General features: G+C 61.5%; 93 protein-coding genes and 10 pseudogenes (1 of these 103 only partly in view). 48 read left to right on the forward strand and 55 right to left on the reverse strand.

Annotated features, from left to right (window positions below; all coding sequences use genetic code 11):
- Positions 1-953: the beginning of a glycosyltransferase family 2 protein gene (locus K3557_RS12980; protein ID WP_259994360.1), read on the reverse strand. The gene continues 1,291 nt to the left of window position 1, outside the view; the window shows 953 of its 2,244 coding nt (coding positions 1-953); it begins with the start codon at positions 951-953; its stop codon lies off the left edge, out of view.
- Between the two features lie 455 nt (positions 954-1,408).
- Between K3557_RS12980 and K3557_RS12985 the strand changes: the two genes are divergently transcribed.
- Positions 1,409-1,663 (forward strand): MobC family plasmid mobilization relaxosome protein, encoded by a 255-nt coding sequence (locus tag K3557_RS12985; RefSeq protein ID WP_259999635.1) that lies wholly within the window; start codon positions 1,409-1,411, stop codon positions 1,661-1,663.
- A pseudogene (locus K3557_RS12990) lies at positions 1,627-1,955 on the forward strand (IS3 family transposase); the annotation flags it as partial. The gene K3557_RS12985 and the pseudogene K3557_RS12990, both read left to right, overlap by 37 nt.
- Before the next feature lie 199 nt (positions 1,956-2,154).
- On the opposite strand, the pseudogene K3557_RS20485 reads toward K3557_RS12990, so the two are convergent.
- From K3557_RS20485 to K3557_RS13015, 5 genes and pseudogenes are all read right to left on the reverse strand, one after another.
- Positions 2,155-3,831: pseudogene (locus tag K3557_RS20485) on the reverse strand (transposase); the annotation flags it as partial.
- Entirely contained in the window at positions 3,831-4,157 is a 327-nt protein-coding gene (locus tag K3557_RS13000) for a hypothetical protein (RefSeq protein WP_259994362.1), read from the reverse strand. The gene K3557_RS13000 and the pseudogene K3557_RS20485, both read right to left, overlap by 1 nt.
- Entirely contained in the window at positions 4,157-4,834 is a 678-nt protein-coding gene (locus K3557_RS13005) for a hypothetical protein (protein ID WP_259994363.1), read from the reverse strand. Before K3557_RS13005 ends, K3557_RS13000 begins: the two co-directional genes overlap by 1 nt.
- A gap of 522 nt (positions 4,835-5,356) precedes the next feature.
- Positions 5,357-5,977, reverse strand: coding sequence for a hypothetical protein (locus K3557_RS13010; protein WP_259994364.1), 621 nt, complete (start codon positions 5,975-5,977; stop codon positions 5,357-5,359).
- Between the two features lie 323 nt (positions 5,978-6,300).
- The gene (locus K3557_RS13015; protein WP_259994365.1) at positions 6,301-6,549 is read right to left on the reverse strand and encodes a helix-turn-helix domain-containing protein; all 249 of its coding nucleotides are present in this window, start codon (positions 6,547-6,549) and stop codon (positions 6,301-6,303) included.
- 467 nt (positions 6,550-7,016) lie between these two features.
- Here K3557_RS13015 and K3557_RS13020 point away from each other — a divergent pair, with 467 nt between their 5' ends.
- Together K3557_RS13020 and K3557_RS13025 are read left to right on the forward strand one after the other, a co-directional pair.
- Entirely contained in the window at positions 7,017-9,554 is a 2,538-nt protein-coding gene (locus tag K3557_RS13020) for a hypothetical protein (protein WP_259994367.1), read from the forward strand.
- 61 nt (positions 9,555-9,615) lie between these two features.
- A complete protein-coding gene (locus K3557_RS13025; protein WP_259994369.1) occupies positions 9,616-10,845 on the forward strand; it encodes a hypothetical protein in 1,230 nt (409 codons plus the stop codon).
- A gap of 885 nt (positions 10,846-11,730) precedes the next feature.
- Here the strand turns inward: K3557_RS13025 and K3557_RS13030 are convergent.
- From K3557_RS13030 to K3557_RS13045, 4 genes are all read right to left on the reverse strand, one after another.
- The gene (locus tag K3557_RS13030) at positions 11,731-11,943 is read right to left on the reverse strand and encodes a hypothetical protein (protein ID WP_259994371.1); all 213 of its coding nucleotides are present in this window, start codon (positions 11,941-11,943) and stop codon (positions 11,731-11,733) included.
- Between the two features lie 309 nt (positions 11,944-12,252).
- A complete protein-coding gene (locus K3557_RS13035) occupies positions 12,253-12,450 on the reverse strand; it encodes a hypothetical protein (protein WP_259994373.1) in 198 nt (65 codons plus the stop codon).
- A 179-nt stretch (positions 12,451-12,629) separates the two neighbouring features.
- A complete protein-coding gene (locus K3557_RS13040; RefSeq protein ID WP_259994379.1) occupies positions 12,630-13,727 on the reverse strand; it encodes an AAA family ATPase in 1,098 nt (365 codons plus the stop codon).
- 324 nt (positions 13,728-14,051) lie between these two features.
- Positions 14,052-16,337, reverse strand: coding sequence for an adenosylcobalamin-dependent ribonucleoside-diphosphate reductase (locus K3557_RS13045; RefSeq protein ID WP_259994381.1), 2,286 nt, complete (start codon positions 16,335-16,337; stop codon positions 14,052-14,054).
- A gap of 199 nt (positions 16,338-16,536) precedes the next feature.
- Between K3557_RS13045 and K3557_RS13050 the strand changes: the two genes are divergently transcribed.
- Positions 16,537-16,968, forward strand: coding sequence for a DUF1489 family protein (locus K3557_RS13050; protein ID WP_259994384.1), 432 nt, complete (start codon positions 16,537-16,539; stop codon positions 16,966-16,968).
- Positions 16,969-17,194: 226 nt separating this feature from the next.
- Here K3557_RS13050 and hisG read toward each other — a convergent pair whose 3' ends face one another.
- The 4 genes and pseudogenes from hisG to K3557_RS13070 all read right to left on the reverse strand — a co-directional run bounded on the left by hisG (position 17,195) and on the right by K3557_RS13070 (position 21,788).
- Positions 17,195-17,893 (reverse strand): ATP phosphoribosyltransferase, encoded by a 699-nt coding sequence (gene hisG / locus K3557_RS13055; protein WP_259994386.1) that lies wholly within the window; start codon positions 17,891-17,893, stop codon positions 17,195-17,197.
- Positions 17,890-18,978: an ATP phosphoribosyltransferase regulatory subunit gene (locus K3557_RS13060; protein ID WP_259990613.1), complete on the reverse strand. Its 1,089-nt coding sequence runs from the start codon at positions 18,976-18,978 to the stop codon at positions 17,890-17,892. Before K3557_RS13060 ends, hisG begins: the two co-directional genes overlap by 4 nt.
- Positions 18,979-18,980: 2 nt before the next feature.
- The gene (gene hisS, locus K3557_RS13065; protein WP_259994388.1) at positions 18,981-20,468 is read right to left on the reverse strand and encodes a histidine--tRNA ligase; all 1,488 of its coding nucleotides are present in this window, start codon (positions 20,466-20,468) and stop codon (positions 18,981-18,983) included.
- A 264-nt stretch (positions 20,469-20,732) separates the two neighbouring features.
- Positions 20,733-21,788: pseudogene (locus K3557_RS13070) on the reverse strand (IS5 family transposase).
- Between the two features lie 123 nt (positions 21,789-21,911).
- Here K3557_RS13070 and K3557_RS13075 point away from each other — a divergent pair.
- Positions 21,912-22,106, forward strand: coding sequence for a SlyX family protein (locus tag K3557_RS13075; RefSeq protein WP_259994390.1), 195 nt, complete (start codon positions 21,912-21,914; stop codon positions 22,104-22,106).
- Positions 22,107-22,142: 36 nt separating this feature from the next.
- On the opposite strand, the gene K3557_RS13080 is transcribed toward K3557_RS13075, so the two are convergent.
- Both K3557_RS13080 and dnaE read right to left on the reverse strand, forming a co-directional pair.
- Complete coding sequence (locus tag K3557_RS13080; RefSeq protein ID WP_259994392.1) at positions 22,143-23,087, reverse strand: 5'-nucleotidase; 945 nt, start codon at positions 23,085-23,087, stop codon at positions 22,143-22,145.
- A 114-nt stretch (positions 23,088-23,201) separates the two neighbouring features.
- Positions 23,202-26,714 (reverse strand): DNA polymerase III subunit alpha, encoded by a 3,513-nt coding sequence (gene dnaE, locus K3557_RS13085; RefSeq protein ID WP_259994394.1) that lies wholly within the window; start codon positions 26,712-26,714, stop codon positions 23,202-23,204.
- Positions 26,715-27,072: 358 nt separating this feature from the next.
- Between dnaE and xdhA the strand changes: the two genes are divergently transcribed.
- The 8 genes from xdhA (at position 27,073) to K3557_RS13125 (ending at position 36,767) form a co-directional block, all read left to right on the forward strand.
- Positions 27,073-28,497: a xanthine dehydrogenase small subunit gene (gene xdhA / locus K3557_RS13090; RefSeq protein WP_259994396.1), complete on the forward strand. Its 1,425-nt coding sequence runs from the start codon at positions 27,073-27,075 to the stop codon at positions 28,495-28,497.
- Positions 28,494-30,827, forward strand: a complete 2,334-nt coding sequence (gene xdhB / locus K3557_RS13095) for a xanthine dehydrogenase molybdopterin binding subunit (RefSeq protein WP_259994398.1) — start codon at positions 28,494-28,496, stop codon at positions 30,825-30,827. The genes xdhA and xdhB overlap by 4 nt, the downstream gene beginning before the upstream one ends.
- Complete coding sequence (gene xdhC, locus K3557_RS13100) at positions 30,817-31,752, forward strand: xanthine dehydrogenase accessory protein XdhC (RefSeq protein WP_259994399.1); 936 nt, start codon at positions 30,817-30,819, stop codon at positions 31,750-31,752. Before xdhB ends, xdhC begins: the two co-directional genes overlap by 11 nt.
- Complete coding sequence (locus K3557_RS13105; RefSeq protein WP_259994402.1) at positions 31,749-33,266, forward strand: ABC transporter ATP-binding protein; 1,518 nt, start codon at positions 31,749-31,751, stop codon at positions 33,264-33,266. The genes xdhC and K3557_RS13105 overlap by 4 nt, the downstream gene beginning before the upstream one ends.
- 42 nt (positions 33,267-33,308) lie before the next feature.
- Positions 33,309-34,391 carry an ABC transporter permease gene (locus K3557_RS13110; RefSeq protein WP_259994405.1) on the forward strand — a complete coding sequence of 361 codons (1,083 nt, stop codon included), beginning with the start codon at positions 33,309-33,311 and terminating at the stop codon, positions 34,389-34,391.
- Entirely contained in the window at positions 34,391-34,711 is a 321-nt protein-coding gene (locus K3557_RS13115; protein ID WP_259994407.1) for a hypothetical protein, read from the forward strand. The genes K3557_RS13110 and K3557_RS13115 overlap by 1 nt, the downstream gene beginning before the upstream one ends.
- Positions 34,712-35,632 carry an ABC transporter permease gene (locus K3557_RS13120; RefSeq protein WP_259990592.1) on the forward strand — a complete coding sequence of 307 codons (921 nt, stop codon included), beginning with the start codon at positions 34,712-34,714 and terminating at the stop codon, positions 35,630-35,632.
- Positions 35,633-35,693: 61 nt separating this feature from the next.
- Positions 35,694-36,767, forward strand: a complete 1,074-nt coding sequence (locus K3557_RS13125; RefSeq protein ID WP_259990590.1) for a BMP family ABC transporter substrate-binding protein — start codon at positions 35,694-35,696, stop codon at positions 36,765-36,767.
- 72 nt (positions 36,768-36,839) lie between these two features.
- Here the strand turns inward: K3557_RS13125 and K3557_RS13130 are convergent, their stop codons facing one another.
- Positions 36,840-37,430: a hypothetical protein gene (locus K3557_RS13130; protein ID WP_259994409.1), complete on the reverse strand. Its 591-nt coding sequence runs from the start codon at positions 37,428-37,430 to the stop codon at positions 36,840-36,842.
- Between the two features lie 132 nt (positions 37,431-37,562).
- Here K3557_RS13130 and K3557_RS13135 point away from each other — a divergent pair, with 132 nt between their 5' ends.
- The 4 genes from K3557_RS13135 to K3557_RS13150 all read left to right on the forward strand — a co-directional run bounded on the left by K3557_RS13135 (position 37,563) and on the right by K3557_RS13150 (position 40,654).
- Complete coding sequence (locus K3557_RS13135) at positions 37,563-38,513, forward strand: aldo/keto reductase (protein ID WP_259994411.1); 951 nt, start codon at positions 37,563-37,565, stop codon at positions 38,511-38,513.
- Positions 38,514-38,517: 4 nt separating this feature from the next.
- Positions 38,518-39,588 carry an FAD-binding oxidoreductase gene (locus K3557_RS13140; RefSeq protein WP_259994412.1) on the forward strand — a complete coding sequence of 357 codons (1,071 nt, stop codon included), beginning with the start codon at positions 38,518-38,520 and terminating at the stop codon, positions 39,586-39,588.
- Complete coding sequence (locus K3557_RS13145) at positions 39,588-40,244, forward strand: class I SAM-dependent methyltransferase (RefSeq protein ID WP_259994414.1); 657 nt, start codon at positions 39,588-39,590, stop codon at positions 40,242-40,244. Before K3557_RS13140 ends, K3557_RS13145 begins: the two co-directional genes overlap by 1 nt.
- Before the next feature lie 74 nt (positions 40,245-40,318).
- The gene (locus K3557_RS13150) at positions 40,319-40,654 is read left to right on the forward strand and encodes a carboxymuconolactone decarboxylase family protein (protein WP_259994415.1); all 336 of its coding nucleotides are present in this window, start codon (positions 40,319-40,321) and stop codon (positions 40,652-40,654) included.
- Positions 40,655-40,669: 15 nt separating this feature from the next.
- Here the strand turns inward: K3557_RS13150 and K3557_RS13155 are convergent, their stop codons facing one another.
- Positions 40,670-41,563, reverse strand: a complete 894-nt coding sequence (locus K3557_RS13155) for a LysR family transcriptional regulator (protein WP_259994416.1) — start codon at positions 41,561-41,563, stop codon at positions 40,670-40,672.
- A 99-nt stretch (positions 41,564-41,662) separates the two neighbouring features.
- Between K3557_RS13155 and K3557_RS13160 the strand changes: the two genes are divergently transcribed.
- Positions 41,663-42,253: an HD domain-containing protein gene (locus K3557_RS13160; protein ID WP_259994418.1), complete on the forward strand. Its 591-nt coding sequence runs from the start codon at positions 41,663-41,665 to the stop codon at positions 42,251-42,253.
- Positions 42,254-42,391: 138 nt separating this feature from the next.
- Here K3557_RS13160 and K3557_RS13165 read toward each other — a convergent pair whose 3' ends face one another.
- From K3557_RS13165 to K3557_RS13190, 6 genes are all read right to left on the reverse strand, one after another.
- On the reverse strand, positions 42,392-43,543 hold the full coding sequence (locus tag K3557_RS13165; RefSeq protein ID WP_259994421.1) for a matrixin family metalloprotease: 1,152 nt from the start codon (positions 43,541-43,543) through the stop codon (positions 42,392-42,394).
- A gap of 577 nt (positions 43,544-44,120) precedes the next feature.
- Positions 44,121-46,628 (reverse strand): FAD-dependent oxidoreductase, encoded by a 2,508-nt coding sequence (locus K3557_RS13170; RefSeq protein WP_259994423.1) that lies wholly within the window; start codon positions 46,626-46,628, stop codon positions 44,121-44,123.
- Positions 46,629-46,846: 218 nt separating this feature from the next.
- The gene (locus K3557_RS13175; protein ID WP_259990571.1) at positions 46,847-47,188 is read right to left on the reverse strand and encodes a hypothetical protein; all 342 of its coding nucleotides are present in this window, start codon (positions 47,186-47,188) and stop codon (positions 46,847-46,849) included.
- Positions 47,189-47,729: 541 nt separating this feature from the next.
- Entirely contained in the window at positions 47,730-49,133 is a 1,404-nt protein-coding gene (locus K3557_RS13180) for an FAD-binding oxidoreductase (protein WP_259994426.1), read from the reverse strand.
- A gap of 134 nt (positions 49,134-49,267) precedes the next feature.
- Positions 49,268-51,046, reverse strand: coding sequence for a gamma-glutamyltransferase (ggt, locus tag K3557_RS13185; RefSeq protein ID WP_259994428.1), 1,779 nt, complete (start codon positions 51,044-51,046; stop codon positions 49,268-49,270).
- Between the two features lie 41 nt (positions 51,047-51,087).
- On the reverse strand, positions 51,088-52,074 hold the full coding sequence (locus K3557_RS13190) for a D-glycerate dehydrogenase (RefSeq protein ID WP_259994430.1): 987 nt from the start codon (positions 52,072-52,074) through the stop codon (positions 51,088-51,090).
- Positions 52,075-52,289: 215 nt separating this feature from the next.
- Between K3557_RS13190 and K3557_RS13195 the strand changes: the two genes are divergently transcribed.
- Positions 52,290-52,781 carry an SH3 domain-containing protein gene (locus tag K3557_RS13195; RefSeq protein ID WP_409201221.1) on the forward strand — a complete coding sequence of 164 codons (492 nt, stop codon included), beginning with the start codon at positions 52,290-52,292 and terminating at the stop codon, positions 52,779-52,781.
- A gap of 311 nt (positions 52,782-53,092) precedes the next feature.
- A complete protein-coding gene (locus tag K3557_RS13200) occupies positions 53,093-55,306 on the forward strand; it encodes an NADP-dependent isocitrate dehydrogenase (protein ID WP_259994442.1) in 2,214 nt (737 codons plus the stop codon).
- An 83-nt stretch (positions 55,307-55,389) separates the two neighbouring features.
- Here K3557_RS13200 and K3557_RS13205 read toward each other — a convergent pair whose 3' ends face one another.
- On the reverse strand, positions 55,390-57,285 hold the full coding sequence (locus tag K3557_RS13205) for a methyl-accepting chemotaxis protein (RefSeq protein ID WP_259994443.1): 1,896 nt from the start codon (positions 57,283-57,285) through the stop codon (positions 55,390-55,392).
- A 698-nt stretch (positions 57,286-57,983) separates the two neighbouring features.
- A complete protein-coding gene (locus tag K3557_RS13210) occupies positions 57,984-58,349 on the reverse strand; it encodes a hypothetical protein (protein WP_259994444.1) in 366 nt (121 codons plus the stop codon).
- Between the two features lie 225 nt (positions 58,350-58,574).
- On the opposite strand from K3557_RS13210, the gene K3557_RS20620 reads away from it, so the two are divergent.
- The 3 genes and pseudogenes from K3557_RS20620 to K3557_RS13225 all read left to right on the forward strand — a co-directional run bounded on the left by K3557_RS20620 (position 58,575) and on the right by K3557_RS13225 (position 60,856).
- Positions 58,575-58,880: an RrF2 family transcriptional regulator gene (locus K3557_RS20620; RefSeq protein WP_409201180.1), complete on the forward strand. Its 306-nt coding sequence runs from the start codon at positions 58,575-58,577 to the stop codon at positions 58,878-58,880.
- Positions 58,835-59,455: pseudogene (locus tag K3557_RS13220) on the forward strand (IS3 family transposase); the annotation flags it as partial. The gene K3557_RS20620 and the pseudogene K3557_RS13220, both read left to right, overlap by 46 nt.
- A gap of 366 nt (positions 59,456-59,821) precedes the next feature.
- A complete protein-coding gene (locus tag K3557_RS13225; protein WP_259993778.1) occupies positions 59,822-60,856 on the forward strand; it encodes an IS110 family transposase in 1,035 nt (344 codons plus the stop codon).
- Positions 60,857-61,170: 314 nt separating this feature from the next.
- Here K3557_RS13225 and K3557_RS13230 read toward each other — a convergent pair.
- Together K3557_RS13230 and K3557_RS20625 are read right to left on the reverse strand one after the other, a co-directional pair.
- A pseudogene (locus K3557_RS13230) lies at positions 61,171-62,470 on the reverse strand (IS3 family transposase); the annotation flags it as partial.
- 38 nt (positions 62,471-62,508) lie between these two features.
- Complete coding sequence (locus K3557_RS20625) at positions 62,509-62,667, reverse strand: hypothetical protein (protein WP_409201181.1); 159 nt, start codon at positions 62,665-62,667, stop codon at positions 62,509-62,511.
- A 185-nt stretch (positions 62,668-62,852) separates the two neighbouring features.
- Here K3557_RS20625 and K3557_RS13240 point away from each other — a divergent pair.
- Positions 62,853-63,044 (forward strand): annotated as a pseudogene (locus K3557_RS13240) (integrase); the annotation flags it as partial.
- A gap of 415 nt (positions 63,045-63,459) precedes the next feature.
- Here K3557_RS13240 and K3557_RS13245 read toward each other — a convergent pair.
- Positions 63,460-64,738: pseudogene (locus tag K3557_RS13245) on the reverse strand (IS91 family transposase).
- A gap of 13 nt (positions 64,739-64,751) precedes the next feature.
- A pseudogene (locus K3557_RS13250) lies at positions 64,752-65,699 on the reverse strand (tyrosine-type recombinase/integrase).
- A 534-nt stretch (positions 65,700-66,233) separates the two neighbouring features.
- Between K3557_RS13250 and K3557_RS13255 the strand changes: the two are divergent.
- From K3557_RS13255 to K3557_RS13265, 3 genes are read left to right on the forward strand one after another with little or no spacing between them, the layout of a single operon-like run.
- Positions 66,234-67,622, forward strand: a complete 1,389-nt coding sequence (locus K3557_RS13255; RefSeq protein WP_259994446.1) for an aminotransferase — start codon at positions 66,234-66,236, stop codon at positions 67,620-67,622.
- A complete protein-coding gene (gene aguB, locus K3557_RS13260) occupies positions 67,610-68,491 on the forward strand; it encodes an N-carbamoylputrescine amidase (protein WP_259994447.1) in 882 nt (293 codons plus the stop codon). The genes K3557_RS13255 and aguB overlap by 13 nt, the downstream gene beginning before the upstream one ends.
- Complete coding sequence (locus K3557_RS13265; protein ID WP_259994448.1) at positions 68,488-68,949, forward strand: GNAT family N-acetyltransferase; 462 nt, start codon at positions 68,488-68,490, stop codon at positions 68,947-68,949. The genes aguB and K3557_RS13265 overlap by 4 nt, the downstream gene beginning before the upstream one ends.
- Positions 68,950-68,986: 37 nt before the next feature.
- Here K3557_RS13265 and K3557_RS13270 read toward each other — a convergent pair whose 3' ends face one another.
- The 4 genes from K3557_RS13270 to K3557_RS13285 are packed head-to-tail and all read right to left on the reverse strand — an operon-like array spanning position 68,987 to position 73,716.
- A complete protein-coding gene (locus tag K3557_RS13270) occupies positions 68,987-70,099 on the reverse strand; it encodes an agmatine/peptidylarginine deiminase (RefSeq protein WP_259994449.1) in 1,113 nt (370 codons plus the stop codon).
- Positions 70,100-70,115: 16 nt separating this feature from the next.
- The gene (locus tag K3557_RS13275) at positions 70,116-71,045 is read right to left on the reverse strand and encodes an ABC transporter permease (RefSeq protein ID WP_259994452.1); all 930 of its coding nucleotides are present in this window, start codon (positions 71,043-71,045) and stop codon (positions 70,116-70,118) included.
- Positions 71,042-72,049 (reverse strand): ABC transporter permease, encoded by a 1,008-nt coding sequence (locus K3557_RS13280; RefSeq protein WP_259990548.1) that lies wholly within the window; start codon positions 72,047-72,049, stop codon positions 71,042-71,044. The genes K3557_RS13275 and K3557_RS13280 overlap by 4 nt, the downstream gene beginning before the upstream one ends.
- Positions 72,050-72,060: 11 nt before the next feature.
- Positions 72,061-73,716 (reverse strand): ABC transporter substrate-binding protein, encoded by a 1,656-nt coding sequence (locus K3557_RS13285; protein ID WP_259994454.1) that lies wholly within the window; start codon positions 73,714-73,716, stop codon positions 72,061-72,063.
- Between the two features lie 216 nt (positions 73,717-73,932).
- On the opposite strand from K3557_RS13285, the gene K3557_RS13290 reads away from it, so the two are divergent.
- Positions 73,933-74,922 carry an ABC transporter ATP-binding protein gene (locus K3557_RS13290; RefSeq protein WP_259994456.1) on the forward strand — a complete coding sequence of 330 codons (990 nt, stop codon included), beginning with the start codon at positions 73,933-73,935 and terminating at the stop codon, positions 74,920-74,922.
- A complete protein-coding gene (locus K3557_RS13295; RefSeq protein ID WP_259994457.1) occupies positions 74,919-75,962 on the forward strand; it encodes an ABC transporter ATP-binding protein in 1,044 nt (347 codons plus the stop codon). The genes K3557_RS13290 and K3557_RS13295 overlap by 4 nt, the downstream gene beginning before the upstream one ends.
- On the opposite strand, the gene K3557_RS13300 is transcribed toward K3557_RS13295, so the two are convergent.
- Positions 75,959-76,840 (reverse strand): LysR substrate-binding domain-containing protein, encoded by an 882-nt coding sequence (locus K3557_RS13300; RefSeq protein ID WP_259994458.1) that lies wholly within the window; start codon positions 76,838-76,840, stop codon positions 75,959-75,961. The genes K3557_RS13295 and K3557_RS13300 overlap by 4 nt on opposite strands.
- A gap of 100 nt (positions 76,841-76,940) precedes the next feature.
- On the opposite strand from K3557_RS13300, the gene K3557_RS13305 reads away from it, so the two are divergent.
- Genes K3557_RS13305 through K3557_RS13315 form a run of 3 tightly spaced genes read left to right on the forward strand, consistent with a single transcriptional unit; the run spans position 76,941 to position 79,949 of the window.
- Positions 76,941-77,960, forward strand: coding sequence for an agmatine/peptidylarginine deiminase (locus K3557_RS13305; RefSeq protein WP_259994459.1), 1,020 nt, complete (start codon positions 76,941-76,943; stop codon positions 77,958-77,960).
- Positions 77,957-79,018, forward strand: a complete 1,062-nt coding sequence (locus K3557_RS13310) for an agmatine/peptidylarginine deiminase (protein ID WP_259994460.1) — start codon at positions 77,957-77,959, stop codon at positions 79,016-79,018. The genes K3557_RS13305 and K3557_RS13310 overlap by 4 nt, the downstream gene beginning before the upstream one ends.
- 49 nt (positions 79,019-79,067) lie before the next feature.
- Positions 79,068-79,949: a helix-turn-helix transcriptional regulator gene (locus K3557_RS13315; RefSeq protein ID WP_259994463.1), complete on the forward strand. Its 882-nt coding sequence runs from the start codon at positions 79,068-79,070 to the stop codon at positions 79,947-79,949.
- Positions 79,950-79,951: 2 nt separating this feature from the next.
- Here the strand turns inward: K3557_RS13315 and K3557_RS13320 are convergent, their stop codons facing one another.
- From K3557_RS13320 to K3557_RS13330, 3 genes are read right to left on the reverse strand one after another with little or no spacing between them, the layout of a single operon-like run.
- A complete protein-coding gene (locus K3557_RS13320) occupies positions 79,952-81,628 on the reverse strand; it encodes an amidohydrolase (RefSeq protein ID WP_259994465.1) in 1,677 nt (558 codons plus the stop codon).
- Positions 81,625-82,422: a carbon-nitrogen hydrolase family protein gene (locus K3557_RS13325; protein WP_259994467.1), complete on the reverse strand. Its 798-nt coding sequence runs from the start codon at positions 82,420-82,422 to the stop codon at positions 81,625-81,627. Before K3557_RS13325 ends, K3557_RS13320 begins: the two co-directional genes overlap by 4 nt.
- Complete coding sequence (locus K3557_RS13330) at positions 82,419-83,747, reverse strand: Zn-dependent hydrolase (protein ID WP_259994468.1); 1,329 nt, start codon at positions 83,745-83,747, stop codon at positions 82,419-82,421. The genes K3557_RS13325 and K3557_RS13330 overlap by 4 nt, the downstream gene beginning before the upstream one ends.
- Before the next feature lie 508 nt (positions 83,748-84,255).
- Between K3557_RS13330 and K3557_RS13335 the strand changes: the two are divergent.
- The 7 genes and pseudogenes from K3557_RS13335 to K3557_RS13365 all read left to right on the forward strand — a co-directional run.
- Positions 84,256-84,426: pseudogene (locus K3557_RS13335) on the forward strand (integrase core domain-containing protein); the annotation flags it as partial.
- Positions 84,427-84,898: 472 nt separating this feature from the next.
- Positions 84,899-85,813: an ABC transporter substrate-binding protein gene (locus tag K3557_RS13340; protein WP_259994469.1), complete on the forward strand. Its 915-nt coding sequence runs from the start codon at positions 84,899-84,901 to the stop codon at positions 85,811-85,813.
- Between the two features lies 1 nt (position 85,814).
- Entirely contained in the window at positions 85,815-86,852 is a 1,038-nt protein-coding gene (locus K3557_RS13345) for an iron ABC transporter permease (RefSeq protein WP_259994470.1), read from the forward strand.
- Positions 86,849-87,865 carry an iron chelate uptake ABC transporter family permease subunit gene (locus tag K3557_RS13350; RefSeq protein ID WP_259994471.1) on the forward strand — a complete coding sequence of 339 codons (1,017 nt, stop codon included), beginning with the start codon at positions 86,849-86,851 and terminating at the stop codon, positions 87,863-87,865. The genes K3557_RS13345 and K3557_RS13350 overlap by 4 nt, the downstream gene beginning before the upstream one ends.
- The gene (locus tag K3557_RS13355; RefSeq protein ID WP_259994472.1) at positions 87,865-88,662 is read left to right on the forward strand and encodes an ABC transporter ATP-binding protein; all 798 of its coding nucleotides are present in this window, start codon (positions 87,865-87,867) and stop codon (positions 88,660-88,662) included. Before K3557_RS13350 ends, K3557_RS13355 begins: the two co-directional genes overlap by 1 nt.
- An 11-nt stretch (positions 88,663-88,673) precedes the next feature.
- Positions 88,674-89,726: a siderophore-interacting protein gene (locus K3557_RS13360; protein ID WP_259994473.1), complete on the forward strand. Its 1,053-nt coding sequence runs from the start codon at positions 88,674-88,676 to the stop codon at positions 89,724-89,726.
- Positions 89,727-90,112: 386 nt separating this feature from the next.
- The gene (locus K3557_RS13365) at positions 90,113-92,143 is read left to right on the forward strand and encodes a TonB-dependent siderophore receptor (protein ID WP_259994474.1); all 2,031 of its coding nucleotides are present in this window, start codon (positions 90,113-90,115) and stop codon (positions 92,141-92,143) included.
- A gap of 83 nt (positions 92,144-92,226) precedes the next feature.
- On the opposite strand, the gene K3557_RS13370 is transcribed toward K3557_RS13365, so the two are convergent.
- Both K3557_RS13370 and K3557_RS13375 read right to left on the reverse strand, forming a co-directional pair.
- Positions 92,227-96,093, reverse strand: a complete 3,867-nt coding sequence (locus K3557_RS13370) for an amino acid adenylation domain-containing protein (RefSeq protein WP_259994475.1) — start codon at positions 96,091-96,093, stop codon at positions 92,227-92,229.
- A complete protein-coding gene (locus K3557_RS13375; protein ID WP_259994481.1) occupies positions 96,090-96,287 on the reverse strand; it encodes an MbtH family NRPS accessory protein in 198 nt (65 codons plus the stop codon). Before K3557_RS13375 ends, K3557_RS13370 begins: the two co-directional genes overlap by 4 nt.
- A 157-nt stretch (positions 96,288-96,444) precedes the next feature.
- Between K3557_RS13375 and K3557_RS13380 the strand changes: the two genes are divergently transcribed.
- The 6 genes from K3557_RS13380 (at position 96,445) to K3557_RS13405 (ending at position 103,139) form a co-directional block, all read left to right on the forward strand.
- Positions 96,445-97,785 (forward strand): MATE family efflux transporter, encoded by a 1,341-nt coding sequence (locus K3557_RS13380; protein WP_259994490.1) that lies wholly within the window; start codon positions 96,445-96,447, stop codon positions 97,783-97,785.
- Positions 97,782-98,972, forward strand: a complete 1,191-nt coding sequence (locus K3557_RS13385) for a PLP-dependent transferase (RefSeq protein WP_259994491.1) — start codon at positions 97,782-97,784, stop codon at positions 98,970-98,972. The genes K3557_RS13380 and K3557_RS13385 overlap by 4 nt, the downstream gene beginning before the upstream one ends.
- Positions 98,969-99,841 (forward strand): alpha/beta hydrolase, encoded by an 873-nt coding sequence (locus K3557_RS13390; RefSeq protein WP_259994492.1) that lies wholly within the window; start codon positions 98,969-98,971, stop codon positions 99,839-99,841. Before K3557_RS13385 ends, K3557_RS13390 begins: the two co-directional genes overlap by 4 nt.
- A gap of 194 nt (positions 99,842-100,035) precedes the next feature.
- Positions 100,036-101,109: a GNAT family N-acetyltransferase gene (locus K3557_RS13395; protein ID WP_259994493.1), complete on the forward strand. Its 1,074-nt coding sequence runs from the start codon at positions 100,036-100,038 to the stop codon at positions 101,107-101,109.
- On the forward strand, positions 101,106-102,410 hold the full coding sequence (locus tag K3557_RS13400) for a lysine N(6)-hydroxylase/L-ornithine N(5)-oxygenase family protein (RefSeq protein WP_259994494.1): 1,305 nt from the start codon (positions 101,106-101,108) through the stop codon (positions 102,408-102,410). Before K3557_RS13395 ends, K3557_RS13400 begins: the two co-directional genes overlap by 4 nt.
- A gap of 237 nt (positions 102,411-102,647) precedes the next feature.
- Positions 102,648-103,139 (forward strand): sigma-70 family RNA polymerase sigma factor, encoded by a 492-nt coding sequence (locus K3557_RS13405; RefSeq protein ID WP_259994495.1) that lies wholly within the window; start codon positions 102,648-102,650, stop codon positions 103,137-103,139.
- Between the two features lie 348 nt (positions 103,140-103,487).
- Here the strand turns inward: K3557_RS13405 and K3557_RS13410 are convergent, their stop codons facing one another.
- On the reverse strand, positions 103,488-104,141 hold the full coding sequence (locus K3557_RS13410; RefSeq protein ID WP_259994496.1) for a substrate binding domain-containing protein: 654 nt from the start codon (positions 104,139-104,141) through the stop codon (positions 103,488-103,490).
- Between the two features lie 672 nt (positions 104,142-104,813).
- Here K3557_RS13410 and K3557_RS13415 point away from each other — a divergent pair.
- A pseudogene (locus K3557_RS13415) lies at positions 104,814-105,182 on the forward strand (transposase); the annotation flags it as partial.
- A 28-nt stretch (positions 105,183-105,210) separates the two neighbouring features.
- On the opposite strand, the gene K3557_RS13420 reads toward K3557_RS13415, so the two are convergent.
- Genes K3557_RS13420 through K3557_RS13450 form a run of 7 tightly spaced genes read right to left on the reverse strand, consistent with a single transcriptional unit; the run spans position 105,211 to position 110,098 of the window.
- On the reverse strand, positions 105,211-105,576 hold the full coding sequence (locus K3557_RS13420) for a cytochrome c family protein (protein WP_259994497.1): 366 nt from the start codon (positions 105,574-105,576) through the stop codon (positions 105,211-105,213).
- 31 nt (positions 105,577-105,607) lie between these two features.
- The gene (locus K3557_RS13425; RefSeq protein ID WP_259994498.1) at positions 105,608-106,126 is read right to left on the reverse strand and encodes a hypothetical protein; all 519 of its coding nucleotides are present in this window, start codon (positions 106,124-106,126) and stop codon (positions 105,608-105,610) included.
- Positions 106,126-106,953 (reverse strand): formate/nitrite transporter family protein, encoded by an 828-nt coding sequence (locus K3557_RS13430; protein WP_102877042.1) that lies wholly within the window; start codon positions 106,951-106,953, stop codon positions 106,126-106,128. The genes K3557_RS13425 and K3557_RS13430 overlap by 1 nt, the downstream gene beginning before the upstream one ends.
- Positions 106,954-106,959: 6 nt before the next feature.
- Positions 106,960-107,520 carry a hypothetical protein gene (locus tag K3557_RS13435; RefSeq protein WP_259994501.1) on the reverse strand — a complete coding sequence of 187 codons (561 nt, stop codon included), beginning with the start codon at positions 107,518-107,520 and terminating at the stop codon, positions 106,960-106,962.
- Positions 107,517-108,116, reverse strand: a complete 600-nt coding sequence (locus tag K3557_RS13440; protein ID WP_259994503.1) for an SCO family protein — start codon at positions 108,114-108,116, stop codon at positions 107,517-107,519. Before K3557_RS13440 ends, K3557_RS13435 begins: the two co-directional genes overlap by 4 nt.
- A complete protein-coding gene (locus tag K3557_RS13445; RefSeq protein ID WP_259994505.1) occupies positions 108,116-109,588 on the reverse strand; it encodes a cbb3-type cytochrome c oxidase subunit I in 1,473 nt (490 codons plus the stop codon). Before K3557_RS13445 ends, K3557_RS13440 begins: the two co-directional genes overlap by 1 nt.
- Entirely contained in the window at positions 109,589-110,098 is a 510-nt protein-coding gene (locus K3557_RS13450; protein ID WP_259994508.1) for a cytochrome C oxidase subunit I, read from the reverse strand.
- 107 nt (positions 110,099-110,205) lie between these two features.
- On the opposite strand from K3557_RS13450, the gene K3557_RS13455 reads away from it, so the two are divergent.
- Positions 110,206-110,661: an Rrf2 family transcriptional regulator gene (locus tag K3557_RS13455; protein WP_014875439.1), complete on the forward strand. Its 456-nt coding sequence runs from the start codon at positions 110,206-110,208 to the stop codon at positions 110,659-110,661.
- Positions 110,662-110,705: 44 nt separating this feature from the next.
- Here the strand turns inward: K3557_RS13455 and K3557_RS13460 are convergent, their stop codons facing one another.
- The 7 genes from K3557_RS13460 to K3557_RS13490 are packed head-to-tail and all read right to left on the reverse strand — an operon-like array spanning position 110,706 to position 115,258.
- A complete protein-coding gene (locus K3557_RS13460; protein ID WP_259994510.1) occupies positions 110,706-110,831 on the reverse strand; it encodes a hypothetical protein in 126 nt (41 codons plus the stop codon).
- 25 nt (positions 110,832-110,856) lie between these two features.
- Positions 110,857-111,729, reverse strand: coding sequence for a cytochrome-c oxidase, cbb3-type subunit III (gene ccoP / locus K3557_RS13465; protein ID WP_259994511.1), 873 nt, complete (start codon positions 111,727-111,729; stop codon positions 110,857-110,859).
- The gene (locus K3557_RS13470) at positions 111,720-111,887 is read right to left on the reverse strand and encodes a cbb3-type cytochrome c oxidase subunit 3 (protein ID WP_014875441.1); all 168 of its coding nucleotides are present in this window, start codon (positions 111,885-111,887) and stop codon (positions 111,720-111,722) included. The genes ccoP and K3557_RS13470 overlap by 10 nt, the downstream gene beginning before the upstream one ends.
- On the reverse strand, positions 111,884-112,615 hold the full coding sequence (ccoO, locus tag K3557_RS13475; protein WP_102859016.1) for a cytochrome-c oxidase, cbb3-type subunit II: 732 nt from the start codon (positions 112,613-112,615) through the stop codon (positions 111,884-111,886). The genes K3557_RS13470 and ccoO overlap by 4 nt, the downstream gene beginning before the upstream one ends.
- A gap of 5 nt (positions 112,616-112,620) precedes the next feature.
- On the reverse strand, positions 112,621-114,240 hold the full coding sequence (ccoN, locus tag K3557_RS13480; RefSeq protein WP_259994512.1) for a cytochrome-c oxidase, cbb3-type subunit I: 1,620 nt from the start codon (positions 114,238-114,240) through the stop codon (positions 112,621-112,623).
- On the reverse strand, positions 114,230-114,520 hold the full coding sequence (locus K3557_RS13485; RefSeq protein WP_259994515.1) for a DUF1971 domain-containing protein: 291 nt from the start codon (positions 114,518-114,520) through the stop codon (positions 114,230-114,232). The genes ccoN and K3557_RS13485 overlap by 11 nt, the downstream gene beginning before the upstream one ends.
- Entirely contained in the window at positions 114,521-115,258 is a 738-nt protein-coding gene (locus K3557_RS13490; RefSeq protein ID WP_072503354.1) for a DUF2189 domain-containing protein, read from the reverse strand.
- Between the last annotated feature and the right edge of the window lie 85 nt (positions 115,259-115,343).

The following is a 115,343-nucleotide window of genomic DNA, read 5'->3' on the forward strand; positions in this document are numbered from 1 at the left end:
TCCGCCGGATCAGGCTCTGCCCCGACCACCCGGATCAGCCGCCAAATGCAGTTCCCGCCGGCTGTGGCCGGTGCCACACACCAGCGCGGCCGCAGCCCGGTGGCATCAAACTGCGTGCAGATGTGATCCGCAAAAGACGCCTGGCCGCCCTTGCGCACCCGCCATGGATAGGCCTGCATCCCGCCCAGCCGCAGACAGCCCGTCGGCGCGGCGACGGCCCGGTCAAACACATTCGGCCCCTCATCCGGCGCCAGCAGGTCGAATAGGTCGATGTTGGCCACTGCCCGTGCCCGCGCCAGAAAGCGGGCACGCAGGATTTCATAGATCAGAAACTCACCCAGCGGTGCCCGCCAGGGGTCGGCAGGCGGGATCTCCATCCGGTCTTTGCCCGGCGCCCCCGGCGCGTTGAACGGATGCGCCTCCTCCGGCAGGCCATCCTTGCCCAGGGGCAGTTTGGAATGCACCACCACGACCCTCTCAAGCCCCTTGATGGAGCCAGCAAGCGCTTGCAGTTCCTCTATAAAACGGCGGCTGTCTTGCGGATGCGCCCGGTCGAGAATGACAGCCCCTTGCAGACCATGCTGCGCCGCATGGAACCGCAGCCATTCGGCCGCAGTTCGGGCCGTTTCACCATTGCGGACAGCGGCCAGTACATTGAGCCCGGCAAACAGGTCTGTCTCCTCCGGGTGGAGCGGAACATTGTACAGCGCCCCCTCAGCAGAAACCGTGACCGCGCTGGGGCCGTCCGAAATCCCGGTCTCCAGAACCGGTGCACCGCCATAGTTGTGCAGAACTGTCTTGTCCGCCGGGGACGCAATGCCAAGCCCCTCCCGCGAGGTTCCGGATTTGAAGAACAGGCGGGCAATCCGCCCGCTGGACGCAGGCAGCTCCACGGCGTCCAGCAGGATGCTTCCCGCCAGGGACAACGCGCTGAGTTCGCGTTCAAGGATCATGCCGTCGCAATTTCCGGGGTCTGAACTGGGCATACTGCTGCATCACGTTTTTGCGTTGTTGGCTCCGAATGCCAGGCACAAGGAACGCAGCCGGTTATAGCCGGCCCGCAGATCTGCCGGAACCGGCAAACGCCGCCAGCACCCGCCAAAGGGTCCGGCAGCTGATATTCCCGCAACAGACCGGCGCGCGTATAACGTTGACGCACGGGCGCATCGGCGTTTTAACAAATTTTCAGGTATCAAATGGTGCGAAGGAAAAGATCTTCTTCGAACTGCTCTGACAGCCATTCTCAGCCCGATTTTGAAAAAATATTTGAAGAACTCGAACGCTGGGATGATGTCTTCAAAGATCATAAGAATGATCTGCGGGGGCCTCGTCCATGACCCGCCCTGCTCCCTTCTCTCTCCGCCTTACACCAGAAGAACGTCAGCAGCTTGAAGCTCAAGCTGGGGGCATGCCGTTGGCGTCCTATATCAAGTCCGTGGTTTTGGCCGACGAAGCTCCTAAATACCGTAGTCGGCGGAAACCAGCTGTTGCGGAGCAACAGCTACTTGCTGAAGTGCTGGCACGCCTCGGTCAAACACGGCACGCTAACAACCTCAACCAGATCGCCAAACATCTGAACCTCGGCACGTTGGTTATTGATCCTGAGCTGGAAGACGATCTCAAACGCGCCGTGGCTGCGGTGGAATGGGCACTGACCAATTGAGGGAACTGAAGCGGCTTCAGAAAGAGAACGAGCGGCTTCGCAAAGCTGTTTCTGATCTGACGCTGGACAAGCTGATCTTGGCGGAAGCCGCGAAGGGAAACTTCTGAGCCCCGCTCGTCGCCGTGCTTGCATTGATCGCGTTTGTGGTGAGTTGAATGTCTCGGAACGCCGCGCGTGCCGCGTTCTGAGACAACACCGATCCACGCAGCGCAGGGTGCCAGTTGGCCGCCTGGATGAAGAACGATTGGTGGCCGACATGATCGAGCTGACCCGGCAATATGGCCGCCATGGCTAGCCGAACGCACGATCCGTCCACTGCCCGGCAGGGCATTCCTGGACCGCACGTCCCGGGTGGCCGACAGCCAGATCTGCGCGGGCACGCCATCAAGCTCATGGTCGATGGCGGGAACAGTGAACCAGTCGCTGCCAAGCCGCACTTCGATGGCGCCGATGTCCTTGGGGTGCCAGCGCACGTCGACATCGCATTTGTCCTTGCGCAGCATCCAGTCGGCCAGCCGTTCCGAATGGTAGCGGACGCCAAGAACGGTCAGGCCTTCTTTGCTGATAACGCGCGTCATCCGGTGGCCGAAGACGAGCCGGCTGCGGCGCATGTCCGGAGACGGCCGGACGCCCCATTTCCCCATCAAACGGCACCAGGTCTCGGCGGGCGTCTTGCCGTCCAAACCACGGTGCGGAGTGTTGTGGTAGATGTCTACAACCCAGCGCACCAGAACGAAGGTCAGGTCGTCGAAGGTCAGAGCTGCACGCTCTTCCGGCTTTGCGTCCCCCTTGCTGACGACGTCGGAAAACGTGCGGCCGGACAGGCGGGGCAGCAGGTCCAAGGCGACAGTGTTGAACACACGCTCAATGGTGCCGCGGACTTCCGGGCAGCCGGCGATCGCAAGCTCCTTGGTGATCCCAAGATCGGCACAGGCGAAGCGGAAGGCCTGCGACTTGAACGCAATTCCGCAGTCCGTGACGATCAGTTCCGGAATACCATACATGTCCCAATGACCGAGTGCGCCAACCAGATCAGCCCATTGGCCTTTGTTGGACACGACCATCTGGAGCACCTGTACCGCGGCCCGCGCTTTCGGCGCCGTGGAAATGACCATCCCCACGATGCAGCGGGTGGTGCAGCAGATCGCCACCGTCAGCGTCCAGCGCTTCGTGGTCTTGTCCAGGCCGAGCTGGAGGCGTTCCTCTTCAGTGAACAGGTCGATGAGCCCGCTGGAATGCATCAGCGTCATCAGATCGATTTCCCATTCATCGATCTCGACCCGCTGAAGCGGGCGGGTCAGGTTGAGCCCGTTCAGAACCGGCTTGAACTTTTTGCGGGCAGCCGCTTCGCCGTAGCGGGCCGTGATCACCGCAAACGGGTCGAGCGCCCGGATCGCACGGCGTGTGGTTTCCCGGCTGGGCACTTTGAGGGAAGGCAGCCCGCGTTCTTTCCGCTCGGCATTCCGGTCCTCAAAGGCGATCTGAACATTTTCGTGGATCGTCTTGATGGTTGGCCTCTCAAGGCTCATGTAGCCGCGCACTTCCTTCATCAGCAGACCGACTTCTTCCGGTCCAAGAACCCGGTTGCGGTTCCCGCGCAAATGCATCGCGTCCAGCAAGCCTGCCTGGCCATCAAGTTCAGCAGCCTTGATCCAGTTTCGCAGCGTCCGGGGCTTTGGCGGAATCGAAATGTCCGCCGATTTTCCCGGCTCGGCCACACCCAAAGGATTGAGGTTTTCCAAGTAATCCGTTGCATAACCCTTCAAAGCTTTTTCGTTGGCTTTGATGGCGGCGTCGGTGCGGTTGATCTTCCTCTCACGCTCCATTTCGAGGAAGGCCTCGACATAGGCGCTGCGTTTTGCGACCCGGGCGTTTTGGGTCAACGGCAGAGCGGACAGAAGCCCGGTGCTGGACTGCTGCTGCCGGGCCGCCTTTTCCGGATGGAAGAAATCCGGCTCAATGCGGATACGGCCCAGCGACGACAGGCGGCTCAGTTCCTCATGCGAGAACTGATAGGCCCGGCCCGTTCCATCCTCCATTTTCAGCGTTTTCCCAGCTTCATTCTCGAAGAGGAAGCTGTAAGACACCTCGTTGACGTTAATGCGGTCGAAGGCACCAATTGCGATGCGGGTTTTGCGATAGTCGTAAGACAGCTCCATCATTTCCATCAGACCTGCTCCTTCCTGAGGACCTGCGATTTCGGGGAGATATGCTCGTAGCTGACGTGCTGGATGACGCCGTCCTCATCGTGCCATTCAAAGCCGGCCTGTTCGCAGACCTCACCGGTCTCCGGTCCGCTGGTAACTCCGAACAGGGACCATTCCTCTTCATTGAAAAAGTCGATGCGGCCGCTGGAATCCATCAGCGTCATCAGATCGATTTCCCAGTCATCGATCTCAATCCGCTGGAGCGGATGGTGCAGCTCCAGCACGTTCAGAACCGGCTGGAACGCCGCGTGTGCGGCTGCATTGTGATAGTCGCAGGACAGCTTCATCAGACCTGCTCCCTTTTGAAGACCTGGGATTTCTGGGAAATGCGCTCGTGGCTGACGAGCTGAAGATGGCGGGACCGGATCAGCCGGATCAGCGCCCGGAAGCCCATGGCGCCGCAGCCGGCACGATCCCTGAGTGCCTCCAGAGTTTCGATGCCCTGCATGTCCCGAACGGCATTGCGCGCCGCGTCATCGGCCTCCGGATCCTCCTCGCGAACGGAATGAAGCAGTTCGGCATTGAACAGCTCGACGGGGTCCAGGTCCTCTTCCGTCAGCAGGCGGACGTCGGCAACGAAGCCTGCTTTCCGCGCCTGATCCGAGATCCGGCACATCTCCTCGAAGAACGCGTCGCTCACGCCGTACGTAGGCCGCACGGAATAGGCGATAACCGCTCCATCGGTCTGCACCACCACGAAGTCGAAGTAGTGGGGGTGGAGCTCGCCGTCCGCATCGTGCCATTCAAAGCTAACCTGCTCGTAGATCTCGCCGGTTTCCGGCCGGGCGGCCAAGCAAAGGCAGAACTGCAGCTCGTGATGGCTTTCGAGTTGGACAATGCGTCCAGGACCATCGCCCAGGACGGCGTGGCCGGTGAAGTGCCCCTTGGAGGCCGCCGCGACATCGCGGTTGGCAAGGCTGGGTTCAGGAAGCCGGATGCCTCCCTGCTGAAAAGGATAGGACATTGATGTGTCTCACAGTTGAGTGGCCCACGGCCCGGAACTGGGCAGCGGTGATCGCTCTCGGCCGGCACCAGGCACAGCTCTTCCGGCGCTCCGCCCCGGTGAAAACCGAATGCGAAACCTGAAAACTGGCCGGTACAGCGCGTGCTCCATCGGTCCCGGGCGCAAGGCGTCCAGGCCGGATGCAGCTGTATTGGTGAGGCAGTCGCCGTCCTTGAAATCCGGAGCCGGATTTGCTATTGAACTGTTGCTAGACAGGTGGACTTTGATCTGCCTTATGAACGCGCTCGTTTCTTTGCCGAGGTTCGGGCGCTTTCATTTTGAAGGGGTCATTTCTTCATTGGCGTTTCTCCTCGTTCAATCAGTTTCAAATCACGCCGGAGCCTGAGCGAAAATCCCAGTACCGGGCACCCGGAGACGATAACAACCTGATCGCCTTCCGAGAAGGATTTTTGTTTTTTTGATTCAACGTGATACAACGCAAATCAAAGTTCCGTTTTCACTCCCGGCCGCTAGATCAGGACCTTACAAATTGTGCCTGCGCCAAATTGTGACACAAGTTTCAGCAGTCCTTGCGGCCGGGCAGAAATCCGAAAAAGAAAAGGCCGCTGCGTGTTTTCGCAAATTACTCAAAAAAACCTGCCAGCCTACGGCCAAAACTACGGGAGCTTTTAGCCTGCAGCCAGAACCGATTCGCCGTTGCAAACACTGACCTGCCGCCGGTTTCACCTCATTCAACGGACTATCGTGGCCAACTCTTGAAACAGTTCTTCGCGGATGACCAGCGGCTGACCCCACTTCGGTTTCCTGCAAGAATCGACCGGACACCAAGCCCTTTTCTGGCTTGATCGTATAGGCAATTTTTGAACCATCAGTCATGGTCGCAATGAAATCGAAGACATGCTTCGACTGCTTTTGGGGTTCCAACCGTAGTAGAAGCACACTTGCTCCTGAAAAGAGCTGACATTTGACTCCGTATTCAGCAAAAGCTGGTGAGACAGTTCCGGTAAGCTTTTTTGCCTGGGTGTGGGCATATTCATTTGAACCTAGCACGGCATTGGCCGAGCAATGCCCAGCTGAAGCCAGAGAAACATATTGCTCCGCCCGCGAAGACACAGGCAGTGTGATACCGTCATATTTACCCATCATTTTGATTAGCCATTTCTCTTCTCCCTTGTATCCCCTTCGAAGGTCATTGCCGGACTGAGTCACTGGTGAGAGATCAATCCGTCACAGAATTCACTGCACCTCGATAAAGAGGTGACTTATTGAACAGTGTTTTTCATTTTGCGCAGAGCGCACAACTCTTCTGTTCACGCCGGCGAAAAGAAGGCGTGTGGCTTGACTTTCGGCGTGCCGGATGGGATGAAGTAAAAATCGTGAACCAAACGATGTTAGGGGCCCATGGAAGCCAAGTTTCCAGGGCTCCTTCTTTTCCAGAGCCCAAAGATGTTTTGGTTGCAACTAGGTCATGCATCTTCTCCTCCAGAGTGCTTGTACCGGTCTGGAAAGAGATCTTTTGCCTCACAACCCAAAGCCTTAGCGATCACGCTCTCGATATGAGCCGATCTGCTCTTTCCAATCGAGACGGAGCTGACAGCAGAAGTTCCCACCCCTGCCTGACGTGCAATGTCAGCCAGATTGAGTTCGCGTAGCGCCAATTCGTAGCGAATCCGCGCATGGCGCTCGCGATCAATTACTAAATCTGCCTGTTTCATTTCCGCTCCATGATTCGATCAATATCGGTACTGCGACAATCTACTGCGAATGACAAGTCCAAGATTCTTTGTGAAGAACCCGGGTACACATTTCCCATCGACGCCAAGTAGCACCAAAATTGTGCAAAAAACCGACGGAGATTTATTTTTCGCAAAGCAGTGCCTTGCTGATCTTTCATTTTCGCACAATGCAAAAACACCAATTCCACCATCCACTCTCTCCCCTCAAGCGCACAATTATCAATGAGGGCAAGAAAAGTGACTAATTTTCAACCCTTTCAAACCTAACCAAGGTCCGCTCCGGTTACAATCTAGATTTCACCTGATGCAATTACCATGATTTTTTCGCAAATTCCGTATCGGACACATTTGCGAAAAACTTGGGGTGAAATCGAAAGCCTGAACCCTCCTCCAAAGGAAGATTTTCGGGGAAGCGTTTAGCAAATTTTTTTCATTGGCGGTTCCAAGTGCATGGCCCCCAGCCTCAGCCGCGCAAGCTTCCCGTGGTGTTCAGCGCCAAGGAAGTAGCGGCACTGCTGCGGGTCGCGCCTGGACCGGTGCTGAAGTACCGGGCGCTGCTCAGCATTTCCTATGAACTTAAGATGAGGAGTAGAGATAGTCGTCACCGGAAAAACTTAGTTGGGGCAACATTCATGTCTAGTTCTGGAAAATACTGTTGTTTCAGTTGCCCAAGTAGCGACTTCACTGTTCGGCCGATAGAACAGCCGTGCCCAAGCTGCGGACGCTCTTTCAACTATGAACTGCAGAACCCTCCGAAAGAAATTCGAGACTTTCGAATTCTCTATTCGCTCGGAAGAGGATTCTACGGGGCCACGTTCGTAGCTGAGAAAAAGGGGCCTTTCGCTAGGAAATACGTCCTAAAGGTAGTCCCGACGGCAGTCTATCAATTTTTTGGAAAAGACTTCCATGCAGAATGCCGGACCCATTCCACTACAGCACAAGGTGCGGACTTCATAGTTGATATTATCGATGCCTTTGAAGATGAAGCACAATTCGGCGATCGGTTAATGGAAATCCACGTTGCCGTTCTAGAGCATCTTGATGGCAAGCCCCTCCAGAAATACCTCAGCGCTTCTGCCAACCTGCCTCCAGCTCGAGTTGCTCAAATCTCTTGCGATTTAATCAAGATCAGCCACGAGCTAAGGAGCCGTGGTCAAAACCACAATGACTTTCACTCAGGTAACATTCTCATTGAAGAGCTTACTAAAGAACGCGCGAGAGATGGTGCCATTGATCCTTCGATTCGCGCAGTAGCAATCGATCTAGGTTCGACTTCCGGAGATCGCCGCTCAGGCGGTGGTTACAAAAGTGACCTTCATTGGATCGCTGAGCATATCCGCGCGCTTTCGAAGGGTATAGCCCAAGACTCTGATGACCTAACAGACCTTGACGCCAGGGTTTCTCTCGCCCTTCAAGACGTTGCATCAACCTTCTCTGCTCCAGTTGAAGCGCAAAGAACCCCAAACGCTGACGAGTTGATACGCTCCATTGAAAGAGCCTTTTACCGCTCGGCAGAACCGTGGCGACCTTGGCGAGAACAACTTTCGTTCCGTCGCTACGCAGAGTCGTACAATGCTCAAACACTGGCCTCTTGGCATATTCCTCAGCTTTTAGTTGACCCCAAAGGTGAGTGGCAAAAGCGGGCAAGTTCCAAGGGTCCCTTAATAGTTACAGGTATGAGAGGGTGCGGAAAAACAATGCTCTTGCGCTCATTGGAGTTTCATGCGCGAGCGCGACAGAAAACAAAGGAAACCAATCTCGAAGTAATATCTCGATTAAAGGAAGATGGGTTCGTCGGCTTTTTCGTTTCAGCGCAAGTCCTACTCGATGAAAGCAGAGATTCCTCCCTGTCAAATGAGAAGATTTTTGCTAGGTTAGCAGTTTCGTATGCTCTTGAAGCGTCCCGCGCCCTGGCTCACTTGAAAGACATAGAAGAAGAACAGGTCGAAAGGCATAGTCCCGCGATCATTTCAGAGGTCTTGCAGCAGATATTAACAGACTTCGAAATTGAAGCTCGAACAGCATCAATCGAACGCTTTGAGCATACGCTCATCAAGAAAATGTTGGAAGTTAGCCGGACGGACAGCACCTGCAAACTAGCCATGCACCCTTCCAAAGCGTTCCCGGCCTTGGCAAGGGCAATTGTGAGGTGCTCAAAGTTATGGGCTTCTTCTCGAGTTCTATTTCTTCTGGATGATGTTTCCACTCGATACTTGGCCCCAGAAAAGATTGAGGAAATTCTGTCTGCGATCATCTTCCAGAACACCGATCAATCCGTCGAATGTTCCTTTAAACTGACTTCGGAAACGCAAACGATTTTTCTATCCCTTAAGTCTCTCGGTGGCGTCGAGCAGGCGGCCCACTGGCGGGACTTTGAAACCTTTGACCTTGGTGCCGAAGTTTACCAACGTCTGAAAGGTCGCAAAGGCAAGGATTTCATTGGGAGCATTCTCGCTCAACGTTCCGAATACTTCCCTGGTCATCCTAACAGCAAGCCAATCGCTGTAATGGGGGACACAACATTAAGTAGCATTGCTGAGACGATCTGCCAATCTCAACCAAGCTCTGCCAAAAGAAAGTCCGCGTACAATGGGATATCAGCTCTAAAGGCAGTATGTGTTGGTGATATAGGGAGTGTCATTTCAATTTACGAGGACATCTTACTTAAGGGGGAAACAAAATTCCCGGTTTCTCCTGAACTGCAATCTGAAGTTTTTCAAGACCATTGCACTAGACATCTCTACGTTCTTGATCGACGCGGAAGCACCCTGAAAAGCACTGCAAAATCTTTTGCCTCGGCATCCTATCGGGCAATGGTGGACTCCTTTAAGAAAGGTGAAGCAAGAGGTCTCCGCCAGTACACGTCAATCTATGTGCGCGTTTCTGCGGGAGATGAAGAGGATCAAAGCAAGCACATTCGAGAACTAGTTGATGCCGGCGTTTTTGTGTTTCACGGGGGGACTCCCAGAAGCAAAAACCCATGACTCTGACCCAGTACAACAGTTTAAACTCGTCTTTCGAAAAATTTATGGGCTGGCAGATTTCATGCCGCTTGCGGATAGAGACCGTTTCGAACTCTCTGGAGCGGATTTAACCAGATGGCTTACAAAACCAGAAGCCGGCGCTGATCTGCTTTGTCGAAATCTTGGGGAAACACGCGAGGAAGACACAGACGAAGATAGTTCTGGAGTAGTGGGAATTGATGTTGTTGAGCAAAACAGTGATCATAGAGCGCAAAGGAGTCGCCAATCTGAGTTCAACTTCCCTTCTCCGAATATCGTCGCAGGACAACAAACTGAACTCCAAAGATTTGACCTTCCGAAAATTCAAGAGGTCTCAAACAATGAAGCTGCCAAAACTGGGCGGGGGGACTATGTCACCGGGCTTGGCTTTGAAGACTGCTGTGAGATTTCTGCAAAACAATCCATTGCAGAGCTAAAACCAAGAAAAGTTCACTGCATACAGTACGATATCGAGGGCCGGTCAAAGGAAATTTTACGGGCTGCAATGGAAGCAAACACGGATGTTGTCATGCATTCGGCCAATGAAGTTGGCTTCCTAGGCAGCGCTCCTTTTGGAAAAGGTCTTACAATTGATATAACGGGCCTATCAAAGCCGCTAATCTTTACATCGATTAAGACCGCGCTTCGCCGCCTTGGTGAGGTGATAGTTAGTTATACCGCGCCGGACTCCACGTGGCTTGACAGTGCTGATTTGGATTTGGTTCATTCCAGTAACAATCATGCCGAGAATGTTTCAGCTGCAGAGGCGTTAAAAGAGATTGTAGCGTGTGAATTTCCTCCGTATCACATTCACTCCCTTGAGAGGTTGGCAACTGACGCGACCCGCGCTAGGGCTCTTCTAGCTTTTTCATCGTCGTCTCACGAACGATTAATTCACTTGGTGTCAAATCAAAGCTTCAATCATCTCGATGTTCTTACAAGCTCCGCGAGCGTGCCAAGCGCGCACATAGCCGAAATGGTCGCCCGTGTGGCCGTGCGAGAGGCCGAAACCCATGATATTATCAAACAAGACGATGAAGTCCCTGATCAGATCCTTGCAAACATCGAGCGATCATATCACACTAAGTACTTCCTCGGAGGGATGAATTTTGAAATTGGCCTTACAGGCAGCAAGCTTGAAACTCTCGCGTCTGCAGCCTTCTGCTCAAAGTATCGCGTAAATAATGTTTGGTATGTAAGACCGAATAAATTTGACACCAATAAATTTACTACAGGCGCGGGCCAGCAACGTTACTTCAAAATCTCAATTTAACACTCGGCGATCAAATGACGCAGTCTCCATACTTAAAGAATGACAATCGACTCCCTGAAGTTATTTCGGCAATTCAGGCAATGAGTGTCTATCGGTTCTACAAACTAGATTTCGCAGGCTGGGCGGATAGAATCAGCGGTTCACGTTCGAACGCCGATCACTGGAAGCAGATTTTCATCGATCATCCAGAGTTCTTTCGCCTGGACTCGAAGAGGCAAAAGGCCTCTTTGGTTGTCAGGCGCCAACACCCAAAGAATTTCAACGTGGACACTCGTGAAGAAATCTCCAGAGGGACCCTAGTAACACTGTCTGAAGTGGAGAAGGAACGAATTTCTAGAAGCCCTCTACGGCCAGAGGAAATTTCGACGCTCATACAAACGGCGGTGGAGTTGCACTCACGTGCGCTTGATCAGTCTAAAGAGCGAAGATGGTGGCTTCCAGTGTTGACGTCTGTAATTGCAGCAGCTGCCGGCTTGGCTGGCACCCTCATAGGCGCCAACTTATCGTGAGCCACTTTTTTGGGTGGCACTCACCGCACCTGATAAGATTGTGATTGCAGCAACCGAACGGCATATGCCTCGCATGTGGTGGACAGGCAGCCGCCGAGGTTCTTCTCCCCTGGCGACAGAACACCGCAAAGCTCGGAGGACTGCGAAACTTCCTTCTGGGCCTGGACTAGTCGGCGTGCCCCGCGCCAAGCTTATTTGCTCGCGCAAGGTGCGTGTAAGAGTTCCTGATCTCATTCAGGACTTCTTGAGGGAAAGAGTCGTCAATTGTGAGTGCTGTGGCTAAGCCTGGAACAACTTCATTGGAGTAATACTCCAGAACACCCTCAATGGTGTCAGGTTTGTCTTTTTGCATAAATTTTGTTAACTTATCTTCGGTTCAGAGAAAACGAAGGCCAGCGAGCCCGCGCTGAACTTCATCGCGGGAAACCATACGCTTCTTCATAAGTTGAACACTTCCACGCACAACTACATCGGGGTCGGGAGAAGTGGAAATACGCGCCTCCTCACCGATTTCTTGAAGGAATGCGTCTGCGTCAACAACACCGTGACGCTCCAAGATCTCTGCCAATGGGTCTTTCATTTTATTCATTTCTTGTACCTTTTCATGCGGCACCAAAAGAACCGCGCCAGTTTAAACTGCGCGGTATTTGACCAGAGCTGTAACTTCAGAGAACCGACTCGTCAGGATGATCCAGTCCGGCACGGCGTGATGCAAATCTATATGCAGGCACGTCGTGCCTTCCGCCCCCTACCTATAGTGAATATTCACAAAGTCTAGTACGCCCTAGTTGGGCGTACTTGTCCAGATTTTTCTCTATTCAGAAGGAGCCCACAGGAAGCTCCAGTAGTGGTGACACCACTTCGGCACATTAACGTACTTCGCCCCCTCTTAAGTAACTCAATGCAGAACTGCCGCTCTTTCCATCGCCTCGCCGCGGTCCAACATGCGGATGACATTCCGCAGGTTCAGCTTCACATCTCCTCCAGAGAGTTCTAACGCCTCAACCACGGCCCCGACCGCCGCCTGCTTCAATTCACGCCTGCGGCCTTCACGGCGGGCAAATTCGACCAACTCGGCGACAGGAAGCGTAGACATTTTCGCTTATGATGACATATTCGAAAAGGTCGAGGCGGTATTGGATGTTCAGTGAATTGTTGCTTGTACAACTTCCGACTTGATCCGACGGTTCATAGCGTTTCGGGTGGAGGGAGAGACATTGGTCCGGCGTGCTCGTCTACCATTCTGTGTGTTGAGCGGACGGGGAAACTGCGAGCTCAATGGCGGATCCCAGCAGCCTCCATCACTTCACCCCTGGTCAGCATCCGGATCACATGCCGCAAGTTCAGCTCCGCACCGCGTCCGGCGATTTCCAACGCTTCGGCCACGGACTCGATAGACGCCTGCGTCAATCCGCGCCGACGGCCCTCACGGCGAGCAAACGCTGCCAGTTCAGACACTGAAACTGGCGGGAGGCGAACGACTTCCAGACGACTTAGCAGAGGGGCCGGTAGAGTGGCCAAGGTGTTTGAGGTCAGCACCCAGCTGATCCAAGACATGTCGAAACCCACCTGGTAAAAGGGGCACTGCCACGAAGTTGCAGAAGATGGTTCCAGGAGGGACAGCAGCCCCTCGGTCAGGCCGAAGCTGTTTCCTTTGGTCGAAGTTGCAACCCCGGCCTTTTCCACTTCGTCCACAACAACCACCGGGTTCGCAATCAGATGCTTCAGGATCGTCATCAAAGGGCGTCCTGGCTGCGCGTTGGACCAGCCTCGCTGAGAGCCCACGATACCGAACGACGCTTGCTCCGCCGTCGCCTCCACACCACAGCGGGGCACGCCAAGTGCGGTGCTTAGCTGACGGGCCCACATGCTCTTTCCAATCCCCGGCGGTCCGTCCAGCAGCACCGGAGGCAGATGGAAGCCCGCGTCTCCATTGCAGACCGAGCGCCGCATCGCCTTCCAAAGATGATCTGTCGCGGGCGCCATCCAGGGCATGTCCGCATGAATTCCGGCGGCGATTTCATCCGCCTGATGCTCTGTCTGGATCCGGATCAGATCCACACCGTTACGCAGAACCTCCAAGGCTCTTCGGTCGTCGAGTTTGAGGTGGGAGAGACCTGCGGCCGCTGCCCGCCGTTCCGCCAGCCTGCTCACCCGGCGGTCCACGCGGTCCTGACCTTCGCGCCCGAGACCGATCTGCATCAATTCGGTTTCCCACCGAAGGCGGTCATCACGATCCTCAGGGTCCGGAGGCACGATACCGCGTTCGAGCGCGCGGCGTGTTTTCAGGAACCGTTCCAGGCGCTGCCGAATTGCCCGCCGGTCTTTGTCGGCATTGTGGAACTCTGCTTCGATGAACTTGATCTTGGACATAGCTGGCCCTTTCCCGGCGCGCCGCACCGTCTGGCTCCCGATTGCACACGGTGCGTTCGGGGAAATGAAGGAAAGAACCTGGCCAGGTTTGAGCTTCAGTCCTGCTCAATACGGCCATTTCAGTCAACAGGTGGCGCTGATCTGCGGAGGGGAAACAGATCCCTTCAGCGTGCAGAAGGCAGAGATCACATAAGTCATTGTTTTAAAAGAAAACCACCGACCGAAGATCGGCCGGTGGCAATTAACCTCGTGTCGGAATGGCAGAAAACCCCCATCAATGGCAGTTATTTCTTGGGTCCGACAAGACAGAACCCCCAGCCCCCCTCAGCCGCACTTCGAATGACCGCAGCTGCGGCAGGTCATGCAGCCTTCGACCATCTGCATGTCGAACTGGCCGCAGCTCGGGCAGGCTTTGCCGCGCGGGGCGTTCAGGTTTACCACTTGCGCCTGCGGGTCGGATTTCAGCCCCATTCCCTCGCCTTCCAGAAAGCCGGTCTTGACCATATGCGTTTCGATCACGCCGCCAATCGCCGCCAGGATCGACGGGATATACTTGCCCTGAACCCAGGCGCCGCCGCGCGGGTCGAACACCGCTTTCAACTCCTCGACCACAAAGGACACATCACCGCCGCGGCGGAACACGGCTGAGATCATCCGGGTCAGCGCCAGCGTCCAGGCATAATGCTCCATGTTCTTGGAGTTGATAAACACCTCGAACGGACGGCGGTGGTGGTTGATGATGATGTCGTTGATGGTCAGATAGATCGCGTGCTCGCTGTCCGGCCACTTCAGCTTGTAGGTATGGCCCTCCAGCGACTGCGGGCGGTCCAGCGGTTCGGACATGTAGACCACTTCGGCACTATCGCTCTCATGCGGTGCCTGGGCGGTCTCGCCCGGCGCGGTGTCGGCGCTTTCGCTGACCGACAGAACCGAGCCGGTCACGTCATTCGGACGGTAAGTGGTGCAGCCTTTGCAGCCCTGATCCCAGGCCTGCATGTAAACGTCCTTGAAGTCATCGAACGAGATGTCTTCCGGGCAGTTGATAGTCTTAGAGATCGACGAGTCGATCCATTTCTGCGCCGCCGCCTGCATCTTGACATGGGCCGCGGGCGGCAGGGTCTGGGCGTTGACGAAGTAACCGGGCAGTTTGGCATCGGCGCCGAATTTCTCGCGGTACATCTGCACTGCGTAATCGACCACTTCCTCTTCTGTGCGCGACCCGTCCTTCTGCAGCACCTTGCGGGTGTATGCATAGGCAAACACCGGCTCAATGCCCGAGGACACATTGCCGGCATACAGCGAAATGGTGCCGGTCGGCGCGATGGAGGTCAGCAGTGCGTTGCGGATGCCGTGCTCGCGGATTGCGTCGCGCACGTCCGCGTCCATGTTCAGCATATTGCCGGAGCTGAGGTACGCCTCGGCATCGAACAGCGGGAAGGCGCCCTTCTCCTTGGCCAAATCCACCGACGCCAGATACGCGGCGCGGGCAATGCTATGCAGCCATTCGTCGGTCTGACGCGCCGCTTCGTCCGAACCATACTCCAGACCAAGCATCAAGAGTGCATCGGCCAGGCCCGTGACGCCAAGGCCGATCCGGCGCTTGTTCTTGGCTTCCTGCGCCTGCGCCTCCAGCGGGAATTTGGAGACATCGACCACATTGTCCATCATCCGCACCGCGGTGGCGACCAGCTCCTGCATCGCCTCCTGGTCCAGATGCGCGTCTTTTTCAAACGGATTGGCCACCAGCCGCGCCATGTTGACCGAGCCCAAAAGGCACGCACCATAGGGCGGCAGCGGCTGCTCGCCGCAGGGGTTGGTGGCGCAGATGTTTTCGATATAGGAAAGGTTGTTGGCCTTGTTGATCCGGTCGATGAAGATCACGCCGGGTTCGGCATAATCATAGGTCGCCTGCATGATCTTGTTCCACAGATCGCGCGCCTGCACGGTGTGGTAGACCTTGCCGTCAAACACCAGTTCCCAGGACCCGTCGGCCTTGACCGCATCCATGAAAGCATCGGTGATCAGCACCGACATATTGAACATGCGCAGGCGGGCAGAATCGGATTTGGCAGTGATGAAAGCCTCAACATCCGGATGGTCGCAGCGCATGGTGGCCATCATCGCGCCGCGGCGCGAGCCCGCCGACATGATGGTGCGGCACATCGCATCCCACACATCCATGAACGACAACGGGCCGGAGGCATCCGCCGCCACGCCCTTCACATCCGCGCCGCGCGGCCGGATGGTTGAGAAGTCATAGCCGATACCGCCGCCCTGCTGCATGGTCAGCGCCGCCTCTTTCAGCATGTCGAAAATCCCCGACATGCTGTCCGGCACGGTGCCCATCACAAAGCAGTTGAACAGGGTCACTTGGCGTGCGGTGCCTGCACCTGCGGTAATCCGGCCGGCCGGCAGGTATTTAAAGTCTTCCAGCGCGGCAAAGAACTTCTCCTCCCAGGCATCCGGCGATTTTTCCGCCCGCGCCAAATCGCGCGCGATGCGCCGCCAGCTGTCCTCGACGGTGACGTCGATCGGCGTGCCATCGGCCTGCTTGAAACGGTATTTCATATCCCAGATTTGCTCGGCGATGGGGGCGGCGAAGCGGCTCATATGGCGAATCCTTTGAGTCGTGTGGCAGCACGAATGCAGCTTGAATGGCGGCTTCGATACTACAGGCAAGACAGATTTCTCAACGCTGAAAACGTACATCGCTGAGAATTTATTACCGAGTGTACCACAAGACCTTGCTAGCACCAAACTCCGAACTACTATATAAAGGTGCCGCTCTGGACGACTCTGTGGGGAACCTGTGGATAAATGCGTGAACCTTGTGAAGCTTTCGGTTGGCACCGAAAGCGTCGAAAGCCTGATGGCCTGGCAGGAGATGCGCCGCCGCGAACTGCCAGAAGGCCTGCCACGCCACGTCACCCGCATGTGGCCCAAGCGCGAGGCGGAGATCCTCAACGGCGGCTCGATCTATTGGGTGATCAAGGGGCTGATCCAATGCCGCCAGCGCGTGCTGCGCATGGATGAGGTCATCGGCGAAGACGGCATCCGCCGCTGCGCCATCATTCTGGAACCGGAATTGCACCGCACCCACACTGCGCCGAAACGCCCGTTCCAGGGCTGGCGCTATCTGAAAACCGAAGACTCCCCCGCCGACCTGCCTGCCGGCAAAAGCCAAGAAGAGCCGCTGCCGCTGGAACTCTCGCAGGCACTGGCGGAAATCGGAGTGATCTGAGGCTTTCCGCACCCCCCCGCGGCGTGCCTCGCCAGCGCCGGGCGTCAGCCCGGCGCCCGGCCCAACCGGAACGGCGGTATCTTGGATGCCGCTGCTCCGGGCGGGAGAACACTGGCTCACGGACCGCTTTGGGTTCAAAAAAGAGGATCTCCCGCCCCCATTGCAGGCATCAAAGATGCCCGAATGGCGTTGGGCGCAGCCCGCGCTTGCGCGCGGGCGGTCCCGTCTATCGCTGGTGTTCCAGCAGATCCAGCAGCGTGTTCAGCGCCGCCTTCTCATCCAGCCCGTATTTCGCCACCCGGCTGCGCCACAGCGTCGCCTGGGACTTCAGCACCAGCCCGCCCGCCAGCAGCTTCAGGTGATTGGCCCGCAGCGTCTCGCCGGTCGAGGTAATGTCGGCCACCATCTCGGCGGTCTCGTTCTTCACCGTGCCCTCAGTCGCGCCCTGGCTGTCCACCAGCTGGTAATCCGCCACCCCGGCATCGGTCAGGAATTCCCGCACCAGCCGGTGGTATTTGGTGGCAATCCGCAACCGGTGCCCATGCTCGGTGCGAAAGGCAGACGCCACCGCATCCAGGTCATCCAGCGTGTCCACATCAATCCAGAACTGCGGCACCGCCAGGATCAGGTCGGCATGGCCAAAGCCCAGTTCGGCCAGGCTCTCTAGCTGCTGCTCGAACCGCGGCAGCTTCTCCTGCACCAGATCGGTGCCGGTGACGCCCAGGTGGATCCGCCCCGCCGCCAGCTCGCGCGGGATTTCCCCCGCCGACAGCAGCACCAGCTCCATGTTCGCAACACCCTCGACCGCGCCGGCATATTCCCGGTCGGACCCGGTGCGCGCCAATGTCACGCCGCGTTTGGCGAACCAGTCGAATGTCTTCTCCATCAGCCGCCCCTTGGACGGCACCCCCAGCTTCAAACTCATGCGCGCACCTCCTCAAGCTGCAGCATCAGGTCCGGGCGCAGCACACCGCCGACCGCCGGGATTTCCTCGCCCCCGCCCAGCCGCCGGGTCAGCGCATCATAGCGCCCGCCGCTGGCGATCGGCGGCAAATCAGGCCGCGCCTCGGCATAAAAGCCGAACACGAACCCGTCGTAATACTCCATCGAGGTGCGCCCGTAAGAGGCCTCGAAATCGAGGGCTTCCACATCCACTCCGCGCGCCTTCATCGCCGCGGTGCGTTCATCCAGGCGGTCCAGCGCCAGATTGATCTGCGGCAGGTCCACCGCGATGTCGCGCATCTGCTCTACCGCGTAGGGTACCGTTTCACGTACCGCCATCAGCGCTTCCAGCGCCAGCAGCTCATTCTCGGCAATCGGCGGCGCCTTGGCATCTTCGCGCAGCGCTTCAACCCGCGCCTGCACCTCTGCCGCGCGGCGTTTGCCAAGCTCCACCGCCGACCCGGTCAGATCGCCCTCGGTCTCCAGCAGCTTCTTGCGGTTCTCCGGGACCGATGCCCGGCCCGCGAACCGGTCCAGCAACGCCCGGAACCGGCGCGGCCGCCAGATATGGCGCATCAGCGCCGCCTTGCGCTTTTCCGTGGTTTTCAGCCCTTGCACGGCGGCCATCAGAATGCCGATATCGCCGGTTGCCGCCCGCAAAGGCAGCCCGCGCACCTGCAGCGCAAACAGCGCAAACACCTCCGCATCCGCTGCCGCCGCATCGTTGCGCTCAAACACCTCATAGCCGACTTGCAGGTATTCGTTGGGCCGGTCAGGGTCGACCTCCTGCCGCCGAAACACCTCGCCTGAATAGGTGTAGCGCGCAGGCTCCGCCCCGTGGCGCATATGCGCCTCCACCACCGGTACAGTGAAATCCGGGCGCAGCATCTGCTCGCCGTGTAGCGCATCTGACGTCACATAGGCGCGCGCCCGGATGTCCTCGCCGTAAAGATCCAGCAACGTGCCGGCCGGTTGCAGCAGCGGCGTGTCCACCACCTGCGCGCCTGCGGCCTCAAAGCGGACCCGCAGCATTGCAGCGCGGGCCTGAATTTGCGATTGAGCCGCCATGATCAGCCCTGCCCGTCCAGAATTTCCCGCACCTTGGCGGCCAGTTCCGTGCGCGGCACTTCAAACTGGCTCGGACGCTCCTTCCACTCTTCCAGGGTCGCGCTCTCGGCGATCTTGGCACCCAGGATCAAGTCCTTGATCTGCACCACGCCATTGGCTTTTTCATCACCGCCTTCGATCACGGCCACAGGCGAATTCCGCTTATCCGCATATTTCAACTGGTTGCCGAAATTCTTGGGATTGCCCAGGTAAACCTCGGCCCGGATGCCCGCGTTGCGCAGCTCAGCAACCATGGCCTGGTAATCTGCCATCCGGGCGCGGTCCATGACGGTGACGACAACGGGGCCGGCAGCCTCCGCCGAAAGCCGCCCCTTGGCATGCAGCGCCGCCAGCAGCCGGTCAACGCCTATCGACACACCCACTGCAGGCACTTCCTGGCCCGTAAAGCGCTTGACCAGCCCGTCATAGCGCCCGCCGCCCGCAACCGATCCGAACTGCCGTTTGCGTCCCTTTTCGTCGAGGATATCAAAGGTCAGCTCCGCCTCAAACACCGGCCCGGTGTAATAGCCAAGCCCCCGCACAACCGAAGGATCAATCTCGATCCGGTCCTTGCCATAGCCGCCCGCGGCCAGCAGCTCGCCGATCTGCTCCAGCTCGGCAATACCATCCTGGCCCACCGCACTGTCGCCCACGGCAGCACGCAGGTTGGCAATGGTGCCCGCCGCCTCCGCCGCCTTGGAGGTCAGAAACGCCAGCACCGGCGCGGCCTGATCATCAGACAGGCCAACCCCGTCGATGAAGGCACCCGAAGCATCCAGCCGTCCCTTGGTCAGCAGCTCGCGCACGCCCGCCTCACCCACCTTGTCGAACTTGTCGATAGTGCGAAGAACGTTGTCACGTACAGCAGGGTCGTCACCGATCCCCATCACTTCCAGCACGCCGTTCAGAACCTTGCGGTTGTTCACCCGGACAAGATAATCGCCGCGGGGAATACCGACGGTCTCCAGCGTGTCCGACAGCATCGCGCAGATCTCAGCGTCAGCGGCCATCGAGGCGGTGCCGACGGTGTCCGCGTCACACTGATAAAACTGGCGGAAGCGGCCCGGTCCCGGCTTTTCGTTACGCCAGACCGGCCCCATCGCATAGCGGCGGTACGGTGTCGGCAGATCATTGCGGTGCTGGGCATAGACCCGCGCCAAGGGCGCCGTCAGGTCATAGCGCAGCGCCATCCAGTCACCGTTTCCATCATCCTCGGTCTCCTGCCAGGCAAACACACCCTCGTTGGGGCGGTCCACATCGGGCAAGAACTTGCCCAGCGCCTCAACGGTTTCCACCGCCGCGGACTCCAGCGCCTCAAACCCGTAATGATGATACACACCCGCAATAGCCCGCAGCATCTCGCTGCGCTGGGTCACCTCCGCACCGAAATAGTCACGGAACCCCTTGGGCGTTTGTGCCTTGGGGCGGGGCTGTTTCTTCACTTTGGCCATGTTCGGCCTCCTCACGGGTAGCGGTTTCACTTGCCCGGCGGTCTAGCGGATGCCAGCCGCAACAGCAAGAAGGAGCCGGGCACACACAGGGACGCAGGAATCCAACGGCCATAGCGCCGCGCCGCCTTCTTCTGACGGAAAATATCCCCGCCGGAGGCCCGCGGGTTTTCCACCAGCAAACCCGCGTCAGCAACAGCCGCCCCATGGACCGGCATTGTTGCAGAACTCGCTCTTGAGGCCTGGCTCCCCCTTTCCCCTCCGAACTTAGGCGACGCGGATAATCTCAGCGGTGCCGAGTGCGTTGAAGCGGTTGATGAGTGCGATGCGGATATGGATCTCGGCGGTTTGGCGGTCGGGGTCTCTTGCGGCAATGCGCTCGCCGAATGCCTTTAAGCAGCGCATCTTTGCCTCGATCCGGCTTCGGACGTGGTATCCTGTCCAGCGCTTCCAGAAGGCTCGACCGTAGTGTCGGGTGGCTCGCAGAGTTTCGTTTCTGACCTGCGCAGCCGGACAATCTTCTTTCCACAACCGGCCATTCTTGCGGATCGGGATGATCGGGGCCGCGTCGCGTTCGAGGATCGCGGCATGGCAGCGTCGCGTGTCATAGGCACCATCGGCGATCACGGTGCCGATGTCTTCGTCCTCGGGGAACTGACCCAACAAGTCCGGTAAGACCGGGCTGTCCACTGCCCGGCAGTGGTTTGCGCAGCATAACCACGAGAGGGGCCGTCGCGGCTGGGGGTGAATTCGACGGCACGGATGTCAGACGTGGCAGCATCCATCGCAAGATGAACCTTGCGCCCCTCTCATTGATTGCTCTGCAATCAACTGCCGGGCAGCCATTGGCGCCGCCCCTGAACGCCGTGCTTGCGGGCCTGCCACTCACCATCGCCAAGGAACTTGATCCCGGTGCTGTCCACAAGCAGGTTCAGCGGCCCATCGGCGCGGCGATATGGGATCTGGACGGCCAGCGTTCTATGGGCTTACGCGGCCCCACTGGGGCCACGGTCCCATCTCACTCTGTCGGCGGCACAGCGTAGAGAAATCCGGAACGGGCCAGTCCAGACCCGCCAGGTGCAAAAGGCTGGTGACCATCCCGACGGTCTGCCGGAGAGGCAGCTTGAACAGAACCTTGATCGACAGGCAGAACTGGATTGCCGCATCCGAGAAAACCGCAGGGCGACCGGGGCTGCCATCATGCGGCGCGAGCCAGGTCATCTCTTCGTCCAACCAGATCAGAAGCGACCCGTGCTTTCTGAGCGCATCGTTGTAGCTGGACCAATTCGTCGTACGGTAGCGGGCAGGTGCGGGCTTGCTCATCTGCCCCGTCTAACCGCATGGATTCGTGATGTGAATCCTTAGAACTCAGAGCTCTGCAACAAGCCCCATGGACCCAGGCAGGCAATGGCCCTATGACAGGCCAGCCGCACACAGGAGAGCCCCATGCAGCATCTGGAAGAGCAAATCGCCCATCTGACCCGCAGCGTGGAGGAGATGAGCGACGTGATCGCCCGTCAGCAGCAGGAGATCGACACCTTGACCCGCCGCGTCGCCATGCTGATGCAGCGCGAAGCCACCCGCGAGCAGGACGGCACCGGCGGTATTGTCCTCGGCGACGAACGCCCGCCGCATTACTAAGTTGGGCCGCGCGCTGCATTCTCGAACGAGTATAGTTCAATTAGCAGGTATAACCGGTTCGTCCGGACTATGGGGACCCGGCACATGCCCGGATGGCACAACAGGTGCCGCCCCACGCACGTGCTTTTCTTGATCATCGAAGAAAATGTGAGCATCCATCGCTTGCAAAATGGGGGCTTTGCTATTGGTGCCAACAAAATGAGCTTCGTCAGCGGGTGTCCCCCATGCCCTTAGCGTATGCACGACGCGCTCATGAGCAGGTGCGTTACGAGCAGTTACGATACCAATTCGCACCTTGCTGACACCGTGTTCGTCCAAATGAATTTCACGTAATTTGGACAGCTTCTTCAGAAAACCGCCTCCAAATGGGCCAACGCTCATTGGCTTCTTAGCGTTCATTTTTTCATGTTCAAAGAACGCGTGAAGCCCTTTTTCTTTGAAGATCATGTCAGATTCAGGGCTGAAGACTACAGCGTCACCATCAAATGCAAGCCTGACCTCGTCATCTAGGTCTTTACTTTGCTCTACTTCCGGAGGACTTCCCAAGCGCGCAGCGGCAGTGCCAGCGGTAACGACTGCTTGCACATCGACTGTGTCATTCGACAAAAACAAGTCAATGCCCCAGGATTGGATAAAAGGCGCAAGGGTTCGCCCACTGGTGAAACTACCGTGTTTGATGTTCAAACCGTATTCTTTGATCGAATTAAAGGCCCGCAACGATAAGTCAGGCGAGTTCTTTGACAGCAGTATTACTTCTACATAGGGCTGATTATCGTCCTCATTCATCCCGAGTAGTTTTTCGACGACCTTAAATCCGGATCCCTTTTCGACAAGAACATCCTCACGTTCCCTCTGCAGTTCGACGTAGGCTGCCACTCCATCTTGAACGAACACTTCATGTTCAGCTTCAAGATCAAACAAAGAACGTGTCGAAATGCCCACACGCAGCGGCTGGTCTCGCAGTTCGCCACGAATATCCAAGATGTCCCCTTTGCTTCAATGCATCGCCTTCAAATTCAATCGATACACGCAAAAAGGGTTTTTACAACCTAAATCTCCCCAAATCATAGAGGCACGCTTGACGTTGCCCGTCCCTCAAATCTCCTCCACATCCAGCACCCCGTCCAGCGACTTCAGCGCCCCTTTGATCTGCGGGTTGATCGGAAACGCCTGGCCCAGATCCATCTCCACATCGCCGGGCAGGCCCGGATCCTGCAGGTACATGTAGACTTCCCCGCGCGCGGCATTGCGGGCCGCCGCCTTGGCGTCCTCCAGCACCTGCGCCACGGTGCCCACCGCAGCCGCATCGCTCAGGTAGACCCGCAGGGAACTGCGGCCGGCATCGGCGATCGCCGAATCCACCGGACCAACCGAGCGCACCAGCAGTTTAAGCTGATCGCTCTCCATCGTCGCCTCGGCGGTGATCACCACCTTGGCGCCGGTCTCCAGGAACTCGCGGGATTTCTCCAGCACTTCGGAAAACAGCGTCACCTCAAAGGCACCGGAGGGGTCCGACAGCTGGGCAAAGGCAAAGCGGTTGCCGCGGGCAGATTTACGCTCCTGCCGCCCGGCCACCACGCCCGCCATCTTGGCCATGAACGGGCCGCGCTCGGCCTTTGCCGTCACTTCGTCCAGAGTCATGACATCCTTGCGTTTCAGCGCCGGCATGTAGTCGTCCAACGGATGGCCCGACAGGTAGAACCCGATCGCCTTGAATTCCTCGCTCAGCCGCTCGGCCGGCAGCCAGTCCGGCACGCTCGGCAGGCGTGGTTCGGGCAGATCCTCGCCCGCCTCGCCGAACAGCGACACCTGGCTGGAATTGCGCTGGTCATGCACCGCAGCGGAGTAATCCACCAACGGGCCGAGGCTTTCGAACACCCGGCGGCGGTTGGGGTCGAGCTGGTCAAACGCCCCTGCCCGCGCCAGCATCTCCAAGGGCCGCTTGCCGACGCGCTTTAAATTCACCCGGCGGGCAAAATCGAACAGGTTCACAAAAACCCGGTCATACCCGCTCTCATTGCGCGCCTCGGTGACCAATCGCATCACCTCGACACCGACGTTTTTCAGCGCGCCCAGCGCATAGACCAACTCGCCCTTGACCACATTAAACGTCGCCATCGACCGGTTCACACAGGGCGGCACGTATTTCAGCCCCAGCCCTTTCTTCACCTCTTCAAAGTAGATCGCCAGCTTATCGGTCAGATGGATATCGCAGTTCATGACGCCGCCCATGAACTCCACCGGGTGGTTCGCCTTCAGCCAGCCGGTCTGATAGCTGACCACCGCATAGGCCGCCGCGTGCGATTTGTTGAAGCCGTAGTTGGCGAATTTCTCCAGCAGATCAAAGACTTCCGAGGCCTTCTTGGCAGGCACGCCATTCTCCGCCGCACCCTTTTCAAACTTCGGGCGTTCGGCGTCCATCGCCTCCTTGATCTTTTTGCCCATTGCCCGGCGCAACAGGTCGGCGCCGCCCAGGCTGTAGCCGGCCATCACCTGGGCAATCTGCATCACCTGTTCCTGATAGACGATGATGCCTTGGGTTTCCTCCAGGATATGGTCGATCAGCGGATGCACCGACTGGATCTTCTTCAGCCCGTTCTTCACCTCGCAATAGGTCGGGATGTTCTCCATCGGGCCGGGCCGGTACAGCGCCACCAGCGCCACGATGTCCTCGATACAGGTCGGCTTCATGCGCTTCAGCGCATCCATCATGCCGGTGGATTCCACCTGGAACACTGCCACCGTCTTGGCCCGGGAATAAAGGTCATAGGTGACCTTGTCGTCCAGCGGAATGGCGTTGATTTCATTCACCGCGCCCTCGGGCGGCTCGTACAATTGCGTGCCGTCCTCGCCGGTATGCAGATCGCGGCCCGACTGCTTGATCAGGTCCACTGCGTTCTGGATCACCGTCAAGGTCTTCAGACCAAGGAAGTCGAACTTCACCAGCCCGGCCTGCTCCACCCATTTCATGTTGAATTGGGTGGCCGGCATGTCGGATCGCGGATCCTGATAGAGCGGCACCAGCGCGTCCAGCGGCCGGTCGCCGATCACCACACCGGCGGCATGGGTCGAGGCATTGCGCAGCAGCCCCTCGACTTGCTGGCCATAGGTCAGCAGCCGGTCCACGACAGGTTCGTTGCGTGCCTCTTCCTTCAGCCGCGGCTCATCCACCAGCGCCTTTTCAATCGAGACGGGTTTGACCCCTTCCACCGGGATCATCTTGGACAGCCGGTCCACCTGGCCATAGGGCATCTGCAGGACCCGGCCGATGTCGCGCACCGCCGCCTTGGACAAGAGCGCTCCGAAGGTGATGATCTGCCCCACCTTGTCGCGGCCGTATTTCTGCTGCACATAGCGGATCACCTCTTCGCGGCGGTCCATGCAGAAGTCGATGTCGAAGTCGGGCATCGACACCCGTTCCGGGTTCAAAAACCGCTCAAACAGCAGCGAATAGCGCAGCGGGTCAAGGTCGGTGATGGTCAGCGCATAGGCCACCAAAGATCCCGCGCCCGAGCCCCGCCCCGGCCCCACCGGAATGCCCTGATCCTTGCCCCATTGAATAAAGTCCGCAACGATCAGGAAATAGCCAGGGAAACCCATGCCCTCAATGATGCCCAGCTCAAAATCCAGCCGTGCCTGGTATTCTTCCAAACTCACCGCGTGCGGGATCACCGCCAGACGTTTCTGCAGGCCCTCATTGGCGATGCGGCGCAGTTCTGAGACCTCATCATCGGCGAATTTGGGCAGGATCGGATCCCGCAAATAGGCCTTGAACGCGCAGCGCTTGGCGATCTCCACCGTGTTTTCAACCGCTTCGGGCAGGTCGGCAAACAGCGCCACCATTTCTTCCTGGCTTTTGAAGTAATGCTGCGCGGTCAGCCGGCGGCGCGGCTCGGACTGGTCGACATAGGCACCCTCGGCGATGCAGATCATCGCATCATGGGCCTCGTACATTTCGGTGTTGGGGAAATAAACGTCATTGGTCGCGACCAGCGGCAGCTCCATCGCATAGGCCATCTCCACATGGCCGCGCTCGGTCTGTTTTTCCGCCTCCGGCTGGCCGTGCTCGCCGGGGTGGCGCTGCAGTTCCACATACAGCCGGTCCGGAAAAATCCGCTTCAGCTGCTGCATCAGCGCCTCTGCCGCCGGCCGCTGTCCCTGCTGCAGCAACAGCCCCACCGGCCCGTCCGGCCCGCCGCTCAGGCAGATCAGCCCGGCGCTGTTGGCCTCCAGATCGTCCAATGTGACCTGCGGCAGCTGCCCGCCATTGTCCACATACAGACAGGACGACAGCCGCATCAGGCCCTCATACCCTTCTTCGCTCTGCGCCAGCAGCACCAGGGGCGCGGGCAGCTTGGGCTTGCCGCCCGGCTCCGCCTGCTGAAAGGTCAGATCGACCTGGCAGCCCAGGATCGGCTGGATGCCTGCACCGGACAGCGTCACCGAAAATTCCAGCGCCGAGAACATGGCATTGGTATCGGTCACAGCAATCGCCGGCATGCCGTGTTTCTTGCACAGGTCCGGCAGTTTTTTCAACCGTAGCGCGCCTTCCAGCAGGGAATACTCGGTATGGCTGCGCAGGTGAATGAATCGGGGAGAGCTTGTCATGCCGCCACGCTATCTTATTGCCGCAGCACGGTGAAAGGGTGAAGTGCCGGTCCGCCTCCCGGAATAGCGAAAGGATTACCCGCCATTTTCAGGATTAGTTTGAAGCTGTTTCGCCCCGCAAAGAGAGACCCGCCCCAAACATACAGCTAAAAGGCATAAAAAATAACAGCATAGCCGCTGCATCCGCAATTTTCTTGCGCCGCGGAATACTGCAGCGCAGCAGCGGTTTTCCTTGCTTTGCCAAGGGCCTGCTCCCTAGGCTGGTATCCGCAAGCAATACACAGCCCGCCTCTCCTTCTACGCCGCATCGAAGGGAGGCACACCGGGTCAACAGGGTAACGCGGCGGATCCCGGGAAGATGGCACTCGCCTTTCGTCTGAATGGTGAAGACGTTCTGATCGAACACGCAGACGCCTCAGTCACTCTGCTGGACTGGCTGCGCGACGCTAAGGGTCTCACCGGCACCAAAGAAGGCTGCAATGAGGGCGATTGCGGCGCCTGCACCGTGATGGTCACTGATTCACGCGGATCGAAGGCGCTGAATGCCTGCATTCTGTTCCTGCCCCAGCTCAACGGCAAGTCTGTCCGCACTGTCGAAGGTGCCGCAGGCCCGGACGGCAGCCTGCATCCGGTGCAGCAGGCCATGATCGATCATCACGGCAGCCAATGCGGTTTCTGCACCCCCGGCTTCATCATGTCGATGGTGACCGCCCACACCAACGGTGCGGCGGATTATGACGACCAGCTGGCCGGCAACCTTTGCCGCTGCACCGGCTACGCCCCGATCATCCGCGCCGCCGAGGCCGCCAGCGGCGCCCCGGTCCCGGACTGGATCGCGGATGAAACCTCTTTCACTTTTTCCGAAATACTCCGGGGGGAGGCCGCAGGCCGGGAGGCAGCGCCCCCCTCCGGCCCCCCTGCGGCAACGCCCCCGCTGCTGCCCGCCTCCGCAGACGAACTAGCCGAACTCTACAGCGCCAACACGGATGCAACCCTTGTGGCCGGCGCCACCGACGTCGGCCTCTGGGTCACCAAGCAGCTGCGCCATCTGCCGCAGATGATCTTCCTGGACGGCTGCACAGACCTGAAGGACATTGAGGTCACGGACACCTCCGTCCGCATTGGCGCCATGGCAGACATGAACGCCCTGCGCACCGCAATAGAACCGCTGCACCCGTCATTCGCAGAAATGCTCCGCCGCTTCGCCTCCCAGCAGGTGCGCGCCGCCGCTACGGTTGGCGGCAATATCGCCAACGGCTCCCCCATTGGCGACACCCCGCCCGCATTGATCGCGCTCGGTGCCACCCTGCACTTGCGCAATGGGGATGACCACCGCGATTTACCGCTGGAGGATTTCTTTCTCGGCTACGGCAAACAGGACCGCCAGCCCGGCGAATTTGTCGAGGCCGTCAGCTTCCCGCGCCAGCCCGGCGCGCTGAAGGTCTACAAGCTGTCGAAACGTTTTGATCAGGACATCTCCGCCGTGCTGGGTGCTTTCAACGTGACAGTCGGGAACGGCCGGATCACCACGGCCCGCATCGCTTTCGGCGGCATGGCAGGTATCCCCAAGCGCGCCGCGAACGTCGAGGCCGCGCTCACAGGCCAGCCCTGGGATGAAGCCACGATCCAGGCCGCCGCCGCGGCCTTTGATCAGGACTTCACCCCGATGAGCGACATGCGTGCCTCAGCCGATTACCGGCTGGAAACCGCGCGCAGCATGCTTTGCCGCTATTTCGCAGAGATGAACGGCGCGGCAGTTTCGGTGCTGGAGGTGAAACCATGAGCATTTCAAAACCCCTCCCCCATGATGCCGCCGAACTGCATGTGACCGGCGCCGCGCGCTATGTGGATGACATCCCCTCGCCCGCCGGCACGCTGCATCTGGCCTTTGGCCTTTCCCCCATCGCCCGCGGCCATATCACCGGCATGCACCTGCACGACGCGCAGCACAGCCCCGGTGTCGTGGCGGTGCTGACCGCCAAGGGGCTGCCGTTTTCCAACGACGTCTCCCCTTCGATCCATGACGAGCCGCTGCTGGCCTCGGGCACGGTCAATTACGTCGGCCAGCCGGTGTTCCTGGTGGTTGCCGACAGCCATCGCAACGCCCGCATCGCCGCCCGCAAGGGCCGGGTGGACTACGCCGAGGAACCCGCCCTGCTGACCCTGGACGCGGCCCTTGCCGCTGACAGCCGGTTCGAGGAAGGCCCGCGCATCTATGCCAAGGGCGACGCCGCTGCCGCCATCGCTGCCGCTCCGCGCATGATTGAGGGCACATTCGACCTCGGCGGACAGGAGCATTTCTACCTCGAAGGCCAGGCGGCAATGGCCTGGCCGCAGGAGGATGGCGGCATGCATGTCTTCTCCTCGACCCAGCACCCGGCCGAGATCCAGCACAAAGTGGCGGACGCCATCGGCCTGCCAATGCATAGTGTCAGGGTCGAAACCCGCCGCATGGGCGGCGGCTTTGGCGGCAAGGAAAGCCAGGGCAATGCTTTGGCCGTCGCTTGTGCCGTTGCGGCGCGGCTGACCGGCAAGCCCTGCAAGATGCGCTATGACCGTGACGACGACATGGTGATCACCGGCAAGCGCCACGCCTTCCGCATCTCCTACCGCGCTGGATTTGATGAGGACGGCAATCTGCAAGGGGTCGAGTTCCTGCATCTGGCAGATTGCGGCTGGGCGCAGGACTTGTCGCTGCCGGTCGCCGACCGCGCGATGCTGCACGCGGATAACGCATATCTGATCCCCGATATCCGGATCGAGAGCCACCGCCTGCGTACCAACCGGCAAAGCGCCACCGCCTACCGCGGTTTTGGCGGACCGCAGGGCATGGTCGGTATCGAGCGGGTGATGGACCACATCGCCCATGACCTCGGGATGGATCCGGCGGAGCTGCGGCAGCGGAATTATTATGCGGCCCCCGAGGAGGGGGGCTCTGCCCCCCCGCCCCCCCGGGATATTTCCAGCAAGAGGAAAGACACCACCACGCCTTATGGCATGGAAGTCACAGATTTTGAGCTGCATGGGATGACGGCGGATCTGTTGCGCTCCTCGGATTATGCGGCGCGCAAGGCAGCGATTGCGGAATGGAACAAGGGCCAGACCCACCTGAAGCGCGGCATTGCCTTTTCGCCGGTGAAGTTCGGGATTTCCTTTACGCTGACGCATCTCAATCAAGCCGGCGCGCTGGTGCATGTCTATCAGGACGGCTCGGTGCATCTGAACCACGGCGGCACCGAGATGGGCCAGGGGCTGTTTCAGAAGGTGGCACAGGTTGCCGCCAGCCGCTTTGGCATCCCGCTGGAGAAGGTCAAGATCACCGCAACCGACACCGCCAAAGTGCCCAATACTTCGGCCACAGCCGCCTCGTCCGGGTCGGACCTCAACGGCATGGCGGTGAAGGCCGCCTGCGACACCATCCGCGACCGCATGGCCGAACATCTGGCGTTGCAGCATCAGGCCCGCCCCGGCGATGTGGTGTTTGAAGGTGGCATGGTGCGCATTGGCCAGGATGAAATGTCCTTCGATCAGGCCGCCATGGCCTGCTACCAGGGCCGGGTCAGCCTGTCTGCCACCGGCTTTTACAAGACACCCAAGGTGGAATGGGACCGGATCAAGGGCCAGGGCCGCCCGTTTTACTATTTCGCCTATGGCGCCGCGGTGACCGAGGTTGTTGTGGACGCCCTCACCGGTGAGAACCGTATCTTGCGTGCCGACATTCTGCACGACGCCGGCGCCTCGCTGAACCCAGGCATCGACATCGGCCAGATCGAGGGCGGCTATGTGCAGGGCGCCGGCTGGCTGACCACCGAAGAACTGGTCTGGGATGATGCCGGGCGCCTGCGCACCCATGCCCCTTCGACTTACAAGATACCTGCCTGCTCGGACCGGCCCGATGTGTTCAACGTCGCGCTGTATGACGGGCAGAACCGCGAGGACACCATCTACCGCTCCAAGGCGGTGGGGGAGCCGCCTTTTATGCTGGGCATCTCCGCCTGGCTGGCGCTCAGCGATGCGGTTTCCGCCTTTGGCGATGCCTACCCGGCGCTGAACGCCCCCGCCACGGCAGAGGAAATCTGGCGCGCCATCCGGAGGGTGCGCGATGGGGTTTGATGTTGCAGCCCTCCGCAAGGCGGTTTCCGAACATGGCCGCGTCACTCGCGTGGTCATCGCTGCCATCCGCGGCTCCTCCCCGCGCGAACCGGGCACCGCAATGCTGGTGTGGAAGGATGGCCAAAGCGGCACCATCGGCGGTGGCGCCTTGGAGTTTGAGGCCGCAGAGGCCGCACGCCTGCAAGCCGAGCCCAAGACGTTCAGCACCCATGCATTGGGGCCGGACCTGGGCCAATGCTGCGGCGGCGCGGTCACCCTGCTGAGCGAGGTCTATGAGACCGCGGATCTGGCCGCGCTGGATCAGGAGATCATCGCCCGCTCCGCCGGCCCGGCGCCGATGCCGATGGCGGTGAAACGCATCCTCGCTGCCGCCCGCAGCCAGGGCCTGCCCCTTGCGCCGCAGCTGGTGGACGGCTGGATGATCGAACCGGTGCATCAGCCGCAACTGCCGGTCTGGATCTGGGGCGCGGGCCATGTCGGCCGGGCGCTGGTCAATGTGCTGGCACCGCTGCCGGATTTGCAGATCACCTGGGCGGACACCGCCGCCGCGCGGTTCCCGGTTGAAACCCCGGCAGGTGTCACCGCGATTCCGGCAGCTGACGTTGCGCTCCTGGTTCGCCATGCGCCTGAAAACGCTGCGCATTTGGTGCTGACCTATTCCCATGCGCTGGATCTGGCGCTATGCCACGCTTTGCTGGGCCACGGCTTTGCCTTCGCCGGGCTGATCGGCTCCAAAACCAAATGGGCGCGGTTCCGGTCGCGTCTTGCCGCCCTGGGCCACAGCCCGGACCGGATTTCACGGATCACCTGCCCGATCGGCGATCCGCAACTTGGAAAACATCCGCAGATGATTGCGGTCGGCGTCGCGGCCCAGCTGCTGCGGCTGAGTGCAAAAGATGAATTGAGAAAGGACCGGCGCGCGTGAGTGTACCACTGTTAAGCCTGCAAGGCCTGACCAAGGCCTACCCCGGGGTTGTGGCCAATAACTCCGTCTCCTTTGACATCGGCGAGGGCGAAGTACATGCCCTCCTCGGTGAAAACGGCGCCGGGAAATCGACGCTGGTCAAGATGATCTATGGCCTTGTGAAGCCCGACAGCGGCCAGATGCTGCTGCGCGGGGAGCCTTTCGCCCCGGCGGAGCCGCGTGCGGCACGCGCTGACGGAATCGCCATGGTGTTCCAGCATTTTTCGCTGTTTGACGCTTTGAACGTGGCCGAGAACATTGCGCTGGGTATGGAAAACCCGCCGGAGTTGCGCGACCTTGCCGCCCGCATCCGCGAGGTGTCGGAAACCTATGGATTGCCGCTGGATCCCTTCCGCACTGTTGGAGATTTGTCCGCCGGCGAACGTCAGCGGGTCGAGATCATCCGCTGCCTGCTGCAGGACCCGAAACTGCTGATCATGGACGAGCCGACCTCGGTGCTGACGCCGCAGGAGGTGGAGATCCTGTTCAAGACCCTGCAGAAGCTGCAGTCCGAGGGCACCTCGATCCTTTATATTTCGCACAAGCTGGAGGAAATCCGCACGCTCTGCGATCACGCCACCATTCTGCGGCTGGGCAAGAACGTCGGCGAATGCACACCGGCTGAAACCTCGGCCCGCGACATGGCGGAGATGATGGTCGGCAGCACCTTGCAGACTCCGGAACGCGGCAGCCGCGAATTCGGCGGTGTGGCGATGGATATCTCCGGCCTGTCCGTACCGGCGCCTTCGGCCTTTGGCACCGCGCTGAAGAACGTGCATTTGACGGTGAAAAAGGGCGAGATCCTTGGCATTGGCGGCGTGGCAGGCAACGGGCAGGACGAACTGCTGGGTGTGCTCTCCGGCGAGGTCCTGACCGATGCGGATGCGGTGAAACTGCATGGGCAACCCATCGGCCGCCTTGGCCCCGCCGCGCGGCGCAAGCTGGGTGTGCTGGCAGCACCCGAGGAGCGCCTGGGCCACGCCGCCGCCCCGGATATGAGCCTGACGGAGAATGCCATGCTCACCGGATCGGTGCGCGAGGGGCTGGAAAAAAACGGGTTTCTGGATTGGGGGGCGACCAAGGATTTTGCCGAGCGCATCATCAAGGCTTTTGACGTCCGCACGCCTGGTCCCGGCAATGCGGCGCGCTCGCTGTCCGGCGGCAATCTGCAGAAGTTTGTGATCGGACGCGAAGTGCTGCAGGATCCGGACGTTCTGGTGGTGAACCAGCCGACCTGGGGCGTCGATGCCGCAGCTGCCGCAGCCATCCGCCAGTCGCTGCTGGATCTGGCCGCCAAGGGGGCGGCGGTGATCTGCATCAGCCAGGATCTGGACGAGCTGATGGAAATCTCCGACAGCTTTGCCGCATTGAACGAAGGCCGCCTGAGCGCCCGGCGCGAAGCTGCGGGCCTGACGGTGGACGAGATCGGCCTGATGATGGGCGGCGCCCACGGCATGGAGGTGGCGCATGTTTGACCTCCGCAAAAGAAAAAAAACGATGAAACAGGGAGCCGCTTTATGATCCGGCTTGAGAAACGGCCGCAGCCGTCGCGCGCATGGTCGATGGCAACGCCGCTGGTGGCGGTGCTGGCGACGATGCTGTTTGGCGGACTGTTGTTTGCAGCCCTTGGCAAACCGCCGGTTGAGGCGATCCGCACCATTTTCTGGGAGCCGCTGTTTGGCGAGTTCTCTTTCTACTACCGCCCCCAGCTGCTGGTCAAAGGCGCGCCGCTGGTGCTGATCGCCATCGGGCTGTCGCTGGGTTTCAGGGCCGGCATCTGGAACATCGGCGCCGAAGGGCAATACATCATGGGCGCCATATTCGGCGCTGGGGCGGGCCTGGCCTTCTATCCTTCCGAATCCTTCCTCATCTTCCCCTTCATGGTCCTCGCAGGCGCCTTTGGCGGCTGGCTCTGGGCGATGATCCCGGCGGTGCTGAAAACCCGCTTCGGCACCAATGAAATCCTGGTCTCGCTGATGCTGGTCTATGTGGCCGAGCAGTTCCTGGCATCCGTCTCGCTGGGCCTCTTGAAGAACCCGGAGGGTTTCGGCTTCCCCGGTTCGCGCAACCTGCAATCCTGGGACAGCGCCCATAACGCCGAGCTGATTGCCGGGTCGGGAATGCACTGGGGTGTGGTGGCGGCGCTGATTGCGGTGATCTTTGCCTATGTGCTCTTGAACCGCCACATGACCGGCTATCACATCCGCCTCACTGGCGAGGCGCCGCGCGCGGCCAAGTTTGCCGGCGTGAACCCCACCCGGCTGGTGCTGTTCTGCCTTGGCACTTCTGGCGCTTTGGCCGGGCTGGCCGGCATGTTTGAGGTCTCCGGCCCGTCCGGCCAGGTCAGCATCGACTTTAACGTGGGCTATGGCTTTACCGCCATTATCGTCGCGTTTCTGGGCCGCCTGCATCCCGTGGGCATCCTGCTGGCCGGCGGGCTGATGGCGCTGACATACATCGGCGGCGACATCGCCCAGTCGAACCTGCAGCTGCCCGCCGCGGCCATTCAGGTGTTCCAGGGCATGCTTCTGTTCTTCCTCCTTGCCTTTGACCTGCTCACCAATTTCCGCATCGCACTCAGCAAGTCGGAGGTGGCGTGATGGGAGCGGCAATCAGATCAATGAAAATGTGGGATCCTGAATCAAAGAGGGAGGTCGTTCTCGAAGTCAGCCACGAAGAAATGGACGCTTTGGAATATGACGTGCGCAAGGACTCCGCAGTTATGTCGGCCTTGCGGGAATATTTGGAACTAATTGAGGCATCGCTGACCCGAGGATCAATTTCCTCGCCTGAGCCACCAGCCAGCATGGGTTTATTCTGGCAATTGCTAAAGACACACAACCCTATGTGGCCAGGAACGATGGGTAATGAAATTCGACAGGAACTCGAAAATCGAATCTTCAAAGAGCAAGGCAAGTAAATGGATCTTTCTGCAATCAATCCGGTCCTGCTCATCGCTTCGCTGATGGTGGCGGCAACCCCGCTGCTGCTAGCCGCCATCGGTGAACTGGTGGTGGAGAAATCCGGCGTTCTGAACCTTGGTGTAGAGGGAATGATGATCATCGGCGCCATCGCAGGCTTTGCCGTGGCGGTGGAGAGCGGCTCGCCCTTGCTGGGCTTTGTCGCTGCCGCCATTGCAGGTGCAGCGCTGTCGATCCTGTTTGCCATCCTCACCCAGTTTGCCCAGGCAAATCAGGTGGCCTCGGGCCTGTCTTTGACCCTGTTCGGGCTGGGGCTTTCGGCGCTGTTGGGGCAGTCTTATGTCGGTGTGAAACCGCCGCAGATGGGCGATATCCATATCCCGGTGCTCAGCGATCTGCCCGTGGTCGGCCCGATCCTGTTCGGCCATGACATCATCCTTTACTTCGGTATCGTGCTGACCGCAGCCGTCTGGTGGGTGCTGAAGTATTCCCGCATCGGGCTGGTGCTGCGCGCAGTGGGGGAAAACCACGACGCCGCCCATGCGCTGGGATACAAGGTGCTGAAAATCCGCCTGATGGCAATCATGTTCGGCGGCGCCTGCGCCGGTCTTGGCGGTGCCTACATCAGCCTCATTCGCGTCCCGCAATGGACCGAGGGCATGACCGCCGGCATCGGCTGGATTGCGCTGGCGCTGGTGGTCTTTGCCAGCTGGAAACCCTGGCGCGCTTTGCTGGGTGCCTACCTATTCGGCGGGGTCACCGTGGTGCAGCTCAATCTGCAGGCGGCAGGCGTTGCCATTCCGGTCGAGTATCTGGCAATGTCGCCCTATCTGATTACGATCATTGTGCTTGTTATCCTTTCGGCGGACAAAAGCAGCGCACCCGCCTCGCTTGGCCGCAACTTCCATGCCTCCCGTTAAGGGGGGCTTTTCACTGCCCCGGCACCCCGGGGCCAAAAAGATCCAAACTGGGGAGAAATTGATGAAACTGACCAAACTTCTGACCAGCGCCGCGATGGCGCTTGGCCTGGCTGCAGGTGCGGCGATGGCCGACACCACCAAAGTGGGCTTTGTCTATGTCGGCCCCGTCGGCGACGGCGGCTGGACCTATGAGCACGACCAGGGCCGCAAAGCGGTTGAGGCTGAATTCGGCGACAAGGTCGAAACTGTGTACGTGGAAAACGTCGCCGAAGGCCCGGATGCCGAGCGGGTTATGACCCAGATGGCGCTGGAGGGCGCCGACCTGATCTTCACCACCTCCTTCGGCTACATGGACCCGACCATCAACGTCGCCAAGAAATTCCCGAACGTGAAGTTCGAGCATGCCACCGGCTATAAACGCGCCGACAACGTCTCGACCTATTCCGCCCGCTTTTACGAGGGCCGCGCAGTACAGGGCACCATCGCGGGCCACATGACTGAAAGCAACGTGGTCGGTTACATCGGCTCATATCCGATCCCGGAAGTGGTGCGGGGCATCAACTCCGCCTATATCCACGCCAAGAAGGTGAACCCCGACGTCCAGTTCAAGATCGTCTGGGCCTTCACCTGGTTCGACCCGGCGAAAGAGGCAGATGCCGCCAAGGTGCTGATCGAACAAGGTGCCGACGTGATCCTGCAGCACACAGACTCCACCGCGCCGCAGGCCGCCGCACAGGCGGCAGGCAACGTGATCACCTTTGGGCAGGCCTCCGACATGGCGGAATACGGTCCCAAGCCGCGGGTGTCTTCGATTATCGACGACTGGGCGCCCTATTACATTGCCCGCACCAAGGCGGTGATCGACGGCAACTGGGAGTCGGTTGACACCTGGGACGGCATCGGCGCCGGCATGGTTGGCATCGGCGAGATTTCCGACGCGGTACCGGCGGATGTGAAAGCCGCCGCGCTGGCAATCAAGGAGTCCATTGCAAACGGCTCCTACCATCCGTTCACCGGCCCGATCAAAAAGCAGGACGGCTCGGACTGGCTGGCTGAGGGCGAGACCGCAGACGATGGCACCCTGGCTGGCATGAACTTCTATGTCGAAGGCTTGGAAGGCGACATCCCGCAGTAAGCTGCGCGTCACTCAGAAATGGAAAGGCCCGCCAGTTGGCGGGCCTTTTTCATTCGGTGTCCCCGGCCCCGGTCAGGAACAGCGCACCGGCGCCGCCAGCCGACGCACCTGTCCGCCATCCCGTTCAGCCAGCGGCGCGCCGGTCACTGCGCAGCCGGAAATCTGCGCGACATAGGCTGTCAACTCCTGCAGCGCGGCACTGCCGCCGGTCTGCAGCCCGGCATTGGGCATGCTGATGGCAAACAGCACTGCAAAGCTGCTGCCATCCACGGTGACGATCCGGAACCGGGTTTGTGCATCCCCCAGATGGGTCTTTGCCGCATAGGGCGACTTGCGTTCAGACGCCTTGTAGGCAATCGCAGCCCCGGCGGCTCCGGAGGCCGTCAGCCGTGCGCCGCCAGCCTGGAATCCCGCCGAATGGGCCACCAGCCATGGGGCGCCGGTACGGGTCTTGTGCAGGCCCGGGCGCATCGCTGCATGGGGGGCCATCTCAGCCTCGGCTGCTGCACGGTAATCTGTGCCGCTTGCCCCGGTCTGCACCCTGATCTGCCCTCCCGTCTGCGCGCCGGAACCTGCCCGTGTTGCCGACCAGTAATCGGGCTTCTCCGGTCCCGCACAGGCTGCCAGAAGCGCCGCCGCCCCGATCATCAGAAACTGTTTCACGTTTACTCTCCGTAGCTTTGCCGCGCCTATCCTGACAAGAAAACCGGGCCGCATTATGGCATCCAGGCCTGGGCTGCACGAAGGCTGCAATCCGTCTTTCCCTGCCGCGCCCCCTGTGCCAAGCTCCGCGCCATGACCCAGACCGCACGCAAGAATCTGACCACCCCCGATGGCACCCCCGCCAGCCGCTTTGCCTTTGGCTGCATGCAGTTCGGCGGCCGCGCCGATGAGGCGCAATCGGCCCGGATGTACGCCGCCTGCCGCACCGCTGGCATCAACCACTTTGACACCGCCTGGATCTATACGGATGGCCGCTCGGAGGAGATCCTGGGCCGCCTGATCCGGGAGGAACGCGAGCAGCTGCTGATCGCCACCAAGGCCGGCTATACCGGCGGTGCCGGCGCCGCGAACATCCGCACTCAGTTTGACGAAAGCCGCCGCCGGCTGGGGCTGGACATGGTCGATGTGCTCTACCTGCACCGGTTTGATCCGCATACCGGCCTGCGCGAAACCATGGACTGTTTTGCGGCACTCAAAGACGAAGGGCTGATCCGCTATGCGGCGCTGTCGAACTTTGCTGCCTGGCAGGTGATGAAGGCGCAGATGGCGGGCCTTGCCTCGGGCACCGCCGTGGACATCCTGCAGCCGATGTATTCGCTGGTGAAGCGCCAGGCTGAAGTGGAAATCCTGCCGATGTGCGCTGATCAGGGCATCACCGCCGTCCCCTATTCCCCGCTGGGCGGCGGGCTGCTGACCGGCAAATACGCCACCGGCGGCAGCGGCCGCATTACCGAGGACAAAGGCTACCGCACCCGCTACGGTCAGGCCTTCATGCATGAAGCCGCCCAAGCCCTGACCGCTCTGGCAGCGGATCATGGAACCGATCCCGCCACTCTGGCCGTTGCCTGGGCCGCAGCGCATCCCAGCCGCCCTGTGCCGATCATCTCTGCCCGCACTGTCCAGCAGCTGCAGCCCTCGCTGGCGGCGCTGGATTTTGCTATGGACCCGGACCTTTACCAAGCAATTGAAGCACTCAGCCCCCGGCCCGCACCCGCGACCGACCGGCTGGAAGAACAGGATTAGACCCATGCAGGATTTCATCGTCATCGGCGGCGGCATGGCCGGCACCAGCGCCGCCGCCCGGCTTGCAGACCTTGGCAGCGTTACCCTGCTGGAGATGGAGGACGCGCTTGGCTACCATTCCTCGGGCCGCTCCGCTGCTTTGTTCGAGGAAAACTACGGCCACGGCCCCACCATCGACCTGAACCGCGCCAGCGCCGCCTATTTGCGCGACGGCGGCTACCTGTCACCGCGCGGGCTGATGCTGGTGGGGACCAAGGAGGATGCCGAGGGCTTTGCCCGCGACGTGGATGAGCTGCAGATGGCTACGCTGGAGTTGGACGAGGCCCGCGCCATGATCCCTATCCTGAACCCCGATACCGTCGGCTTTGCCGCCGTCAGCGGTGCGGCCGAGGATATCGACACCGACCGGATGCTGCAGGATTTCGCCAAAACCTTGCGCGCCGCCGGCGGGCAGATCGTGACCAAGGCGCCGGTGACCGCCATCACCCGCTCTGCGTCAGGCTGGGGGGTCACTGCCGGCGGCCAGACCTATCAGGCCCGCAAGCTGGTCAACGCGGCGGGCGCCTGGGCGGATCAGGTTGCGGCACTGGCGGGTGTGAAAACCATCGGCCTGCAGCCCAAACGCCGCTCGATGGCGCGGCTGCCTGCGCCGGGCGGGCATGACGTCAGCGGCTGGCCGATGATGATCGGTGTCGGTGAAACCTGGTACGCCAAACCCGACGCGGGCAAGCTGTTGGTCTCCCCCGCCGATACCGACCCGGTGGATCCGCATGACGCCTATGCCGACGACATGGTGCTGGCCGAGGGACTGGCACGCTACGAGGAAATGGTGACCGAGCCGGTGACGCGGGTCGAAAGCAACTTTGCCGGGCTGCGCAGTTTTGTGGCCGACGGCACCCTGGTGCTGGGCCCGGACCCGGAGCAGCCGGATTTCATCTGGTGTGCGGCCCAGGGCGGCTATGGCATCATGACCGCCCCCTCCGCCTCGCAGCTGATTGCCGATCTGACGGCAGGCCGCACACCGGCACTGGATGCGTCCGCCGTCGCGGCCCTGTCGCCTGCAAGGCTGCGCTGATGCCGGTGCGCTCTGTTCCCGGATCAGCCTCGGTGGCGGCACCTGAGGATGGCAAGCTGTTCGCCCCCGCCGCCGCCCGCAACAGCGATGTGCTGTGCGATCTGCTGGCCGGGATTGCCCCGGCACAGGGCCGCGCACTGGAACTGGCCAGCGGCACCGGCCAGCATATTGCGGCCTATGCCGCCCGCCTGCCCGGCCTGATGTGGCAGCCCAGTGAAGCGGAGGCGGCCCGGCTTGCCAGTATCCGGGCCTATGCCGATGAAGCGGGCCTGGCGAACATCGCCCCGCCCGTGACGCTGGATGCAACCGCCCCAGGCTGGGGTGCAAAGCACCCCGGCCAGACCCTGATTGTACTGGTGAACCTGCTGCATCTGATCAGCGAAGATGAAGCAAAAACCCTCATCGCTGAGGCCGCCGCCGCCCTCGCCCCCGGCGGACGCTTTGTGATCTACGGACCCTTCCTGCGCGGCGGCGGGCTGACCAGCGAAGGCGACCGGACCTTTCACGCCAGCCTCACCGCCCACGACCCGCAGATCGGCTACAAGGACGATTTCGACACTATCGGCTGGCTGCACAGTAGCGGGCTGGAGCTGCTGCATGCGGTCGAGATGCCTGCCAACAACCTTGCGCTGATTGCGGAAAAACCACGCCTCTGATCTGGATCAATGCTGCCCGTCCCTGCGGCCCATACACCTTCGCAAATTGGAATGTATGATTGAGGGACAGGCAGATGGACTGGCACGGCAAACTGAATGAGACCCGCAAGGGTCTGCGCAATCTGAACGGCGCCATCCCCGAAGCCGCGCAGGCCTTCGGCGCACTTGGCAAAGCTGTGAAACAGGGCGGCGTGCTGGAGTTCAAGCAAAAGGAATTTGTGGCCCTTGGCATCGCGGTGGCCCTGCGCTGCGAGGATTGCATCGGTTTGCATGTGGAGGCGCTGGTCAAGTCGGGAGCAAACCGGGCGGAAGTCGGCGACGTGCTGACGATGTCGATCCAGATGGGCGGCGGACCGGCAATGATGTATGCGGCCAAGGCGATGGACTGTTTCGATCAGCTGACCCGCTGAATTCCAACGCGGAATTCAACCCGGAGGCCACCTGTTTTCCGGCGGAAGTTCCGCGCCGAAATTTTGAGTGCGCACCTCCCGCAGTCCCTGCAGGACCTGGCGGATCTGCTCCAGCGCCGGGTTGTCCGGCAGGTACAGCACCTTGCAGCTCAGTTGGATAAGCGGCGCGTCCTCGACCCTGTGGATTTGCCCAGCCGCCAGCGCCCCCGTCGCCATATAGGCAGGAAAATACCCCATGCCGCCCCGCTTCATCAGATAGCGCAAGCCCATCGGTGCGTTACCCAGCACAATATGCTGGCGGCTGCGCTGCGGCAGCACTTGCTGCACCTGTGCCGCATATTCGCTGCCGAACTCCAGGTTGATGAACAGCGGCAATGCGTCCCGGCCCAGCCGCAACTGCTGGTCCGACACCAGAACCAGCTCCTCCGGCGGCAGCTCGTCTACCCCCAGCCTTGTGCCTGCGGGAACCTCGTTCACAATTGCCAGATCCAGCAGCCTGCGCGCCACCGCTTCACCCATGTTGAGCCCGTGATCATAGTTCAGCGTGAATGGCACGGTGCCCTGCGCCTGCTCCAGCCAGACGGCCACATCGACCAGCAGAGGATCCCAAACCGACAGCTGCGCCCCTAGCCGCAATGAAACCCGTCCTGCCAGGCTTTCCCGCAAATCGCCGGAAACAAACTCCCAGGTCCGCATCATCTGCTCGGCATAGGGCAGAAACTGCCGGCCCGCCGCAGACAGCCGGGTGCCGCCCGGACCGCGCTCGAACAGGCTGGCGCCCAGCGCCTCCTCCAGCGCCCTGATGCGGGCGCTGACCGCGGTCTGGGTGATGTGCAACCGCCGCGCCGCAGCGTGAAAACTGCCGGAGGCCTCAATTGCCAGAAAGGTCTCAAAAGCGTTGATCTGCATGATGATCACTATTTCTGCTCGGATCGAGCAAATCAATTCGTTTTCCTGCTCAGACACGTTTCGCTAGGCTGAAACCATATCAACCAAAGGACCCGCGACATGCTGGACAAAAGCCACAAGCCAACCTGGACCAGTTTCGAAGACGCCACGCCCGAAGACTGGGCCGCAGTGGAGAAATATGAGGAGGCCTATAACGCCGCCCTGCCCGACCGGATCCTGGACGCGATCCGCTCACTGGACGAGGACTGGACCCCCTACCCGGTGAACCGTTACCAGCACTCGCTGCAGGCGGCGACCCGCGCGCATGAAGACGGCGCCGATGACGAAATCATCGTGGCCGCCCTGGTGCATGACACCGGCGATATCCTGTCGCCCTATAACCATGGCGAGCTGTCAGCGGCGATGATGAAGCCCTATGTCAGCGAGAAAACCTATTGGATCCTCAAACATCACTGCGTGTTTCAGGGGTTTTACTACAACCATCATTTCGGCGGCGACCGCAACGCCCGCGACAAATACCGCGGCAGCCCCCATTGGGAGGACTGCCGGTATTTCTGCGAAAAATATGACCAATGCGCCTTTGATCCGGCGTATCCGACCAAGCCGCTGGAGTTCTTCGAGCCGATCCTGCGCAAGGTGCTGTCGCGCGGCTGGGGCCATATGGAGCTGGCAGAGACGGCGCAGGAGTAAGCCAGACAACAGCAACTCCGCCTCCCCGGGGCCGGATCAATGGCTTCCGGCCGCCGCGCGATAACCGCATCCCAAATGCCGGCACAGACTGCGCGCCCAGGCTTTACCCCCGGGCGCGCAGATACAAAACCAATGCGTTCACCACATCATGACAGCCGCATCGCCTGCAGCCCAGTCATAGTAAAGGCGGATACGCAGCTTATAGCTCCGGTCTTTTATCAGCCGAACAGTGAAACGGGCGTTGCGGTTAAAGCCGCTGTCATCGTCGCCTTCCACATAGACCGGTGTGCCATCAATATCCTCAAACAGCACCATCACCGTGTCGGACCACCCGAAGGTTGAAAACGTGTAATCACGCGAATGGTCCGGGATCACTGCAAAATTCTTCTGCTCGCCGGGCATCAGGGCTAGCTGCTCGGATTTGAACGGGATGAGCTGCGGCAGCGCCGCCGCGCCGATTGGCGGATAGAAGCGGCGGATCACCTCTTTGTCCTTTTGCGAAAGCCCAGGTGCGGGTTCAAGCCCGCCGCGAAACTCCGGCGGCTGGTTGATCAGGCCGGCGGCAAAGGCATAGTGCATGACCGAATTGGGGTCCCATTCCGTTCCGTCGACAGTCGCCGGGTCGAGTTTGTTCAGAATATTGTGGTCGGTCGTTTCCTCGTCCCAGGGCGGGTTCTGCGTGCGGGCAAAGTAGTCGTACACCGCCTGGCGGATCCAGACGATACCCGCGTTGGGGTTTTGGTGTTCGTGTTTCAGCCCAAGCGCGTGGCCGATCTCATGGATGGCTGTGTCCAGCCCGTTCGGGCCGGCCTGGGTAATGTCCCAGCCGAAATTCATGGTGCGCTCTTGCTGGCCCAAACGCAGCGCCACGGTGCCGATGTAGGACCATGAGCCATCGTTGCGCAGGAACCCGATGCGCAGTTCTGCATCCCGGATATCGGTCACCTCGGTGAAATTCAGGCCAATACCCAGATCCTTCCAAACTTGAAACGCCTGCTGCACAACGGCCCGCTGGTCGCTGGCACCGCCAAACAACCCGCTGGAAAACAGGAAATAGTGGATATTGGTGCCATTGACCCATTTATCGCCGGTCGCCAGTATCGCCCGCTGCCGGTCGGAAGATACTCCGGCATCAAATGCACGTTCCGGCAGCACCGGCAGCGAGCAGACCTGAGGCGCGCTGCCGGAACGGCCATAGCCGTCCGGGTCCTGGCCAAGCTGTTCCTCTAAATCGTCAATCCGGTCTTCCAGTTCCTCGATGCGGCTGGATTGGGTTTTGCGAGCGGCCATTTCAAACCTCCTTTTCGGACAATCGTTACTGGTATCGCAGTGCAGGCCGCGTTCATTCAGCAGAGGCGGCAAGACACCAGGACGCGGGGCTGCGGCCTGTTGCGGCACGCTTCCCTGCACATGCCGCAACAGGCCGCGCAGGGGCATTGCGCAGCATGGCTCGAAACGGGAAACCCCATAGAAAGGCAAGTTTTTCAGCGCCTTGCCCGCGAGCTTAGCTGCTGCGCGGTTGCATCGCACCAAGGTACGTTTCAGCGGCCACGCCGCGCCGTTCTGTGCCTTAAAAGGGTCGGCGAACTGCGGAACTTGCAGTGTGGAAGGCCTGCGTTCCGGCAGCAATTATATCACACTTTAAAGGGGAAATCATCTGCGCAAAGCACGCGTGATACATTCAGCTGACTGACACATGGCACCGAAGGCAACGACCAGGCCGCCAGTGCCAGGCCGAACAAAAAATACCCCGGCGCGCAGGCCGGGGTATATTGCTGTTTCCAGAGACAGATCCTGGGTTCCGCCGCGATCTCCTTAACCCGTCCCTTGGACGGGATGCCGGACCCCAAGGGGCCCGGACCAAAGATCACCCGTTCTGGCGGATGGTCTCGTTCTTCGGGTCATAGGGGCTGTCGCAAGTGACGACCGCATCCCACAGCTTGTCCTGGATCTTGACCTTCAGCTTGGTGCCTTCCACCGCCATCTCGGGCTTTACATAGCCCATGCCAATGGATTTCTCGAAGGCCACCGAATAGCCGCCCGAGGTCAGACGGCCCACACGGGTGCCATCCTCGGCGTACAGCGCCTCGCGGCCCCAGGGATCGGCGTCTTCGGGGCCGTCGATCAGCAGGGTGCAGCATTTCACGCGCACACCGGTCTCGACCAGTTTCTCCTTGCCGTGGAAGTCCTTCTCCAGGTCGATAAAGCGCGGCAGGTCGGCTTCCAGCGGGGTCGCATCGCGGCCCAGTTCGTTGCCAAAGGCGCGATAGGATTTCTCCTGGCGCAGCCAGTTCTGGGCGCGCGCACCCACCAGTTTCATGCCGTGCTTCTCACCGGCCTTTTCCAGCAGATCGAACAGGTAGTTCTGCATCTCCATCGGGTGGTGCAGTTCCCAGCCGAGTTCACCTGTATACGCCACACGGATCGCATTGACCGGGCACATGCCCAGTTCGATCTGACGGGCCGACAGCCAGGGGAAACGCTTGTTGGACAGTGCGGTTTCCGGATCGGCGTCGTTGATGATCTCTTTCAGCACGTCGCGCGATTTCGGACCGGCAATGGCAAACACGCCCCACTGGGTGGTCACGTCCTGCAGCTCGATACGGCCGAACTCAGCTTCCTTGTCCGCGATCGCCTTCTTCAGGAAGTCGGCGTCGTATTCGGTCCAGGCGCCAGCGGACACCAGGTAATACTCGTCGTCCTTCAGGCGGACGATGGTGTACTCAGTCCGGGTGGTGCCAAGAACGGTCAGCGCATAGGTCAGGTTGATGCGGCCGACCTTGGGCAGTTTGTTGCAGGTGAACCAGTCCAGGAACAGAGTGGCACCGGGGCCCTTGACGATGTGCTTGGTGAACGCGGTTGCGTCGACCAGGCCAACACCTTCGCGGATTGCCTTGGCTTCGTCCACGGCATGCTGCCACCAGCCGCCGCGGCGGAAGGAGCGGGCATCGTGGTCGAAGTTCTCAGGCGCATCGACGGGGCCGAAGTAGTTCGGGCGTTCCCAGCCGTTGACCCAGCCGAACTGTGCGCCGCGGGCTTTCTGACGGTCGAACGCAGGCGCGGTGCGCAGCGGGCGGGCTGCCGGGCGCTCTTCGTCCGGGTGGTGCAGGATATAGACGTGCTCGTAGCACTCTTCGTTCTTGCGGGCCGCGAACTCGGTGGTCATCCAGTTGGAGGAATAGCGTTTGGGGTCGAGCGACGCCATGTCGATCTCGGCCTCGCCGTCGACCATCATTTGCGCCAGATAGTAGCCGGTGCCGCCAGCAGCGGTGATGCCGAAGGAGAAACCTTCCGCCAGCCACATGTTTCGCAGGCCCGGTGCCGGGCCGACCAGCGGGTTGCCGTCGGGGGTGTAGCAGATCGGACCGTTGAAGTCGTCCTTGAGGCCGGATTCGGCGCAAGAGGGCACCCGTTCCGCCATCGCCATGTACTGATCGGCAATCCGGTCCAGCTCCAGCGGGAACAGGTCGGCGCGGAAGCTGTCCGGCACACCGTGTTCGAAACGTGCGGGCGCGCCGCGCTCATAGATCCCCAGGATCCAGCCGCCGCGCTCTTCGCGGGCGTAGGATTCATTGTCGGCGTCGCGCACCACGGGATGCTCGGGGTTGCCTGCTTCGCGCCATTTGACCAGCTCGGGGTCCTTGTCCATGACGATGAAGGTGTGCTCGACCGGGATCGCCGGCATCTTGATGCCCAGCATTTTGGCGGTGCGCTGCGCGTGGTTGCCGGATGCGGTCACGACATGCTCGGCGGTGATCACCACCTTCTCGTCAGACTCGACCAGGTTGCCGCCCTTCTCCACCATCTTGGTGCAGGTGACTTCCCAGTGGGTGCCGGTCCAGTGGAATTCATCAGCCTGCAGCTTACGGACGATTTCAACACCGCGCTGACGGGCGCCCTTGGCCATCGCCTGGGTCACGTCCGCAGGGTTAATATAGCCGTCTTCGGTGTGGTAGATCGCCCCCTTCAGGTCGGAGGTTTCGATCAGCGGCCAACGCGCCTTGATCTCATCCGGGGTCAGCCATTCATAGGGCACATCGCAGGTTTCCGCGATGGAGGCATAGAGCATGTATTCGTCCATGCGCTCCTGGGTCTGCGCCATGCGCAGGTTGCCGACCACGGCGAAACCTGCGTTCAGGCCGGTTTCCTCTTCCAGGGTCTTGTAGAAATCGACCGAGTACTTGTGGATGTGGGTGGTCGCGTAGGACATGTTGAACAGCGGCAGAAGGCCGGCTGCGTGCCAGGTCGAGCCGGAGGTCAGCTCGTCACGCTCGATCAGCATGACGTCTTCCCAGCCGGCCTTGGCCAGGTGATAGGCAATCGAGGTGCCAACGGCGCCGCCGCCAACAACAAGCGCTTTGACTTGGGTTTTCATTCTCCGGCTCTCCAGCTTTGTGAGATTCTTGCCTGCGGTTATGCCCAAGCCGCGCAATCGGCGCAAAATCAGGCCGACGCAAAAACAGCCAAAACCGACCTTGCGCGCCACAGCATACAGGATTTTGATGAAAGCCTTGCCGGAAATGGCGTTTTTCTACGCAGCAAAAAGCGGGCCGGCGCCCCCTGTGGTTCCTTGATCAGGCTGGTTTGGGGCTGTCAGCAGTCCGCAACATTGCCGCGACGGATACAGACGGGCTGCGGCGCGTCCTCGTTGCTCTGTGCATCTGCAACCTGCTGACCGCCCGAGAGCAGGCTCTTGCCATAGCCGGCCGCCTCGCTCCAAATCGACTGGCCGTCCCCGGCAGCAAGCCCGGCAAGGCTGGTTGCTTCCTTGGCGGCACGGGCGCGGGTAAAGCGGTCCTGCAGAATGGTGCTGTAGTCGGTGGCGCTGAGATCCCCCCAATTCAGCCCCGCGGCACGGGTCTGGATGTAGTAATCATAGCCGATCACCGCCTGGGTGCTGAACACCAGAATGCCCATTGCCTTTTTCAGTCCCATGCCGTTCTCCGGTTTTGCGAAACGCTCCGGCTTCATCCCAATTCAGAACCCGGCGCAGAATTGCGGCAGCTTTCCGGCATTTCAGGGAAGAATGCAGTGCAATTGCCGCTGCCCGGCCAGGACCCTGCCCTGCCGGTTGCTGCCGCATTCTGCCGGTGCTGATCCTTGGGTGCTGTCTGATGCTTTGATCGTCAGCAGTAAGGAATGGCGGCGGCGCCATGGAGGCGGAGGCGGGACGGGAGGTTTCTCCCGCACGCTGAACGTTGTTTCTGCGTGCCCTTGCCAAAGGGCCCTGTTCCAAAATGCCGGGGGTGTCAGGCCCGGCGGTGACCGCGATCAAGGGGGATCATGACAGAGCGGGTTTAAGATAAGCTGAGGCAGGCGAGCGCCGGGGGCGCAACATCCTGGCGCTGCATCCCGTTGGCCCCGTTGCGCAGTGAGTATTTGAGAAAAGATGAAGCGACCGGCTTGGGCTTCACCTTTTTCCAAATACTCAAATCCTCCGCTGGCCCAGTGCGGACGGCTGGCGGACGTTTGCGGATCACATCTCCAGGATCTTGCCCGGATTCATGATATTCTCCGGGTCCAGTGCGGCCTTGACCGCAGCCATGTAACGGGTTGTCTTGCCCAGTTCCTTCTGCAGATAGGGCCGTTTGCCTTGGCCGATGCCGTGTTCGCCGGTGCAGGTGCCGTCCATCGAGATCGCCAGATCATTGAGCCAGCCGACAAAATCATCCGCCTTCTGCCGCTCGATCCCGCTGTCCATATCAATCAGCAGCAGCGCGTGAAAATTGCCGTCGCCCACATGGCCGACAATCGGCGCCATCAGCCCCATGCTCCCGGCTTTGTCCCGCGCGGCGCCGACGCATTCGGCAAGGCGCGAGATCGGCACGCAGACATCGGTGGAAATCCCCTTGGCGCCCGGGCGCAGCTGAAGGCTGGCCCAATACATATCATGGCGCGCCTGCCAAAGCTTGTTGCGCTCCTCCGCCGTTGAGGTTGCCGCGAAATCAAAGCCGCTGAATTCCTCGGCGATGGAGGCAAACATGTCCGACTGTTCCACCACGCCCGCGTCCGAGCCGTGGAATTCCAGCAGCAAGAGCGGCGTCTCTGGCAGGTCGAGACCGGAATAGGCATTGGCCGCCCGCACGCTGAGCGCATCCAGCAGTTCGATGCGGGCAACGGGGATGCCGTATTGGATGGTCATCATCACCGCGCGGCAGGCGTCGTCCACGGTGCGGAAGGAGCAGCGGGCGGAGCGGATCGCCTCGGGGATGCCCTGCAGTTTCAGCGTCAGCTCGGTGATCAGGCCCAGGGTGCCCTCGGAGCCGACCAGCAGGCTAGTCATGTCATAACCTGCCGAGGATTTCCTGGCCCGCTGCGCCGTGCGGATCACGCCGCCGTCGGCCATCACCGCCTCAAGCGCCAGCACGTTGTCCTTCATGGTGCCATAACGCACCGCATTGGTGCCCGAGGCCCGCGTTGCTGCCATCCCGCCCAAGGAAGCATTGGCGCCGGGATCGATCGGGAAAAACAGACCCTGATCGCGCAGATAGGTGTTGAGCTGTTCACGGGTGACGCCGGGCTGCACCACCACGTCGAGGTCTTCGGCATGGACGGCGATAATCCTGTCCATCCGCATCATGTCGATGCAGATACCGCCGGCGGGGGCGTTCACATGCCCTTCCAGAGAGGTGCCGGTGCCGAAAGGAATAACCGGCACGCCGTATTCGGCGCAGATCTTGATAATCTCGGAAACTTCTTCCGCAGAGGTGGGGAAGACCACTGCATCGGGGGGCTGGTTGGTGATCCAGGTGGTGGTGTGGCCGTGCTGATCGCGGATGGCCTGGCCGGTTTGCAACTGATCGCCGAACCGCTGTTTCAGCGTCTCCACAGCGGCGGCGATCCCGGCCTCGTTGCGGGGCAATGAGATAGCTTGCACCATGATGGGTCTCCTCGGGGTCAGGGCACAGAGCCCGGAACTTCACCTGTTAACCTAAGCCCCGAACTTGCAGTTCAGCAATACCCAGAACCCCGTAGCGCTGATGCCGCCCGGCATGGCGGCCGGGCCATAACGGGCTAACCGCCCAGCGCAATCCCTTCCCGTCTCGGGTCCGCAGCTCCCCTCAGCCCCTCGCCGATTTCAATTGCGTGCAGGCCGGAGGTCAGATCGCGGATATTGACCTCATACCCCATGTCTGTCAGCGCCTGCTCCAACCCCTCGGCGCTGGTGCCTGCCTCCAGATCATAGGTGCCGAACCGGTTGACCAGATGCGGCAGCGCCAGCGCCGCTTGGATGTTCATCCCCCAATCGGCCCATGCCACGATGGATTTCGCCACATAGCCGATGATCCGGCTGCCGCCGGGGGAGCCGATGGCCAGAACCGGTTTGCCGTCCTTCAGCACAATGGTCGGCGCCATCGAGGAGCGCGGACGCTTGCCCGGTTCCAGCCGGTTGGCGATAGGCACGCCGTCCGCATGGGTGCGGAAGGAGAAATCCGTCAGCTCATTATTCAACAGGAACCCGCCCGCCATCAGCCGCGAGCCAAAGGCGTTTTCTATCGTCGTGGTCATCGACAGCACGTTACCGTACTGGTCCACAATCGAGATATGCGAGGTCGAGGGCAGCTCGATCGACTCGTCATCCGCCAGCAGCAGCGCATGGTCGAACTCGGGCGTGCCCGGCGCCGCCTCGGGCAGCGCATCACCGCTTTGCAGCAGCTCTGCCCGGCTGGCAAGGTAATCCGCTGCCACCAGCCCATGCGTCGGCACCGGCACAAAATCACTGTCCGCCATGTAACGGCCCCGGTCGGCGAAGGCGAGCCGTGAGGCATCGCCGATCAGCCGCCAGGCCTCGGCACTGTCTGCGCCCAGTTCCGCCAGATCATACTGTCCAAGCATTCCCAGGATCTGCCCCACCGTCAGCGCGCCTGAGGACGGCGGCCCCATACCGCAAGCCTCAAAATCGCGGTAGGCGGCGCAGACTGCCGGACGTTCCCTGACCTGATAAAGCGCCAGATCGGTGGCGGACAAAACGCCCGGGTTGCCCTCGGCAGTGTTGACGGTGCGGACGATCTCTGCCGCGATGGGACCGGTGTAAAACGCCCCTGCCCCGCCCTGTGCCAGCGCCCGCAAGGTGGCGGCATAGTCCGGGTTCAGCAGCATAGCGCCTTCGGCAATGGGTGCACCGTCCGGCAGGAAGTATTCCGCGGTGGCTGGGAACCGTGCAAGCCGCTCTGCATCATCTGCCACCAGCCCTGCCAGGCGCGGGGAGACGGAAAAACCTTCCTCGGCCAGCTGGATCGCCGGTTCAAACAGCGACGGCCAGTTGGCCTGCCCCCAGCGCCGGTGCGCGGCCTCCAGCAGCGCAGGTGTGCCCGGCGTGCCGACGGACAGACCGCCGACAACCGCATCAAAGAATTTCAACGGCTCGCCGTTTTCATCCTGAAACAAAAGTGGCGTGGCGGCCAGCGGCGCCGTCTCGCGCCCGTCCAGCGTGGTCAGCTCGCCCGCAGCAGCGTCATACCAGACCAGAAACGCGCCGCCGCCCAGGCCGGAAGATTGCGGCTCCACCAGTCCCAGCACGGTCTGCACCGCCACCATCGCATCTGCCGCGGTGCCGCCTGCGCGCAGCACGGCGGCACCGGCCTCCACCGCATGCGGATTGGCGGCAGTCACCATCCAGTTTTCGGCTTCTACGGGCTGGCCTGCGGATTTGGCCTCCATAGCGGCGGCGGCTTCCGCCGAGAGTGCCTCAAACGTGCCGGCGGTTGCCCCCTCAGGGGCCACGGCGTCGGCGGCCTCCTGCGCGGCGGCACTGCCGGCGCCGACGATACAGGCCAGAATCAAGTGTCTCATGGAAAAATCCTTTCTTAAATTCCGGCCCGGAGCGCGGGCAGTTACAGCATCGAGGGCACCACCTGATCCGGCGGCCGGTGGCCATCCTCGAAGGTCTTGATATTCAATAGCACCTTCTCGCCCATCTCGATCCGGCCCTCGATTGTGGCCGAGCCCATATGCGGCAGCAGCACAACATTGGGCAGCTCGCGCAGGCGCGGGTTGATGTCGGTGCCGTGTTCATAGACATCCAGGCCGGCACCGGCGATTTCATTCGAGCGCAGCATGCGGGTCAGGGCGTGTTCGTCGATCACCTCGCCGCGCGAGGTGTTCACGATCACCGCCGAGGGCTTCATCAATTTCAGACGGCGTGCATTCATCAGGTGAAAGGTCGAAGGGGTAGACGGGCAGTTGATCGACAGCACATCCATCCGCGCCGCCATCTGATCGAGGCTTTCCCAATAGGTGGCCTCCAACGTCTCTTCGGTTTCGGGACGCAACCGGCGGCGGTTATGGTAGTGGATCTGCATGCCAAAGGCCGCCGCGCGCTTGGCCACGGCCTGGCCGATCCGTCCCATGCCAAGGATGCCAAGACGGCGCCCTGCAATCCGCCCGCCCAACAGCGCTGTGGGCGCCCAGCCTTTCCAGTCGCCCTTCTGCATCACGGCGAGCCCCTCGGGCATGCGGCGCACCACTGCCATGATCAGCGCCATTGCCATGTCAGCAGTATCATCGGTCAGCACCCCGGGGGTGTTGGAGACCAGAATGCCGCGCTGACGGGCGGTGGACACATCAATATGGTCAACGCCCGCGCCGTAATTCGCAATCAGCCGCAGCCGCTCGCCCGCCTGACCCAGGATCCCTGCATCAATGGTATCGGTGACCGTGGGCACCAGCACATCGGCATCCTTCACCGCCGCGGCCAGCTCGGCCCGGGACATCGGCGCGTCATCCTCGCGCAGGCGCACATTAAACAACTCGCTCAGCCGGGTTTCCACAGGCTCCGGCAACCGTCGCGTAACAACAACACTCAGTCGGTCTCTTGGCACTTGCGCTCTCCCTTGGGCTTTTCATTCCGCACGCCTCCATGGCATCGTGGCGCAGGACGCGGGCGGGCACAAGAACCCAAGCGCAACTCCCTTGCCGCAGGCCGGAAATTTCCCGGCCAGTGCCAAAGGGCGGGCAGAAGACCGGAACAAGAGGCTGGGCCTGATCCGGCTGGGCAAAAAGAGGCGAGCAGGCAGTGAAAATAGCGGCAATGGCAATGCGCCATCTGGCAGCGGCAGCGGTATCCTTGGCGCTGGCGGGGGCTGTGTGCGCCGCCGAATCCCGCGGCCCTGTCACCAACCTGCCGCTGCCCCGTTATGTCTCGATGAAGGCGGCCAAGGGCAATGTCCGCCGCGGCCCTTCGCTGACCCATAAGATCGACTGGGTGTTCAAACGCCGCGGCATGCCGCTGGAGATCACCGCGGAATACGGCCACTGGCGCCGGGTTCAAGACCGCGAGGGGGCCGGCGGCTGGGTGCATTACGCGCTGCTGTCCGGCGTGCGCACGGTGCTGATCGAAGAAGACATGCTGACCGTGCACGCGCGCCCGGACTCCCGCGCGCCGGTAACCGCAGCATTTGAACTGGGCGTGGTTGCCCGCCTCGGCGACTGCGAAACCAGCTGGTGTGAAATCTCGGCCGGCGGTTACAGCGGCTGGGCGCCTAAGAAAAAACTCTGGGGCGTCGCACCGGGTGAGCTGCGCGAATAATCCCCTTCTCTCTCAATTTTCATCTTTCCCCCAAATACTCCGGGGTGAATTGGGCCGCAGGCCCAAGAGGGGCAGCGCCCCTCTCCCGCCCGCCTGCGCGCAGCCGCGGCAATCCGCGCGGGGCGCAGATGCGCCAAACCATTGCACCCGCAGCAATCGTGTTCTACATGGGGGCCATACCATTGGCTGCCAGGCCGGGTTCCGCCCATTTTCAGGGCACCGCCGTGGCAGCACCGGAATACCCGAACCTGGCGCGGCCTGTCTGCGCTGACGTCACAAAAGCCTCCGAGATCGCTGAAAGGTTGTGAAACATGGCAGAAAATCAAACCCCGGACATATTGTATACCATTGTAGACGAAGCGCCCGAACTGGCCTCGGCATCCTTCTTGCCGATCATCCGCAAGTTTGCCGCAGCCGCTGGTGTCTCGGTCGGAACCAAGGATATTTCGCTTGCCGGGCGCATCATTGCAGCCTTCCCGGAAGGGCTGACCGCAGAACAGCGCCAAAGCGATGATCTGGCCGAGCTGGGCCAGCTGGTGAAAACCCCGGACGCCAATGTCATCAAACTGCCCAATGTCTCTGCCTCGGTACCGCAGCTGGTTGCCGCTGTCACGGAACTGCAGGGCCAGGGCTATGCCATTCCGGACTACCCGGCAGAACCCGCCACAGACGCCGAAAAAGACATCCGCGCGCGCTTTGATGCGATCAAGGGCTCGGCTGTAAACCCGGTCCTGCGCGAAGGCAATTCCGACCGTCGCGCCGCCAAGGCAGTGAAGAACTTTGCCCAAAAGAACCCGCATTCGATGGGCGCATGGTCGGCAGACAGCAAGACCAAAGTGTCGTCGATGCCGGGCAATGATTTCTATGCAAACGAGAAATCCGCCACCATCACCGCCGCGCAGGCCGGGGACGCAAGAATCGAATTCACCGCCAAAGATGGCTCGGTCACCGTGCTGAAAGACGCCTGGCCGCTGGAAGACGGCACCGTGGCCGATGCGACCTTCATGTCTGCCAAGGCCCTGGCCGCCTTTCTGACGGAGGCGATCGCGGACACCAAGGCTGACGGCACGATGTTCTCGCTGCACATGAAGGCCACCATGATGAAGGTCTCCGACCCGATCATCTTCGGCCACGCCGTCAAGGCCTGGCTGGCGCCGGTGTTCGGCAAATTCGGGACTGAACTGGACGCGCTGGGTGTGAACCCGAACTCGGGTCTGGGCGACCTGCTGGCGCGGGTCAAGGACAACGCAGAGATCATGGCCGCCATCGACGCGGTCCGTGCCGAGCGCCCCGACATGTATATGGTCGACAGCGACAAGGGCATCACCAACCTGCATGTGCCGTCCGATGTGATCATCGACGCCTCGATGCCCGCGGTGATCCGCGCCGGCGGCAAGGGCTGGGATCAGAACGGCAACAAGGGCGACACCAACTGCGTGATCCCCGACCGCTGCTATGCCACGATCTATGACGAGACCATCAATTTCTTCAAAGCTAATGGCGCGCTGGATGTGACCACCGCCGGTGCCGTCGCTAACGTCGGCCTGATGGCGCAGAAGGCCGAGGAATACGGCTCCCACCCGACCACCTTTGAAGCACCCGCAGACGGCACCATCCGGGTGGTTCTGGCCAATGGCGACACCCTGCACAGCCACGATGTGGAAGCAGGCGACATCTGGCGCTCCTGCACCGTGAAAAAGGCCCCGATCGAGAACTGGATCCAGCTGGCGCTGGACCGTCAACGCTTGACCGGTTCCGAGGCGATCTTCTGGCTGGACGCAAACCGCGCCCATGACGCCGAGCTGATCAAATACGTGCAGCCTGCGCTGGAAGCCGCTGGCGTTGCGGACAAGTTCCAGACCCTGGCCCCGCGCGAGGCAACCCGCCAGAGCCTGGAGACCATTACTGCGGGCAAGGACAGCATCGCCATCACCGGCAACGTGCTGCGCGACTATCTGACCGACCTGTTCCCGATCCTGGAGCTGGGCACATCGGCCAAGATGCTGTCAATCGTCAAGCTGATGCAGGGCGGTGGCCTGTTTGAGACTGGCGCCGGCGGTTCCGCCCCGAAACACGTGCAGCAGCTGGTCGAGGAAAACCACCTGCGCTGGGATTCGATGGGTGAATTCTGTGCCCTGGGGGAAAGCCTGAATTTCCTGGCCGACAACAAAGGCAACGCCAAAGCAGGTGTGCTGGGCGCCGCGGCTGAGGACGCCACCCAAGGCATTCTCGACCACAACCGCTCGCCCTCGCGCAAGGTTGGCCAGCCGGACAACCGCGACAGCCACTACTGGTTTGCCCGCTATTGGGCCGAAGCCCTGGCAGCACAGACCGAAGATGCGGATCTGGCGGCGCATTTTGCCCCCATCGCCGAAGAGCTGGGCGCCAAGGAGGAACAGATCATCAGCGAGCTGGCCGCAGCCCAGGGTCCGGCGGCAGACATCGGCGGCTATTACCGTCCGAGCGCCGCGTTGAAGGCAAAGGTGATGCGTCCCAGTGCCACACTGAACGCGATCATCGGCTGATCTTTCCCGACAGTCCGAAACAAAAAGCGCCCGGGGAAATCCCCGGGCGCTTTTTTGTTTGTCTGTGAAGGTTGCCAGATGGATCAGAAATCCTGCCACATATTCTTGGCTGCGTTGCCGCTGGCCGCGGCAACAGGCTGCGCGGCGGGCTGCATGTCCCAGTCATCGTTGCCATGGGCGGACGGCACAGATGCCGGCGTGCTGGCCGCCTGGGCCGGAGCAGCTGCCACACGGCCGCCAGGGATTTTGAAGTGCGCCACCAGATCGGTCAGCTTGGAGGCATCGGTCTTCAGCAAATGGCCGGCGGCCGTCGCCTCCTCCACCATCGCCGCGTTCTGCTGGGTGACCTGATCCAGCTGAGTGACGCCGGTGTTGATCTCATTCAGGCCGGTGGACTGCTCCGCAGCGCCCTCTGCAATGCCGGAGACCAGCTGCGAAATATGGGTAACCTGGCTGACGATGCTTTGCAGCGCATCCCCCGCCTTGCCCACCAGATCCACACCGCGGGCTACCTGGCCGGAGCTGTCCGAGATCAGCGTCTTGATCTCCATCGCCGCGTCTGACGACCGCTGTGCCAGCGCCCGCACTTCAGACGCCACCACCGCAAAGCCGCGCCCTGCCTCGCCCGCGCGGGCGGCCTCGACCCCGGCGTTCAGTGCCAACAGATTGGTTTGAAACGCAATGTCGTCGATCACCGAGATAATCTGGCTGATCTTGTTGGAGCTTTCTTCGATCTCGGTCATCGCGGACACCGCGCTCTGCACCACTTCGCCGCTGGTGCGGGCCTCTTCCTTGGCCTCATCCATGGTCGCTTCGACGCTGCGGGCGCCGTCGGCGGCGGATTTGACGCTTGCGGTCAGCTCATCCAGCGCAGCGGCGGTCTGTTCCAGCGTGGCGGCCTGGCTTTCGGTGCGGTGCGACAGGTCATCCGAAGCCTGGCTGATTTCTGCAGCACCGCTGCGGATGCTGGCGGCCGCGGCAATCACTTGCTCGACCGTGGCGCTGAGGTTCTGCGCGGTGGTGTTGAAATCCTGGCGCAGCTGCTCGTAATTCTCAGGGAAAACCTCGGTGATCTGCGCGGTCAGGTCCCCCTGCGACAGGGCTGACAGTTTGCCGCTGAGCACGGCCACGACATTGCTGCGCTTTTCATTGCGCTGCTGCTCGGCCTTCTCCAGATCTTTCTGACGGATCAGTGCCTGGCGGAACACATCGAGGCTTTGGGCAATCTCCCCCATTTCGCTGCGCGCATTGGCACAGGGGATTTCACTGCCAGTGTCGCCATCGGCCAAGGTCTGCATGCGGGACTTGAGACCGTTCAGCGGTCCGGTGACACTGCGGGTGATGAAATAGGCGGCAATCGACAGTGTCACCAAGCTGATGCCCAGAATGATCAGCGCCTCATTGCGCATCAGCGCCACGTCCGACTCGATATCCGAGACATAGGCGCCGGTGCCGACAATCCAGCCCCAGGGTTCATAGGCCTGCACATAGCCGATCTTGGCTTCGATCACGTCGGAATCAGGTTTCTTAAAGTAATATGTAAGCTCCCCTGCCCCATTAGCTGCGGCGATTTTCTCCAGCTCCTGGAACACTTTGATGCCGGTCACATCCTCGTAGGCGCCCTGATTGGTGCCATTCCAAGCGGGCACCGTCGGATGCGCCTGCACCACCAGATCATGGTCGAAGACAAAAACATAACCTGCATCGCCGAAACGCAAGGCGGTGAGCCGCTCTCGGCCGATGTCCCGGGCCTCCTGCTCGGTGAAGCGGCCGGATTTCACACCTTCTTCCAGATCGCGCAGCAGGCTGACTGCGGTGTCTGTGACGTTGTGCAGCTCGGTATAGCGCATTTCATAGGCGTTTTTGACGGATTGTGACAGCAGCAGGAAAGTCAGCACAGCCGTCAGACTGAGAGCCAGCGCCGCCAGCGCATAGATACGAACAGGCAGACGGTACAGAAAATCGGGGAGTCGGAGCATTAGTGCGGAACCTTCATTACGTGCATATTGCCTGTGGGTTTAAGCTGCACTCTCTAACAATTTCCTAGCCGGATGCAGCTTTCCGCCGCATTTCGCAAAGTTCATGCCGCAATGCGCCAACGATGCTCTGGGCTGTCACCCGCCAGCGCCTGCCCTGCGGCTGCATCCCGGCCTCTGTACGCGCCAAAGGTGAGGCAGCAGGCCACAGCGGCGCGGCGAGCCTTGATTTCGGAGATGCGGATGGTTCCGGACAGTGTAGCGTCCGAAGGCCATCAGCTTGACCTTGTTGGCGAATTGGCCGGGATCATGCCCTTTGGAAACGGTAGTTGCGGGAGCAGTCAACCGCCGTTGCTTACCGGCACTCTCAGAAACCGTTCAAACGCATCACTACGCCCTGTGATAAAGAATTTTGCTGCCCGTTTTTCAGACACCGTGCGCGACGTTTGAATGATGCGCGGCATTTTGGGCACGGATTTTGCCGGCTTTGATGAGCCTGCGCCGCACCTTGCGGGGCCCGACAGCCTTCGCGCCTCTGCTACGCGCGCTTTCGGGCCGGGCGCCATGGCCAGAATGCGTTTGACCTCATTCCGGCTCTGCACAAGCGGCACCTTCACCGGTTCCTTGAAGCGGAAAACCTCCGCGGCCGGGTTATGCCGCCGCAGGGTACCCAGCCGCAACGGGTCAGATGCAGTGCTCCTTTATTCCTCCATCGCTACAACTTCGAATTCCTTGACCAAGTCCTGATGGGCCACTCCGCAAAACTCCATACACAGGAGCTGGTAGCCGCCGGGCTCCTCAAACGTATAGGTGACCCGGGTGGTGCAGCCGGGGATCGCCTGCACCTGGGTCAGCAGCGTCAAGCTGCTGTCATAGATGCCCATGCCGTCGGTGACGTCCCCGGTTGCCACGTTGAAATTGACCAGCGTGCCGGCCGGGATCTCGGTGGTATCGTTATCCCACCGCCACTGACCGCGGCTGACGTTCACTTCCATCGCGTTCCGGGTGCTGGCCAGCTGCGCAAAGAGCCGGCGGAAACGATCACACCAAGGACCGTCTTTGCCCATATCAGCCCTGTGCGCTTGCTGTTGGCATTCGGGCCGGGTCCATCGCCCATGCCTCCCAGCAGAAGACAGCTGAAAGCACCGCCCTCAGGACCAGCGGGATCAATAGAACAACTGGCTGCATGTGCCACTTCCCTTAATGAGTATTCTGAACGCCCATTACTGGGTGGCGGCACACCTCAACAAAACACGCCTTTCCAATGCATATTAATTATGGGAAGAACACTTATGCAGATATCAAAGTTCTCAGATTACGCCCTGCGCATCCTGATCCACCTCGCCACGCATGAGGAAGGATTGATGTCGACCCGCGAGATCGCGGCTATGCAGAAACTGCCTTTCAATCACTTGGCCAAGATTTCTCAATGGCTGACCCATGAGGCGTATGTGGACTCAGTACGAGGCCGGAACGGAGGCATGCGTTTAGCACTGCTGAGAGACGCAGGCTGGCCCCTCTCGGCGGTAAAAACACCGCCTGCCGGCAGCGGGTGGACGATAAACGTGTCGAACGTCTATGGCGGCGAGAGGGGCTGAAGATTCCAATCAAGCAACCCAAGAAGGGACGGCTCTGGCTCAGCGACGGATCATGTGTCCGGCTGCGGCCGGAGTATCGCAATCACGTTTGGTCCTACGACTTCGTGCATCACCGGACAGATGATGGCAGGGCGTTCAGGACACTGAACATCCTGGACGAACACAGCCGGGAGTGTCTTGCGATCCGGGTGAAGCGAAAGCTGAACTGGACCGAGGTCATCGACGCGCTGACGGACCTGTTCATATTGCGTGGTGTCCCAGCGTATATCCGATCTGACAACGGCCCAGAGTTCATCGCGGAGGCTGTCAGGGGTTAGATCAAAGCTGTCGGGGCCAAAACTGCGTTCATTGAACCAGGGTCACCTTGGGAGAATGGCTATTGCGAAAGCTTCAACGGGCGAATGCGCGACGAGCTGCTGAACGGGGGAGTTTTCTACTCGCTGCGTGAGGCGCAAATTATCATCGAAAGCTGAAGGAAACACTACAATACCAAAAGCCCCCACAGTGCTCTGGGCTACCGCCCACCGGCTCCAGAGGCCATCGTCTCGATGGACCAAAGGCCAACCATGCACTGACTTCAAATTTGGACCACTCAAGTGGGGCTGCTCACCCGCATCTCTCAACTCGCCAAAATGGCCGGCTTGTGCGGGATTGGGTGGCGGCGATTGGGCTGAAACTGAACCGCACCGGGTTTTCCGGAGACTGATTTCAGTTAGTTACGCGGCAATGTCCTCAGTTTCCAGAGCGGCGTAGAAATTGGCCTCTGCTTCTGCCGGCGGGATGTTCCCAATGGGTTCAAGCAGGCGGCGGTTGTTGAACATGGCGTAATCGCGGAGCGAGTCGTTCCGGCCTTCTGGACAGATGAACGAGCGGCTGCCCGCGCTACGATGGGAAGGGGCTCGGGAAGAGCTCCTGACCAAGGCAACAGGCGGAGAACAACCATGGTGCAGCATGTCGGGTTGGACGTGTCTTTGAAGGAAACTGCAATTTCCATCCGGGAGGACGGCTCCCGGATCTGGCGGGGAAAATGCGTTTCCGATCCCGGAAGCGTCGCGGAAATCATCCGAAGGCACGCTCCGCGGGCGGAACGGGTCGTCTTCGAGAGCGGCCCGCTCGCGACGTGGTTCTACCACGCCCTGACCGCGGAAGGCGTTCCCGCCATCTGCATCGAGGCGCGCCATGCGCAGAAGATATTGAACGAAACGCTGAACAAGACGGATGCCAATGATGCAGACGGCCTTGCCCGGATCGCAGAGGCTGGGTTCTACAAGGAAGTCCGCGTCAAGGCGTTCGGCTCGATGCTGGCGCGCACGCTGATCGCGATCCGCAGCCAGATCGTCGGCATGTCGATCCAGCTGAGCAACCAGATCCGGGGCGTCATGAAGACGTTCGGGCTGATTGTGCCGAAGGGCAAGGGCCGGGTCTTCGAGGCCAATGTCCGCGCTCTTCTCGACAGAAGGGATGATCTGGCGCGGATCATTCTGCCGCTGCTCGGGGCATGGCGCGACATGCGCAGCCACGCGGCCGAGTTCGACCGGCAGTTGCTTGCTGCCGCGAGGCACGACAAGGCAGCGGTCTTGCTGATGACGATCCCGGGCATCGGGCCGGTGACGGCCCTGTCATTTTCCGCCGCAGTGGAAGACCCGGGCAATTTCCGACGGTCGCGCTCCGTTGGGGCGTGGCTCGGGCTGACCACGCGCCGATACCAGTCGGGAGAGGTCGACTATGACGGCCACATTTCCCGCAGGGGCGACCGACATCTGCGTAGCCTGCTCTACGAGGCTGCAGTCGTGATGCTGACGCGCAGCAGGGCCCGGAACGACAGTGTGCTCCGGACATGGGGCTTGGCGCTGAAGGAACGTATCGGGCTCAAGCGCGCAGCCGTGGCCGTCGCACGCAAGCTGGCGGTGATCATGCACAGCATGCTCAAGACCGGCGAAGCCTTCAGGCCGTCCGGAGAACCCGCGACAATTTAGACCGGAGCCCGCCAGCCGGGACCGGCACATGCGTGCTGCGCCGTCCCTGCCGCGGACGTGGGTCTGGCCATTCCGTTTAGATTGGCTGCAGCTCTCAGGATAGACTGCGCGTTGAACACAGGAAGGCCGTGCCTGCGAAGACCATGATGCGGCGGCACATGCCGACCGCGGAGACAACCCTGCTCCCGGCACCCGGACATTTCTGCGCAACGAGACGGATACGGCCCCGGTCCCGCACTTGAGATTTGCGCTGCGTGCTGCCACCCTTGCGGCACGGCGGACGTTCTGCTGCCCAGTGCCTTGACGTGCGGGTAGCGATTAGACAACCAATCCACCCATTCGAGCGTTGCGTATTCCACGTCTTCGAAGTTGCGCCAAGGGCCGCGGCGGTGAATGACCTCGGCTTTGAACAAACCGTTGATCGTCTCGGCCAGGGCGTTCTGCGCCTTCAAATGATCCCCCGGATCATTTGATCCGCTGCGCGGATCTGCTTGAACTCATAGCTGTCTCCGACGCTGCCCGCAGAGGGCTCGATACCAGCTTCGCCCAACCGCTCTGTGTATTTGATCGAAAGGTATTGGCTGACCCACTGCGTGACAGGCGATGCCAGCATCGCCGAGAACGGCGGCCGGAGTGATGAACAAGCCCCATCGCCTTTGCCGGCCGCCGCTCGTGAACAGCCTGCTCCAGAGCATCCATTGCCCGGCAGGCGCATGCGAAGCATGCTGCCGAGAGGGGAGAACGAACCCGGCATGCGCCGAGGTGCTGACACGACCCATTGACCGGCAGGCGATTTGGCAAAGCCAAATCTGCCGAGAGGGGGCCAACGATCTTGCGGGCATAGGCATCGATAAGCGAGCCATTGAAGGCGCCATTGGTTCGAGCCCAATGGCGAGCGGCGACATAGGCGAACCCTTTCCAGGTGGCAACATAGGTGAAATCGCTGACCCAGAGCATGTTGGGCGCGGGGACACGGAATTGCCGGTTTACCTTGTCCATCCACTGCCCGGCAGCACATGCGCAGCATGTGCGAGAGCGGGCACGGGGCCTTTTTGCCGGGCATCGTGGTTTTGTGCGGCTTGCCCCGGAGCGAGCTTTTGTCCGCCATTGGTCCGAGGACAATGGCGAGCGCCTTGAATACCCATGCTCTTCATCAGCCGGGCGACCGTGCAGCGGGCAACAGTGAGACCCTCCCGCTGCAATTGCCGCCAGATCTTCCGCACGCCATAGACCCGCCAGTTCTCTTCGAAAACACGCAGGATCCCGGGCCGCAATGCCGCGTCACGCCGGGCACGGTCCGGCAACCGGGCCGGATCGGCCTGCTGCGCCAGATGCTCGTAATACGTGGAAGGGGCAATCGGCAGGAATGAGCCATGTCGCGCCATTGGTCCGAGCGGCAATGGCGAATGCAGATCGGCTCGACCCCATGCTCACCGCGATGCATGTCCCCTCTCGCGCATGCTGGCATGCGCTGCCGGGCAGCGGATGAATGACACCATCCCTTCAACCGGCGGCCGAGCTCCGCCATCGCAAAGCTGACCGTAGGAACGCCACTGGTCCGGGTGACAAGGTCAACGCCGATGCCTTGCGGAGAATCTCGTTCACCTGGCGCAGCTCGCGGTTCTCCCGCTCAAGCGCCTTCGTTTGGGCGGTCAAATGATCCCCCGGATCATTTGACCGCTGCGCGAACGACCCGCACTGCCGGCGGCATCAGTTGGAACACCCGCCCGCTTGCCGCTGTCGACTTCCGCCTTCTTCACCCACTCATTCAGCCTGTGCGCCGAACAGCCGATCTTCGCAGAGATCGGCATGATTGCCTGCCAGCGGGAACTGTACTGGCCGTTTGCCATTGGGCTCGGACCAATGGCGCCTCCAATGGCTCACTTGTCCAGCACCAGACGCACCGCACGCTCGCGGACCTCAGGAGAATACTTGTTGGTTGTCTTGCTCATGGTGACTTCATCCTACTCAGGAGTTGAAGCCTCCGGCAAACCCGGTGCGGTTCAAACCCAGTGGATACGGCACCCATTCGCAGCGCAGAACCAAAGCAGCGGAGATATACCGGAAAACCGGAAATCTCAGGGCGGTTCAACTATTGCTCGGACACACAAAGGTTGACAGCACTGTCAGATACCTTGGTGCCGAACTTGAAGATGCGCTGAGCATCGTCGAGCAAATCGACCTTTGAATCACGTTGGCGGGCGGCACGTGCCGTTCGCCAATCCGGACCGGACCTGCGTTCGCGCCGCAGCAGTGGGCCGGCTTCGATGAAGATTTTTCGACGCGGGCCATTGCGAGCGGCTTCAGCTGGGCGTGAGTGTGGCCCGCGTTGACAAACCTCTCAGGGAGGAAGCCGCGGGGTCTGGTTGCGGCCTATGGGGAAAGAGTGCTGTCCGCTGAGCTTGTGACTGGTAGGGATGCGCCCGCTCGGAGGATGAGGGCCACCGATTCCAGTTTCGGCCAGAGGGTTTGACCTGGATTTGATCCAGATCGAAGCCGTTTTGCGCCGTCCTTGCAACTTTCCGGACCGCTCCTGACGGGCGGGCTCGGCCGGTGTTGCTGAAGCAACCGGTGAGCGGTGGATGGGATGATCGGGCACTCGGTCATGCGGCCTGTTTCCTCGGTGGAGCGCGAGATTGCGGAACCTCGCCGCGCCGGAAAGTCTCCACGATGCGCATCGGCCCGCCGCAATCGGGGCATGGCTCTCGCAGGGTGAGCGGGACGATCTCGACCGAGGGTGCGTGTTCCTGCCTGGTCGTTTCCGCGCCCAGCAACGTGCGGATCTTCGCGATGCTGGTCTTGCGGGCGGCACTTGCCAACAAGCCGTAGTGCCGGATGCGGTGGAAGCCATCCATTGCCCGGCAGGCGATTTGGCGGCGCCAAATCTGCCGAGAGGGGGGAGCACATGGATCAGGAACCGGCGGATGAACTCGCCCGTGGACAGGCGCATAACCTTCATCCTGTCGCCGCGCTTGATGCGGTAATCTTTCCAGCGGAAAGCCACGGTGTCGGCATCGGCGCTGATCAGGCGGCTGTTCGAGATCGCCACCCGGTGGGTGTATCGGCTGAGATAGGCCAGCACCGCCTCTGGTCCGCCGAAGGGCGGTTTGGCATAGACCACCCATTCGGCCTTGCGCAGCGGTGCCAGCCAGGCTGCGAAAGCGCTGGCGTCGGTCAATCCGGCGAGGTCGCCGAAGAAGGAGAGCCGCCCGGCGCGGTGTAAGTTGCTCAGGCCCTCAAGGAACAGCCGCCGAAACAGACGCGACAACACCCGCACATGCAGGAGGAACCCTGGTTTGCAGCCAATCCAACGGGTGCCGTCCAGCGAGAGCCCGCCACCTGGGACGATCATGTGGATGTGGGGATGGTGCGTCATCGCTGATCCCCAGGTATGAAGCACGCTGGTCATTCCGACACGAGCACCGAGGCGCTTGGGATCGGCGGCGATAGTCATCACTGTTTCCGCAGAAGCGCGGAACAGCAGTCCATAAACCGCCCGCTTGTTCCAGTAGGCGATGCGGGCGATCTCGGCCGGGAGCGTGAACACCACATGGAAATACTCCACAGGCAGCAGGTCATCTGCCCGCGCCGCCATCCAGTCGCGCGCGGCCGGTCCCTGGCATTTGGGACAATGCCGGTTCTTGCAGCTGTTGTACGCGATATGCTGGTGTCCACACTTGGTACAGGCCGCCACATGTCCGCCGAGCGCCTCCGTTCGGCAGGCCTCGATCGCCCCCTCTCGGGATCTTGCTTTGCAAGACCCTGCCGGGCAGTGGACATCACCTTGAGCTGGCTCAGGCTGACATGCCCCTCATTGGCCCGCCTGAAAGCGGGGCCATGAGACCTGAAGATGTCCGCAATCTCCAGCGCGTGCCGTGGCACGCCAATCGCTCCGTCAGGTCACATCTCGCATATGTTCATACGGGCTGGCGACATTGCGCAACGTCTTGGTCGCCACGTGGGTGTATCGCGCCGTCGTGGTCAGCTTGGCGTGGCCGAGGAGCACCTGGATCACCCGCACGTCCGTATCGGCCTCCAGCAGATGCGTGGCAAAGCTATGCCTGAGCGAGTGCAGCGTGGCAGGCTTCTTGATCCCAGCCATGCGCTTGGCCGAGTTGAAGGCCCGATTCAAGGATCGGGGCGACATGGGCTCAACCCGGCTCTGGCCGGGGAATAACCATCCCTGAGGACGTGCCTCGCGCCAGTAGTCCCGCAGCAGCTCCAGCAACGACGGCGACAGCATCACGTCGCGATCTTTGCCGCCCTTGCCGCGCTCAACATGGATCAGCATCCGGTCGCTGTCGATGTCTCGCACCTTGAGATTGCTTACCTCGGAGGCGCGCAAACCTGCACCATAGCCGATCCCAAGCGCAGCGCGGTATTTAAGACCCGGCCCCGGTGCCGAGGCTAATACCGCAGAGACCTCCTCGAAGCTCAGCACAATCGGCAGCTTCCGTGGCTCGGTGCGGAACTGCATGTACTTCGTTTGGCGGGAAAATGATCCCCCGGATCATTTTCTACTCCGCCTGCACTTTCCTCCCGGTCACAGGTCATGCCGAAGAGTTGGAGGGGACCGTCGCCCCGGTGGGGCGGCGAAAGCCCCAGAAACGCGCAGCGCCGTAATCCGGGCGTTGTAGACCGAAGGCGTGACCTCCGTGTCGGTCATGTGAAGTTGATAGGCGCGCAACTCATCCGGTGTCGCCGTATTTGGCGACCGCCCCAGAAACGCAGTGAAATCCTTCAGCGCCCGGATATGCGCCTTCTGCGATGTCTCCGCCATCCCGCGAATGCGCATATCTTCGATCATCCGCGCACGCAGCGGGCTCATCTTCTCCTGTGTCATGGGACCCTCCTGTCCGATTGAGAAACCTCAATCGTCAGGCAGGTCAGTCACATCGCAAAATCCGAACACATTCAGGTGCGCGCGCTACAGCAGAAACAAGCGCCATTGCCGCGAGAGCGGCTTAGTCCTCGAGCCCAATGTGACCGATGCTGCGCAGCGCATTAACTGGTGCGAAGCACGCGAAGCCGACGTTGTCCGCAGTAAGATCGGCACTATTTCCTGATTGCCGCCTACCTCAATCCTGCGGTGCGGCCCGGTAAAGCTCCAGTTCGTCTCAGACGCTGCATCTATGCTGCACGACCATGATTAACAGCTTCATCTCTCGCAGCTTCCGGACACTCTCAATCCGGAAATACCGCACGGCGCGGGTTATCAGGCAGAGGCATGGCGGACCGGCGTGACATTGGTGATGGCCATGTTCCTTGGATGGCAACCAGGTTGCCAATACCCACTGCGGGGGACTGTGCCCGGACGGCAACCTGGAAGAAGCTGGAACCCAGCAATGAAAACCCCGCCACATTCAGGAGAGCCCAGATGAGTGTTCCCGAACCGCAGACCGCATGGGCACAGGACCGCGCCCATCTTCTGCACCCCTACACGGATTTTGCCGCCTTTGCCGAAGAGGGCAGCCATGTCATCGAGCGTGCCCAGGGCATGCATGTCATCGATACCGAGGGCAACCGGCTGCTGGACGGCATTGCCGGGCTGTGGTGCGTGAACATCGGCCATGGCCGCGAGGAGATGGCCGAGACCATCGCCAAACAGGTGATGGACATGCAGTATTACAACCCGTTCGGGCACAGCACCAATGTGCCGGCGGCCCAGCTGGGCGCCAAGCTGGCGGAGCTGACGCCGGGGGATCTGAACCACATCTATTACACTTGCGGCGGCTCCACCGCCAATGATGCCGCGATCCGGCTGGTCCACTATTACTTTGACATGAAGGGCCAGCACCGGAAGAAAAAGATAATCTCCCGGCAGAACGGTTATCACGGCGCAACCTATGTGGCGGCCTCGCTCACCGGCATCCATGGCACCAAATACGGCTTCGACCGGATTGGTGAGGAGTTCATCAGCCACGTTTCCGAAGCCAATCTCTATGCCAAGCCGGAGGGCTGGAGCGATGCGGACTATTGCGACCACTTGGTGCGCGAGTTCGAAGCCCGCATTCAGCAGCTGGGCCCGGACAATGTGGCCGCTTTCATCGCCGAACCGATCATGGGCGCCGGCGGTGTGCTGGTTGCGCCCGCGGGATACCACAAACGCATGTATGAAGTCTGCAAGCGCCACGGCATGCTCTATATCGCTGATGAGGTGGTCACCGGTTTTGGCCGTCTGGGGGAGTGGTTCACCTCGGAAACGCTGTATGGCTATACGCCGGACATCCTGGTCTGCGCCAAGGGGCTGACCTCGGGTTATATCCCGCTGGGGGCAACGCTGATCTCGGATGAGATTTACGGCACCATTGCCAGGCCGCAGTGTGAGGGCGGGGTGTTCTCGATGGGGCTGACCTATTTCGGGCATCCCGTGGCCTGCGCCGCGGCGCTCAAGAATATCGAGATCATCGAGCGCGAAGGCATTCTGGATCATGTGCGGACGGTTGGCCGCTATTTTCAGGAAAGCGCCCAGTCCTTGCTCAACCTGCCGATTGTGGGCGATGTGCGCGGCAGCCATCTGATGCTGGGCATCGATCTGGTTGCCGACAAGGCAAGCAAGGCCCCGCTCGATCTGTCCGAGCAAGCAGCCGGTAAGGTGTTCAAGGGCTGCATGGAGCGTGGCGTCATCGTGCGCCCGGTTGGCGACCGGCTCGTCCTGTCGCCGCCGCTGATCATCAGCAAGGACCAATGCGACCAGCTGATCGGGGCTGTTGCCGGCTCAATCAAAGACTTCACCGAGCCAGGAGTGAATGCATGCGACAGATAACGCTTGCTGCAACCCAGATGGCCTGCAGCTGGGACATCGACGAAAACATCGCCAAGGCTGAGGCGCTGGTGAACAATGCCGCCGAAGCAGGGGCCCAGGTTATCCTGCTGCAGGAGCTGTTCGAAACGCCCTATTTCTGTCTCGAACAGTCACTAGACCACCTGCAGCTCGCCCGGCCGCTCGAGCAAAGCCGGGTGGTGTCGCATTTTGCGTTGCTGGCCCGGAAACTGGGAGTAGTGCTGCCAATCTCCTATTACGAGGAGGCAGGGCTGGCGCGCTACAACTCGCTGGCCATCGCCGATGCTGACGGGACGATCCTGACCAACTACCGCAAGACCCACATCCCGCAGGCGCCGGGGTACCAGGAGAAGTTCTATTTCTCGCCGGGCGACAGCGGCTTTCAGGTGGTTGAAACCCGCTTTGGCCGGATCGGCTGCGGCATCTGCTGGGACCAGTGGTTTCCGGAAACCGCCCGCTGCTTGGCGCTGCAGGGGGCTGAGGTGCTGCTGTTCCCGACCGCCATCGGCACCGAACCGAAGAACCCCGAATTGGACAGCAGCGGCCATTGGCGGCGCACGATGCAGGGCCACGCCGCGGCAAACATGATCCCGGTGGTGGCGTCCAACCGCGTGGGCACCGAACAGGAGGGCGAAACCGCCGGCATCTTTTACGGCACCTCTTTTATCGCGGGCCACACCGGCGAGATCCTGGCGGACGCCAACCGCACGGAGGAAACCTTCATCACGGCAACTGTCGACCTGGATGCCGCCGCGCGTTACCGCAGCGCCTGGGGGGTGTTCCGGGACCGCAGGCCGCATATGTACGGCACCCTGCGCACCTTGGACGGCAAAACAGGAACTATGCGATGACAAAAATGCTGACGATCCGGGTGATTGAACAACGCGACCGTGAAAGCTGGGACCGGCTGTGGACCGGTTATCTTACTTTTTACAAGGCTACGCTGCCGGCGGCCATCTATGACAGCAGCTTTGCAAGACTGCTGTCGGCGGATGCGCGGGAGTACCGCGGTCTGATTGCCGAACTGAATGGCGAAGCCGTTGGACTCGCCCATTATTTGCTGCACCGCGACATGTGGTCGGTGGAGGACACCTGCTACCTGCAGGACTTGTTTGTCGATCCGCAGGCGCGTGGAGCCGGCGCCGGGCGGGCTTTGATCGATGAAGTGGCAAGGCGGGCCAAAGCCGAAGGTGCTTCTGACCTCTACTGGCACACGCAGGAATTCAATCACACGGCACGCAGACTCTACGATCAGATGGCCACGCTGACGCCTTTCGTGAAATATGACAAGCCCCTCTCCCGCAACTGAAAAAGGGGCCAAGCAATTGGCCCCTTCTTTTTTGCTCTCAAACCGCGGGCACCTGCTGGGTGATACAATGCACCCCGCCGCCGCCACCGCCGATCATACGGCCTGAAACGCCTACGACGCGCCGGCCCGGGAAGGCCTCGCGCAGGATAGCGAGCGGCTGGTCATCCTCGCCTTTCCTGCCGGACACCGGAACGATGACAGCGCCATTGCAGATGTAAAAGTTCATGTGAACAACGTCATAGCTGGTCAGCGGGATCTCAATAATCTCGAAGCGCCGCCCGTGGACGTCGGTTTCCTGCTGCAGGATGTGCTTGGCATCCTGGGTGATCCGGTAGTTAGGGTCGGAGCGGTCATCGGTGGTATGCAGCAGCACGACGCCCGGTGCGGCAAAGGCTGCCATGCCGTCCACGTGCCCGTCGGTGATCGGGTCCGGGGTGAGGCCGCGGGGCAGCCAGATCACCTTCTGCACGCCCAGACCGGCTTTAAGCTCTTCTTCCACCTGGGCTTTGCTCCAGCCTGGATTGCGGTTCTTGTGCAGCAGGCATTCCTCGGTTGTCAGCAGGGTGCCTTGCCCGTCCACCGCCACTGCGCCGCCTTCCAGCACCAGATCGGACGTATACATCGGCAGGCCCAGATGTGCCGCAAACCGGCCTTTTGCCAGCGTGTCGTGTTTGTAGGGCGGGAACTTGCGGCCCCAGCCGTTGAAAGTGTAGCCGGTAATCCGGCGCGCGCCTTGCGCGTTCTGCACAATCATCGGCCCGCTGTCGCGCGACCAGGCATCGTTCAGCGGCATTTCGATCAGGGTGATTTCCGATGACAGCAGCTTCTTTGCAGCAACCATGTCGCGCCGCCGCACCGCCATAGTGACCGGTTCATACTCCGCGACGGTGTTGGCCACGTCCGCCCATTCCTTGCGGGCTGCGTTCAGCTGGTTCGGGTACCAGTTCTGCGGCGGCGGAAACTGCATCAGCGTTTGCGCGTGCTTCTTCCATTCGGCGGGGAAGGCAAAGCCGTCCGCGGCCGCGCTGCCGGGAATGATTTCGGCCCCGGTCTTGGCGTAGTTCACGGACCGGGCGGCGGCGGCAGGGCCTGCTGTCAGCGCGCCAGAGAGCGCTGCCGCCCCGGAGGCGAGAAAGTTGCGTCGGTTCATATCGGGATTTCCTATTTTAGATGCCGGCTTCGGACGCGCCGAGTGACGGATCGAGGTGGTCTCGCAAGCTGTCGCCCAGCAGGTTGAAGCCGATTGCAACCAGGGCAATTGCGCCACCGGGGAACACCGCCAACCACCAAGAGGCCGGCTGGTGAGTGAGGCTGTCAAAGATCATCGCGCCCCATTCCGGCGTTGGCGGCTGCGCACCCAGCCCAAGGAACGACAGTCCGGATGCCGCCAGGATCACAAATCCGACGTCAGTTGTGGCCTGGACGATCACCAAGGGCCAGACCATCGGCAGCAGGTCCGAGAAGATCAGCCGCAGGTGCGAGGCGCCCATGCAGCGGGCGGCGGCAATGAACTCCTGCTCTTTCAGCGACAGGATGCGGCTGCGGATCAACCGGGCGTACCAGGGCCAGAAAACTGCTGACAGGGCAATGGTGGTAGACAGCATCCCGCCGCCAAAGCTGGCGGCAATTGCCGCCGCCAGGATCAGCGCAGGGAATGCCAGGAAAAGGTCGGTCACCCGCATCAGGATCTCATCCGCCAGCCCGCCGGCGTACCCCGCGATCAGCCCGAAGCTGGTGCCGATTACTGCGGCAACGGCCAGTACCGCGAATGACACCGACAGCGAGATCCAGGACCCGGCCACCACCCGCGACAGCATGTCCCGGCCGATCTTGTCGGTGCCCATCCAATGCTCCGCCGAGGGCGGATCAAGCCGCGCCCGGATGTTCATCTTCAGCGGATCAAAGGCGGTGATATGCGTGTCCATCACATAGGCGCCAAAGGCCAGGATCGAAATCGTCACAACCAGGGTGACGATTGCCACCGCCAGAGCAGCCTGGCCCGATGATCCGGCAAAACCGGCAACCGGGCGGATGATGCGGCCCAGGTTTTTTGGCAGGCGGGTGCGTGACGGGGGCAAGGAGGTTTCGGCGCTCATGTCAGATCCACCCGCGGGTCGAGGAAGGAATAGCTCAGATCAACCAGGAAGTTGATCAGGGTATAGGCCATCGACACCACCAGGGTGATGGCCATGATGGCGTTATAGTCGGAGGCGGAGATGGCATTGGCGGTGTAGCGGCCCAGCCCCGGCCAGTCGAAGATCAGCTCGATGAACACGGCGCCGGAAATCAGCAGCCCGGTGTTCAGCCCGAAGATGGTGACGATCGGCAGCAGCGCATTGCCAAGCGCATGTTTGAAATAGACCCGGACCGGCGAAATCCCCTTGGCGCGCGCGGTGCGGATGAAATCCTGCGACAGCACCTCCAGAAGCGAGGTCCGCACCACCCGGATGGTGATCGCCATCGACGGGATCGCCAGCACAGCAACCGGCAGGATCATATGGTGCAGCGCGTCGGTGAACAGGTCGAACCGGCCCGCAATCAGGCTGTCGATGGTCATGAAGCCGGTGACAAACTCGGGCGCTGCAATCCCGGTGCCAAGCCGCCCGCCAAAGGGCACCAGCCCCAGAGTGGCAAAGAAGATCATCTGAAAGACCAGCGCAATCCAGAAGTCGGGCACCGACAGGCCCAGAACCGCCACGCTGCGCACGCCGGCATCCGCGGGCCGGCCGCTTTTGACCGCGGCCAAAGTGCCCAGCAGCACCCCCAGCACCAATGAGATCAGCCCCGCCGCAATGACGAGTTCCAGCGTTGCAGGGAAAAAGGCCTGGATGTCCTCGGAGATCGGCCGCCGGGTAACAACCGAGCGCCCGAAATCGCCGTTCAGGACATTGCCCACATAGGCCGCGAATTGCGTGGTGACCGGGTCATCCAGGCCTAGCCGCTCGCGCACCGCGGCCACCGCCTCGGCATTGGCACGGGCGCCGGCGATCAGGCGCGCGGGATCGCCCGGCAGCAGCCGGGCGAGCGCAAAAGTCATCAGCACAACACCTGTCATCAGCACCAGGGTGGCTGCTGTTCGCCTGAGAATGAAACGCAGCATTCAGACACCCCTCATGACGTGCGCGACAGGTTGTACATATCAAGCGTCGCCACATAGACCGGGTTGTTCTCCACCCCGGCAATGTCGCTGCGCGATACAAACTGCGACCGCTCCTGCAGAATGGGCAGCCAGGCCGGGTCTTCATTTGTCAGTATGCCGGCAAGGCGCTGGAACTTGACCGCCATTTCGTCATTTATCACCTGATTGCGCAGCTCGTCGATCAGCGCCGTCGCCTCGGCGTTGCCGTAACGCCCGGTATTGCCGTCGAAGGTTGCCGCATCGCCGCTGAACAGCCCCCAGGCAAAGCTGTAGGGATGATCCACATTCGGCCACCAGGAGAAATAGAACAGGTCCGGGCGCTCCTCGGCGCTGCCCTCACCAAAGAATACGTCGAGATAAGCGGAGAAGGACATTTCCTGCAGTTTGAGGCTGATCCCGATCTCGGACAGCCAGGCTTGCAGCAATTGGCCTTCGATGTCCCCGAAACCGGAGTAATAGGCCATTGTCAGCTCGGTGCCTCCGGCAATCCCGGCCTCACCCAGCAGCGCGCGGGCCTTGTCCAGGTCAAACGGCAGCAGCCGGTCCTGGCCATCCATGCCCTGCATCAGCGATGGAAACACCGAGGTAGGTTTGTCAGCGGTGCCCAGCGCCACTTCCTCGATATAGGTGTGATGGTCAAAGGCGTGGCAGAGCGCCTGGCGGGCGCGCGGGTCGGCCAGTTTTCCATCGGTGGCAAAGGCCACATATTGCACGGTGAAGGTTGGTGTATCGCTTACCGCAAACCGCGGATCATCGCGCAGCACCACCATATCCTCGGGTTCCATTGCCAGGGTCATATCGGCTTCGCCGGTTTCCAGCAGCTGGCGGCGGGTGGCGGAGACCGGAATGGTCTTGGTGATCACCCGGTTGAAATGCGGATGGTCCCAGCCGCCGCGGAAATCTGTATTGGCGGCAAAGGTTGCATCCTGACCGGGGTTGAGGCTTTCCAGCATGTAAGGACCGGTGCCCACCGGATTGGTCTGCAGGTATTGCGACCCCATGTCATCATCGCCCTTGGAATGCGCCTCGGCCGCGGTGGGGCTGGCGATCCAGAAGCCGTATTGCGAGGACACCTGACGGTCGAAGAACGGGCGCGGCTCGCCCAGGTCAAAGCGGATGGTTTTGGCATCCACCACCACGATCTGGCTGTCCGGGTCATCCAACTGCCAGGTGCCGGCCAGCCCGGCGGGATGCAGCACCAGACGGGTGACCGCTTTTTTCACCGCTGCGGCATCGCAGGGAGTGCCATCGTGGAACATCACCCGCTCGGCCAGGGTAAAGGTCCAGCTGCTGGCGTCTTCGCTGGCCTCCCAGGAGGTCGCCAGCGCCGGCGCCGCCTTCAGCGTATCGGTGCCGTCCAGCACGGTCAGCGTTTCATAGACCGGGCGCAGCCCATAGGCCCATTCGATATTGGTCGCCGGGTCAAGGTTTTCGACCGTTGCATCCACCAGCACCACCAGGGCATTGGGGTCGCGGGCGCCAAGGCTGGGCGGACTCGCAGAACCGGCAGCCCAGGCCACCGTACCCGGCGCCGCCGCCAACGCGGCAAAGGCACAGCTGCCGGCCAGAAAGGACCGGCGCGGCAGTTGGAATTGCGGTGTGTTCGGGCGTTTGCGCGGATGGCTCATGTTCAGCTCCCTATGTTGTCAGGAAATCTGCGCCTCGGCCAATCAGGGAGCCGCTTACCGTTTCCTTGCTCTTAAACTCCCAAAATAGGGCTGTTCCTGTCGATACCACCTATGGGGCACAGCCACCTGAAGCGGATGGGCTATAGTAATTTGCAATACCCCGGTTCTCTCTGTGTGCCGGGGGACACCCTGGCAAAAAAGGATGTTGCGCGCGCCATGGCACTATTGGACGTCACGGATCTGAAAGTAAGCATCAAGGCAGGCGATCGGACGGCAGCAATTGTCGCCCCCCTTAGTCTGCGCCTTGCAAGGGGCAAATGCCTGGGCATTGTGGGGGAAAGCGGCTCCGGCAAAAGCACTGCGGCGATGGCCATTATGGGGCTGCTGGCAGGTGGGCCTTTGCAGGTCTCCGGGCAGATCCTTTTCGATGGCGCCGATCTGGCACAGCTCTCCGCAGCGGAGTTCCGCAAACTGCAGGGCACCGGCATTGCGATGATCTTCCAGGACCCGATGAGCAGCCTGAACCCGGTGATGCGGATCGGCGATCAGATTGTGGAATGCCTGCAGGCGCACCGGCGCCTGACCAGAGCCGAGGCCCGCCGCAAGGCCATCGAGGCGCTGGCACGGGTCGGAATGCCGGACCCCGAAGGCATGATGGCCCGCTATCCGCATCAGTTGAGCGGCGGCCAGCGCCAGCGCGTCATGATCGCCATGGCCATTGTCTTTGAGCCCAAGCTGCTGATCGCAGACGAGCCGACCACCGCGCTTGATCTGACGATCCAGGCGCAGATCCTGCAGCTCCTCAAAAAACTCTCACAGGATCTGAACATGGCGCTGGTGCTGATCACCCACGATCTGGGGGTGGTCGCCGGAATGGCCGATGAGGTGATCGTGCTTTATTCGGGGCGCGGCGTGGAGCGCGGACCCACCGCTGAGGTACTGGAAAACCCGCAGCATCCCTATACGCAAGGATTGCTGGGGGCGCATCCGTCAATGGACGGCGAGCACGCCCGGCTGACGCCCATTCCAGGAACCCCGCCGGCGATCTGGCAGCGGCCCTCGGGCTGCGCTTTCCGCGACCGCTGTCCGGCAGCATTTGACACCTGCGCCCTGGTTGAACCGCACCCCGTTGCAATGCCGCAGCAGGCGCATAAGGTCGCCTGCCTGCTGCACGCCAACCCTTTGCAGTCAAAGGAAACCGCATGAGGCCGACACCGTCCCCCGCGCTTAAGATCAGCAATCTTGCCGTCGAATTCCGTACCTCCGGCAGCCGGGCACTGTTTGAGAAACCCGCAACTTTCAAGGCGCTCAGCGATGTAACCTTGGAGATCCGGCAGGGCGAGGTGCTGGGCCTGATTGGTGAATCCGGCAGCGGCAAGACCACGCTGGGCAAGGCCATCGTCGGCCTCACCGGAACCTCTGCAGGCGGCATTCAAGTCAACGGGCAGCATATTGATCCTTCCTGTTTACCGGAGCGGCTCACTCTCGCGCGGCGGGTTCAGATGGTGTTCCAGGATCCCTATGCCTCGCTGCATCCCAGAAAGACCATCGGACGCATTCTGTCGGAACCGTTCAGGATCCAGAAAACCGCCTCGGGCCCTGAGCTCCAGTCCCGCGTCCGGGCGCTGCTGCGGCGCGTCGGGCTGAGCCCGGACCATGCGGCACGCTATCCCCAGCAGTTCAGCGGCGGTCAGCGCCAGCGCATCGCCATCGCAAGGGCGATTGCCAATGATCCGCCGGTGATCATCGCAGACGAGCCAGTCAGTGCCCTGGATGTATCGGTGCAGGCGCAGATCCTGAATCTGCTGGACGATTTGCGCGCCGAACAGAACATGGCGATGCTGTTTATCAGCCATGATTTGTCGGTGGTGCGGCACCTGTGCCAGCGTATTGCGGTGATGTATCTGGGCCGGATTGTCGAGATCGGTCCGTCAAAACAGATGACCGCCGCCCCTGCGCATCCCTATACAACGGCCCTGTTGTCGGCGGCGCCGCGGGTCAAGGCCAGGAACCGGGCGCAGGCCGCGCCGATTGTGCTGTCCGGCGACGTCCCCTCGCATGCCGCCATCCCCGCCGGCTGCCCTTTCCACACTCGCTGCTGGCTGTATGAGCAGAAGGGCTGCCCGGCCCGCTGCCGGACCGAAGTGCCGCAGCTGGAAACGCGGGCGGGTGGACGCCAGTCGGCCTGCTTTTTCCCGGATGAGGCGGCCAGACCGGCACCGCCCCCTGCAGCAGGCTGCCGCTAACTGCCACCGGTTTCCGCCAGCATCCAATCCCATAACGCCCGGACCGCAGTGCGCTTCAGATTGCGTTCCAGCGTCACAAGGCGGTATTGGCCGCCGCCGCGCAGGCTGACAGGACTTAGCACCTGCAGCTTGCCCGCGCGCACCAGCGGCTGCGCCAGCGTCCTGTCACACAGGCACATCCCCAGCCCGCGCGTGGCGGCATCAACTGCCAGCGCGGTATCGGAGAAGTTCAGCCCCTTGGCGCAATCCGCCCGCTCCAGTCCGACGGCCAGGAACCAGTTCTGCCAGTCATCGGGGTGTTCGTCATGGATCAGGGGGGCCTCACCCATGCGGTTCTGAAAATCCGCCGCCAGACCGGGGCCCGCCAGCGCAATGCGTTCCTCGCGCAAGAAAGGCGCCGCGGCAAAGCCTTCGCCGGCCGGCGCCTCTGTTGTCAGCGTGATGTCAAATTCGGATTCGGTGAGATCGACGTCGTGGCTGCCTGTATAAAGCCAAGGGTCCACATCGGGATGGCTGCCGCGCAACCGCGTCAGCCGGGGCGCCAGCCAGAGCGCCCCGAAAGCAGGCGGCATGTGGATGACCACAGAACCGGGCTTGGAATAGGCGTCCAGCCGCCGTACCCCCAGCCGCACCGTCTCCAGCGCCTCCTGGGCAGAGACCATCAGGTCGCGGCCGGCGTCTGTCAGTTCCACCCGCCGGCTGATGCGCAGGAACAGCGGCTGCTGCAGATGAGTCTCCAGCGTCCGGATCTGATGCGACACTGCCGATTGCGTCATGTTCAGCTCTTCCGCTGCCAGCGAGAAGCTGCCGAGCCGGGCCGCAGCTTCGAAACCGATCAGGGCGCCCAGCGGCGGTAAGGGGCGATAGGGGTTATTCATTAAAATCTCTCATCCTAACCCGTAGAATTCCGCGTTTGTGCATTACATATGCTCACATTTAGACTGTTCGGACAACATTTCCTGCATGATGGAGCCCTCCATGTCCGACCAGCAAACACCAAAATCCGCGGGCTTCCGCATGCCCGCTGAATGGGCGCCGCACCAGCGCACCTGGATGATGTGGCCGACGCGGGAAGGGTTCTGGCCCGATATGGAAGAGACCCGCCGCAACTACGCCGCCGTGGCCCGCGCCATCCGCGAATTCGAACCGCTGACCATGCTGGTCCGCCCCGAAGATGCGGCGGAAGCAAAGTCGCTGCTGGGGTCTGATATCGATGTCCTTACCAGCCCGATCGACGACAGCTGGGCACGCGATGCCGGCCCCTGTTTTCTGACCGATGGCAAGGGTGGCCGCGCCGGCGTGTCCTTTGGCTTCAACGCCTGGGGCGGCAAATACCAGCCGTTTGATGGCGATAATGCCGCTGCGGATGCGATTCTGAACGCCGCCGGTGTGCCTATCTTCCACTCCGGTCTGATCGCCGAAGGCGGCGGCGTCTCTGTCGATGGCGAAGGCACCATCCTGACCACCGAGAGCTGCTTTCCCAATGCCAACCGCAATCCCGGCTGGAACCGCGACCGCATCGAGGAAGAGCTGAAAGCCATGCTCGGCGGTGACAAGGTGATCTGGCTGCCCGGCAACGTGGAAGAAACCGAAACCGACGGCCATGTCGACGGCATCGCAACCTTTGTCGCGCCGGGCGTGGTGCTGATCGAGGCGGAAGGCCGGGCAGATCACGACTGGCACGCTATCAATCTGGCCAATATCAGCGCGATGGAAGACCAGACCGACGCCAAGGGCCGCAGCCTCAGGCTGGTGAAGATCCCCGATGCCGCCAGCGCGGTCTCGGACGACCCGCGGTTCTGCCGCTCCTACGTCAATTCCTACATCTGCAACGGCGGTGTGGTGATGCCGGAGTATGGAATCCGCGAAGACGGGCTGGTGCGCGAAACCTTCGAAGAACTCTTCCCCGGCCGCCGGGTGGCGCAAGTGCCAATCCCTGCCATCGCCATTGGCGGCGGCGGCATCCATTGTATTACCCAGCAGGAGCCCGCAGCATGAACATGCTTACCTCAACAGACCTGACCGCAGCCCTTGCCAGCGGCAAAAGCCCCGGAGAACTGGGCTTTGTCATGCCGATCGAAACTGCGCATCATACCGCCTGCTGGATGGCCTGGCCTTGGGACGGCCACGAAGACAACTGGGGCAGCGGCCTGGCTGCCGCGCAGGAGAACTTTGTGCGGGTCGCAACTGCGATCTTAAGGTTTGAGCCGGTCCGGGTGGCCGCGCACCCCGATCACGCAAGCTTTGCGCGCCGTCTGCTGCCGCCTCAGGCCGATGTCGTACCGCTGGCGCAGAATGACCACTGGTTCCGCGACACCGGCCCGCTGTTCGTGAACGATGGCAACGGGCGGACCATCGGGTCCAATCTGATTTTCAACTGCTGGGGCGAAAAGTTTCCGGACTACGAGCTTGATGCAGGCATCGGTGCCGCACTGGTACGCCACCTCAACCTGCCGCTGTTCCAGTCCCCCTTGACCGGCGAAGGCGGCGGCTTGCATGTGGATGGCCGCGGCACCGTCATCACGACGGAGACCTGCTTTCTCAATCCCAACCGTAATCCGGGCATGACCAAGGCGGATGTGGAACGCGAACTGTTCCATGCCATCGGCGCCCGCAAGGTCATCTGGCTGCCGGGCGACGAGGAGGAATGGATCACCGACGGCCATATCGACGGTATGCTGACCTTCACAGCGCCGGGCAAGCTGCTGTTCGAACGCAACCCGGACCCGGCAAACCCGCGCCACAGGGTCTGTGAGGAAAACCTGAAAGCCCTGCGCGGCCAGACCGATGCCGATGGCCGGGAGATCGAGATCGGGCTGATCGACGAGGCCTATATGGTCGAACCCGAAACCGACACGACGGCCCTGTCTTATGTGAACGCCTATATCGCAAACGGCGGCGTGGTGGTCCCATCCTTCGGAACGCCCACTGATGCGGCAGCGCTGGAAATCTTCGCCAAGGCTTTCCCCAACCGCGAGATCCTGGCGGTGGATATGCGCGGGATCTGCCATGCCGGCGGCGGCATCCACTGCATGACACAGCAGCAGCCGGCCTAGATGCCAACAGGCGGTCAAGGATTTTCTGATATGAACGTTGGGAATCACGATGTTTGACGCAAGGACGATGATGCAAAGCTCCAACAGAACTGGTGAGTCAGGCTGCCTTGCAGGCCTAGCCCGGGCCATCAAGCTTGCCGGGCAGGACGGGTTCCTGGCCGCCCTCGCAGACCTGTGCCAATCGGCATCAGGATATGACAGCACCTTCATTGCAGCCTTTTTCCCGGATCACCCGCCGATGGAGCTGTTCGACAACCTGTCGGATGAATACAGCGCTGCGACGATCAAGCCCTATCTGGATTTCGCCTATTTCCTCGACCCTTTTTACAATCTCTTCCAACAGGGGATCGGGGACCGCGTGGTCACGCTTGGCGAATGCGCGCCTGATGATTTCATGTCGTCAGAATACTACCAGACCTTCTATGCAGACACCGGTCTGTTTGACGAAACCAGCGTGTTCGTCGCCTTCGGGAGCGGCGCTGCCGCGGTGATCTCGCTGGGCAGCAGGGAGGAAGGCTTCCAGTTTGGTCCGGATCAAAGGGCCGCGCTTGCCGGGCTGCTGCCCTGCATTGCGGCGCTGTGCCGCCGCCATTGGCCTGCGCTGGACCCCAATTCTCTGGCCGGCAGCGGCCGCATGGGGCTGCATCTGAAAAAGTCCTTTGACCGGTTCGCCACCTCGATGCTGAGCGGGCGTGAGGTCGAAATCGTGCAGCTGATCCTGAAGGGGCATTCCTCGAAGTCGATTGCACGCGAGCTGGGCAACAGCCCGGAAACGGTCAAGGTCCACCGCAAGCGTATTCACAACAAGCTGGGTATCACCTCGCAGGGCGAACTTTTCTCGCTGTTTCTTGAGGCATTGACCCGGGCCCCAGCCAATGCAACCGGTGACCCGCTCAGCTACCTCGACAGGCCGGTGAGCGGGCAGCTCTGAGTTCATTCGGCGAACAGCCCCGCGTCATCAAAGACCGCTTCGCCCTGCAGCAGGGTCGCCTCAATGGCAACGCTGCTGATCTGGTTGGTCGGGATCTTCAGGATGTCTTTACTGAGCACCGCCAGATCCGCGAATTTGCCAACCTCGATGGAGCCGGTCCGGTCCTCGTGGCGCAGGGCAATGGCCGGGTTGATCGTCATCGCTGCGATGGCCGTGGCGACATCGGGCAGGCCGTTGTGCCTGCGGCTGACCGCCGTTTCGATCTTGATCAGCGGATTCAGCTCATCCGCGTCCCAGTCACTTGACAGCGTAACTGTTGCTCCGGCTTCCAGCAGTGCCCCGACAGGCAGCAGCCTATCGGTGCGGTCGCCGATGAACTCAGCCATGAAGGCCTTGTAGTCCCCGGCTACCGCGCTGGGTGCCAGCTGCAAATCGGCAATGACGCCAAGCTCGGCAAAGCGGGGGTAATCGGCGGGGTCGGCAAGGTAAAGATGGGTCAGCCGATGCGGTCCAGATTCCGGCGCGGCCTGGGCAATCGCGTCCAGCGCCAGCCGCGCGCCGTAGTCCCCGGTCACATGGAAATGCAGCTGAAAGCCAGTTGCGGCAAGTTCCCGCGCGGCGCGCATCAGTTCGTCTTTCTCGAAATAGAGATACCCGTATTCCTCGCCGTCCTGCAGGTCCAGCCCTGCTTCATAAGGTTCCAGCAAGGCGCCTGTGGCCTGGCTCAGGATGCCATCGACATAGATCTTGGCGACGTTGAAGCGCACCAGCCGGTCCGGGTCGTTGTGGTAGAGGGTCTTGATCTCCGCGATTTGTGCGTCCAATGGCCGGTCGGGATAGATGTAAAAGGCGTTCGAGGCCCGCAGGGGCAGCTCACCCGCTTCCTCGGCCCAATCCCACACTTTGTGGTGGCCCTGCGGCCAATATCCGCCTGCATCACTGATCGAAGTGATCCCGTTGGCATTCAGTTCTGCTGCCGCGTTCAGCAGGCTGTCATAGGCAAAGTCCAAGTTCTCCTGAGTTGGCGGGAAGGCAAGTGTGCGCAGGTTGTGCGGTGCGTTTTCCTGCACCACCCCGTTGGGCCGCCCATCATCCCCGCGCAGGATGATGTTGCCGTTAGCCGCATCCTCGGCCGTGTCATATCCCGCTGCCTGCAGCGCCAGGGAATTGGCCCAGGCGCCATGGCCGATGTCGTCGAGGATCATCACCGGGCGGTCCGGCGAGATTTCGTCAAGCACCGTAACCGGGTTGCTGTGCAATTCCAGCAGGCTGACCATATTCACTCCGGCCCCCAGCACCCAGGCGCCGGTCTCGCCGTTTTCGGCGCAGTCCCGTACCGTGGCCCTGTAGCCCGCAAGCGTGTCGAAGGCTTCGAACGGGCAGAGAACCGCATTCACCCCGGCCTCTACCGCATGCAGGTGGATGTCCTGGAACCCCGGCAGCACCATTCGCCCGCCCAGATCCACAATCTCCGAGTCTTCACCTGCGGCAGCCAGTACCTCAGCCTCGCTGCCAACGGCGGTAATGATGCCGTCTTCATCAATGGCAAGCGCCTCGGCCCAGCTGCGCGCCTCATCCACCGTGTAAATGGCAGCGTTGGTCAGCACCAGCCTGTCCGCATTTGCGGCACCGCCTGCCAAAAGGGCCCACCCCGCCGCAACCGCGCAGAGATGTTTCATGTCGCACCTTTCTGTTTCTTTATTTTGTCAAACACATACCGGGGATAGGTGGACTTTGCATCCCGTGCGGCACCGGCGCTGACTGAGACCGTGGCATAGGGCTGCTCCTCGGTGGTCACCGCGAGAAGTTCCCCGTCCGGATCCACCGCCACGGAACGCCCCTCAAAAGCAAAGCTTCCTGCCGGATAGGCGAAATTCGAAGACAGGACATAACAGCCGGTCCGCACCGCCAAGGCACGGGCGCCGGAGACCCAGATATCGCTGCCCAGATCCGGCGTTGCGCGGGGCACCAGAAGCACTTCTGCCCCCGCCTGCGACAGGCGGCAGCCATGCGCCGGGTCCCAAAGCTCGGTGCAGATGGCAAAACCGATCCGCAGTCCGTTCCAATCCAGCGGCGCCGATTGCTGCGCACCCGCTCCATACCAGCGGCTCTCCCAGTAACCGTCTTCCTCCGGCAGGGCCGCTTTCTCGTGCCGCACGTCGGCGAACCGGCTGTCCTGCCACAGGAAAGCACGGTTTCTGGGCTGGCCGCCTGCATTCAGGACCGGCCGTGATCCCGCCAAACCCGTTCCCAGCTGCTCACCCAGTTCATCCAGACCGCTCTCGTGGTCATGGACAGACTGGTCCCACAGCGCCGCGTCACGTTCCGGACTGATGGCCAGCCAAGCGCTCAGCGGCATTTCCGGCAGCAGCACAAGTTCGCTCTGCTCTGCCGCCGCATGGGCGGCCAATGCGTCCGCTTGCGCCGCCCTTGCCTGCGGCCGCGGATCCCAATCGGCAATGGTAATCCTCATGCCGTGCCCCCCGCCAATGCCCGCACGCCCGCTGCCTGCAGCGCAACATCCAGCAGCACGTTCGCACCGGCCTCGACATGCTCCGGTGCCGTGTATTCCCGCGCGTTGTGGCTGATGCCATCACGGCAGGGCACAAAAATCATCGTTGCGGGTGCCAGTTTGGCAAGATGGAACGCATCATGCCCGGCTCCGGAGACCATATCCCGGGAGGGATAGCCCCGCGCTGCAGCACCGGTTCGCACCGCCTCAATCAATTGCGGATCGAATGACACCGCGGGCGAGTGCCAGATCTGCTCAAGACGAATATCCACGCCCTCGGCCGCGGTATTCAATCGTGCAATACCCTCGGCCAACGCGCCATGCATGTGCTCCAGCGTGGCCTCGCCGGGATGGCGCAAATCGACCGACAGGCAAACCTGACCTGGCACTACATTGATCGAACCCGGCAGCGTTTCGATTTTTCCGATGGTCGCGCGGGCATCGGGATCCGCCAGGCCGCTCCGGTAAACAAGCTCCGTCACTGCTGCCAGATGCCGCACCGGATCGCGCCGCATCGCCATGGGCATCGGACCTGCGTGGGTATCTTCGCCGCTCAGTGTCAGGGTATACCAGCGGATTGCCTGTCCGCCGGTGACGACGCCGATGGTCTTCTCCTCCTGTTCAAGGACCGGCCCCTGCTCGATATGCAGTTCCAGATAGCTGCCGGTGGCGCGGTTTCCCGGCTCCATACCGCTATCGTAGCCAAACCGTTTGAGTTCCCGCGCAACCGGGACGCCGGATGCGTCGGTCACCGCCAGTGCTTCTGCAAGGGGATGCACACCGCAATGAACGCCCGAGCCCATCATGGCGGGCTGAAACCGGGCGCCTTCCTCGTTGGTCCACACGGCGACTTCTACCGGCGTCTCTGTTGCAATGCCAAGATCTTCAAGCGTTTCCAGGACTTCCAATCCGGCCAGCACCCCCAGCACACCGTCGAACCGGCCGCCATTGGGCTGCGTGTCCAGATGGCTGCCGATGACAACCGGAGGCGCTGCCGGGTTCCGGCCCGCACGGCGGACGAACAGGTTGCCGATCTTGTCAAAGACCGGTGCAAAGCCCCGGTTTTTGCACCATGCAAGAAACAATTCGCGGCCGTCCTCGTCATCCTGGCTGAGCGACAGCCGGTGCGAACCGCCGTTTGTTGTGGAACCGATTTCGGCCATGTCCATTAGCCGGGACCAAAGCCGGGTTCCGTCTACCGAGTAACCTGTCATCGAACGCTCCTTCAAAACCTCGCGAAGTACCCGCATGATCCCCGCCGCGGCAGCTTCCCGGTAGTCCCCCATCTGTGGGACTGGAAAACCGCCCCCGGTATCGTGGTGCTTCAGGTGCCGCTTTTGGCAGTCCTCTTCAGGCTGACAGCGATTGCACGCGCAGGTGGCATCGAAAGCCGATTGGCACTGGACATACGGGTTGTCCGGAAACTGCGGCGTAGTGAAGGATAACGGGTGACTTTGGTTGACCGGAAAATGTTTCACCTCCGAGAACTGCTTATTGTCGCTGTTGGAGACCACTGGGGTGTCCCTTCAAAGGGGCTGCAATGAACGTGAAGTCCCCTCAACCACGACCTGCTCCCGCCGGGCTGGTCCGTGTAGCGGCCGCAGGCGGAACAATAGAGCGCGATGTTCCCCCGAATGCGGGTTTGGACACGGATTTCGACCGCAAGCTCTGCATCCACATGGCCAGCCGGGCGGCGGAGCGGAAAGGTGGTCGCGGGAATTCAGACCAGTTGCTAAGACGCCGATGTCCGTATCTGCCCTGTCGCGCATGTAAACATGCGCTGCCGGACAGTGAATGGATGGCCGGGGCCGTTGGATCGGCAACCGGACGGTTGAGCGGTTGCGGCGGTCCCTGAAGGGCGAATGTGTCTGCCTAAACGCTTTTGAAACCGGCTCTGAAGCCCGTGCGGGGATCAGTACACGGATGGCCTGTTACAACGCCGAACGCCGGCATTCGACCCATGGCATCTTGCCCCCCGGATGAGGCCTGTGAAAGCAAAATAGAAACCATGAGAATGGCAGCCTGATGCGAAACCCTGATCCACCTTAAACGGGCTGCAAACTAGTCAAAAAAGCGCGACCACCTCTGTTCAGTAGCGGCCGCAATCACAGCATCAACCGGTCTTGCCTGAACAAGCAGAATGGCATTCGCTTCGTGCCACCGGCAAGAGCTGGAGCCGCAAGTTCCTTGACCGGGGAATTGAGAGTGTATATCGGGTCAACACCACACATCAAAAGCGTATTAGCAAGATTACAGCCACCTGAACGAAGGTGCAGAGTCCAGTCAAACGTTAAAATTTCTGCTGCTGAAAACAGCTGAACGAAACTTTAACAACGGGCGGTGCCCGCCTTTGGACTTAAAACCGGCTATGCGTCTTGCCTTTGCCTGCCTTTTGGTTTCCTTGTTAGCGGTTGCTTCTGCGGCACAAAGCTTCCCGGTGAGGCTTGAAACCCGTTTTGGGGACGCAACCATCCCGGCAAAACCCCGCCGCATCGTTTCGATCAGCTTTATCGGCCATGACTTCCTGCTGTCGCTTGGAGAAACCCCGGCCGCCTTGCGGAATTGGTATGGCAACGATCCTTCCGGCGTCTGGCCCTGGGCCCTGGAGGTCATGGGAGAGCGCCGCCCGGCGGTCTTGCGGGGCGGCATAGATATCGAGGCGGTTGCCGCGCTTGAACCCGATCTGATCGCCGCCCAGTGGTCTGGCATCACAGAACGGGAATACGCCCTTTTGTCCCGCATTGCCCCCACCCTTGCACCGCCGGCCGGGTTTGGTGATTACGGTACCCCCTGGCAACTGATGCTGCGGCGGCTCGGCGCTGCCACTGGCACTGCGGACCGGGCGGAGGCGGTAATCGCACGCATCGGCAAGCGTTTCGAAGAACTGCGTGCAAGCCATCCCGATTGGCAAGGCGCCAGCGCCGCCATGGTCTGGGCCGGGCAGACCGGAGCATTCACCAGCCGCGATATCCGCGGCCGCTTCCTGGAAGATCTCGGCTTTCAAGTGCCCGCTGAAATCAACACGGCCGCAGGCGTCAACAGTTTTCACGCGCTGATCCCGGCCGAGGCCCCCGCACCTATCGACGCGGATGTGCTGATCTGGCTCGACTACGGCGGTTCTGCGCCGGAAATTGCCCGGATGCCGCTGCGCCCGACCCTGCGCGCCTACAGGGAGGGCAGGGAAATCCACGCAGATCCGCTACTGGCCGCTGCTCTGTCCCACTCCAGCCCGCTCAGCCTGGATTACGCGCTCGACCGCCTGGTGCCGCTGCTGGAGGCAGCATCGGACGGTAGCCCCGCGACACCGGTTCCCGGAATGGCCGAGGCCGGACTGCTGCCTGGGGATTCTTGAGATGCCTGACACCGCACTTGCCCTGGTAGCCCCTCGCCGCCGCGCCGCCCTTTCCAGCCGTGCGCTTTGGCTGACTGGATCGCTTGCGGCATTGATACTGCTAGCAGCAGTATCGCTGCGGCTGGGCCTGCGCCCCGTCAGCTGGGCCGAGGTCTGGCAGGCTATGAGCGCTTATGACCCGGCCAGCGCAGAACAGATCGTCATCCGGCAGTTGCGGCTGCCGCGGCTGCTCGGCGCTGTCCTGACAGGTGCCGCGCTGGGAATTTCCGGAGCGCTGATCCAGGGGCTGACCCGCAACCCTCTGGCCGACCCGGGCCTTCTCGGCATCAACGGCGGCGCCGCGCTGGCGGTGACCGGCTGCATCCTGCTGCTAGGCATCACCGATCCCGCGGGCTTTGTTTGGGCCGCCCTTGGCGGTGCGCTGGCGGCAGCCCTGTTGGTGGCCGTGCTCAGCGGCGGTTCTCTGGCCAGCCCGCTGAGGCTGCTGCTGGCCGGCGCCGCCATCAGCTCTTTGTTCCTTGCTCTTACCCGGGCGCTGCTGCTGGCCAGCCAGCAGGCGCTGGACGTTTACCGTTTCTGGGTACTCGGCGGCTTTGACGGGATCCAAGTAGAGACAATCGCGGCGCTCGCTCCCTTTTTCGCTTTGGGCGCGCTGGCAGCGGCGGCGGCAGCGTCAGGCCTCGACGCCCTGCTGTTGGGCGAAGACAGCGCCCGTGGCCTGGGTGTGCGCACCGGCGCGGCGCGGCTGCTGGCTGGCGCCGCCATCGTGTTGCTAAGCGGCAGTGCTGTCGCCTTGGCTGGCCCGATTGCTTTTGCGGGTCTGATCGTGCCGCATCTGGCCCGCTGGGCCGCTGGGCCAGGCCTGCGCTGGAGCCTTGCCCTGTCTGCCCCCTTTGGTGCCATTCTTCTGCTTGGCGCCGATCTGGCCGGTCGCCTGCCGTTCTTTGGCGGCAGCCTGCAGGCCGGGGTGATGACCGCGCTGCTGGGCGGGCCTGCATTGATCTGGATGGTACGCCGGAACGGAGCCCGAAGCCTGTGAACTGGACCTTTCGTATCGCCTCCCTCTCGCTGCAGATCCCGCGCCAGGCCGTTCTGTCTGGCGCTTTGCTGCTGGCCGTGCTGCTGGCGCTGGCCGCATTTGCAGCACAGCTTGGCAGCTACCCTCTTGGCTTCACCCGCAGCTTGCAGGTGCTGGCAGGTCAGGGCAGCGCTATGGAACAACTGGTTCTGCTTGATCTCCGCCTGCCGCGCATCTTGTCCGCTCTCGGCGCCGGAGCCGCATTTGGCCTCTCCGGGGCTATCTTCCAAGCGATGCTGCGCAACCCGCTCGCCTCGCCCGATGTGATCGGCTTCAACGCTGGCGCCAGCTGCGGCGCCCTGGCGGCGCTGATCCTCACCGGGGGCCTGGTGCTGCCAGGCGCAATTGCCGGGGCGCTGCTGACCGCCGCCGCCGTCACCCTGCTGTCGTGGAAGGGCGGGTTGTCCCCTGCCCGGCTGATCCTCACCGGTATCGGTGCCGGTCTCGCGCTCAGTGCAACCGCCGACCTGTTGCTCAGCCGCCTTGACATCCAAAGCGCCGTCAGCATGGCGCATTGGCTCACCGGCTCGCTGAACGCGCGCAACTGGGACGACGCGGCCCAGGTCTGGGCCGGGCTGGCCCTGCTGGCGCCTCTGGCGCTCTGGCTGCAGTTCCCGCTTGCCCGGCTGCCTCTGGGCGAGGAGACCGCCGCCGGGCTGGGCCTGAACCTGCCTGCGCTGCGGCTGACACTCACCGTGACCGGCACCCTGCTGGCCGCACTGGCGGTCAGCACCGCCGGGCCGCTGCCCTTTGTGGCCTTTGCCGCGGGTCCCCTCGCCCGCGCGCTTAGACCCGGCGGGCACCCAGCCCTGCCAGGCGCGGCCCTTGCGGGCGCGCTGATCACCCTGCTTGCCGATACCGTTTCCCGTGCTCTGCCCGGGATCCAGCTGCCCGCCGGCGTTTTCACCGCCCTTGCCGGCGCGCCGTTGCTGATCTGGATGCTGCTGCGCCACTTCCGCAAAGGACCGTTCTGATGCTCAACGCCTCCAACCCCCCAAACGCCCGCCTGCGTGCAGAGAACCTATCGGCTGCCTATGCCGGGACCCATGTGCTCACTGACCTGAACGCAGAAATCCCCGATGGCAGCATTACGGTCATCGCCGGCCCCAACGCCTGCGGCAAATCCACCCTGCTGCGCGCCCTGGCACGGCTGCAGCCCGCCGCCGCGGGCCAGGTCGTGCTGGACGGCAAGGCAATCCACCGTCAGCCCAGCCGCTCTGTCGCACAAAGGCTGGCGATCCTGCCGCAATCCCCCGCAGCCCCCGAAGGGATGACCGTCCGCGACCTTGCCGCCCGCGGCCGCACTCCGCATCAGTCCCCTTTGCGGCAATGGTCCCGCCAGGATGCCGCCGCCATTGATCAGGCGCTGGAACGCACCGGCATGGCCCCCCTTGCCACAAGGCCGCTTGAGGCGCTTTCCGGCGGCCAGCGCCAGCGCGCCTGGATTGCCATGGCGCTGGCTCAGGACACCGGTATTCTGCTGCTGGACGAGCCCACCACCTACCTTGATCTGCCGCATCAGATCGAGCTTTTGAAACTGGTGCAGGCACTCAACCGCGAGACCGGGCGCACCATCGCCATGGTGCTGCATGACATCAACCTCGCGGCGCGCTTTGCCACCCATATGATCACTCTCAAGTCCGGCCGCGTTCATTGCCAGGGCACTCCGGCCAAAGTGGTCACCGAGACCGTCATGCAGGAGGTGTTCGGTCTCCCATGCCGGATCATCCCAGACCCGCTGCATGGCACCCCCCACGTGATCCCGGAATGAGGCCCGCACCGATGAACAGCCTTCCCAGCTTCCCCCTGCAGGCCGAGGCCGATCTGCCCGCCTTGCCCTTTGCCGCCGCCCGACCGGCACTGCGCGCCATGGCGCAAGAGCATGAATTGCCGGTCGTCCACGATACTGAAGCCAGCCTCACGATCGAAGTCCCCGCTTTTGGCCGCTACCGCTTTACCGCGGAGGGAACAGGCACCGCGATCCGGGTATCAGCTGCGCTGCCGGACCGGCTCCACATGCTGAAAGAGGGCTTTGCCGAGCACCTCGAACACCTGCAGCCTGGAGCGGCGGCTTCACTCCGCTGGCCGGATAATGGCGTCGTAAGCACACGGCCTCCGGATGTGCAATTCACCACCTTGCTCTCCGTCATTCCGCTGGGCCGCAGTTTTCTGCGCATCCGCTTGCAGGCGCAGGATTTGTCCGGCTTCGGCGACGACGCCATCCACTTCCGCCTGCTGCTGCCGCCCGCAGGCTGCACCGATCCGGAGTACCCAAAGCTCGATGCCGGCGGCCGGACAGTTTGGCCCAAAGGCGCCAAGACGCTGCACCGGCCGGTCTATACCGCCCGCAACGTCTGCGCCCAAAGCGGTCTGCTGGAATTCGACCTGTTCCTGCATGCCGGCGGCCGGGCCTCTGCCTGGGCACAAAACGCTGCAGCGGGTGATCAGCTGACCATCGCAGGCCCCGGCGGCGGCGGCATTCCGAATACGGAAGAAATCCTGCTTTACGCTGATGAGACCGCCATTCCCGCAGCAGCCCGCATTCTCGAAACCCTGCCGCCCGGCACTTGCGGCAGCGCCACGCTGCTTGCGGATGGCGGCGCCGCCTGCGGATATCCGGTCACCGCCCCGCCCGGCATTTCCTTGCGCTGGCTGGACCGGCGGGTCGGAGACAGCCTCGGCCGCTGCGCCCGGGCGGACTTCCCGCAGCACCCCGGCGCCTTCCTCTGGTTCGCCGGCGAAAAATCCGAGGCCCAACCTGTACGCGCCGCCGCCCGGGCAGCCGGCGTGCCGCCTGGCCAAAGCTATATCGCAGCCTATTGGAGCCTGCCGTAACCCATCGACTTGCCGCCGCAACGCTGCGGCGAGGTTCCGGTCTGCAGGGCGTTCCATCTCTCTGCCTGCGGACCTAACGGGACATGAGGAGCCGGAAAAAACCGCTCCAAATCAAGAGTTACGGCCACGCCACCGTTGACTCTTCACCCGTTAAATGTATGGTGCCGCCACCCAGGAACCTCCCAGGCGATATTTGCAATTTGCCAACCAATAGGGCCGGTTTCCTGCTGCAGCGCAGCCTGGCCGAAAAACCTGGGACTACAGTGATGACAACCCTACCCTCCCCGGCCGCTACCGGCCGGCCCGCTTTGCGAGCGCTGCTTTGCGGCACCGCGCTTAGCGCCTCTGCGTTCGCCGCCCATCCCGCTTCAGCACAGGAAGAGGACGTGCTGGAGCTCGCGCCGATCATCGTGCGTGACAAGCTGCAATATGCCGGCGCTGTCGACAGCTATCTCGCGCCCGCCTCCGAGACCGGCGTCAAATCAGGCGTGCCGCTGGCAGAAGTGCCGCAGTCGATCTCCGTCGTGACCTCTACCGAGCTGGAGCGGCGCCAGCCCGCCCAGGTCGAGGACGCAATCAGGTTCACCCCCGGCATCAACCCCTCCACCTGGGGTACTGATGACCGGTTCGACCAGTTTTCGATCCGCGGCTTCGACATGGGCACCAGTGCGCTTTACCGCGACGGGCTGCCGAACAAGGCGCACAATTTCGCCAGTTTCAAGATCGACCCCTACATGCTGGACCGGGTCGAAGTGCTGCGCGGCCCGGCGGGTGTTCTTTATGGCTCCAACGACGCAGGCGGCCTGGTCAATCTGGTCACCAAGCGTCCCACATTTGAAAACGAAGGCTCTGCCTATGCCGGTTATGGCAGCTTTGGCACCGCCGAGGCCGGCGTGGACGTATCCCGGGTGCTGAATGCCGAGGGCACGCTGGCTGGGCGGCTGACGGTGCTGCTGCGCGACGGCGAGACCGAACTGGACAATTCCCACAACGACCGGAATCTGGTTGCGGGCAGCCTGACCTGGGCGCCCAGTGACGACACCAGCCTGACGGTGCTGATGCACCTGCAGCAGGACGAGCGGACCCCGCTGCAATGGGTGCCGCAAGCGGGTGTAGAGTATGACGCGGCCCTCGGCAGCCTGCCCGAGAACTTCTATACGCGGCAGTCGGGCTTCAATTCCTATGAGAGCGAAAGCGGCTCCATCGGCTGGGAATTCTCGCACCGCTTCGGCGACGGCTTCACCTTCAATCAGAAGACCCGCTATGCCCGCGACAAGATCGATTATCAGCACCTGTACCTCGCCTCGACCGACTTTGCGACCGGCAACATGGGCTATACCGCACAGGCCAACACCGAAGAGGCCTATAACCTGGGCTTCGACAACTACCTGGAATGGAAACGCGGCGGTAACAGCCTGATCGTCGGCGCCGACTACCAGCGCCGCAAAACCGAATACCGCCAGCACCTGGCCTATGGCGCTTATTCCGTCAGCTTCGCCAATCCGGTGTTCGATTTCAACGTCGCCTACCCGCCGCTGTCGGCACATAACCGGGAAGAGTATACTGAAAAAGGGATCTACCTGCAGAACCACCATAAGTTCAGCAACGGTCTGGCCGTCACCGCGGGCCTGCGCCGCAGCTGGTTCGAAAATGAAATCGACGATCTGCTGAATTCCACCGCCCAATCGCAGAAGAACGCAGCAACCACCGGCATGCTGGGCCTGACCTACGAGATGGCCAATGGCCTGACCCCCTACGTCAGCTATACTGAAGGCTTCGTCCAGAACTTCGGCAAGACCATCGCCGGCGCGCCTCTGGACCCCTCCGAAAGCAAACAGTGGGAAGCCGGTTTGCGCTATCTGCCGGAACACGGCAGCTATATGCTCAGCGCCGCCGTCTTTGACCTGCGCAAGACCAACGTGAAGGACTACGACCGCAACGACCCGACCTGGAGCAGCTTTACTCAGGAAGGCGAAATCCGCTCCCGCGGGCTTGAGCTGGAGGCCCGGGGCCGGATCACGGACAATCTGCAAGGTGTGTTCGGCTATACTTACCTGGACACCGAGATCACCAAATCTCTGGTTGCAGGCCTCACCGGAAACGACAACGCCATGGCGCCGCCGCATCAGCTGTCGCTGTGGCTGGACTATGATGCCGCGGCCCTGCTGCCGGGTCTCAGCATCGGCGGCGGCATCCGCTACAATGATGATGCCTTTGCCACCCAAAGCAACGCACGGGTGACGCCCTCCTACACGCTTGCCGATCTGGCCCTGCGCTATGAATGGCAGGAAATGGAGGTGAACCTGCGGGTCTCCAACCTGTTTGACAAGGGTTACGACAGCATCTGTTACGACGGCTACGGCTGCTCCCGCGGAGAAGGCCGCACCGTGTCCTTCACTATCGGCAAATCGTTCTGATCAAAAAAACAGCGGCACGGGGATAACCCGTGCCGCCTTTGTCCGGTCGGCAGCCGGGGCTTTTTCAGCCCCGGCTGCTGCCATTACGCGCCTGCAAAAGCCCGCTCCAGCGCCGCCTTGAAACGGCCATGGAACAGCTGGTCGCCGATGATGTGCAGATGGTTGGTGCCAGGCACCACTTCCGCCGGTTCGGCCCGCGGCGATACCTGCCGCCAGTCCACCAGGTTCAGACCCCGGCTCAGCGTGTCACCCGCACTGAAGGAGGCCACCGGCACATTCAGCTGCGCCAGCTGGTACTGGCGGAACACCAGCGCGTTGTCGATCAGCACCCAGAACGTATGCTCGCGGCTGGAAACCTCGGGGCCGTCAAAGGGCAGCGGCTCTGCCTCGTTGCCGATGAAACGCAGGAACTGGTCATAGCAGAGCGCATCCATCGCCCCGATCAGCGCATCCCACTGTGACCGCATCCTGGTCTTGCCCAGCCACGCCTGCAGCTCCGCTTCCAGCGTCTCCCGCTCGCCAAGAGCAAAGCCCGGCACCGCGCCAGGGGCAAAATCGCGGCCCAGATCGCAGACATCCACCATGCCGATCATCCGCAGATCCACCTCGCCCTGCAGCTGCCGCGCCGCCTCCCAGGCCAGAAGACCGCCCCAGCTCCAACCCAGAAATGCGCAGGGCCGCCCGGCGCTTTCCCGGCGGATATGTTCGACATAAGGCGCCACCACATCCTGCACTGACACGTTCAAATGCTTCTCTTCATTGAGCGAATGGCACAGGAAGCCGGTCACTGGCTGATCCTCTCCCAGAAATCCGGTCAGCCGCAGGTATTCGCGGGTCGACACCAGCAGCCCGGGGAAACAATACAGCATCGGTCGTGAGCCGGTACTGCGCAGCGCAATCGCCTGCCGCCCCGTGGCATCCCCTGCCTCAAGCCGCCGTGTCAGCGCCCGGACCGTCGGCGCATCAAACAAGTCCGCAATGGTCAGCGCAATGCCCGGCCAGGCTTTGCGCATGCGGGCCAGCACCTTCAACGCGGTCAGCGACCTGCCGCCCATGTCAAAGAAGTCATCGGTCACGCCCATTTCCGGATTGCCGATCTCATCCCGCCAAACCGCCAGCACCGCGGCTTCGGCCTCCCCGGCTGGGGCGGCACCTTCGCCGGCACGCCGCCGCACCCCCGGCAGCGGCAGTGCCGCCCGGTCAACCTTGGCATTGGGGTTGGTCGGCATCCGCTCCAGCACAACAATGGCCGAGGGCACCATATGCCGGGGCAGCTGCGCCTCCAGCGCCCGCATCAGCTGCTCCTCCTGTACGTCCCGCGGCGCCACAGCATAGCCGACCAGCCGCTTCTCGCCATCATCCTCGCGCAGAAGAACCAGCGCTTCGGATACCCCCGGCTGCTGCAGGAGAGCCGCCTCAATCTCGCCCGGCTCGATCCGGTAGCCATTGAGCTTCACCTGATGATCCACCCTACCGAGAAACTCGATGGTGCCGTCCTCGCGCCACCGCCCCAGATCGCCGGACCGGTACATCCGCGCGCCTGAACGCCCATCCAACTCCGGTGCAAAAGGGTCGGGAATGAACCGGTCCGCGGTGGTGCCGGGCCGGTTCACATAGCCGCGCGCAACCCCCTCGCCGCCCAGGTGGATCTCTCCCACCACCCCGACGGGGCACGGCATCAGCTGCGCATCCAGCACATAGGCGCGGCGGTTGCCCACTGCCCGGCCCAAGGGCGCATAGGCGCCTTCGAAACGGGTGCCCGCCCGCACCTTCCAGACCATCGGCGTCATGATGGTTTCGGTCGGCCCGTAACCATTGATCAGCAGGGGCGCCCGCAACTCCCGCGACAGCAGGTCAAAGGTTGCTTGCGCCAGCCCTTCGCCGCCGAATGAATAGAGCCGCATATCCGGCGCCTCGCCGGTTTCTTCCGCCCATTCCGCCAGCTGCTGCAGGTAGGTCGTCGGGATAGAGGCATTGTTGCAGCCGTATTTGCGCATCGCCGCAAAGCTCTGCTCCGGCGTCCACAGCACCCCGTCCGGGATCACCGCCGAACCGCCCATCATCAGAGGATTCATCCAGCGCTCATGCCCGCCATCCGAGGAGAACGGCAGGAACGGCAGCTCGCGGCTTTCGCTGCCCATCTCATAAACACGCGCCGTATCCTGCAGATGATCGCTGAGCGGTCCATGTTCCACCGCAACGCCTTTCGGCTTACCGGTGGAGCCGGAAGTATACATGATATAGGCCATCTGGTCCCGATGGATGGCGACATCCGGGTCCACCTCCGGCTGACCTGCCCCAGGATCATCGTCCAGGCACAGGATCCGGGCCTTGAGCCCCTCGGGCAGCTTGCCCAGGTGGCAGCGGCGGGTGATCACCGCCTGCACGCCTGCGTCGGTCAAAATGTGGTGATTGCGGCTTTCCGGATGGTCCGGCTCCACCGGGATATAAGCGCCGCCTGCCTTCAGCGCCGCCAGGATCGCCATCACCGCCTCGTTGCCACGTTCGACCATGACGGCCACCGGCACTTCGGTGCCAACCCCCAGCGCCCGCAACCGGTGCGCCAGCCGGTTGGCCCGGCGGTTCAGGGTGCCGTGGCTCCAGGCCTCGCCACCGCAGATCAGCGCCGTTTTGTCAGGCGTCAGGCAAGCGTGGCCGGCGATGATCTCATGCACCATGCGGGGATCGTTGACCGCGCTATCCTCATATGGCGCCGACAGCGTGTCCAGTTCCTCGCGGCTCAGCAAGGCAATCCGCCCTGCCGCTTGCTCCGGGTCCGCCAGCCCGGCATTCAGCACCCGCTCCAGATGCGTCAGAAAGCGCCCGATCAAGGCAGGCTCGAACAAGTCCCGCGCATAGCTGGCCCGCAGGATCACCCTGCCATCACCGCTCAGACGCATCAGCAGCATCAACTCCCCCTGCGCCGCAGGGTCCGGCAAAGTGCAGAACGCCAGCCCGTCCGGCAGCGGCACATCCCTGCGCACATGCAGGGTGACGGCTCCCAAAGGATGCCGGTCCGCACCCTCGCGGCGCAGCATGTCCTGCACCAGGAATTCCGAAGGCACTGCGCGCGCCCTGCCCCGCTCCAATTCCGTTTGCACCTGTTCCAGCACAGCTCCTGCGCTGCTGCCCGGATCAATTCGCAGCCGCAGCGGCAGGATGTCTTCACTGCGCCGCACCGCCTGCGCCTGTACGGAACCGGTTGCAAAGCGCAGATCCCCCTGCCCGCTGCAGCGTGACAACACAATACCAAGCGCAGCAGAGAAACGGGCTTCCGCTCCGGCGCTTTCCCTGTGCAGGGTTTTCGCCAGCGCCGGCTGCAGCACATGTTCTGCACGGCCCCGTGCGACGTCTTCGCTGCCGCCGTGCCGGTGCGGTAAGCGGGCAACCGCACAGGCCGTGTCCTCCAGCATCTCCCGCCAGCCAGGCAGCTGATCCCGGCCCGTTTCAGCTGCAGCCCCAACCGCTGGAAGAGCAACATCCGCCTCTCCCGTCAACGCGCGGGCAAAGCCCAGAGCCACAGCGTTCAGCACCCCTGCATCGCCAAAGGCCGGGTGCAAAGCCACGCCGAACAGATGGTCCCTGTCATCCGTTGCGACACAGGCAAAGGCCCCCGCGCCGCCGTCCAGATCAAAACGCATCCCGGCCAGCGCGGCCTCCAACGCCTTTGCCGGGCGTTCCGCCAGTCTAATCCGGTTCCTCTCCTGTTCAGAGCGGCGCATCTCGCCGCCCGCCTGCCGGTGAAGGCGGGCACAAAAAACCGGATGCGCTTCCAGGGCGGCTTCCGCGGCCTGCCGGACCTCTGCGATTTGCCAGCGCGCATCCGCCCTGAGCAGCAGAACCTGCACCCTGTAGGGCGCCAGCTGCCCCACTTGATCATGAGCGCAAACCTGTTTTTCACCCGGTGTCAGCTCCATCTCCGCATCTTCAAGCGCCAGTGTGCCGCTCATGCCATCGCCTCCTGCAGTGCTTCGGGACGCGGGTCGGTCCAGCGCGCCTCAATCTCCGCGAGGCAGGCGCTGCGGTCCGCAGGCGTGCTTTTGGCCTGCCATCCCGCAGGAACCGGCAGGTTTGCAGGCCAGACGGACCAGCGGCCTTCACTGTTGGTGACGCAGATCCATTGATCGGGTCCAGGTTGGGTCATCTTCGGGTCTCCATTCATCTCTTGTCCCCGGAAAGACGCAGCACCTTGCCCGCAATTCACCCCTCCCAGCAGAAAACTTGCACCTGGCTTGTGAATTTCCCCGCCCCGCCTGCGTCAAAGGTCAGGACAGACCCTCATCAGATAGAAGCCCCAGACCATGACCGCCTTGAACCTTGCCAGCCCGGATCTCCTCCGGACGCTGCTGCGCGCAGGCCTGCCCACCGCAGGCGGCCTGTCGATCAATGCCGCCCACCAGGGAGTGGACAGCTACTTTGTCGGCCAGCTGGGGCCGGAGGCGCTGGCCGCCGTCAGCCTGGCCCTGCCCCTCACCGGCCTCACCGCCGCGATTGGCGTGGGGCTCGGCATCGGCACCGCCGCTGCGGCCGGCCGCGCCCTTGGCGCCGGCCGCAAGCAGGAGGCCGCCCGCCTCGCCTCCGCCGCTATGGCGCTCTGCCTGCTGCTGGCCGCCCTGTTCGCTGCTGCGCTTTGGCTGGCCCGGCTGCCGCTGCTGGATGTGCTGGGCGCCACGGGAGCGGTGCGGGAGCCTGCCCTGCAGTACATCAGCATCCTCACCCTCTCGGCGGGGCTGGGAATGGTGCAAATCCTGTGCGATTTCACCGCAATCGGCAGCGGCCACGCCCGTTTCAGCCTTTTCAGCCTGATCTTCTGCTTCACGCTCAACATGGCGCTGGACCCGCTGCTGATCTTCACCGCGGGCCTCGGCGTGCGCGGTGCCGCGCTGGCCACCGTACTGGCCCAGCTTGCCACTCTCGCCCTCTATGGCTGGTACTTCACGTCTTCCCGCACCCCGTTGCGGCTGCGACCGCGCCTTTCCGGCAGCGCGCTTGCCCGCCTCTGGCCAGTTCTGCGCATCGGCCTGCCTGAGGCGGCCTCAGTGCTGGGGGCCAGCCTCGCCTTTCTGCTGCTCTACCGCCTGGCCGGCGAGCACGAGGGCACCGCTGGCCAGGCCGCCATGGGCATCGCCCTCAGGCTCTGGGTGCTCGCCACTCTGCCGGTCGAGGGTTTCTGTCTCGGCGCGCAGGCGGTGCTGGCTTATGCCGCCGGTGCAAACAATACCGCCCGCTTTGCCCGCGCGGCGCTCACCACCGCAGCCATCGCCACCGCCACCGCCAGCCTGTTTCTGCTGACGGGTCTGCTGGCCGCGCCGCAAATCAGCGCCCTGTTCACCCTTGATCCTGCGGTTCAGTCCCTTGCCGAACCCGCGCTGGCAGCGTTCGCTCTGTCACTGCCCGCAACCGCCTTGCGCCACGCGGCCCAAGTCAGCCTGCAAGCCACCGCCCGCGCCCGCGATGCCGCTCTCCTGGGCCTCGCACCGCTGGGCTGGCTGTTCCTGCCGCTCCTGTTCACTGCCGCCGGTTTTTGGGGCTTCGCCGGGCTTGCCCCAGCACTGTCGCTTGCGGCGTTCCTTACTGGCCTCGCCGCTGTCCTGATCCTGCTGCGCCTGCCGCACACTCCCCTGAAAGGTCTACCCGCATGAACGATCACTTTCCCTCCCCCCTGCCCGCCGCGTCCGACCGGCTCACACCCGATCTCATCGCCCCGCATGATCCCATGCCGCATGGCGCCTGTTCGGTGCCGGTGTTCCAGACCTCATCCTTTCTGTTCGACCGCTACGAGGACCTGGCCGCCGTCTTTGCAGGCGAGTCCAGCCGCTATGTCTACAGCCGCGGCAACAACCCTACGGTGGCTGAGCTGGAAAGCCTCATCGCCCGGATGGAGGGCGTGGAGGCAGCGCGCGGCTTTGCCTCCGGCATGGCGGCCATTGCTGCCGCGGTGATCCCCTTTGTGCAATCCGGCGACCGTATTGTGGCGGTCGAGAACCTCTATTCCGACGCTTTCCGTCTGTTCGAATGCTTGCTGAAGAAGTTTGGTGTGACCACCCAGTATGTGGACGGCACCGATACCCAGGCGGTGCTCGATGCGCTGCCAGGCGCCGCGTTGATTTATCTGGAAAGCCCAGCCTCCTGGAGCTTCACCACCCAGGATCTGCGCGCCATCGGTGCCGAGGCGCGCCGGCTGGGGGTGATCTCGGTGATCGACAACAGCTGGGCCACGCCGCTGTACCAGCGCCCGGCGGAATTCGGCATCGACCTGGTGGTTCACGCCGCCTCAAAATATCTCGCAGGCCATTCGGACACGCTGGCAGGCCTGATTGCAGGCCCCAAGGCGCTGCTTGCCCGTATCGACCACGAGGCTTATCATTTTCTCGGCGGAAAGCTTTCCCCCTTCGACGCCTGGCTGGTGCTGCGAGGCATGCGCACCCTGCATCTTCGAATGGCCCGCCACATGCAGAACGGGCTGGCGCTGGGGCGGGCCCTTTCTGCCCATCCCGCCGTCGCCCGCGTCCGCCATCCTGCTTTTGAGGCCAACCCGGGCAACGCCTGTCTTTCGGGCTATGGCGGGCTGTTCGCCTTTGATCTGAACAGCAGCGTCGACATTCCCCGTTTCACCAATGCGCTGAAAGTAGTGAAGATAGGCGTCAGCTGGGGCGGCCCGGAAAGCCTGGTGATCCCCGCTCAGGCCGCCCTGAGCCTTTCCGGTCCGGCCAATGTGTTCCAGCGTTTCGGCACCCCGACCGGATCGGTGCGCCTTGCTGCCGGCCTTGAAAACGCCGATGACTTGGTGGCGGATGTCCTGCAAGCCATCGCGGAGGCGCGCCAATGACATCGCTGCCCCCTGCCTGCGCCACCGGTGAGACCTGGACAGGCGCCCACTGGCACGACGTGGCCGACAGCGTGACCGGCGTCATCCGCCGTATCTTCATCTGGGTGCCTCCTGAAGAGCCCCCTGCCGACGGTTGGCCTGCCCTGTTCATGACAGACGGCAATGCGGTGATCGGCACCGCAATCGACGCCATGCGGGCACAGGCCTGTTATCCCTCTGGCACCAATGTCGGCTGGGGCGTGCTGATCGCCATCGGCTACCCGACGGACGGCGCCTATGACCCTTTCCAACGCAGCTGGGACCTCGGTCCGCCGCCAGGACAGACCTATCCTCCGTTCCACGAGGGCAGCGAACCGGTGCGCACCGGCGGTGGAGAAGAGATGGCCCGCTTCCTGCTGGAACAGGTTCTGCCGCTGGCAGAGGCCTGTGCGCCGCTCAACCCTGCGCACCGCGGATTGTTCGGGCATTCCTTTGGAGGGCTGTTTGCCCTGTGGCTGCTGTTCAACCAGCCGGGCACCTTCAGCCACTGGATCGCTGCCAGCCCTGCGATCACCTGGGAAGACAGCTTCCTGTTGCAGCATCTGATCCGTTTCGATCCCGGCCCGCACAGCCCCTATGTGCATCTCTCCGCAGGCGAATGGGAGGGCGCGCGCCTCGCCCCTTTCCAGACGGAGGCCGCAGAGGCCGCCGAACGGCTGGCCGAGAAGGAAAAGACCCGGACTATCGCCGCAGCACAGGACATGGCCGCCGCGCTGAACCAGCTTCCGGGGGTCAAATCTGACTATGAAACCTATGCCGGAGAAAACCACATGTCGGTTCTGCCTGTGGCAGTGAACCGCGCCATTCAAAAGGTGTTTGCCCTCAGTTAACACCCGATTTCATTGTGAAACTGTCTCCCGGCCCTGTCTTCAGGCGCCGGGTTTTCCGGTTTGAAAACAGGCTCCTCCGCGCATATCCGAAAAATACAGAATACCTGATTTTTTTGTAAATTTCCTCCGCCCTGCAGCGTTCTCAAAGCAGTCCCGGCGCACGCCCGCGCCGACCAGCAAACGGAGGACCCAGCGTGTCATTGGATAACGCCTCAGATCACACCCCGCCCCATTGGGCCCGGCCCGGACCCGGCAGTGTCACGGTTTACAGCCAGGGCACCGCGCAAGACATCGCCGTCACGGACCATGGCGGCGGCAAACTGCAGCTCGCGGCGCCCGCCAGCCCGCTCAGCCTGGCCGCCCTGCTGGCTGCCTGCGAGGCCCTGACCAGCCACGCGGCCGAGGAAGTGCTGGTCCTGCTGAAACGGGAAGACTTCGCCTCTCTCGAACAGGAACTGCTCTCCACCGGTGCTGCCAGCCTGCTGGACGGCAGCTGGCTAGCAGTCTTTCCAGAGATGCTCTGGCAGGTTCCGGACCTATGGCTGGCGCAGCCGCCCCGCAGCTACCCGCAGGCGCAGGTGGCCGGGCCGCATGGCAGCCACCCGCTGCGGCCGCCCAAGCCGTCAGGCCTCCTCTACCATCGCCGCATCCCCTGGCTGCAGCAGACCTTCTCGCTGCGCGCGCTGGATCCTGCTGCGGACCTGGAGTTGTTCCACGCCTGGATGAACGACACGCGCGTCGCCGCCTTCTTCGAGGAATCCGGAACCCTGGAATACCACCGGAACTACCTCTCCCGGATGCAGACTGATCCGCATATGATGCCGGTCCTTGGCTGCCTCGACGGACGCCCTTTTTGTTACTTCGAACTCTATTGGGCCCGTGAAAACCGCATCGGTGCCCATTACCCTGCCGGCGACTGGGACCGCGGCTGGCATGTGCTGGTGGGTGACCCCGAAGCCCGCGGCGCCGACTACGTCACCACCTGGCTGCCCTCGCTGATGCATTACATGTTCCTGGCGGAGCCCCGCACCCAGGCGCTGGTTGGCGAACCCGCAGCCAGCCACACCCAGCAGCTGCGCAACCTGACCCGATCCGGCTTTGCCGCAGTCAAGGAGTTCGACTTTGCCCACAAGCGCGCAACGCTGGTGCGGCTGGAGCGGGAGCATTTCTTTCAGGCCCGCCTCTGGTCCCGCCCCAGCCCCGCAGATCCTGGCCGTCCGCTGCAACTGTCCCCCTTTGCCCAACTGAACCCCGGAGAAACCCGATGATCGAACCGCAACACATCCACGACATGATCGGTGTGGGCTTCGGCCCTTCAAATCTGGCACTGGCCATTGCCCTGCAGGAACGTGCGCAGGCCGGGGCGCCAAAGCTGGACGCCCTCTATCTGGAAGCCAAACCCCGCTTTGCCTGGCACCCGGACATGCTGCTTGAAGGCTCGGACATGCAGGTTTCCTTCATCAAGGATCTGGTCACCCTGCGCAATCCCGCCAGCCCCTACTCCTTCCTCAGCTACCTGCATGCACGGGGCCGGCTTGAGCGCTTCGTCAACCGAAAGAGCTTCTTTCCTAGCCGGCAGGAGTTCAACAGCTACCTCGTCTGGGCCGCTGCGCAGTTAGAAGACACCTGCCGCTATGGCCAGCGGGTGACCGGTGCCGAACCCGTCCAGGACCCCGGCGGCACCGGCGAGGTCCTGGCCGTCACCGCCGAGGACGAGACCGGCAGGCAGATCCGCTACCTGACCCGGGATCTGGTGCTGGCCATCGGCGGCAAGCCTGCCATCCCGGACACTTTTGCTGCGCTGCAAGACCACCCCGGCGTGGTCCACAGCTCCAGCTACCTCAGTGCCGTCAAGCCCAGGCTGGCGGCAGCGGACAAGCCGCTGAAAGTGGCGGTCATCGGCTCGGGCCAGAGCGGTGCCGAGATTTTCATGGACCTCGCCAATGACCCGTCCCGGCCCCAAGTGGACTTCATCTTCCGCAGCCACGCGCTGAAGCCTTCGGACGACAGCCCATTCGTGAACGAGATTTTCGACGCCAGCTTCACTTCCCACGTCTACCAGCAGCCTGCAGACCAGCGCCGGGCGTTGATGGCGGAGTATTCCAACACCAACTACGCAGTCGTGGACGGCGATCTGATCGACCAGGTTTACGGGTTGTTCTACGAACAGGAAGTGGCCGGCGGCTCTGCTTACAGGCTGCTGCGCAGCACCTGCGTCACCGCTGCAGCAGCCAGCGGGCAACAGACGCAGCTGACCTTGCAACCGACTCAGGGTGGTGAAACCCGCAGCGACGCTTATGACCTAGTCATTCTGGCAACGGGCTACCGCCGCCGTCTGGGAGAAACCCTGCTGGCCGGGCTGGAGCCGCACGTGCATTTTGAAAGCCCGGACCGGAACTACCAGATGCGGACCTGCGGGACCTTCCACCCCCGCATCTTCCTGCAGGGTTACTGCGAAGAGACCCATGGGCTGAGCGATACCTTGCTGTCGGTTCTGGCGGTGCGCGTGGATGAGATTGCCGAAGCACTCCTGACGCCGCAGCCCGCACAGCTCGCCGCCGCGGAATAGCTCGCCTCCGGCGGCCCGCAACAGCGGGCCGCACACCCGTTAACGGCAATTACCCGCCAATTTCACACGCGAGGATTGACCTAGCATCCCACCTGGCTGATAACGGGAGCGCAACCCAGGGCCTGCACGCCCAAAGGCAGTTTTCCCAAAAAAACATCACCTTTCCGGACATTTATCCGGGTTCATACCGATGGGATTGCCATGCCGGATCATCCACGACCGCGCGTCTGTGAAGACTTGATTGAAGAACTTGTCAGCCACCGCAGGCTGCATCTGTGTTCCGCCCTGAAACTGGTAGGCTCGCTCGACGCCGCCGAAGACGTGATCCAGAACACTGCCTTGAAATGCCTGTCTTTCAAGCCCGGCAACCTGCCGGACAAACCCCGGCCCTATGTGGCGCGGATGGTGCGCAATACGGCCATCGACTACCTGCGCAAATCGCGCCGTGAGATCCCCACGGATTTCGGGGACGAGGGCCAGCTGGCAGCGGCCGGCGTGACTCCATTGTGCGGACGGGCAAGCCTTGAAAGCAAACAGGCGCTGCAAGCGGTTGTCCAGAGCCTTGCAGACAGCCCGCCGCGGAACCGCGACGTATTCCTGCGTCACCGGCTGGCCGGCGTCCTGCAAAAAGAAATTGCAGAGGAGCTTCAAGTCTCCCGCGCGTTGATCAATGTGATCGTACGCAATGTCCAACAGCGCTGTGCCGACGGACTGAAAGGGGCAAGTTAGATTGGCGTCAAGCTTCTCCTAATGAATGGCTTTGATCGGCTTTGCCGCGTGAATCGGGTGATGGGATTCATCCCGCGATTCCAGCATGATAGCTGGGAACCATGAGCAGTTGGTCCCCGACGAGGTACAAGATCACGAACTGGCCTTCGTACAGCGAGCCATTGATGCGCCATTGGTTCAAGCACAATGGCGAGCGCACTAAAGCAACGCGGATCGCTTTCAGTCTTGATTGATCCCGGGGTGACCCGGCATTAATCAGTGCGTACATCGTTACATCTGCAGCATGACGGCTTACAGCCGAGCTGTTTGAACAACTCTATCTGTTTTCCTGATTTGGTCTGCTCCGCCTTAATTCTGCAGCTGCGGCAAAAATTGCGGCATCACAGGTATCTCTACGATCACCGTGCGCTTATTGCCAAGGCGCTCTTTGCCCGAAGGCGAGGACGAGATGGTCGATGGGCAGCAGAAGCTTCGGGGCATGTGTTTGACTGGCGGCCATACGGCTTGTACCGGCAAAGGTTCCGGAACTAATTCAGGCAGAACCTGAAGCAGGCGTTCATCCTTCAGGTCTTCGTAGACGATGAACATCGGCAGAAGCGCTATCCCAAGACCTTCCAGAACCATGCCGCGCATCGCTTCGCCGTTGTTCATCATGACCCTGGAAGGGATCGGCGGGTCAGCCGGCTTGTCAAACTGCCAGATTTCACCCAGCCGCTTGTTCTGACATCCAATCGCGGCATGTTCTCTAAGTTGCCCGGGCTTAATGATCGGCCCGTGCTTTTCGAGATAATCAGGGCTTGCGACGATCGCTCGCGGATCCTCGCAAAGTTTGCGAACAACCAGGGTGCTGTCCGGCATCGCACCGACGCGGATAGCGGCGTCAAATCCGGGCCGCCCCAAGTCAACCTTTGAATCATCGTATTCGATAATGACCTCAAGGTTTGGGTGCAGGCTGGCAAACTTGGCGGCCATTCGACCTACGTGACGGGTCCCAAAGCTCATCGGAGCTGAAATCCTCAACCGGCCATGCAAGCCATGATCATCCGCCGCCACCCACTCGGTGGCAGCTACGAGTTCACTGAATGTAGGCCGAACGCTCTCGGCGCGCGCACTGGCAGCATCCGTGGCGCTGATCCGGCCTGCATGGCGTGTAAACAGGGCGACGCCAAGGCCTTTTCGAGATCGCTGATCCGTTTGCTAATGACAGACTTTTGAAAGGCCAGCCCGTGTAGCAGGTTCGGAGATGGAACCCGTGTCCACCATACTGAGGAAGGTTTCGATTTCATTTATGTTCCAGCGCATATGTTCAGAATAAACATTTTTCCTAAATGCGGGAAAAGGTTCCGTCCGCTATTTTCGAATACTGCGTTGCTGCCGCGACCGCTTCAGGCATCGGCCACCGCGTCGTTGCGGACGCTGATTTCGCAGGTGCGGATCGTTCCGGACGCTGATACGCCGGGCGGACATCCACTTAAAATTGCTGAGGAATTGTCGGGGATCATGGCGTTGGATCAGCCTGAATCGAAGAAGCCCCCGCTGGTGGCGAGGGCTTGGTCGGAAACGGTGGTTGCCGGAGCAGGATTTGGACACTGTTTCATGCAGGCTCCTTAACCTTCAGTCTGCAACGCGGCCCAGAAGTGAAGCAGGGCCCTTCTGAACAAATGTTCCAGCCATGGGCTACCAATGAGAACAGACATCACACCGGGGCAAACATCGGACTATTTGGGTTTTGATCTTGTGGTGGCGGACAACCTCCCCGAACCTCGGATGTTGCTCGCTGACCGGGGCTATGACGCTGATCGCATTCGCAAAGCCATGAGCCAGTGCGATATTCTCACCCAAATCCCAATGCGCAAGACACGGAAGATGCGGGTCGGCGTGGATCGTGGGCTATATAGGCTGAGAAACATGGTTGAACGGTGCTTCAACAAACTCAAAAATGCCCGCCGCGTCGCCACGCGATACGACAAAACCGCTGAAAGCTACCTCGGCTTCGTTGATATCACATCTATCCGCATTTGGCTCCGCCATTTGTCAACATGACCTAATCGGCCAGATTTTTTAAAAAACGCTAATTCAATGTTCTTAGGTATGCCAACAGGTCGCTGATCTGCTGTTCCTTTTTCAATCCCGGGAAGGCCATCTTTGTGCCTGGAAGATGTTTCTTTGGTGCCGCTAGGAATCCCGTCAGCTGTTCCTCGTCCCAAGAGAATTCCGCCTCCTGCATTGCAGAGGAGTATTTGTACCCTTCGACCGCCCCCGCAGGCCTGCCCCAGATACCAAACATTGTCGGCCCGACTTTCTTCTTACCCTCCTCCACTGCATGGCAGGCGGCACATTTCTTGAACACTTTTTCACCTGCGGCCGCATCACCATCTGCCGCTGCGGCTTGGCCACTGCCAATTCCTAGGATAACGGCCAGTAGAATGTTCCTCATCACTTCGTTCCTTTCGTGGTTTTGACATCCATCATTGAGTGTTTTGGGTGAGATAGACTTCGGCGCGGCTCTTTGCTGAGAGCGGGCGCATGGCTTGGGAACCAGCCCAAACGAGGCAAGCGGCCTTCACGACCTCAGCTGCGATGTAAACCAAATGAAGCGAGCTTTCCTTCACCGGCTGACCTGCAATGATGGCCAGGGTGCGCTCGTCCAGAACTGGCAGGATCCACAATCTTTGCAGAGCAAAAGCTGCAAATGCGGCAACCAATTGCCAGCTGGCCATCCGCTTGGACGCAAGGAGCAGGGCCAAAATGAGAAAGGCGCAAACTGCTTCAGCCACTCCCAGCCATTGAAATTGCATTCGGCCCACATCCAGGGCCACCGGCAAAGTAAGAGAGGGTGCCTGAAATTTGGCCGGCGCTGCAATCAGGTTTCCGGCAATCGCCGCTCCGGACCATATGAAGATGATCGCAACCAAAGGCTTAGCCACATCAACCGGTGACTGCCCGGCAAAGGTTTCCAAACCGCTTCTGTTCGCGAAAAAACCCATCAGTGCGCCTCCTTCTCACTCTGAAGAACTGCGTCGCTCGCGGTCACGGTCCGCATCTGCGGTTTGGAAGCCGCACGCCAATACCCGTAGCCCATGATCCCCGCACCCGCAAAAGCGTTGCCCAGAGTGACGAAAGTGAGGTTATGAGCCGCACCCGCCAGCGAGATGCTCTCCGGGTGATCAGACAGCAACGCAACCGAGAAGACCGTCATATTGGCGACGCTGTGCTCGAAACCCGCAGCAATGAATGCGTAGAGGCACCAGAAGATGACGATGCATTTGGTTACATCATCCTTGGACCGTGCCGCACACCACAGGGCGAGGCAGACCAGCCAGTTGCACAGGACCGCCTTGGCAAAAAGCTGCGGTGCTGATCCGTGCATCTTCTTGGCGGCGACCTTGTACAGAAGCGCGTCTTCGCCGGCGCCCAGGATCAGGCCCCCGCCCCCTATCACAAACAACGCCGCCAGAAGTATCGCGCCAACCAGGTTGGCGGACCAACTTGCCGCCCAGCAGCAGGCAAGGTCTTTCAGGCTGCTGGTGCCGGTCAGCAATCCATGCGTCATATACATGGTGTGGCCGGTAAACAGCTCCGCTCCGGCAAAGACCACCAGCGTCAGTGCGATGCCAAAGCTTGCCCCCATGACAATCGGGCGGAAGGCCCCCTCGACGCCCTGCCCCACCGAGAAGATCAATAGGATTCCTGCGCCGACAAAGGCGCCGGCCTTGAGCGCCAGGATCAGGAAAGCCAGTGGATCGGTGCGCAGGTTCTGGCTTTTCTTTTGCGCCAGCTGCGCAAACCCAAGGACAGTATCGGAATAAGTCATGTCAGTTCATGCTCCGCATTTGGTGCATCCGTCAGTGCTCAGCGGCAGCCAGCGCGGATGTCCGAACAAAACCGGGATGGCCCAAAGGCAGGCCAGAGCCGCGGCAAGATAAAGAAAGGCAAAGCCAAGATCCTGCTGCGCGGACACCAGATAAGAATTGCAGATGCGGACAGGCGCATGAGTGTAAAGGAAACCCAAGACCCCTAGCATCGACAGCGCATTGGCCTTAATGAACCCGCGCAGGATCGGACCCAGCCAAGGCCAGGACAGCCGCAGTGGCAGTCCCAGCAACAATGGCAGCGATGCGTATTTGACCAGCTCGCCCGCTGGCGTCAGCGCCCAGTCCACATTGAGCGGCAGCATCCAGAACAGTAAGGCCGTCAGGGCTGTCAGAAGCAGCGGCACCGCCCAGTGGCGCGGCACACTCAAGTGCCACCCGGCCACCGCTCCAGCTAACACCAGCAAGGGCATCTGCACCAAAACATGCTGAATCGGACTGCTAACAGCTGCCTCCCGCAGGGCAACGGCTTCGGCCAATGCAAGCAGTCCCAGGCAAATCATCCTCATGGCTGAACCTCCTGCAGATGGGCAGCCACCGCCTCCACCGCATCAGTATCAAAGACAGCAGAGAACCGGCCGCTGCCGTCAATCACATGGATTGCCGCGTTGTGCTGGTAGCCGCCCCATTCATCAGGGATGACTGTCACATCAAACAATTCCAGAAGCCCGTCCAAGTCACTTTCTTCCGGCCGGGCGACGGTCCACACTGCGCCATCTGCCTCATGGGCATCGCCGTAGATGGCCATCTGCTCCGGAGTGTCCCGCTGCGGGTCAAAGCTAACGGAGATCAGCCGTGCCTTCACATCCTGAGCCTGCAACCGGCCGCGGACCTCGGCAAAATCCGCCGCCGCGATCTGGCAGATGTCACCGCAGACCGTGTAGATGAACTCAACCAGCACCACCTCGCCCTCCTGCGGCAGCAGCGGCACGCGCTGGCCGGACATGTCTTCCAGTGTCACACCCGGCACCGGGCGGGGCGACCGGGCGACGTCCAGCCGCCGGGCCGTTTCGCTTGTGAAGGCGCGCGCCCCGTCCGTGGCGTGCCACAGGATCCCGCCGCCGATCAGGGCGGCGAGAAATGATGGGAATGCGCGCGCCAGCATCAGTTGCTGCTCCGGCCCAAGCGCGCCACAAACCGCAGCACAAAGATCAGGGTTCCCAGCACCACCAGCGCGCTGAAGGCTGTACCGATGCGGTCATGAGTAAGCCATTCCTCGTAATGCACCGCCCAGCGGCGCGGGATTGAGGCGGCACCGGAGAACAGAAAGACGATGACAAACCCGGCAGCGCCAGCGAGATAGGTGGCAAAGGCCGCGCGGTCCAAACCGTCCATCTGCGAGATGGTCTTGCCGCGCACCAACCAAGCCATGAAACCAAAGGCCATCGCAACTTCACCCAGCAACAAGTAGGTGTGGAAATGGCCCGGCACCCACATGGTGTTGTGCATCACCTTATTGACACTGATCATCCCGTCGATCGACGCCGGGATCGACCCTACGGACCAGCCCGCCACCGACAAGACCAGAAGCGAAGAGGCCAGATCCCAGGTCAATTTGGAGCCGCGCACATAGAGAAAGGTGGAGAAGGCCGTAACTGCGATCAGAGGAATGCCGCTGAAGTAGGAGACCAACTGTCCCACCACCAGCATCCAGGGCGGCATTACCACATCCTGCAGCAGGTGGTGCCAGTAGACCGCCATCACGAAGATCAGCACCGCGTTCCAGGCGATCGCGAACACCCGGTTCGATTTCCAAGGGCGGCCGGTGTATTCCGGCAGGATCTCATAGACTGCGGTCACCGCCATGTAGATCGAGGCGTTGATGAAGACATGGCCGAAGAAATAGATCAGGTTCTTGGCCAAAAGCGCGTCGACCTCAAACCCCGGCACCAAGAGATGCACCAGGCTGGCCACCAGAACGGCCGCCCCCAGAATGATGCCGATGGAGTTAAAGATGGTAACGGCTGCAGCGGCTACGATGGTGGGAGGCGGCGGATTGCTGTCCTCGCGCCCCAGGATCAAGTTCCAGCCCAGCGCCCGCGCAAGGCTGCCGTAACGGGCATGGATCTGGCGGCCGAGCTCCAAATAGTAAAGCAGGAAGCCAACCCCAATCGACACATAGCCCAGCATAAAGGCCGCCGCCGCGCCCGCCTCCCACGCGCCGCCGGACAGGGCAGGCAGCGGGAACAGGAAGGTCCATGCACCGCCATAACCGCCGACGAAGATGGCGCCAAGGATCAGCACGACACCCAGCAGGAACAGGCCAAGAAAGGCCAAGAAGATGCCGGCCGTCAGTACGACATGACGACCGCAGAAATACCACATGATAGCCGCCCCTGAGAGCGCGGCGGTGCCAACCATGCCTGCGCCATGTGCGGTCAGAATCTGGTAGAACAAGGCCGGATCCAGTTCTATCCACTGGCCTTGGGCCGCACGCATGATCAGTCCGAAAACCATCATCAGCGCGAAAACCGCACCTGACAGGATCATGGTCAGCTTGACAGCGCCGGCTTGAGGATTGGGCTGAGGCACGGCAGCAGCCCGATCAGCCACAGCAGATTCAGATGCAGTGTTCATTTATTCCTCCACCGCTACAACTTCGAATTCATTGACCATGTCGTGGTGGGCCACCCCGCAGAACTCCATGCACAGGAGCTGGTAGCTGCCCGGTTCGGCGAACGTATAGGTGACCTTGGTTGTGTAACCGGGAATCGCTTGGACCTGGGTCAGCAGCGTCAGCTCACTGTCATAGATACCCATGCCGTGGGTGACGTCCTCGGTCGTGACGTTGAAGTTGACCGGCTTCCCAACCGGAATTTCGGTGGTGTCGATATCCCACCACCACTGACCGCCACTGACACTCACTTCCAGCGCATCGCCGGTACTGGCCAACGCGTGCGGCCAGCTGCGCAGAGAGCCTACGGACACGATTACACCGAGAACCACCATCGCCCAAATCAGGCCGGTGCGTTTACTGTTGGCATTTGGCCCGGGGGCTTCGCCCTGCGAAGCCCTGGCTGCCATGTAGAAGACCGCTGACAGCAATGCCATCAGGATCAGCGAGATCAAAAGAACAACTGGCTGCATGTGCCGCTCCCTTTAATAAGTATTTATAATGCTTATTATTGAAAGGCATCGATACATGTCAATGAAATACGTATTTCCAATACGTGTTTTTTGTGAGAAGAGTGCTTATGCAGATTTCAAAGTTTTCAGACTACGCACTTCGCATCCTGATCCACCTCTCCACCCATGAGGAGGGGCTAATGTCTACGCGTGAAATTGCGGAGATGCAGAAGCTGCCCTTCAACCACCTGGCCAAGATTTCCCAATGGCTGACTCATGAGGGCTACGTGGAATCAGTGCGCGGGCGCAACGGGGGCATGCGGATGGCACTGCCGCCGGAGGCTATATCAATCGGCGGGCTGCTGCGTAAGTCTGAGCGCGGCACACCGCTGGTTGAGTGCATGAAGGAAGATGGCGGCTGCTGCGTGATGACCCCGGCCTGCGGCCTATTGCCGATCCTGACCGAGGCACAGGAAGTGTTCTTTGCCGCACTAGACAGCAAGACCCTGCAGAATGTTCTGGAAGGAAACCGAGGAATGAAGAACCTGATTCGGGCGTTGGAAGCTGGCCGAGGCGCTGCTTGAAGCCATTCATACGCAAAATATTTGCGTATCATTCTGCAAACTACCTACTTGGCAGCCCCCGAAATCGGGCCCTCCAGAGACTGATTTTCCCACGCGTCGAAGGCCACCGACAGGTGCCAGGCCTTGAAGCCGATGTACCCGGTCAGCAAGGCCAGTATCAGCAGATACATAGCCCTGCGGAACCGTGGGTTTTCCTCAGCCTGGGGCATTTTCGCCGTTCCACAACAGATAAAGCGTCAGCATCCGGATCTGCATATCGCTCAGGCGACCTTCCCAGGCAGGCATGACACCTTGCCTTCCGTAGTAGACACTCTGGTAGATGTCCTCCCTGCCGCCGCCGTAGATCCAATGGCCATCTCCCAGATCCGGCGCACCGTTTTCATAGCCTCCGCGGCCGTCTTCGCCGTGGCAGGCGGCACAGTTTTCTTCAAAGACTGCCCTGCCCGCCTCAGCCGCCTCTGCATCATGCTCTTGACCGGAAAGCGACAGCACAAATTCCGTCACCTCCTTGACCTGCGGCTTTTCGATCATCCCATCCGCCCCAAAGGCCAGCATCTGGGCGATGCGGGTCTCATCATGTGCCGCATTGATGCCATAGCGGATCGTGTATTCGATCTCCTCCGGCGATCCCGACCACAGCCAATGGCCGTCAGCCAGATTCGGAAAGCCAGGCTGCCCCTTCAGATTTTCCGTATGGCAGGCGGCGCAATTGTCTGCATAAAGCTTGGAAATGGCCGCGCCATAGCGCTCCTCCAGCGACGGATCGGCGGCCATCGCTTCAATATCCTCCGATGTGAAAGGCGAGAAAGCTTGTTCGCGGTCCGCCTCTGCTTCCTTCAGTGAGGCCGTGACTTCAGCCCTTGAGGAATACCCGAGCGCCCCTTTGGCGTAGTCCCTCACAGCGGGAAAAGACGGGTAGAACACCCAAAATACGGCGGCCACTGCAATACTGCCCCACAGCGACCATCGGGCGGCCCAAGGGACCGGCGTGTCCAGTTCCTTGATCCCGTCCCACTCGTGACCAGTCAAGTCCGTACCCGAGACCGGATCCTTTTCTCTTAGCGCCATGGTTGGTCCTCCCGCCCATCCAGCGGAGACTGCGCCGCATCGTCATACATGCGGCGCCGCGAGGGCCAGTAGACCCAAACCACGGCCGCCAAGAATACACTCAGCAGATAGATAGCGCCCCAGGTTTTGGAGAAGACGAGAACTGCATCATGGGTCATCGGTTAACCTCCTCGGGGTTCAAAGAATCGAAATCAACGAGCGTTCCCAGCATCTGCAGGTAGGCCACCAGCGCATCCATTTCTGTCAGACTTCCCGGCTGGCCGTCGAAATCGCGCACCTGCACATTTGCGCCGTAACTCTCCTGCAGTTCGCCTTCGTAATTCTGCTCGAAATCTGCCTGCCAGACCGCGTCCTTTTCGGCATTTTCGATCTGCGCTTCTGTGTAGGGTACACCTGCCCGGCTCAGCGCCTTCAGTGCGGCGGGCAAGTGACCGGTCTGCAGCCTGTTTTCGGACAGAAAGGCATAGCCGGGCATCACAGATCCGGGGACCAGTTCACGCGGCGCCTCCAGATGGGCCACATGCCAGTCGTCCGAGTATTTGCCGCCGATCCGGGCCAGATCAGGCCCGGTGCGCTTCGAGCCCCATTGGAACGGGTGGTCATACATGCTCTCGGCGGCCAGGCTGTAGTGCCCGTAACGCTCCACGTCCGAGCGCAGGGTACGGATCATCTGGCTGTGGCAGGCATAGCACCCCTCGCGCACATAGATGTCGCGCCCGGCCAACTCCAATGGCGTATAGGGCCGCATGCCTTCGACTTCCTCCACCGTGTTTTCGATTGTAAACAGCGGTGCAATTTCGACAATGCCGCCGATCGAGGCCACCAGCAGGATCATCATGGCAAATCCCAGCGAGTGGCGTTCAAGTTTCTGATGTGCTGTGCTCATAGGCGTTACTCCGCAGGCTGAGCCAAGGGCCCGGTTTGCCGGGATTGTGTTTTCCGCGGACCGCTCACCGTCATGTAGATGTTGTAGGCACCGATGCAGGCCCCGATCAGATAGAGCAGACCGCCGACTGCACGGGCCACATAGTAGGGGTGCATCTCGATCACACTGTCGAGGAAGGAATAGAGGAAAGCGCCATCCGCATCATAGGTCTGCCACATCAGCGATTGTGTAATGCCGCTGTTCCACATCGCACCGACGTAGATCAGCGTGCCTGAGAGGGCGAGCCAGAAGTGCCAGGCCTCCAGTTTCAGCGAATAGACGCCCTCGCGTTTCCAGACCCAAGGCACCATTTTGTACATGGCGCCAAAGGTGATAAAGGCCACCCAGCCAAGCGCCCCCGCATGCACATGGCCCACGGTCCAGTCAGTATAATGGCTCAGCGAATTGACGGGACGGATCGCCATGAAGGAGCCTTCAAACGTCGACAGCCCGTAGAACAGGATCGCCACCATCATGAAGCGCACAGCCGGATCGGTGCGCACCTTGTCCCAGGCGCCGTTGATCGTCAGGATACCATTGAAGACCGAGGCCCAGCTGGGCACCAGCAGGATGATCGACATGCTCATGCCCAGGTACTGCACCCAATCCGGCAGCGCCGTGTAATGCAGGTGGTGCGACCCGGCCCAGAGGTAGAGAAAGGTGATCCCCCAGAAGCCGACTATTGACATCCGATAGGAATAGACCGGCCGGTTCACCGCCTTGGGCAGGAAATAGTAGAGCATGCCCAGGAAGCCTGCAGTCAGCAGGAACCCGACCGCATTGTGGCCGTACCACCACTGCGTCATCGCATCCTGGGTGCCGGCAAACAGCGAATAGCTCTTGGGGTAGGCAATCGAGACCGGAACCGAGAGGTTGTTCACCGTGTGCAGCATCGCAATCACCACGATGAAAGCGAGATAGTACCAGTTGGCCACATAAATATGCGGCTCAGCCCGCCGTGCCAGGGTCCTGAGGTACAGGGTCAGATAGCCAACCCAGACCACCAGCAGTAATAGGTCTGCATACCATTCCGGTTCAGCGTATTCCTTGGACTGAGTGATGCCCAGCGGGTAGCCTGATGCAGCCAGCACCAGGAACAGGTTATACCCCCAAAACACTAGCCATGGCAGCGTCTCGCTGGCCAGCCGTGCCCGCGAGGTCCGCTGCACCACATAAAAGGAGGTGGCGATCAGCGCGTTGCCCCCAAAGCCGAAGATAACGCCGGAGGTATGCACCGGCCGCAGCCGTCCGAAGTTGGACCAGGACATATCGCCATTGAGCGAGGGGATGGCCAGTTGCCACGCAAGAATGTCACCAACGGCAAAACCGATTATTCCCCAGATCAAAGCAGCAATGACACCGAAGCGGATGACTTTGTCGTTATACTCTAAAGGCACCTCTCCCGGCCCGTCACTGATCCGGTTCAGCATCCACATGATGCCCCAGCCTGCGGCCAGCGCGATCAGCCAGCCGTGCAGCACATAGCCCAGCGGAACGCCCCAGCCCAGAATGGCAAGCCCGCCCAAGAGCACGGCAAATAAAGCGCCGAAAATGACGCCATCCTCTATGCTTAGATTACGTTGCATCGGATACCTCCTGCCGATGGAACCGGACTTCGAATTCCACTGCGCCAAGCGCCTCGACCGAATGTATTTCCTGCGGGGCAAAGATGGCGGTTCCGCCCGCTTCGACAATCACCTCTGCCTTGTCTTCCCGCCGGAACAGCAGCCGGCCGCTTTGCACCGACAACTGACCCCAGACGCCCGCCTTGGTGCTGTGATCCTTACGCAATTTCTCCGGAAGGGTGTCCTGCGTAAACCGCGAGGTGGCGTAATGCACCGCGCCTTTGGGAAGAGCCTCAGCCATTCATGCATCTCCATGGAACAGATCCGCGTAGGCATGCCAGGTGGCATAGCCAAGCAGCGGAAAGACAATTGCAAGCCCCAGCAACCCGGTCAGAATGCCCAGGGCGGTCAGGAAGGTGATGGCAGCGCCCCACCAGACGCAGAGCCGGAAATTATGGGTGGCCGCATTGAAGCTCAGCCCCATGGCCGAGAAGCCGTCGATCTCGCGATCCACCAGCATCGGCACTGAAAACGCCGAGACCGCAAAGCCAAGCGCTGCAAACAGCCCGCCCGTCAGCGAACCCGCGATCATTAGCACCCACCCCGCCTGCGTGCTGAGCAGCAATTGCAGGGTTTCGATGAAACCGGCAAAGGGACGCAGACCGTACACGATGGCAAACAGCACCGTGGCGGCGCGGATCCAGGTCAGGGCAAAGACCATCAGGATGGCCCCCACCAGCGCGATCTGCCCTTTTGAGGCTACCTCGCGCCGCCCGCGGGCCACTGCGTAGAGCCCAACCGTGGCAACCGGCCCGATCAGCACCCCGCCCGCCAGCAGCGGCAGCAACATCCAGCCGGTCCCGCTCGCTGAAAGAAGCCAGATCAAAGCCCAGCCCCCTAGAACCAGTGCCATCCCGTACCCAAGGGAAAACCCGGGGTTCGCGCGAAGATCCCGCCAACCGGCAACCAGCCAGCGTTTCACCACCTGCCCCGGATCCTCCTGGATAACCCTTGCTTTGGAATAGACGCCTGCAGTCATTTTTCGTCTCTCCTTTTGGCCGTCCGGGACGGAATGATGGCTTCGATCCTAACACACGAGGCAGCGACCCTCCGGCAACTGCCCG

This window comes from Leisingera sp. M523, assembly GCF_025141335.1.
Taxonomy (GTDB): domain Bacteria; phylum Pseudomonadota; class Alphaproteobacteria; order Rhodobacterales; family Rhodobacteraceae; genus Leisingera.

Excerpts from the sequence above, each read along its gene's own strand:
- ccoO (WP_102859016.1), bottom strand. The coding sequence starts at position 112,615 with ATGAGCACAGCACATCAGAAACTTGAACGCCACTCGCTGGGATTTGCC.
- K3557_RS13435 (WP_259994501.1), bottom strand. The coding sequence starts at position 107,520 with ATGAGGATGATTTGCCTGGGACTGCTTGCATTGGCCGAAGCCGTTGCC.
- K3557_RS13205 (WP_259994443.1), bottom strand. The coding sequence starts at position 57,285 with ATGCTCCGACTCCCCGATTTTCTGTACCGTCTGCCTGTTCGTATCTAT.
- K3557_RS13370 (WP_259994475.1), bottom strand. The coding sequence starts at position 96,093 with ATGAGCGGCACACTGGCGCTTGAAGATGCGGAGATGGAGCTGACACCG.
- K3557_RS13010 (WP_259994364.1), bottom strand. The coding sequence starts at position 5,977 with ATGGGTAAATATGACGGTATCACACTGCCTGTGTCTTCGCGGGCGGAG.
- K3557_RS13165 (WP_259994421.1), bottom strand. The coding sequence starts at position 43,543 with ATGGCCGCTCGCAAAACCCAATCCAGCCGCATCGAGGAACTGGAAGAC.
- K3557_RS13470 (WP_014875441.1), bottom strand. The coding sequence starts at position 111,887 with ATGACCCATGATGCAGTTCTCGTCTTCTCCAAAACCTGGGGCGCTATC.
- K3557_RS13005 (WP_259994363.1), bottom strand. The coding sequence starts at position 4,834 with ATGTCCTATCCTTTTCAGCAGGGAGGCATCCGGCTTCCTGAACCCAGC.
- K3557_RS13175 (WP_259990571.1), bottom strand. The coding sequence starts at position 47,188 with ATGGGACTGAAAAAGGCAATGGGCATTCTGGTGTTCAGCACCCAGGCG.
- K3557_RS13075 (WP_259994390.1), top strand. The coding sequence starts at position 21,912 with ATGCAGCATCTGGAAGAGCAAATCGCCCATCTGACCCGCAGCGTGGAG.
- K3557_RS13155 (WP_259994416.1), bottom strand. The coding sequence starts at position 41,563 with ATGCAGATCAACGCTTTTGAGACCTTTCTGGCAATTGAGGCCTCCGGC.
- K3557_RS13305 (WP_259994459.1), top strand. The coding sequence starts at position 76,941 with ATGTCCGACCAGCAAACACCAAAATCCGCGGGCTTCCGCATGCCCGCT.
- K3557_RS13225 (WP_259993778.1), top strand. The coding sequence starts at position 59,822 with ATGGTGCAGCATGTCGGGTTGGACGTGTCTTTGAAGGAAACTGCAATT.
- K3557_RS13180 (WP_259994426.1), bottom strand. The coding sequence starts at position 49,133 with ATGGTGCAAGCTATCTCATTGCCCCGCAACGAGGCCGGGATCGCCGCC.
- K3557_RS13445 (WP_259994505.1), bottom strand. The coding sequence starts at position 109,588 with ATGAACACTGCATCTGAATCTGCTGTGGCTGATCGGGCTGCTGCCGTG.
- K3557_RS13170 (WP_259994423.1), bottom strand. The coding sequence starts at position 46,628 with ATGAAAACCCAAGTCAAAGCGCTTGTTGTTGGCGGCGGCGCCGTTGGC.
- K3557_RS13450 (WP_259994508.1), bottom strand. The coding sequence starts at position 110,098 with ATGCAGCCAGTTGTTCTTTTGATCTCGCTGATCCTGATGGCATTGCTG.
- xdhA (WP_259994396.1), top strand. The coding sequence starts at position 27,073 with ATGGCACTCGCCTTTCGTCTGAATGGTGAAGACGTTCTGATCGAACAC.
- K3557_RS13150 (WP_259994415.1), top strand. The coding sequence starts at position 40,319 with ATGGACTGGCACGGCAAACTGAATGAGACCCGCAAGGGTCTGCGCAAT.
- K3557_RS13200 (WP_259994442.1), top strand. The coding sequence starts at position 53,093 with ATGGCAGAAAATCAAACCCCGGACATATTGTATACCATTGTAGACGAA.
- K3557_RS13440 (WP_259994503.1), bottom strand. The coding sequence starts at position 108,116 with ATGCTGGCGCGCGCATTCCCATCATTTCTCGCCGCCCTGATCGGCGGC.
- K3557_RS13060 (WP_259990613.1), bottom strand. The coding sequence starts at position 18,978 with ATGGCGGCTCAATCGCAAATTCAGGCCCGCGCTGCAATGCTGCGGGTC.
- ccoP (WP_259994511.1), bottom strand. The coding sequence starts at position 111,729 with ATGGCGCTAAGAGAAAAGGATCCGGTCTCGGGTACGGACTTGACTGGT.
- K3557_RS13000 (WP_259994362.1), bottom strand. The coding sequence starts at position 4,157 with ATGAAGCTGTCCTGCGACTATCACAATGCAGCCGCACACGCGGCGTTC.
- K3557_RS13125 (WP_259990590.1), top strand. The coding sequence starts at position 35,694 with ATGAAACTGACCAAACTTCTGACCAGCGCCGCGATGGCGCTTGGCCTG.
- K3557_RS13375 (WP_259994481.1), bottom strand. The coding sequence starts at position 96,287 with ATGACCCAACCTGGACCCGATCAATGGATCTGCGTCACCAACAGTGAA.
- K3557_RS13160 (WP_259994418.1), top strand. The coding sequence starts at position 41,663 with ATGCTGGACAAAAGCCACAAGCCAACCTGGACCAGTTTCGAAGACGCC.
- K3557_RS13270 (WP_259994449.1), bottom strand. The coding sequence starts at position 70,099 with ATGAACCGACGCAACTTTCTCGCCTCCGGGGCGGCAGCGCTCTCTGGC.
- K3557_RS13140 (WP_259994412.1), top strand. The coding sequence starts at position 38,518 with ATGCAGGATTTCATCGTCATCGGCGGCGGCATGGCCGGCACCAGCGCC.
- aguB (WP_259994447.1), top strand. The coding sequence starts at position 67,610 with ATGCGACAGATAACGCTTGCTGCAACCCAGATGGCCTGCAGCTGGGAC.
- K3557_RS13485 (WP_259994515.1), bottom strand. The coding sequence starts at position 114,520 with ATGGCTGAGGCTCTTCCCAAAGGCGCGGTGCATTACGCCACCTCGCGG.
- K3557_RS13025 (WP_259994369.1), top strand. The coding sequence starts at position 9,616 with ATGCCGCTTGCGGATAGAGACCGTTTCGAACTCTCTGGAGCGGATTTA.
- K3557_RS13355 (WP_259994472.1), top strand. The coding sequence starts at position 87,865 with ATGCTCAACGCCTCCAACCCCCCAAACGCCCGCCTGCGTGCAGAGAAC.
- K3557_RS13460 (WP_259994510.1), bottom strand. The coding sequence starts at position 110,831 with ATGTATCTGCTGATACTGGCCTTGCTGACCGGGTACATCGGCTTCAAG.
- K3557_RS13455 (WP_014875439.1), top strand. The coding sequence starts at position 110,206 with ATGCAGATTTCAAAGTTTTCAGACTACGCACTTCGCATCCTGATCCAC.
- K3557_RS13430 (WP_102877042.1), bottom strand. The coding sequence starts at position 106,953 with ATGACTTATTCCGATACTGTCCTTGGGTTTGCGCAGCTGGCGCAAAAG.
- hisG (WP_259994386.1), bottom strand. The coding sequence starts at position 17,893 with ATGAGTTTGAAGCTGGGGGTGCCGTCCAAGGGGCGGCTGATGGAGAAG.
- K3557_RS13280 (WP_259990548.1), bottom strand. The coding sequence starts at position 72,049 with ATGCTGCGTTTCATTCTCAGGCGAACAGCAGCCACCCTGGTGCTGATG.
- K3557_RS13380 (WP_259994490.1), top strand. The coding sequence starts at position 96,445 with ATGACCGCCTTGAACCTTGCCAGCCCGGATCTCCTCCGGACGCTGCTG.
- K3557_RS13285 (WP_259994454.1), bottom strand. The coding sequence starts at position 73,716 with ATGAGCCATCCGCGCAAACGCCCGAACACACCGCAATTCCAACTGCCG.
- dnaE (WP_259994394.1), bottom strand. The coding sequence starts at position 26,714 with ATGACAAGCTCTCCCCGATTCATTCACCTGCGCAGCCATACCGAGTAT.
- K3557_RS13290 (WP_259994456.1), top strand. The coding sequence starts at position 73,933 with ATGGCACTATTGGACGTCACGGATCTGAAAGTAAGCATCAAGGCAGGC.
- K3557_RS13410 (WP_259994496.1), bottom strand. The coding sequence starts at position 104,141 with ATGAGCTTTGGGACCCGTCACGTAGGTCGAATGGCCGCCAAGTTTGCC.
- K3557_RS13320 (WP_259994465.1), bottom strand. The coding sequence starts at position 81,628 with ATGAAACATCTCTGCGCGGTTGCGGCGGGGTGGGCCCTTTTGGCAGGC.
- K3557_RS13300 (WP_259994458.1), bottom strand. The coding sequence starts at position 76,840 with ATGAATAACCCCTATCGCCCCTTACCGCCGCTGGGCGCCCTGATCGGT.
- K3557_RS13115 (WP_259994407.1), top strand. The coding sequence starts at position 34,391 with ATGGGAGCGGCAATCAGATCAATGAAAATGTGGGATCCTGAATCAAAG.
- K3557_RS12985 (WP_259999635.1), top strand. The coding sequence starts at position 1,409 with ATGCCGTTGGCGTCCTATATCAAGTCCGTGGTTTTGGCCGACGAAGCT.
- K3557_RS13425 (WP_259994498.1), bottom strand. The coding sequence starts at position 106,126 with ATGGGTTTTTTCGCGAACAGAAGCGGTTTGGAAACCTTTGCCGGGCAG.
- K3557_RS13265 (WP_259994448.1), top strand. The coding sequence starts at position 68,488 with ATGACAAAAATGCTGACGATCCGGGTGATTGAACAACGCGACCGTGAA.
- K3557_RS13195 (WP_409201221.1), top strand. The coding sequence starts at position 52,290 with ATGCGCCATCTGGCAGCGGCAGCGGTATCCTTGGCGCTGGCGGGGGCT.
- hisS (WP_259994388.1), bottom strand. The coding sequence starts at position 20,468 with ATGGCCAAAGTGAAGAAACAGCCCCGCCCCAAGGCACAAACGCCCAAG.
- K3557_RS20625 (WP_409201181.1), bottom strand. The coding sequence starts at position 62,667 with ATGCCGATCTCTGCGAAGATCGGCTGTTCGGCGCACAGGCTGAATGAG.
- K3557_RS13255 (WP_259994446.1), top strand. The coding sequence starts at position 66,234 with ATGAGTGTTCCCGAACCGCAGACCGCATGGGCACAGGACCGCGCCCAT.
- K3557_RS13110 (WP_259994405.1), top strand. The coding sequence starts at position 33,309 with ATGATCCGGCTTGAGAAACGGCCGCAGCCGTCGCGCGCATGGTCGATG.
- K3557_RS13035 (WP_259994373.1), bottom strand. The coding sequence starts at position 12,450 with ATGTCTACGCTTCCTGTCGCCGAGTTGGTCGAATTTGCCCGCCGTGAA.
- K3557_RS13385 (WP_259994491.1), top strand. The coding sequence starts at position 97,782 with ATGAACGATCACTTTCCCTCCCCCCTGCCCGCCGCGTCCGACCGGCTC.
- K3557_RS13330 (WP_259994468.1), bottom strand. The coding sequence starts at position 83,747 with ATGGGGGACTACCGGGAAGCTGCCGCGGCGGGGATCATGCGGGTACTT.
- K3557_RS13030 (WP_259994371.1), bottom strand. The coding sequence starts at position 11,943 with ATGAATAAAATGAAAGACCCATTGGCAGAGATCTTGGAGCGTCACGGT.
- K3557_RS13345 (WP_259994470.1), top strand. The coding sequence starts at position 85,815 with ATGCCTGACACCGCACTTGCCCTGGTAGCCCCTCGCCGCCGCGCCGCC.
- ccoN (WP_259994512.1), bottom strand. The coding sequence starts at position 114,240 with ATGCAACGTAATCTAAGCATAGAGGATGGCGTCATTTTCGGCGCTTTA.
- K3557_RS20620 (WP_409201180.1), top strand. The coding sequence starts at position 58,575 with ATGCAGATATCAAAGTTCTCAGATTACGCCCTGCGCATCCTGATCCAC.
- K3557_RS13325 (WP_259994467.1), bottom strand. The coding sequence starts at position 82,422 with ATGAGGATTACCATTGCCGATTGGGATCCGCGGCCGCAGGCAAGGGCG.
- K3557_RS13040 (WP_259994379.1), bottom strand. The coding sequence starts at position 13,727 with ATGTCCAAGATCAAGTTCATCGAAGCAGAGTTCCACAATGCCGACAAA.
- K3557_RS13490 (WP_072503354.1), bottom strand. The coding sequence starts at position 115,258 with ATGACTGCAGGCGTCTATTCCAAAGCAAGGGTTATCCAGGAGGATCCG.
- K3557_RS13045 (WP_259994381.1), bottom strand. The coding sequence starts at position 16,337 with ATGAGCCGCTTCGCCGCCCCCATCGCCGAGCAAATCTGGGATATGAAA.
- K3557_RS13120 (WP_259990592.1), top strand. The coding sequence starts at position 34,712 with ATGGATCTTTCTGCAATCAATCCGGTCCTGCTCATCGCTTCGCTGATG.
- K3557_RS13390 (WP_259994492.1), top strand. The coding sequence starts at position 98,969 with ATGACATCGCTGCCCCCTGCCTGCGCCACCGGTGAGACCTGGACAGGC.
- K3557_RS13400 (WP_259994494.1), top strand. The coding sequence starts at position 101,106 with ATGATCGAACCGCAACACATCCACGACATGATCGGTGTGGGCTTCGGC.
- ggt (WP_259994428.1), bottom strand. The coding sequence starts at position 51,046 with ATGAGACACTTGATTCTGGCCTGTATCGTCGGCGCCGGCAGTGCCGCC.
- K3557_RS13015 (WP_259994365.1), bottom strand. The coding sequence starts at position 6,549 with ATGAAACAGGCAGATTTAGTAATTGATCGCGAGCGCCATGCGCGGATT.
- K3557_RS13360 (WP_259994473.1), top strand. The coding sequence starts at position 88,674 with ATGAACAGCCTTCCCAGCTTCCCCCTGCAGGCCGAGGCCGATCTGCCC.
- K3557_RS13210 (WP_259994444.1), bottom strand. The coding sequence starts at position 58,349 with ATGGGCAAAGACGGTCCTTGGTGTGATCGTTTCCGCCGGCTCTTTGCG.
- K3557_RS13420 (WP_259994497.1), bottom strand. The coding sequence starts at position 105,576 with ATGAGGAACATTCTACTGGCCGTTATCCTAGGAATTGGCAGTGGCCAA.
- K3557_RS13275 (WP_259994452.1), bottom strand. The coding sequence starts at position 71,045 with ATGAGCGCCGAAACCTCCTTGCCCCCGTCACGCACCCGCCTGCCAAAA.
- K3557_RS13145 (WP_259994414.1), top strand. The coding sequence starts at position 39,588 with ATGCCGGTGCGCTCTGTTCCCGGATCAGCCTCGGTGGCGGCACCTGAG.
- K3557_RS13135 (WP_259994411.1), top strand. The coding sequence starts at position 37,563 with ATGACCCAGACCGCACGCAAGAATCTGACCACCCCCGATGGCACCCCC.
- K3557_RS13315 (WP_259994463.1), top strand. The coding sequence starts at position 79,068 with ATGTTTGACGCAAGGACGATGATGCAAAGCTCCAACAGAACTGGTGAG.
- xdhB (WP_259994398.1), top strand. The coding sequence starts at position 28,494 with ATGAGCATTTCAAAACCCCTCCCCCATGATGCCGCCGAACTGCATGTG.
- xdhC (WP_259994399.1), top strand. The coding sequence starts at position 30,817 with ATGGGGTTTGATGTTGCAGCCCTCCGCAAGGCGGTTTCCGAACATGGC.
- K3557_RS13310 (WP_259994460.1), top strand. The coding sequence starts at position 77,957 with ATGAACATGCTTACCTCAACAGACCTGACCGCAGCCCTTGCCAGCGGC.
- K3557_RS13295 (WP_259994457.1), top strand. The coding sequence starts at position 74,919 with ATGAGGCCGACACCGTCCCCCGCGCTTAAGATCAGCAATCTTGCCGTC.